Source organism: Streptomyces sp. NPDC015032 (assembly GCF_043080425.1).
Classification (GTDB): domain Bacteria; phylum Actinomycetota; class Actinomycetes; order Streptomycetales; family Streptomycetaceae; genus Streptomyces.
On record NZ_JBIBVN010000010.1, the window covers coordinates 1 to 115,343 of the forward strand.

A 115,343-nucleotide genomic window follows, 5' to 3' on the forward strand; every position below is an offset into this window, starting at 1 on the left:
TGCGTTTCCGACTCTATCAGACTCTTTCGTGTCCGATTCCCGGTCGAAGCGGGGCTGCTTTCCAGTTCTTCGCTTTCGCGTTTCCCTTTCCGGCGAGTCCGACTCTATCAGATCCTTTCGGGCCTGATTCCCAGTCAGCGGGGTTTGCCTTCCCGGCCGTTGGGCCGTTCCGACGGGTGAGACTTTAGCGGAATCCTGGGCCTCGACGCTAATCGGGGTCGCGTTCCTTCGAACGCGGATTCCTCATTTCGCAAATACACACAGAAAGCCCAGCGACAGATGTCGCAGACCGGACGTGGTTGTTGCGGAATGATTGTCCGGGGACCGACCGGGGTCGGCGCTCACGTCGGACAACTCGGAGAACCTTACGGATGTGGGCGTGTCGTGTCAACCTCCGGCCGGACCGGGTTCTGACGGCGGTGGGTTGCCGAAGGTGGTGCGCGGTGCGGAGCCGATCGAGGCTGCCGGGCAGCCGTCAGCCGTTGCCGGTGGCGAGTTCGCGGCTGCGGTCGCGGGCGGCTTCGAGGGCGGCGATGAGGGCGGCTCGTACGCCGTGGTTCTCCAGCTCGCGGATGGCGCTGATGGTGGTGCCGGCCGGGCTGGTGACGGCCTCACGGAGCTTGACCGGGTGTTCGCCGCTGTCGCGGAGCATCACGGCGGCGCCGATGGCGGCCTGGACGATCAGTTCGTGGGCCTGGGCGCGGGGCAGGCCGAGCAGGATGCCCGCGTCGGTCATCGCCTCGACGAGGAAGTAGAAGTACGCGGGGCCCGAGCCGGAGAGGGCGGTTGCCGCGTCCTGCTGGGACTCGGGCACGCGCAGGGTCTTGCCGACGCCGCCGAAGATCGCCTCGGCGGTGGCGAGGTGTCCGGTGGTGGCGTGGCTGCCTGCGGAGATGACGGACATGCCCTCGTCGACGAGGACGGGAGTGTTCGGCATGACGCGTACGACCGGGGTGTCCGCGGCGAGGCGGTCCTCGATGAAGGCGGTCGTGATGCCCGCGGCGGCGCTGATGACCAGGCGGTCGGCGGTGACGTGCTCGGCAAGCTCGTCGAGGAGCCTGCCCATGTCCTGGGGCTTGACCGCGAGGATGAGGATGTCGGCGCGCTTGGCGGCCTCGGCGTTGGTGACGGAGTCGACGCCGTAGCGGCTGTGGAGCTCCTCGGCGCGCTCGGAGCGGCGGGTGGTGACCAGCAGGTTCGCCGGGCGCCAGCCCGCCCGGATCATTCCGCTGAGCAGGGCCTCGCCGATCTTGCCGGTGCCGAGGACTGCAACTGTCTGGGTCATGCGGTTCACCCTCCGGGCGGTGCTCTCGGTTCTCCGTGCGTCGTGCGTCGTGCGTCGTGCGTCGTGCGTCGTGCTGATGGTGCTCGGTGCTCGTGTCCGCCATCCTCGCACCGGGGCCGGTCAGGCGGTACGTCGGCGGAGCGTGGCCGCACCGAGGGCGAGGACGAGGAGTGCACAGCCCGCGACGACCAGGATGTCGCGGATGAAGTCGCCGGTGACGTCGGTGTGGCGGAGGACCTCGTTCATGCCGTCGACCGCGTACGACATGGGCAGGACGTTCGAGAGCGCTTCGAGTACGGGGGCCATCCGGTCGCGTGCGGTGAACAGTCCGCAGAGCAGGAGCTGCGGAAAGATCACGGCCGGCATGAACTGGACGGCCTGGAACTCGGACGCGGCGAAGGCGGAGACGAAGAGGCCCAGCGCCGTGCCGAGCAGCGCGTCGAGCAGGGCGACGAGGAGGAGCAGCCACGGGGAGCCGGTGACGTCCAGGCCGAGTGCCCAGACCGAGAGCGCGGTGGCCAGGAGGGACTGGACGATGGCGACGGCGCCGAAGGCGAGGGCGTAGCCGCCGATCAGGTCGCCCTTGCCGAGCGGCATGGCGAGAAGGCGTTCGAGGGTGCCCGAGGTGCGTTCGCGCAGAGTGGCGATCGAGGTCACCAGGAACATCGTGATCAGCGGGAAGATGCCGAGGAGCGAGGCGCCGATGGCGTCGAAGGTGCGGGGGCCGGCGTCGAACACGTACCGGAGCAGCGTGATCATCACGACCGGGATCAGGAGGAGCAGCGCGATGGTGCGCGGGTCGTGGGTCAGCTGGCGCAGGACGCGCGCGGCGGTGGCGAGGGTGCGGGCCGGGCTCAGGGGTGGTGCGGCGGCCGGGTGGGAGAGGGGGCCGGGCGTCGCGTGCGTGCTCAGGGGGCCGGAGGTCGTGTGCGTGTTCATCGGGCGGTCTCCTGACGGACGGCGGCGTTGTCGACCAGGTGGAGGAACGCCTCTTCGACGGTGGCGGTGCGGGCGGCGGTGCGCAGGGCCTCGGGGGTGTCGTCGGCGAGGATCTCGCCCCCGCGCATGAGGAGCAGGCGGTGGCAGCGCTCGGCCTCGTCCATGACGTGGGAGGAGACGAGGAGTGTGGTGCCGCGGTCGGCCGCGAGGGAGTGGAAGAGGTTCCACAGGTCACGGCGGAGTACCGGGTCCAGGCCGACGGTCGGTTCGTCGAGGACCAGGAGCTCGGGGGTGCCGAGCAGGGCCACGGCGAGGGAGACGCGGGTGAGCTGGCCGCCGGAGAGGGTGCCGGCGAGGGCGTCGGTGTGGCTGATCAGGTCGACCTCGGTGATCGCGTGGGTGACGGCGGCCCGGCGTGCGTCGCGGAGTCGGCGGCCCGGCCGGAGGATCGCCGCGAAGTAGTCGAGGTTCTGCCGGACCGTCAGGTCGGTGTAGACGGACGGTGCCTGGGTGACGTACCCGATCCGCGGGCGGAGAGTGGGGTGGCCCGCGGGGCTGCCGAGCACGTCGAGGGTGCCGGTGACCTTGGCCTGGGTGCCCACGACGGCTCGCATCAGGGTGGATTTGCCGCAGCCGGAGGGGCCCAGGAGTCCGGTGATTCTGCCGGGTTCGACGGTGAAGTCGAGGTCGCGGAGGACGGTGCGGTTGCCTCGTACGACGGTGAGGCCGCGGGCCTCGATGGCAGGACCCGAGGAATTCATCATGCGATGAATTTTTATCCCGGCGCACCCCTCCGTCAAGGGTGTGCGCGTGGCGAGGGGCGCGATCGGACGGGAGCGTTCCACCTCTTTGCGCTTCCGTGACCATCAGCCGGTACCGGATCCGGTCCGGGCATTCAACTTCCGTAAAGGACAATGAATTTCACCGTCCCCCCGGTATCCGCGCATCTCCCAGTCCATGACGTGTCCGTCAGTCGATGGAGGTGCTTCCCGTGCGTCGTTTTCCGAACTACCGCCCGAGCTTCCGGCCCTTTCTGGTTTCACGGGCCGACTTCACCGCTTCGCTCGTCGTCTTCCTGGTCGCCCTGCCGCTGTGCGTGGGGGTGGCCGTCGCCTCCGGAGTACCGGCCGAACTGGGGCTGATCACCGGGATAGTAGGCGGGCTCGTCACGGGCCTGCTCCCGGGCAGCAGCCTGCAGGTCAGCGGGCCCGCCGCCGGACTGACCGTGCTCGTCTACGAGGCGGTGCACAGCTACGGGGCCGGCACCCTGGGGGTGCTGGTGCTGGCCGCCGGTGTGGTGCAGGTGGGGCTGGGGGTGCTGCGGCTCGGGCAGTGGTTCCGGGCCGTGTCCGTGTCCGTCGTGCAGGGGATGCTCGCCGGGATCGGCCTCGTGCTGGTTGTGGGGCAGCTGTACGTGCTGGCCGACGCGGTGGCGCCCGGAACCATGGGGCAGAAGCTCGGCGGGCTGCCGCGGCTGGCGCTCGGTACGGGGGTGACGGGCAGCGCGGTCGCCGTCGGGATCGGGGCGCTCCTCGTACTCATACTGTGGCCGAAGTGGCCGCGGGCGGCCCGGCTGGTCCCCGCGCCCCTGGTGGCGGTGGGGCTGGCGGCCGGGGCGACCTGGCTCCTCGACCTGCCCGTACGGCGGCTGGCGGTGAGCGGGCTGCTGGATGCCGTACGGCCGCCGGGGCCCGGGGACTGGGCACGGCTCACGGAAGTGGGCGTCATCGGCACCGTCCTGGCGTTCGCGCTGATCGCCTCGGCCGAATCGCTGTTCGGTGCGGCGGCCGTGGACCGGCTGCATGACGGCAGGCGCACGGACTACGACAAGGAGCTGATCGCGCAGGGGACCGGCAATGCGGTGTGCGGGCTGCTCGGCTCGTTGCCGATGACCGCGGTGATCGTGCGCAGCGCGGCGAATGTCCGCGCCGGGGCGAGGACGAAGGCGTCCCGGGTGCTCCACGGCGTGTGGCTGTTGCTCTTCGCCGCTGTGCTGCCGGGCGCGCTCGGGGTGATTCCGGTGGCGGCGCCGGCTGCGGTGCTGCTGCATGCGGGCTTCAAGCTCGTTCCCGTACGGGCGTTGGTGCCGCTGTGGCGTGAGCATCGCGGGGAGGCGGTGGTGCTCGCGGTGACGGCGGGGACGATCGTGGCCACGAGTCTCTTCGAGGGGGTGCTGGTGGGGCTGCTGCTGGCCGTGGCCAAGACCGCCTGGGACATCAGCCATGTGCACATCGAGACGCAGGAGCAGCCGGACGAGCAGGGCGGCGACGGGGTGTTGCGGGTGCGGGTCGCGGGCCACGCCACGTTCCTGCGGCTGCCGAAGCTGCTGGACGCGCTGGACGGCCTGCCGCGCGACCGGACCGTGGTGCTGGACCTCAGCGGGCTGCACCACACCGACCACGCGTGCGCCGCGGCCCTGGAGGGCTGGGCCGCCGAGCGGAAGGCCCGAGAGACTCGCGAGGAACCGCGGCTGTCGGGGCAGGAGCGCGGCGGGGGTGAGCCGGACGGGGCCGAGGACGGGCGGATCGCCACGCTCGGGTCGACCACGTAACTGCGCGGGGGCCCGGTGCCGGTGCTCGCCCGGAATGCGGGTGTGCGGCTCGGGCCTGCCCGAGCGGGTCCCGGCCGCGCGCGGAACCCGACCCGCACGCGAAGAGGGCTGCCCGCACGAGGACGAGTCCGGCCGCGCTCGTGCGGCGTGGAGCTCGGCGGACCGCCCCTGGTGAAGATGGCGACCAGTCCGGCCGCGCTCGTGCGGCGTGGAGTGTTGCCCCGGGGCCTGCTTCCGGTTCCTACTTGCGCTTGGGGCGCTTGCCCTTGGTGGTCCTGGTCTTGCGGGCGGCCGGGTTCCCGGTGCGGGACGAGCGGCGCTTCGCGTAGCGGGCCAGGGCCGTCTCGTACTCCGTGCGGCGCAGCTGCTCGCCCGGAGCCTCCTTGAACGTGCGGAGGAAGTACGCGATCAGCGAGCCGACGAAGCCGATCGTCTTGAGGCCGCGCAGGTTCGCCTCGCGCGCCGGATCGGCCGGGCGGCGGCTGAATCCCTCCCAGGTCTTGCGGAAGGCGACGGCACTGCAGATGGCGAACATCAGGACGATCAGGATGCCGACGAGGCTGCCGACGTCGGCGATCTCCAGCCCCTGGAAGGCGAGGCGGAGGACGAAGCAGGCGGCGACCGCGGCGGCGAGGGAGCCGACCGCGGCCCCGGCCCGGCGCAGCCCGTAGCCCCCGTCGTGGTCGACCCAGGTCGTACCGAAGAAGAGCAGGGGCTCGGGCTGCGGACCGGGCGTGGTGGAGCCGGGCGGTTCGCTGCCGGGCGGGTTGCCGGCGCCGGGGGCTTCGCTGTTCTCGCTCACGAGGTCGATTATCCCCGGGCCGGTCACGGTCCCGGTCGCGGTCCCGCCGCGGCTCCGGTCACTTCGCCGTGCGGTCGGTCGCCGTGCCGGTCAGTCGCCGTGTCGGTCAGTCGCAGCGCGGGGCGATGTAGCCGTCGCTGCCCGTGTGGACGTAGGCGTCCGCCACGAACTGGCCGTTGGCGATGTTGTCCCAGAGGTTCGAGGTGCCGTACGGGCCGGTGACCCGCTCCCCCGGCTTCTGGCAGTAGACCGCGACCTTCACTCCGTACGGCAGTGTCCGGACGATGCCGTACTTGGTGCCCGGTCCCGTGCGGACGTTGACGCGGTAGCCCGGTGCGATGGGGTACCTGGTGACGTCGTCGGTACCGGCGAGCGCGGCGACGCCCTCGGCCGTGTCATCGGTGCCCGTGACACTGTCGGTGTGCTCGTCCATGGCCATGAGGCCCTCCCCCGTTGAGAGACGGTGTGTACGACGCGCAGGCTACAAGCCCCATCCGTCTCGCACGCACCATCGACTAGGCTCCGTGCGTCGCGCTTGCGGACGAACACACGGGGGTGGGCGATGCCGCCGCTGCGAGGTACCGGAGCCAATCCGGAAGCGGAGCATCCGGAATACGCCGGTCAGTACCGCTTGGAGGCATGTCTCGGCGCGGGTGGCATGGGCGTCGTGCACCTGGCGCGGTCCACCTCGGGGTTGCAGCTCGCGGTCAAGGTGGTGCATCGGAACTACTCCCAGGACCCCGAGTTCAGGGCCCGGTTCCGGCAGGAGGTCGGGGCCGCGAGGCGGGTCAGCGGGGCCTTCACGGCATCGGTCGTCGACGCCGACCCGGACGCCGCGCAGCCGTGGATGGCCACCCTGTACGTGCCCGGCCCCACGCTCGCCGACCAGGTGAAGCGGAACGGGCCGCTGGCTCCCGCCGAACTCCGCAGGCTGACGGCTGGACTTGCCGAGGCGCTGCGCGACATCCATCGGGCCGGGGTCATCCACCGCGATCTCAAGCCGAGCAATGTACTGCTCTCCGACTCCGGGCCCAAGGTCATCGACTTCGGGATCTCCCGGCCGTACGACAGCGATCTGCGCACCGAGACGGGCAAGCTGATCGGCTCGCCGCCGTACATGGCGCCCGAGCAGTTCCAGCGGCCGCGTGAGGTCGGGCCCGCCGCGGATGTGTTCGCCCTGGGCGCCGTGCTCGTCCACGCGGCGACCGGCCGGGGGCCCTTCGACTCGGACAGCCCGTACATCGTGGCCTACCAGGTGGTGCACGACGAGGCGGATCTGACGGGCGTACCGGCGGATCTGGAGCCGCTGATCGGACAGTGCCTGGCGAAGGACCCGGCCCAGCGACCCACTCCGGACGACATCATGGCGGCGCTGCGCCCTCCTTCGTACGACGCCGCCGCGTTCATACCGTCGCAGCGGAGGCCGGGCGCCGTCGGGGCCGAAGCCGCGGCGGTGCCGGGGGCAGGGCCGGGGACCGGACCGGAGAACGAACCGGAGTCGGAGCCGGAGACGGGAATCGCGGCCCGCGCGGACGCGGACACACATGTACGCGCGGGTGCGGCGGCGCGGGCCCTGAGGGCGACCGCTAACCGTGGCGGCAAGCGGTGGTGGCCGGCTGCCGCCGCCGCTGCCGCGCTGCTCGTCATGGGTGCCGGTGGCCTGTGGGCGGCCGGTGTGATGGGCGATTCGGGTGAGCCGGGCGGGTCGGGCGGGGCGAAGGGCTCGGCGGAGGCGGTCGCACCGTGGCATACGCCGCTCCTGTCGTCGGGCACCTCGACGCCGGCCTGCTCCTCGGCGGGCGGCGACGACGAAGGGGCGTCCGGCCGGTCCGTGGCGCTGTACTGCACCGCGTCCGGTACCGGCACCGCCCGGTTGGACCCCGCGGACGGCCGGGTGCTGTGGTCCCGCGGCGGCGCCGGGAACGCCCCGCCGGCCGGCGTGGTGTCGGCCACCGGCGACCTGGTGCACACGGCGGTGCCGGGCGGGAAGCTCCGGGCGTACGACCCCGCCAAGGGCGAGCAGGTCTGGCAGGCGGATCTCTCCTCGTACCTCGGCACCCCCTTCGCCGCGGGTGACACGCTGCTGCTGGTCGCCGAGGACGGCACGACCGAGGCGCTCGACGCGGCGACCGGCGTGTCCCGCTGGCGGCACGCGCTCACCGGGCACCACCGCCCGGACTTCGCGCTGTACGACGACGCCTCGGGGCTGGCCTACGCGTTCGAGCACTCGGCCGACGGGGCGACCACGCTGGTCACGGCCGTCGACGCGGCGACCGGGCGGGTGACCTGGCAGCGGCGGCTGGACGGGATGCTCACCCCGGTGGGGACCTCGGACGGCGCGCTCGTCCTGACGTCCATGAACGGGGACACCCAGACCGTCGGGCTGGTCCGCTACGACCCGGGGCAAAAGCGCGTCGGCCGGGTGGCGCTGCCGTTCCGGATGAACGAACCGGAGGTCGTGGTGGGCGGGGACACCGCCTATCTGCTGGCGCACGGCGGGACGCTGGTCGCCGTCGACACGCGTCGGGCCGGCGGCAAAGCCGTTCTCTGGCAGCTGGAGACCGCTGCCGGGCGGACGTCGGCACCCGTACTCGCCGGTGGAAACCGGCTGTACTTCTCGGCGGCGGACGGGCGGCTGCTCGCCGTGGACACGGCGCGCGGAACGCTGCTGGGGCAGACGAGCCCCCGGCTCCGGGACGGGAAACTCACGTACGCCTCGACGCTCCCCGCCCCCGTCGCCGCCGGCCGGGCCGTCTTCGGGACCGCGCCCGACGGGTCCGTGTTCGCCGTCGACGGCAAGGACCCCGCTCACTGGTGAGAGCGGGGCCCGGCCTTCCGTGGCGTTCGCGGCTCGGTTCAGCCGAGCTTGGACACGTCCCGCACCGCGCCCCGGTCCGCGCTCGTCGCCATCGCGGCGTACGCCCGCAGCGCCGCGCTGACCTTGCGGTCGCGGTTCTTCGGCGCGTAGACACCGTTCAGCGCCTCGCGGCGGGTGGTCAGCTCGGCCTCGGGGACGAGGAGCTCGATCGAACGGTTCGGGATGTCGATCCTGATCCGGTCGCCGTCCTCGACCAGCGCGATGGTGCCGCCCGACGCGGCCTCCGGCGAGGCGTGGCCGATGGACAGGCCCGACGTACCGCCGGAGAAGCGGCCGTCGGTCACCAGGGCGCAGCTCTTGCCGAGGCCGCGGCCCTTGAGGAAGGACGTGGGGTAGAGCATCTCCTGCATGCCGGGACCGCCGCGCGGGCCCTCGTAACGGATGACGACGACGTCGCCCTCCTTGATCTCCTTGCGGAGGATCTTGTCGACGGCCTCCTCCTGCGACTCGCAGACGACCGCCGGGCCCTCGAAGGTCCAGATCGACTCGTCGACGCCCGCCGTCTTCACGACACAGCCGTCCTCGGCGAGGTTCCCCTTGAGGACCGCGAGGCCGCCGTCCTTGGAGTACGCGTGCGCCAGGTCGCGGATGCAGCCGCCGGCCGCGTCGAGGTCGAGGGTCTCCCAGCGCTCGGACTGCGAGAAGGCGGTCGCGGAACGGACGCATCCGGGGGCCGCGTGCCACAGCTCGACGGCCTCCGGGGACGGGGAACCGCCGCGGACGTCCCAGTTCTTCAGCCACTCGGCGAGGGAGCCGGAGTGCACCGAGTGCACGTCCTCGTCGAGCAGGCCGCCGCGGTGCAGCTCGCCGAGGATGGCGGGGATGCCGCCGGCCCGGTGCACGTCCTCCATGTAGTACGTGCCGCCGGGGGCCACGTTGGGCGCGACCTTGGACAGGCAGGGGACGCGGCGCGAGACCTCGTTGATGTCGTCGAGGTCGTAGGAGAGCTCGGCCTCCTGCGCCGCGGCGAGCAGATGCAGGATCGTGTTGGTCGAGCCGCCCATGGCGATGTCGAGCGCCATGGCGTTGTCGAACGCGGCGCGGGTGCCGATGGAGCGCGGCAGCACCGTCGCGTCGTCCTGCTCGTAGTAGCGCCTGGTGATCTCGACGACCGTACGGCCGGCCTCCTCGTACAGCGCCTTGCGGGCGGTGTGCGTGGCGAGGACGGAGCCATTGCCGGGCAGGGAGAGGCCGAGGACCTCGGTCAGGCAGTTCATCGAGTTGGCGGTGAACATGCCGGAACAACTGCCGCAGGTGGGGCAGGCGTTCTCCTCGATGCGGAGGATGTCCTCGTCCGAGACGTTCTCGTTGACGGCGTCGCTGATCGCGTTGATCAGGTCGAGCTTGCGGACCGTACCGTCGACGAGGGTGGCCCGGCCGGCCTCCATCGGGCCGCCGGAGACGAAGACCGTGGGGATGTTGAGGCGCATCGCGGCCATCAGCATGCCGGGCGTGATCTTGTCGCAGTTGGAGATGCAGATCAGCGCGTCCGCGCAGTGCGCCTCGACCATGTACTCGACGGAGTCGGCGATCAGGTCGCGGGAAGGGAGGCTGTACAGCATCCCGGCGTGGCCCATCGCGATGCCGTCGTCGACGGCGATCGTGTTGAACTCGCGCGGCACGGCACCCGCGGCCTTGATGGCGTCGGAGACGATCCGGCCGACCGGGGCCAGGTGGGTGTGGCCGGGGACGAACTCGGTGAAGGAGTTGGCGACCGCGATGATCGGCTTGCCGATGTCCTCGCTCGCTACGCCCGAGGCCCGCATAAGGGCGCGGGCGCCCGCCATGTTGCGGCCGTGGGTGACAGTGCGGGACCTCAGCTGGGGCATCGTCTCTCGCTCCTTCGACATAAAAGACTCTCTCCGAGCGTACGCCTCCGGCTCCAAGATCTGGACACGGTGTCCGGTATGCGGGACGGGGTGCTCGCTGGGCGGGCCGGGCGGAGGGCGGGCACGGGTGGTGCCGCGCGGGTCGCCGCGCGAGGGCGCAGCAACGGGACGGTCAGGGTTCCGCCAGGTAGCGCTGCAACGTCGGTGCCACCATCTCGACGATCTTCTCGGGGGGTGCCGAAGCCAGTGGTTCCGCCCGGACGACGTAGCGCAGCATCGCGATCCCGAGCATGTGCGAGGCGGCCAGTTCCGCGCGGAACGTCGCGTCCGGTACGTCCAGTGTCTCCGCGACGCGTTCCAGGAGGCGGCGCAGGAAGACGCCGCGGAGGACCTCCGCCGCCGCCTCGTGCGTCAGCGCGGAGCGCATGATCGCCAGCAGCGGGGCCCTGGACGCCGGGTTCTCCCACACGGTGATGAAGTAGCCGGCCAGCCGCTCCCCCAGGCCGTCCGTGCCGCCGCCGAGAACGGCCGGGATCACCAGGGACGGCTCGAAGGAGAGCTCGACGGCCGCCGCGAAGACCTCGTCCTTGGTACCGAAGTAGTGGTGGACGAGTGCGGGGTCGACATCCGCCGCCCTGGCGATGCCCCTGATCGACGTCTTGTCGTAGCCGCGCTCCGCGAACTCGGTGCGGGCCGCCTCCAGGATCCGGGCGCGGGCGTCGGGGCCGGTGGCCTGGGCCTTGCGGGAGGGGCGGCCGCGGCGCCTGGGGGCCGCGGGACCCTCGTCGTCGGTGCGGCCGCCGGTCACGGACGCGGTGCCCCGGCGGAGGACGACGCCAGGTGGAGCCGGGTGAAGGCCAGCGCCTCCGCCAGATCGGCCTCGCGTTCGGCGGTGGACATGGCGCGACGGGTGTTGACCTCGACGACGACATGGCCGTCGAAGCCGGTACGGGCCAGGTGTTCCAGGAGCTCGGCGCAGGGCTGGTCACCGCGGCCGGGCACCAGGTGCTCGTCCTTGTTGGAGCCCTTGCCGTCGGCCAGGTGGATGTGGGCGAGCCGGTCGCCCATCCGGTCCACCATCGCCATGCCGTCCGTGCGGGCCGTCGCGGTGTGCGAGAGGTCCACGGTGAAGTGCCGGTAGTCGTCGTGGGTGACGTCCCAGTCGGGGGCGTACGCCAGCATCTCGCGGTCCCGGTAGCGCCAGGGGTACATGTTCTCGACGGCGAACCGCACGTCCGTCTCGTCCGCCATGCGCCAGATCCCGGTGACGAAGTCGCGCGCGTAGTTGCGCTGCCAACGGAACGGCGGATGGACGACGACGGTCGTCGCCCCGAGCTTCTCCGCGGCGGCACGGGCCCGCTGGAGCTTCACCCATGGATCGGTGGACCAGACGCGCTGGGTGATCAGCAGACAGGGCGCGTGGACGGCGAGGATCGGCACCTGGTGATGGTCCGAGAGCCGTCTCAGGGCCTCGATGTCCTGACTGACGGGGTCGGTCCACACCATGACCTCGACACCGTCGTAACCAAGACGCGCGGCGATCTCGAAGGCCGTCGACGTCGACTCCGGGTAGACGGAAGCCGTCGACAGGGCGACCTTCGCATCCGGGATGCGCACCACTGGTTCTGCCACTGGGACAGCGTACGGGCAGTGGCATGCCCCGCCGAGAGTCCCGGACGGAAAGTGAGAAGGACCATGATGGGCTTCCGGCCACCTGCGCGGGGCGGTTCGGGGCGGAACGCCCCCTCGGCGGGGCTGCTTCCGGGCGGTACGGGCGTGCCCCGCGGTACGGGCGGCTCCCCCACGGTACGGGCGCTCCCCCCTCCGCACAGGCGCTCCCCCTCGGCAGGGCCGCTTCCGGGCGGTACGGGCGCGCCCCGGCGCGGCCGCCTCCCCCGCGCGTACTCGGCACGACGCGGCCTACTCCGCCGGCTCCGCCGGCAGATGGTCCAGGCGGCGCAGGATGACGCCCTCACGCAGCGCCCAGGGGCAGATCTCCAGTTCATCGACCCCGAACAGATCCATGGCCCCCTCCGCGACCAGCGCCCCGGCCAGCAGCTGCGCGGCCCGGCCCTCGGTGACCCCCGGCAGGGTCCCCCGCTGCGCGACGGTCATCGCCGCCAGCTTCGGCACCCACTCCTCCAGTGCCTTGCGGGTGAGGGCGCGCTGCACGTACAGGCCGTCGTTGGAGCGTGCGGCGCCCGCGATCCTGGCGAGCTGCTTGAAGGTCTTGGAAGTGCCGACGACATGGTCCGGGCGCCCGAGGCGGGTGAACTCCCCGACGCTCCGGGCGATCCTGGCCCGTACATGGCGGCGCAGCGCCTTCACATCCGCCGGGTCCGGCGGATCGCCGGGCAGCCACCCCGCGGTCAGCCGGCCGGCCCCGAGCGGCAGCGACACCGCCGCGTCCGGTTCCTCGTCCATGCCGTACGCGATCTCCAGCGAGCCGCCCCCGATGTCCAGGACCAGCAGCCGCCCCGCCGACCAGCCGAACCAGCGGCGGGCGGCGAGGAAGGTGAGCCGGGCCTCCTCCGCGCCGCTGAGGACGGTGAGGTCGATGCCCGTCTCATCGCGCACCCGGGCCAGCACCTGGTCGGCGTTGCGTGCCTCCCGCACCGCGGATGTGGCGAACGGGAGAACGTCCTCGCACCCCTTGTCCTCGGCGGCCTGGAGCGCGTCGGTGAGCGTGGCCACGAGCCGGTCCACACCGTGGGGGCCGATCGCCCCGTCCTCGTCGAGGAGTTCGGCCAGGCGCAGCTCCGCCTTGTGCGAGTGCGCGGGCAGCGGCCGGGCACCCGGGTGCGCGTCCACCACCAGCAGATGCACTGTGTTCGAACCCACGTCGAGGACTCCGAGTCTCATACCCGGAACGCTACCGGGACGGCAGACTTACTCTTGGCGCGTGCCAAAGACGAAAAAGGCGAAGCCGGGCAAAACCACGAAGAAGCAGAGAACGAAGCAGGAGATGCAGCAGCAGGAAGCGAACGGACCGATCCGGTCCGAAGACGAAACGGGTATCGACTTCGCACGCGCCTGGGTCGAGTTCCCCGACCCCGCGGACGACGAGCAGGTCTTCCGCTGCGACCTGACCTGGCTGACTTCCAGGTGGACCTGCATCTTCGGCAGCGGCTGCCAGGGCATCCAGGCAGGGCGTGCGGACGACGGGTGCTGCACGCTGGGCGCGCACTTCTCGGACGAGGACGACGAGGAGCGGGTGGCGGGCCACGTCGAGCGGCTGACTCCCGAGTTGTGGCAGTTCCACGACGTCGGTACGGAGACGGGCTGGGTCGAGGTCGACGACGACGGGGAACGCCAGACGCGGCGCTGGAAGGGGTCGTGCATCTTCCAGAACCGCCCCGGCTTCGCGGCGGGCGCGGGCTGCTCGCTGCACATCCTGGCGCTGCGGGAGGGCAAGGAGCCCCTGGAGACCAAGCCGGACGTCTGCTGGCAGCTGCCGGTCCGGCGTACGTACGACTGGATCGACCGGCCCGACGACACGCGCGTGCTCCAGGTCTCGATCGGCGAGTACGACCGCAGGGGCTGGGGTCCGGGCGGTCACGACCTGCACTGGTGGTGCACATCGGCGACGTCCGCGCACGGCGCCGGGGAGCCGGTGTACGTCTCGTACCGGCCGGAACTCATCGAGCTGATGGGCAAGGAGGGGTACGACCGGCTGGTCGAGCTGTGCGAGGAGCGCCTGTCCTCGCTGCTGCCGATGGCACCGCACCCGGCGGATCCGGCCTGACGGCGACTGCGGCGTGAGGGCTGCCGCGGCGGCGGGGACTGCCGCGGCGGCGGGGACTGCCGCGGCGGCGGGGACTGCCGCGGCGGCGGCGTGACGGCGGCCGCCCCGCCCCGTGCCGGGGAACCTCGGGCTACGGGACCTGACCGCCACCGGGAGCGGCACGGTCCGGGTGGCGGTCAGGAAGTCGTCGGCACGGTCGCCCTGCCCTCGGGCGAGCAGGAGGAGCGCCTTCCGGGGGTCCGACTCGGCAGACATGCCGTTCCCCCGGCTCCGTCCGTCGGCCTCTCCGTCCGTCGGCCTCTCCGTCCGTCGACGCGGAAACCCCGCGCGGAGGCCCCGCGCGGGGTTTCCGTACGCGGCGTCCGCCGGCACGGGACGCGGTGCCGGCCGGGCGCCCCGTGGCCGCCGGGCGCCGCCGGGCGCCACCGGTCCTGCGGACGTCCGGCCCCGGCCTTCAGTCCCGCTGTGCGGAACCGCCGGTATCCGCGCCCGGGTCGGTGGGCGTCGACGGGCCGGTCGGGTCCGGGGACGGTTCCGGATCGGTCGGCGTCGGTGTGGGGTCCGTGGAGCCCGTCGGGCCGGGGGTCGGATCGGTCGGCCGGGTGGGGTCCGGCGAGGACGGCGGCTGCGACGGCACGGACGGGCCCGAAGAGGCGGGCGGACCCGAATGCCCCGGGCCGCCGGGGGACGGTGCCGCCGTCCCGTGCCCCCGGATCGCCACGACCGCCCCCGACGGGGCCAGGGCGATGCGCGCGCTCCAGGGGCCGGCGGGCTCCCGCAGGTGGTCCACGAGGACGCGGATCGTGGTGCTCCCGCCTGCGGCGAGCGTCCCCGAGGAGTTGTCGAGGCGCAGCCAGGACGCGTCCGCCCGGGCCGACCACGCGACCGGCGCGCTGCCCCGGGCGGTCAGCCGGATCAGTGTCGTGCCGCCGGACGAGCGGGCCTCGACGGTGAGCCCGCCGGAGCCGCCCCCCGCCGTGCCGGGGCTGATCACCTCGGCCGAGACGTCCGGGCCGCGGCCGTCACCGAAGGGGGCGCCGGGCCGGGGACGGTCGTTGCCCGCGTTCTCGTAGTGGCCGTCCGGGGTGCCGTCGGGTCCGTGGCCGGCGTCCGTCTCGGTCGCGGTGACCGAGGAGCCGTCGTGGCCCTCGCCGGTCTGCGGTGCGCCGCGATAGGCGGCCCACAGCGCGATCACCGGGGCCGCGACGACCGTCGCCACCAGCGTCGTCGTCACGACCCTGGCCCGCAGCCGGTCCCGGCGCGCGGCGTGGTCCTTCGGGTCCATGGGGAAGCCCGCCCGGTCGAAGCGCGGGCCGCCGGACCGGTTCCGCTGGGCGTGCACCATCGCGACGTACGCGGACGGCCGCGGCGCCGCGACGACCGGCAGCGCGGCGGCCGGGGTGACGGCCGCGCCCGGCCACGGGCCCTCGGCACCGGCCCGCTCGGCGGCCCGGCGGCAGCGGGGGCAGTCGTCGACGTGACGGACGAGTTCGCGGCGCAGGGCGGCGGAGAGCAGGACGCGGTGGTCGCCGGTGAGCCGGGCGATGGTGGGGCAGTTGCCGGTCTCGACGACGGCGAGGGCGGCGCGGGTGCGTTCCACTTCGCAGGCCGCGGCGGCCAGGAGCTCGCGAGCGGTCGCGGGTTCGAGGCCCAGGACGGAGGCGACGGCGCGCGGGGCGAGGCGATGGCGTACGGCGAGTTCGAGCGCCTCGCGCTGCTCGGGGGTGGTGCCCGCGGCCTCCGGCCAGGCCAGCTGGGCGAGTTCGCGGCGGTGCGCCTCGGCGGCGGCCCCGGACTCGTGCGCGGGGGCCTGGCCCACCGGGGCGTCGCCCGGCACGAAGGGGACCGACGGCTTCGCGACGGCGGGGGGCGTACGGCGTCCCGCGCGCGCCCCCTGGGTGGCCGTCCCGCTCGGCTGCTTGCCCGGAGGACCGCCCGCCGCCCGCTTCTTCTCCCGCTCCCGCTTGGCCGGCTGCCGTCCCGGCTGCTTGGCCTGCTGTCCTCCCGGCAGCGTTCCGCCGGCCTTGTGGCGGTGCGCCCGACGGCCCTGCTTCTGCTCGGCGAGCTTGCGCAGGCACATCCATCTGGCCAGCGCGTACAGCCAGGATTTACGTTCCTCCTCACCCTCCGGGCACCGGCCGTCCTGCCGTTCCGCGATCGCGAGCACACCGCCGAGCGCCTCGGTGGCGGCATCGTGGTCGCAGAGCACGGAGAGGCAGTAGGTGAAGAGGCCGTCGAGATGCGGCTCGTAACGTGCCGGAGGCCGCTGCGGCGAAGGCTGCGTCGAGGAGTGGGGCGCACTGCGCCGCGTCCGGTGTGCGCCGGTGGTGTGCGTGGGGGGCTCCAGTCTGCTGCTCGTCACCCGGCGACCGTAGGCAGCACAGAGCACGCCTTTAGCGTCCCTTCAGCACATTTAATCCTTACGGGTGAACGTATCGCTCAAAAGGGGACAGGAATCCTGGTTTCACGTGCCCCGAGTCACTGATTCCGGTGGATGTCCCCGGCCTCCGGTGGACGCCCCCGCGCGCCGGGCGCCGCCCGCGGACCGCCCCCGGCGGCGTTGTCGGTCCCCACCTATACGGTTGCGCCATGGCTGCCCGTACGAAATCCGCGAAGGACCGGCCGTCCTACCGCTGCACCGAATGCGGCTGGACGACCGCCAAGTGGCTCGGCCGCTGCCCCGAATGCCAGGCGTGGGGGACGGTCGAGGAGTTCGGCGGCGCCCCCGCCGTACGGACCACCGCGGCCGGCCGGGTCAGCAGCGCCGCGCTCCCCATCGGCCAGGTCGACAGCCGGCAGGCCACCGCCCGGTCGACCGGTGTCGGTGAGCTGGACCGGGTGCTCGGCGGCGGTCTCGTCCCCGGCGCCGTCGTGCTGCTCGCGGGCGAGCCGGGCGTCGGCAAGTCGACGCTGCTGCTGGATGTCGCCGCCAAGGCGGCGAGCGACGACCACCGCACCCTCTATGTCACCGCCGAGGAGTCCGCGAGCCAGGTGCGCCTGCGCGCCGACCGGATCCGGGCGATCAATGACCATCTGTATCTCGCCGCCGAGACCGACCTGTCCGCGGTCCTCGGCCATCTGGACGCCGTCAAGCCGTCGCTCCTCGTCCTCGACTCCGTACAGACCGTCGCCTCGCCCGAGATCGACGGGGCGCCGGGCGGGATGGCACAGGTCCGGGAGGTCGCCGGCGCCCTCATCCGGGCCTCCAAGGAGCGCGGCATGTCGACGCTCCTGGTCGGCCATGTCACCAAGGACGGGGCGATCGCCGGGCCGCGGCTGCTGGAGCATCTCGTCGATGTGGTGCTGTCCTTCGAGGGCGACCGCCACGCCCGCCTGCGGCTCGTACGGGGAGTCAAGAACAGGTACGGCGCGACCGACGAGGTCGGCTGTTTCGAGCTGCACGACGAGGGCATCACCGGCCTCGCCGACCCGTCCGGGCTGTTCCTCACCCGGCGCGACGAGCCCGTGCCCGGCACCTGTCTGACCGTCACCCTGGAGGGCAAGCGCCCGCTCGTCGCCGAGGTGCAGGCGCTGACGGTCGATTCCCAGATCCCTTCGCCCCGGCGCACCACCTCGGGACTGGAGACGTCCCGGGTGTCGATGATGCTGGCCGTCCTGGAGCAGCGTGGCCGGATCAGCTCGCTCGGCAAGCGCGACATCTACAGCGCGACGGTCGGCGGCGTGAAGCTCTCCGAGCCCGCCGCGGACCTCGCGGTCGCGCTGGCGCTGGCCAGCGCCGCCAGTGACACCCCCCTGCCCAAGAACCTGGTGGCGATCGGCGAGGTGGGCCTCGCGGGCGAGGTCAGACGGGTCACGGGGGTCCAGCGCAGGCTGGCCGAGGCGCACCGTCTGGGCTTCACGCACGCGCTGGTTCCAACCGACCCGGGGAAGATCCCGGCCGGTATGAAGGTCACAGAAGTCGCCAACATGGGCGATGCTCTGAGCGTGCTCCCGCGCCGGTCTCGCGCACAGGCCCCACGGGAGGAGAACGCGCGCCGGTAGACTTTGCCCTGGTCTCGCCCGTCCGTACGAACGGTATGAGTGACGTAAGGGCACCGCAAACCTGTGACCGGAGGAGTGCAGTGGCAGCCAGCGACCGGGCAGCATCGCCCGGAAAGTCCGGCCAAGGCACCGGTAACGAGGCGCTGATGCGCGCCTCATTGAGCGCCGTCGCGCCCGGAATGGCGCTGCGGGACGGCCTGGAGCGCATTCTCCGCGGCAACACCGGCGGGCTGGTCGTGCTCGGCATGGACAAGACCGTGGAGTCGATGTGCACCGGCGGATTCGTGCTGGACGTGGAATTCACCGCGACGCGCCTGCGTGAGCTGGCCAAGCTCGACGGAGCGCTGATCCTCGACAAGGACATGACCAAGATCCTGCGGGCCGGTGTGCAGCTGGTCCCGGATGCCTCCATCCCCACCGAGGAGACCGGCACCCGCCACCGCACGGCGGACCGGGTCTCCAAGCAGTGCAACTTCCCGGTCGTCTCCGTCTCCCAGTCGATGCGTCTGATCGCGCTGTACGTGGACGGGGAGCGCCGGGTCCTGGAGGAGTCCGCCGCGATCCTCTCCCGCGCCAATCAGGCGCTCGCCACCCTGGAGCGGTACAAGCTCCGGCTCGACGAGGTCGCGGGCACGCTCTCGGCGCTGGAGATCGAGGACCTGGTGACGGTCCGGGACGTGACGGCCGTCGCGCAGCGGCTGGAGATGGTCCGCCGGATCGCGACCGAGATCGCGGAGTACGTGGTGGAGCTGGGCACCGACGGCCGGCTTCTCTCCCTCCAGCTCGACGAGTTGATCGCGGGTGTCGAGCCGGAGCGTGAGCTGGTCGTGCGCGACTACGTGCCGGAGCCGACCGCCAAGCGGTCCCGTACGGTCGCCGAGGCGCTGACCGAACTGGACGCGCTCTCCCACACCGAACTGCTCGAACTCCCGGTGGTGGCGAGGGCGCTGGGGTACAGCGGCTCGCCGGAGACACTGGATTCGGCGGTCTCGCCGCGCGGCTTCAGGCTGCTGGCGAAGGTGCCGCGGCTGCCCGGGGCGATCATCGACCGGCTGGTGGAGCACTTCGGCGGCCTGCAGAAGCTCCTCGCCGCCAGCGTGGACGACCTCCAGACGGTCGACGGGGTCGGCGAGGCACGGGCGCGGAGCGTACGCGAGGGCCTGTCGCGGCTGGCCGAGTCGTCGATCCTCGAACGCTACGTGTAGCCGTACCTCATGGGGCCCGGGAGACCGGGCCCCGCGGCGTTTCCCGGGCCGCCCCCGCCCCTCGGCTCACACCTCGCAGCCCTTCACGCCCCGGTCCACTGCGCGCCCGGCCCACCACGCCCCGGTCCTTCGCGGTTCAGTCCTTCACGAGGACGAACGAGGCGCGCTGCACCGGCTCGCCCGGCGCCTTCGCCTCGACCAGATACGTACCGGGCCCGGCGGTTCCCGACGGCGGCGTCGCGCACTGCGGGACGCTCTTCTTGCGGTCCCACTCCACGGTGTGGACGACGGTCGACCCCGCCGGGACCTTCAGCAGCAGGCTGCCGGCATTGCGCGGGCAGTCCTTGGAGGACCACACCTGATTGTCGTCGCCGCCCGCCTCGGTGATGGTGAGCACCGCGCTCTTCGGCCCGAAGTCGGCCTTGCAGGTGGTGGACGAGGTGTTCCTGGCGACCAGCCGGAACTTCGGCTTCTCGCCGGGGCTGTAGCTGAGTTCGGTTTTCAGGCTCAACTGAAGTGCGTCGGCCGTGCAGTTGGGGAGCGGTGAGGCCGCCGGGACCTGCTGACCGGCCGTCGCTCCGTCGCCGCTCGCGCCACCGGCTCCGGTGGCCGGTCCGCTGCCGGTGCCCGTACTGTCGCCGCTGTCGCCCGCGCCCGTGCCGGTGTCGTCTCCGGCACCCTTGCCCGAGTCGCCCGACTCGTCGCGCCCGCCCGGCTGCTGGGTGATGGCCGAACCGGACGGGGTCGGGCCGGGGGTGATCTCGTGCACGGGACCCGACCCACCGGGCCGGGAGTCGTCCGTGCTCCCCTTGTCGCCTCGGGAGGTGACGGCCCATACGATCAGCAACACGAGCAGCGCGACCAGCGTCGCCGCCACCGCCCTCCGTCGCCAGTAGATGGTGGAGGGAAGCGGCCCGATCGGATTACGCAAAGATCCCACGCTGCAAACTGTACGAGAGATCGGCGCCGACTCCCGCCCCACCCGCCGCCCGGCCACGAAGTTTGGCGGATCATCATCCCGGCTCGGCCCGTTCGGGCCCGTATTTCCGCCGGATCGGGCCCCCGGGATCGCCGAAGGTGACCACTCGGATTCGTTGACTACCCTCTGTCACATGGATAGTTCAGCTACTGCGCCGCTCTACCGGGACATCACCGACTTCGCTCATGACATGCCGTCATGGGTGCAACACCTGGCCGAAATATGGACGGAGCTGGGACTCCTGGTCTTCGGGGTTCTGTTCATCACCGGGTGGTGGCGGGCCCGCCGGGCGGACGAGACCGCCCTGGCACTGGCGGTGCTCGCGCCTCTCGCGACGGCCTTCGCCTATGTGTGCAGCGAGGTACTCAAGTCGGTGGTGGACGAGGAGCGGCCCTGCCGGACGGTCGTCGGGGCGGCGGCCTCGCTGGTGCCGTGCCCGCCGACGGGCGACTGGTCGTTCCCCAGCAACCACTCCGCGATCGCCGGAGCGGCAGCCGTCGCCCTGGCGATCGCCCGGCCCCGGCTGGCCTGGCTCACCGTGCCGCTGGCCCTGCTGATGGCCTTCTCCCGGGTCTTCGTCGGGGTGCACTACCCGCATGACGTGGCGGTCGGCCTGCTGCTGGGCGCGGCGGTGTCGGCCGCGGTGGTCGCCGTGCTGTACCGGCCGGCACGGTCGCTCGCCCGGACGGTACGGGGCAGCGGGGCGCCGGCGGCGGCCCTGGTGTCGGGGCCGGGGCGGAGTACGGAGCGGAGTACGGGGACGGCGGGCCGGTCCCGGCGGCGGGGCAGGGGATCCCGGCGGCGCGGCGGACGGCACTGACGTTCCGGGGGAACCGTTCCTTACCAGTGTGCATGAGTGGGTCCTGGACCCAGTCATGTGTGCTGGGCACATCCCGAACGGTGTTGGATGCGCTGGGTTGCCGCTTTCTCGTCCCGTTCGGCAGCACGCCTCCAGGGGCGTGTTCCGTTGCGGGTGGGCGGGTTCCCTCACGCCCCCGTACATCCGGTGGGGCCTGGGCGGTCCGATGCTCCGCACGATCTCTCCGGTCGTGTGGGGGCGGTGCCGTCCGACGCCGGACCGGGTGTCCGAGGGCGCGTCGTCCGATCGCGATGCCGGCGGCATCGTGACGGGACATCTTTCGTTTGGGGGTGGCCAGTGGTTTCTGCCAGTGCTGGGCCCCCCACACGCTGGTGTAGGCGGGGTCGACCGCGACAATACTCAGGCCCTGCTCCGCGGCCATGGAGACCAGCCGGGCCCTGAGCTTCCCGGTCGGGATGCCGGAGATCAGCTGCCTGAACCGTTTCCTGCGGCCGTGTTTCTCGCGGGTCTTCTCGGCGGTGAAGTCGAGGTCCTCGATGGCGATCGCGCCCGCACCGGTTTGCTTGGCCCCGTGCAGGAGCTGGGTCAGGGCGTGGCGGATCTGGGCATCGCGGTGAGCGGTGGTGCCGGACAGGTCGTAGAAGAAGCGCCGGGGCTCGCCGGTGGGGTTGCCGTGTGGGTCGAGGTGGTAGGCGGCGAAGTGGTCGGCGTTGGTGTCGACGCCGACCATGCCCCGGGCGCGGGCGGTGGCCAGCGGGATCGTCCGGACGGCGGGGCGTTGCCAGGACGCGGTGAGGTACCAGCGGCCACGGCCGGTGTCGAGGTGGATGCGGTAGGCGACGGCCCGGTTCGCGGTGACGCGGTCGGCCCACTCCACGCCCCGGTGCGCAAACCTTACGGTCGAGGCGAGGAGGTACCGGCCGTGCTTGGTGTTGGCGAGGTGGGAGAGCGGGGCGGGCAGCTTGATGCTGATCTCGCCGTCCGGGGTGACGCGGATGGTCTCGTTCCCGAACCGTTTCCCGGACTCGCCGTCGGCGGCGATGAACCAGCGTTCCGCTTCCCAGCGTTCTCGCCACTGCTCCTCGGTGAGGTGGGTGTCGGTGAGGTGGTGGCGGGTGTTGAGGAGCCGTTTGCCACCCCGTACGACCCGGACGCGTCCGGCCCGCCGGTCACGGACCGCAGCATCATGCCGGGCTTCCAGCGCCGCGAGACGGCGGGACTTGTGGAACCACTCACCCCTGGACCGGTAACCACCCGGGGCCCGCTTCGTGCCCGGCACGCCGATAGGGAGGGACAGGCGGTGCCGCAGCGTCCCGATCCCGGCCTCCAACATCTGGACGTACGCCGCCTGGCAACGCCGGGCCAGCGCCCACTGGTCATGGGTGGCCTTGGTGATCGCACCCGCGATCCGCGACGACGACACCCCGGTCAGGTCCCGCTTACGCGACGCCCAAGTCTGCGCACTGTGCTCCAGTCCACCCGCACAACGGGCCCTGAGGTCACGGGAAGCCAGACGGCCCTGGTGCTCACCGACCGCACGCAGAACCTCCTCGTCCTGGGGCGTGAGGTGCTTGAGACGGTCCCGGACCGCCACCCCGCACGGCCCGGCCACCACGAACGGCGCCGCCAACTCCCGCACACCACCCACCACAACACCCCCACCCCCAAGACCGGACACCCGCCCCCAGCCCAACGAGCACCAACCGCAAAGGTCACCCATTCGACCCCAGAACCCCCGTTCCCACCCCACGAAGCCGCCGACAGGACTCACTCATGCTCACCACAACCCACTTCAACGCAACAAACCAACAGCAGCCCACCACCCCTTGGGCCGGTTGCCGGATTCCGCAGGGACAGACGGGTGGCATTATCACCCCAAGGGCCCTCAGGAGGAGCGACACCACCGTGCGCGGAGCCCTCGTCCGCCCTTCCGTGCCAGGATCGTGGGTGCGATGACTGCCATGACTGCGACACAGACGCCCCCCACCTCCCTCCATGCTCCCGTCATCGGGTGGTTCGAACAGCACGCCCGCGATCTGCCCTGGCGCCGTCCCGAAGCGGGCGCCTGGGGTGTGATGGTGAGCGAGTTCATGCTGCAGCAGACCCCCGTCAGCCGGGTCCTTCCGGTGTACGAACAGTGGATGGCCCGCTGGCCGCGCCCGGCGGACCTGGCCGCCGAGCCGCCCGGTGAGGCGGTCCGCGCCTGGGGCCGGCTCGGCTACCCGCGCCGCGCGCTCCGCCTGCACGGGGCCGCGCAGGCCATAACTGAACGGCACAGCGGCGACGTACCGAGCGAGCACGGTCAGCTGCTCGCCCTGCCCGGGATCGGCGAGTACACCGCGGCGGCCGTGGCCTCGTTCGCGTACGGGCAGCGCCATGCCGTACTCGACACGAACGTCCGCCGGGTGTTCGCCCGGGCCGCGACCGGCATCCAGTACCCGCCGAACGCGACCACCGCCGCCGAGCGCAAGCTCGCCCGCGCACTGCTCCCCGAGGAGGACGAGCGGGCCGCCCGCTGGGCCGCCGCGACGATGGAGCTCGGCGCCCTCGTCTGCACCGCCAAGAACGAGGACTGCACACGGTGCCCGATCGCCGGGCAGTGTGCCTGGCGACTGGCCGGGAAGCCCGCCCACCAGGGGCCCCCGCGGCGTGGTCAGACCTACGCCGGCACCGACCGGCAGGTGCGCGGGCGGCTGCTCGCCGTGCTGCGCGAGGCCGTGGCTCCGGTGCCGCAGTCGGCACTGGACGCGGTGTGGGACGAACCGGTGCAACGGGCTCGCGCACTGGACGGACTGGTCGCGGACGGCCTCGTCGAACCGCTGGCCGGCGGCCAGTACCGGCTGCCGCTGAGCTGAGCCTCCGGCTCCTGGCTCCCGGCTCCCGGATTCCGCCGCTGTTACACAACCGATGGACAGCCGTGCGGAGGCGTATGGCTGCTCCGCACAGCCCCGTGACAACAGCTCCGTAGCGTCAACGACGTCAGCCCGACCGATCGATGGCTGACGGCGGTTCTACGGGGTTCTACGGGGACGGAGGCGGTTGGAATGGCGCAGGGCGAGGTGCTCGAATTCGAGGAGTACGTACGCACTCGGCAGGAGGCACTGCTGCGCAGTGCGCGTCGGCTGGTCCCCGACCCGGTGGACGCGCAGGACCTCCTGCAGACCGCCCTGGTCCGTACGTACGGCCGCTGGGACGGCATCGCCGACAAGTCCCTCGCCGACGCCTATCTGCGCCGCGTCATGATCAACACCCGGACCGAGTGGTGGCGGGCCCGCAAGCTGGACGAGGTCCCCACCGAGCAGCTGCCCGACGCCAGCGTCGAGGACGGCACCGAGCAGCGCGCCGACCGCGCCCTCCTGATGGATGTGCTGGGCATCCTGGCTCCCAAGCAGCGCAGCGTCGTCGTGCTGCGACACTGGGAGCAGATGAGCACGGAAGAGACGGCGGCGGCGCTCGGCATGTCGACCGGTACGGTGAAGAGCACGCTGCACCGCGCGCTGGCGCGACTGCGCCAGGAACTGGAGAACCGCGAGGCGGCGAGCACCGAGGCCCTGCTCCAGAAGGAGCAGGAACCGGCCGCGGCCGTCCGTGCTCCGGCCGTCGGCGCCCAGGTACGGGCGCGGGCGACGACACGGGTACGGGCGCAGGCAGGTGGGCGCATGGACGAACGGGGGCGGGAGCGGTGCGCGGCCTGACAGCCAGCGGTGACAGCGGCGGCGACGATCGCGGCGGCGGAAGAGACGACGGCGGCCGCAAGGCCGCCGGACGGCGTGGCCGGGCCCTGACCGGCTGGGCGGCGAGCACCACGACCCTGGTCGGGCTCGCCGCCTTCGGGCTGCTCGCGGCCGGCTGCGCCACTGGCGGGACCGGCACCCGTGACGAGGGCCCGGCAGGTGCCGAGCCCGTCACCCAGACCACGCCGAGCGCCCATCCGTCGTCCCCGGCGGAGCCCGCGCCCCGGGTCGATCCCGTATCGCTGCTCAAGCACGATCCCAAGGTCAGCGAGCGGGTCAGGGCGGACCTGAAGCCCTGCAGCGGCTCCGAGTACCCGGTGGACTCCTCGTACGGCACCCTGACCGGCGGCTCCTCGCCCGATGTCGTGGTCAACGTGATGACCTGCGGCGACTCGGTGGGCGTCGGCACCTATGTGTACCGCCCGCAGAGCAACGGCACGTACGAGGACGTGTTCGCCGTCGAGCAGCCCGCGGTGTACGGCACCATCGACCGCGGTGATCTGGTGGTGACGGCCCAGGTGTACGGGAAGAAGGACTCGGTCGCGTACCCCTCCGGCGAGGAAGTGATCACCTACCGCTGGGCGAACAACCGGTTCAGCGAGCACGACCGGGTGCACAACGATTTCAACCGAGCCGTCGGTGACGGAGAGGCCGGTCTTCCGGGATCCGCTCAGCCGGCGGGGAACTGAGAGCAGTCCGATGGCCGAGACCCACGTCCTGTTCGTCGAGGACGACGATGTCATCCGCGAGGCCACTCAGCTGGCGCTGGAGCGCGACGGCTTCGCGGTCACCGCGATGCCCGACGGACTGTCGGGCCTGGAGGCATTCCGGGCCGACCGCCCGGACATCGCCCTGCTCGATGTGATGGTGCCGGGCCTCGACGGGGTCAGCCTCTGCCGCCGTATCCGCGACGAGTCGACCGTTCCCGTGATCATGCTGTCGGCCCGGGCCGACTCGATCGACGTGGTGCTCGGCCTGGAGGCCGGTGCCGACGACTACGTCACCAAGCCCTTCGACGGGGCGGTCCTGGTCGCGCGGATCCGTGCCGTGCTGCGGCGCTTCGGCCATGCGTCGGGCGGGCGGCCGGGCAACGGGGAGCCGGAGCCGCAGCACATCGGCGGGGTGCTGGCCTTCGGCGACCTGGAGGTCGACACCGAAGGCATGGAGGTCCACCGGGCCGGCGAACACGTGGCGCTGACCCCGACCGAGATGCGGCTGCTGCTGGAATTCTCCGCCGCGCCCGGCACGGTGCTCTCCCGCGACAAGCTCCTGGAACGGGTCTGGGACTACGGGTGGGGCGGTGACACCCGGGTCGTGGATGTCCATGTGCAGCGGCTGCGCACCAAGATCGGCCAGGACCGGATCGAGACGGTCCGCGGCTTCGGCTACAAGCTCAGGCCATGAAGCGGCTCGCCCTGCGGACGGGTGTCCGCTGGAAGATCAGCATCGCCATCGCCGCGGTCGGCGCGCTGATCGCGGTCGCGCTCAGCCTCGTGGTCCACAACGCCGCCCGGGTCTCGATGCTGGAGAACGCGCGCGAGGTCCAGCTGGAACGGCTGAAGTACGCGCAGCTGCTGTACGAGGCGAAGAAGACGCAGAAGGCCGATCCCCGGTTCGGCGCCAAGCTCAACGACCCGACGATGCCGCGCAGCCTGCGCGCGGAGACCAGCCGTAACCGGCGTGCCACGCATGTCCAGGAGCTCAGGAACGGGGTGCCCGACGTGTGGGCGGCCGTGCCGGTCGGCAACGGCAACGTCCTCTCGCTGCACACCCCTTTCGCCGACCGCACCGCCACGGTGCTGGGGGATCTCGACCGGGCGCTGATCATCGGCTCGGTCTCGGTGGTGTTCGGCGGCTGCGCGCTGGGCGTACTGATCGGCGGGCAGCTGTCGCGCCGGCTGCGCAAGGCGGCGGCCGCGGCGGGCAGGGTCGCGCAGGGCCATACGGATGTACGGGTCCGGGAGGCCGTCGGCGGTGTGGTCCAGGACGAGACGGACGAGCTGGCCCGCGCGGTGGACGCGCTGACGGACGCGCTGCACGAACGGATCGAGGCGGAGCGCCGGGTCACCGCGGACATCGCGCACGAGCTGCGTACGCCGGTGACGGGCCTGCTGACAGCGGCCGAGCTGCTGCCCCCGGGCCGTCCCACCGAGCTCGTACGGGACCGGGCGCAGGCGATGCGCACCCTGGTCGAGGACGTGCTGGAGGTCGCGCGGCTGGACAGCGCGTCGGAACGGGCCGAGCTGCAGGAGATCGCCCTGGGCGAGTTCGTCAGCCGGCGGGTCGCGTTGTTGGACCCGGAGGTGCGGGTGCAGGTGGTGCACGAGTCCTGGGTCAACACCGATCCGCGCCGGCTGGAGCGGATCCTCGGCAATCTGCTCGGCAACGCCGCCAAGCACGGGGCCACACCGGTGGAGGTCACGGTCGAGGGCCGGGTGGTGCGGATCCGCGATCACGGTGCCGGATTCCCGGCGGCGCTGCTGTGTGAGGGGCCGAGCCGGTTCCGTACCGGAAGCAGTGACCGGGCCGGGCACGGACACGGTCTTGGGCTGACGATCGCCGCCGGTCAGGCACGGGTCCTCGGGGCCCGGCTGACCTTCCGCAACGCCGGGCCGGACGGAGCGGCGAAGGGCGCGGGCGGGGCGATCGCCGTGCTGTGGCTGCCCGAGCACGCGCCGACGAACACCGGCAGCTTCCCGGTCCTGCGCCTGTCCGAACAGCGCACGCCGGACAGCGGCGACGAGGAGAGCGCGGGGGCCGGCCGCAGCCGGACCGACTGCTGAACCGGATACGGGAGGAGGCTCCCGGGCGCGTCCCGGGAGCCTCCTCGTACGCGGGCGGGCTCGTGCACAGTCCGTAGGAAGTCGGCGCGGGTGAGCCGCTCGTACGCAGCTCGTGCGCCGTGCGCTGCTCGTACATCGCCCGTACGCCGTGTGCCGCGTGCTGTGTGCCCTACCCCGCTCGCACGCCGCTCGCACCCCGCTCGTGTGCCGTGAAGGGTCAGACGGTCTCGGGCTGCCTGGCCTCGGCGTCCGCGGCCGGCGTCCCGGTGCCGTCCGGCGATGTGGTCTCCGGGACCGCTCCCCGCAGCGGGACCTCCTTGACGAACACCGATGCGAGCAGGGCGACTACCCCGACCGAGGCGCCCACCAGGAACGCGATGTGGGTACCGGACGACACCGCGAACTGGTACGCCTCACGCACCGCTTCCGGCAGCTTCGCCAGGCTCGCCGCGTCCAGCTGCGCGGACTGTGCCGTGGCCGCCCCGCCGCCGCGGGCCACCATCTCGTCCTGCACCCGCCCGGTGAACAGCGCCCCCATGATCGCGACACCGAAGGAGCTGCCGAGCGTGCGGAAGAGGGTGGTCGCGGAGGAGGCGACTCCCATGTCCCTCATCTCCACACTGTTCTGCGCGACGAGCATCGTGATCTGCATCAGGAAGCCCATGCCCGCGCCGAGCACCGCCATGTAGATGCCCGAGGTGAGACGCGTGGTGCCGGTGTCCATCTGCGAGAGCAGGAACAGACCGGTCACCATCAGGACCGAGCCCACGACGGGGAAGACCTTGTACCTGCCGGTGCTGGTGGTGATCCGTCCCGCGATCAGCGACACGGCCATCATCGCCAGCAGCATCGGCAGGAGCAGCAGACCCGAGTTGGTCGCCGAGGCGCCCTGTACGGACTGCTGGTACAGCGGCAGGAAGAGCACCGCGCCGAACATCACGAAGCCCGACATGAAGCCGACGACGGACATCAGGGTGAAGTTGCGGTTGCGGAAGATGTGCAGCGGGATGATCGGTTCTGCGGCCTTCGTCTCGACGAAGACGAAACCGGCGAGCGAGGCGACACCGATTGCGATGAGCTCCATGATCACGGCGGAGTTCCAGTCGTACTCCGAACCGCCCCAGGTGGTGACCAGCACGATCGCGGTGATGCCGAGGGTCAGCAGCGCGGCACCGAGGTAGTCGACCTTCGTCTCGGCGCGCCGCCGCTTCGGCAGGTGCAGCACGGCGGTGACCATGGCCAGGGCGACCGCGCCCAGCGGCAGGTTGATGTAGAAGCTCCAGCGCCAGCCGAGGTGGTCGGTGATGGTGCCGCCGACCAGCGGTCCGCCGATCATGGCGACGGCCATGACGCCGGCCATCATGCCCTGGTACTTGCCGCGCTCGCGGGGCGGCACCAGGTCGCCGATGATCGCCATGACGCCGACCATCAGGCCGCCCGCGCCGAGCCCCTGGACCGCCCGGAAGCCGATCAGCTGGCCCATGTCCTGGGCCATTCCGCTCAGTACCGAGCCGATCAGGAAGAGCACGATGGACGTGAGGAACACGCCCTTGCGCCCGTACATGTCGCCGAGCTTGCCCCAGATGGGGGTGGAGGCCGCGGTGGCCAGGGTGTACGCGGTGACGACCCAGGACAGGTGCTCCAGGCCGCCGAGGTCACCGACGATGGTCGGCATGGCCGTGCCGACGATCAGGTTGTCCAGCATGGCGAGCAGCATCGTGATCATCAGGGCCAGCATCACCACCCGGACACTGCGCTGCTGCTTCCCGGGTATCCCGGCGGGCAGGTCGCCCGCCTTCCCACCCGGCGTCTTCTTCACATCGGACATCCGTCCCCACTCCCCTGGTCCCCTGTGCACACCAGGCACTTACTTGCCGCCCGGCTAGTTGATTACACTGGGCAAAGTAGACGGGCAACTAGCCGGTCGTCAAGTAAGTTTCGAGGAGAGCACCATGGGCGGCACACCGCAGCCACGCCGGGGCAACACGCGCCAGCGGATCCAGGACGTCGCCCTGGAGCTCTTCGCCGAACAGGGCTACGACAAGACCTCCCTGCGCGAGATCTCCGAGCGGCTGGATGTCACCAAGGCCGCGCTGTATTACCACTTCAAGACCAAGGAAGACATCCTGGTCAGCATCTTCGACGACCTGAACCGGCCGATCGAGGAGCTGATCGAATGGGGCAGGGGGCAGCCCCGCACCCTGGAGACGAAGCAGGAGATCCTGCGCCGCTACAGCGGGGCCCTGGAGTCGGCCGCCCCGCTCTTCCGGTTCATGCAGGAGAACCAGGCGACCGTACGGGACCTCAGCATCGGGGTCACCATCAAGGACCGCGTCCTCGCCCTGGTCGACCTGATCAAGGAACCCGACGCGCCACTGACCGACCAGGTGCGCTGCTTCAGCGCGCTCTTCACGATGCACGCGGGCATGTTCGCCCTCAAGGACGTCGAAGGCGACCCCGAGGACAAGCGCAAGGCCGTCCTCGAAGTCGCCTTCGAGCTGGTCACCCGGGCCCACGGCCCGGGCTCCGCGGAGTAACGGGGAGCCGCCCGGCGGCCCGGGTTCCGCGGTGCAACGGGGATCCACCCGGCCGGGTCAGACCCGGACGCCCTCCTTGTGGAGGAACGAGACCGGGTTGACCGCGGAACCGTAGTCGGCGGTGCGCCGGATCTCGAAGTGCAGGTGCGGGCCGCTGGAGTTGCCGGTGTTGCCGGAGAGGGCGATCTTCTCGCCCGTCTTCACGGTCTCGCCGATGCGCACATCGATCCGCGACAGATGGGCGTACTGCGAGTACAGGCCGTTGGCGTGCTTGATCACGACGGCGTTGCCGTACGCGGGACCGTCACCGCCGCCGTTCGGCCCGGCCTTCACGACGGTGCCGCCGTGTGCGGCCTCGACCCTGGTGCCGACCGGCACGGCGAAGTCCTGGCCGGAGTGCTTGTGGGCCCAGCGGCTGCCGTCGCTGCCGAAGCTCGCGCTGAGCACGTAGCGGTTCACCGGGGTCTCCCAGCCGGCGGCCTTCTTCGCGGCCGCCTTCTCGGCAGCGGCGCGTTCCGCCGCGGCCGCCTTGGCCGCCTTGCCCTGCGCCGCCGCCTGCACGGCGACCGATTCGGCCGCGGCGCTGTCGACCAGGCTCGCAGTACCGGGGACCCCCGCCGGGCCGGCCGCGAACGCAGCACCCGCGCCGAGAACCATCGATGTCCCGAGACCGGCTGCCACCACGGCGCCACGGACACGGGACAGCGACGGGCGGCGGGAGTGCTGGAACGAAACGCGCTTCGACATAAGCGGAAATCCTCCGGAGATGACTGGACCCGGCGCTCCGGCCGGGCTGGCCATCCCTTGGTAACCCGCACCCCCAGTCATGCTCAAACACCCCATCTACGAACAAAAGCCGTATCGGGCATCTCGGGAATTCACCATCGACGGCTTCGCACGCCCCATGCCCGGACGCGTCGAAACTCTTTTTCGGACAGGTTTAACTCCAGCTCAAAACCTGTCTAACCGGACCAAACCTAGCGATTCAGGCTTATCCCTCCACGGCTTCGAAGGCCCCGCCCCACGCCGGGGCCGAGGCCCCTGCCGCGATCACGCCGGGCCCCCCTACCTCCCCTAGTAGGCCCCGCAAGGGCTGTGTGGCATGTCACCGTCGGCGGGACGGAAGGACGTCCGATTCGGGACCTTCGACCCGCGCTCTGGCTACGCTGACACGGCGACCAGCTGAACGAACTGCTCGGCCGGGCGGGCACCCAGCAGTGGCACGACGTCATCCTGCTGGCGGCCGGTCACTGCGGCCGCCGCGAACACCCCGCTCTGGTCAACGGGTTGCTGAACGTGGAGCCCGGACCGGCGGGCACCGTCTCCCGGGAGGAGATCGGCGTGTTGGCCGCACTCTGCGCCCAGCATGCGACCTGGCCGGGCGAGACGACCCGCACCAGGGTCCGCGCCGCCGTGGACGCGTTCTTCCCGCCGAGATCCGACCGGGACGTACGGCTGCTCTCCCGCCTGGGGCTGTCCACCCTGAACCACCTCCCCGGCTCTGTCCCCGCTCGAAGCCCTGCCCGGGCTCCGGGTCGCCGTCTCCGGCAGCCATCAGGTCGTCGGCGGCGAGGGCCTCGACATACGCCGCTGACGACAGCACAGCGGCACGGCGGACCGGGCAGACTCGGCGGACTCCGCGGACTCCACAAAGAGGGGCTGCCCCGGACCGTTTGCACGGTTCCGGGGCAGCCCCTGCGGATGCTCGGGCGCTAGGCCCTCGGACGCGTCCTCACACGTCCTTCGACATGTTCGGTCCCGCACCGCCCGCCGCCTGCTCGATCGGGGGGACGTCGGGCAGAGCCGACTTCTCCTCGCCGCGGAAGGTGAACGTCTTCTCCTCACCCTCGCCCTCGGTGCCGACGACCACGATGTGACCGGGGCGCAGCTCACCGAAGAGGATCTTCTCGGAGAGGATGTCCTCGATCTCGCGCTGGATCGTCCGTCGCAGCGGCCGGGCGCCCATCACGGGGTCGTAGCCCTTCTTCGCCAGCAGCGACTTGGCTTCCGAGCTCAGCTCGATGCCCATGTCGCGGTCCTTCAGGCGCTCGTCCACCTTGGCGAGCATGAGGTCGACGATCTGGATGATGTCTTCCTCGGTGAGCTGGTGGAAGACGACCGTGTCGTCGACACGGTTGAGGAACTCGGGGCGGAAGTGCTGCTTGAGCTCTTCGTTGACCTTGTTCTTCATCCGCTCGTAGCCGGTCTTGACATCGCCCTGGGCGGCGAAGCCCAGGTTGAAGCCCTTGGAGATGTCCCGGGTCCCGAGGTTGGTCGTCATGATGATGACCGTGTTCTTGAAGTCCACGACCCGGCCCTGGGAGTCGGTCAGGCGACCGTCTTCCAGAATCTGGAGCAGGGAATTGAAGATATCGGGGTGGGCCTTCTCGACCTCGTCGAAGAGAACGACGGAGAACGGCTTGCGGCGCACCTTCTCGGTGAGCTGGCCGCCCTCTTCGTAACCCACGTAGCCGGGGGGAGAACCGAAGAGGCGGGAAACCGTGTGCTTCTCGCTGAACTCCGACATGTCGAGCGCGATCAGCGCGTCCTCGTCGCCGAAGAGGAATTCGGCGAGCGTCTTGGACAGCTCCGTCTTACCGACACCGGACGGGCCGGCGAAGATGAACGAGCCACCGGGGCGCTTCGGGTCCTTCAGGCCGGCTCGCGTACGGCGGATCGCCTGCGAGAGGGCCTTGATGGCGTCCTTCTGGCCGATGACGCGCTTGTGGAGCTCGTCCTCCATGCGCAGCAGCCGGGAGGACTCCTCCTCCGTCAGCTTGAAGACCGGGATGCCGGTCGCGGTGGCCAGGACCTCGGCGATCAGCTCGCCGTCGACCTCGGCCACGACATCCATGTCGCCGGCCTTCCACTCCTTCTCGCGCTTGGTCTTCGCGGCGAGGAGCTGCTTCTCCTTGTCGCGCAGGGACGCGGCCTTCTCGAAGTCCTGCGAGTCGATCGCGGACTCCTTGTCGCGGCGGACGCCCGCGATCTTCTCGTCGAACTCGCGGAGGTCCGGCGGCGCGGTCATCCGGCGGATGCGCATCCGGGAACCGGCCTCGTCGATCAGGTCGATCGCCTTGTCCGGCAGGAAGCGGTCCGAGATGTACCGGTCCGCCAGCGTCGCGGCCTGGACCAGCGCCTCGTCCGTGATGGAGACGCGGTGGTGGGCCTCGTAGCGGTCGCGCAGTCCCTTGAGGATCTCGATGGTGTGCGGCAGCGACGGCTCCGCGACCTGGATGGGCTGGAAGCGGCGCTCCAGCGCGGCGTCCTTCTCCAGGTGCTTGCGGTACTCGTCGAGCGTCGTCGCACCGATGGTCTGCAGCTCGCCGCGGGCCAGCATCGGCTTGAGGATGCTGGCGGCGTCGATCGCGCCCTCGGCGGCGCCCGCACCCACCAGGGTGTGGAGCTCGTCGATGAACAGGATGATGTCGCCGCGGGTGCGGATCTCCTTGAGGACCTTCTTCAGGCGCTCCTCGAAGTCACCGCGGTAGCGGGAGCCGGCGACCAGTGCGCCGAGGTCGAGGGTGTAGAGGTGCTTGTCCTTGAGGGTCTCGGGCACCTCGCCCTTGACGATGGCCTGCGCCAGTCCCTCGACGACCGCCGTCTTGCCGACGCCGGGCTCGCCGATGAGAACCGGGTTGTTCTTGGTACGGCGGGACAGCACCTGCATGACCCGCTCGATCTCCTTCTCGCGCCCGATGACCGGGTCGAGCTTGGATTCACGGGCAGCCTGAGTGAGATTCCGGCCGAACTGGTCGAGCACCAGGGACGTGGAGGGCGTGCCTTCCGCGGGGCCGCCCGCGGTTGCCGCCTCCTTGCTGCCCGAGTACCCGGAGAGCAGCTGGATGACCTGCTGCCGCACCCGGTTCAGGTCGGCGCCCAGCTTCACGAGGACCTGGGCGGCGACGCCCTCGCCCTCGCGGATCAGGCCGAGCAGGATGTGCTCGGTGCCGATGTAGTTGTGGCCGAGCTGGAGGGCCTCACGGAGCGACAGCTCCAGGACCTTCTTGGCCCGGGGGGTGAAGGGGATGTGCCCGGACGGAGCCTGCTGGCCCTGACCGATGATCTCCTCAACCTGCTGGCGGACCGCCTCGAGCGAAATCCCGAGGCTCTCCAGGGCCTTAGCGGCGACACCCTCACCCTCGTGGATAAGGCCCAGGAGGATGTGCTCGGTGCCGATGTAGTTGTGGTTGAGCATCCGGGCTTCTTCCTGAGCCAGGACGACAACCCGCCGCGCGCGGTCGGTGAACCTCTCGAACATCGTTAATCGCTCCTCAGAGCGGTCAGGCAGTAAGGGGTCGGTCCCCTCCCTGTCCTTCCGCAGCTTAGTCCCGCAAGCGGGGACCGCTCATTCCAACTGCCGACACCGTCCTTGGCCTCCTGCCCCGAACGCCGACATCTGCTCCAACCCGATGGTGCGAGACGATGTTCCCGCAGGCCAGGCAGATACGCCTTTCGCCAGTACGCCGATGGCGAACGTGAGATGCCCGGGCCTGCGTGTCGCCCCTCCCCACTAGGGATGTCTTACCCGCTATTACAGACAGTCCATGCGGCGCGCGCCGGTTCCCTCCGCTACGGGCGAACATATTTGCGCGCCCGAATACGCCTCTGCGCACCCATCCCGGACACACCACGCACCTGGCCGCACACTCCGCGTAACCTCCGGGGTGGATCGGCCGTTCTTCTGACATGGCCATCACCGTCCCGCCCGCCCCGCCGTCGTCCGCCGACGACCGCAGGAGCCACGACGACTACGCGCCGTGGGCACGGTGGTACGAGCGCGAGCTCGGCTGGGCAACGGAGGGCACCGCGCCGGTGCGGTTGCTGACCGGGCTGCGGTTCGACGTCCTGGAGGTGCCCGCGGCCGCCGGCCGTGCGGCGCTGCGGCGGGTGGGCCGCAGCGGGCCCGTGGCGCTGGCGGGCGCACGGATGAGCCTGCTGGTGGCGGCGGGAAGCGCCGACGAACTACCCGGGCTGCTCGACTGGCTGGAGTGGGGCGGGGTCACCCTCTCACTGACCGCCATCGGCACGGACGGCCGGATCACCGCGCCGATGCCGCCCGGCGGGGTGCCGAGCCGACCGGGGGCCGCCGTATGGCTGCGGCCCCCCGGGCCACGGCACGAGGGAGAGCCGGAGCTCCCGGCCCTCGTCGGCCTCGGGAGCAGGGGTGGGGATGCTCCCGATCTCGTACGGCTCGTGGACGCGGTGGCGACGGAATGCCACCGGGTCCGGTTGATGCGCGCCCGAACGGGGCGGTCGGCCGAAGGGCCGACAGCTCAGCCGTTGGCCTTCTCGTAAGCTTCACGGATCTCCGCGGGAACACGGCCGCGGTCATTCACATTGTGGCCGTTCTCGCGCGCCCACTTACGGATCTCCGCGGTGTCCTTGTTGCCGCCCGCAACGGCACGGCCCTTGCCACGGCCGGCCGTGGCACGGCCACCCGTACGCCGGCCACCCTTGGTGTACGGCTCAAGAAGACCACGCAGCTTGTCGGCGTTGCTCGTGGTGAGGTCAATCTCGTACGTCTTGCCATCCAGAGCGAACGTGACGGTCTCGTCGGCCTCGCCACCGTCGAGGTCATCGACAAGAAGGACCTGAACCTTCTGTGCCACCGGATTTCCTTTCATCGAAAATGCAGTACGCGGAAAGGAAACCGCTTTTCTTCGAAAAACACAAACCCTCGGGAGAGGTTCAGGATCGCAAGAAGACGGGAAACGTGCGCGATTCGGACATAGAGCTACGGCTTCTTGTGGCGGTCACAGGTGCAGAAGCATCCGGCTGTTGCCCAAGGTGTTCGGCTTCACCCGTTCGAGACCCAGGAACTCCGCTACACCCTCGTCATAGGAACGCAGCAGCTCGCTGTAGACATCTCCGTCGACCGGCGTCTCTCCGATCTCCACGAAGCCGTGCTTCGCGAAGAAGTCGACTTCGAAGGTGAGACAGAAAACCCGCCGTACGCCCAGCCAACGGGCGGTCTGCAACAACTTGTCCAGTACTTGATGTCCGACTCCGGCGCCCCTGATGCTGTGGTCGACCGCCAGAGTGCGCACTTCGGCCAGGTCTTCCCACATCACGTGCAGTGCGCCGCAGCCGATGACCCGGGCATCCTCGTCGCGTTCCGCGATCCAGAACTCCTGGATGTCCTCGTAAAGCGTCACCGTCGCTTTGTCGAGCAGGATGCCTTCGCGTACGTACCCGTCGAGGAGACGGCGGACCGAGGCCACATCGCTGGTCCTGGCACGGCGGACAGTGATGGCCACGTTTATAACCGACGGCTCGGTACGGAAATCGGTATGCGGAAGCTCTGAGGACATACCCAGACGCTATCGCCCGGTCTCCGGGCCCGCGCCATCGACCGGATCTCCGGCCTGTTCATCAGCCGGTCCGCCCGCGCCTTCACCGGCCGCTTCCGGTGCCGCGGAACCGGAGGCTCCGGGCAGATCGGGCCGGACGATCCGCATGGCGTCCCGGAGGGCCTCGCGTTGCTCCGGGGACATCATGCCGAAGAACGCGACAAGAGCCGCGGCGGGGTTGTCACTGCGCGACCAGGCCTCGTTCATCAGTGCGGCCGAGTAGGCGGCACGGGTGGAGACCGCCGTATATCGATATGCGCGGCCGTCGACTTCCCTGCGCACCCAGCCCTTCTGATGGAGATTGTCCATTACCGTCATGACGGTGGTGTAGGCGATGGAGCGTTCCTGCTGAAGGTCCTCAAGGACTTCGCGCACAGTGACCGGACGGTTCCATTGCCAGACCCGTGTCATCACGGCGTCTTCCAGATCTCCCAATTGGCGGGGCACAATGTCACTTTAGTGCCAGATGCCTGGAATGCCCGGTAATTTATGCAGCGAAAGGGCGCACGGCTCTCCGGGAGCCGTGCGCCCTTTGCGTGCTGCGGGGCGTCAGACGCCGCCGGCCCGCGGGGTCTGCTGGACCGAATCGGCACGAGCGAGCGCCGAGTCCACGGCCGCGTCCTCCTTGGCCTTGTTGGGACCGCCCTGGCTCTTGACGATCGTCACGACGAGGCCGATGAAGAAGGCGGCCATCACCACGGGGGGCAGGAGCGCGGCTACGTAGTCCATGGCATCCAGAGTAGCGAGGCCGGTACGGGCTTCCGCGCACCCCCTCCACGTTGCGGCCGGCTATCCCGCGGCGCGCTGCTGCGGCGGCGGGGCCGGGCGACGGCGGGGCGGGAAGACCTCGGAGGGCTTGGGCGCCGGGCGCCCGGGCGGCGGGGTCGGCCGGGGCGGTGCCGTCGGCGCCTTCGGCTGTTCGGGTTCGGTCTCACCGGCCGACCGGCCGCCGGGCAGGGCGAGAAGCCTGCTGCGGGGCGCAGGGGCGGCCATCGGTACGGCACGTCCGGCGAGGCGGGCCCGCACCGACCGCTCCGCGAGCATCTGACAGCGTTCCAGGAGGGCCGCGGCCACCGGTCTGTGGCGCAGGGCGCGCAGCGCGGCGAGGTCGTCGGGACGGGGGTCGTATCCGCCCGCCAGGGCGTCCTGGAGCAGCTCCAGATAGCCGCTGACGGAGCCGGGCAGGGCGTTGCGGTAGCGGACGAGGTCGGCGAGGAGGAACGTGCGGAGCCGTCCCGCCTCGCCGACCGCCTCGTCCACGGCGCCCGCCAGTCGCAAGCAGTCCTGGACGTCCTCGTCGGGCAGGGGCGTGGGGTGAAGGGCGATGGCGAGGGCGCGTCGGAGCACACGCAGCTCGTCCGCGCTGAACGCCATACCGCCGCGTGATCCGTAAGGCGTGGGCATGAAGCGACAATACGTGCTAATTGGACAAAATCCGCTTAACGGGTCGTCGCGGCGCGGCGGCGGCCACCGGTCCGCCGCACCGTTCCCGCGCAGGTACGCCCCGCACCCGCTACATCCGGGAGACGTTCCGCTCGTACACCAGGCGCAGACCGATCAGGGTGAGCCAGGGTTCGTGCTCGTCGATCACGGAGGACTCGCCCAACACCATCGGCGCAAGGCCGCCCGTCGCGATGACGGTGACGTCGTCGGGGTCGACGGCCAGCTCCTTCTTCATCCGTGCGACGACGCCGTCGACCTGGCCGGCGAAGCCGTAGATGATGCCCGACTGCATCGCCTCGACCGTGTTCTTGCCGATCACGCTGCGCGGCCGGGCCAGCTCGATCTTGCGGAGCTGGGCGCCCTTGACACCGAGCGCCTCGACCGAGATCTCGATGCCCGGGGCGATGACACCGCCGGTGTACTCGCCCCGGGCGGAGACCGCGTCGAAGGTGGTGGCCGTACCGAAGTCGACGACGATCGCCGGACCGCCGTACAGGTCGACGGCGGCGACCGCGTTGATGATGCGGTCCGCGCCGACCTCCTTCGGGTTGTCCATCAGGATCGGCACGCCGGTCTTGATGCCCGGCTCGACGAGGACCGCGGGGACGTCGCCGTAGTAGCGGCGGGTCACCTCGCGCAGCTCGTGCAGGACGGCCGGGACCGTGGAGCAGATCGCGATGCCCTCGATGCCGTCGCCCAGCTCCATGCCCAGCAGTGGGTGCATGCCCATCAGGCCCTGGAGCAGCACCGCGAGCTCGTCGGCGGTACGGCGGGCGTCGGTGGAGATCCGCCAGTGCTCAACGATCTCCTCACCGTCGAACAGGCCGAGGACGGTGTGGGTGTTGCCGACGTCGATGGTGAGCAGCATCAGACGTCGGCCCCGTCGGTGTCGCGGAAGTCCAGGCCGATGTCGAGGATCGGCGAGGAGTGGGTGAGCGCGCCGACGGCCAGGTAGTCGACGCCCGCCTCCGCGTAGGCGCGTGCGGTGTCCAGGGAGAGCCGGCCGGAGGACTCCAGGACCGCGCGGCCGCCGACCAGGGCGACCGCCTCGGCGGTCTGCAACGGGGTGAAGTTGTCCAGCAGGATCAGATCGGCACCCGCGTCGAGGACCTCGCGGACCTGCTGCAGGGTGTCTACCTCGACCTCGATCGGTACGTCCGGGAACTCGTCGCGCACCCGCTTGAAGGCTTCGGCAACGCCGCCGGCCGCGACCACGTGGTTGTCCTTGACCAGTGCCGCGTCCGACAGCGACATGCGGTGGTTGACGCCGCCGCCGCAGCGCACCGCGTACTTCTCCATGGCGCGCAGGCCCGGGGTGGTCTTGCGGGTGTCGCGGACCTCGGCCTTCGTGCCTTCGAGGACATCGGCCCAGGCGCGGGTGGCGGTCGCGATGCCGGAGAGCCTGCAGAGCAGGTTGAGCGCGCTGCGCTCGCCGGTGAGCAGGTCGCGGGTGCGGGTGGTGACGGTCAGCAGCTTCTGACCGGGGACGACGCGGTCGCCGTCCTCGACGTGGCGCTCGACCGCGAACTCGTCCGCGCAGACGATGGACAGGACGGCCTCGGCGACGCGCAGACCGGCCACGACACCCGCCTCACGGGCGGTGAAGTCGCCGGTGGCCACGGCGTCCTCGGCGACGGTCGCGACGGTGGTGACGTCGACACCGCCGTCGAGGTCCTCCTCGATGGCGACGTGCGCGATGTCCTCGACCTGGACCGGGTCCAGGCCCGCGTCGGCGAGCAGCTGGGCGAGGTCGGGGTCGAGGCCGCACTTCAGGGGGTTGAGCTCGTAGAACTCCTCCGCGCCGCAGCCACAGCCGTCCCCGCAGCCGCCCTCGGACGGTGCGGGCGCGCCGATCTGGATCAGCGGTACGTCCACGGGTGTGGGGCGCGGATTCTCTTCGGGCGTGCTCACGGTTGCGGCTCCTCGGTGACGTCGGCGGGGTGAATCAGGGGTGCTGTTGCTGCGCAGTCTGGCGCCTGCGCCGGGCGTACGGGCCCGAATGCCTCGGTCTCCGTCCGACGGAGGACCGGTTGACGCTCCGGGGTGAGCCGGACGACGAGGTGGCGGCGCCAGTTCTCGTCGTCGCGCTCGGGCCGGTCCTCGCGCCAGTGGCAGCCGCGGGTCTCCTCGCGCCGGCGGGCGGCGGCGACCAGGACGCGCGAGACGAGCAGCAGGTTGGTGGCCTCCCACGCCTCGACGCCGGGCACCGCACCCTTGGGGTCACCAGCCTCGCCTGCCTCGCCGGTCTCGACGGCCTCGGCGGTCCCGACGGCCTCGGCGGCGCTGTTGTGCAGGGCCTCCAGCTCATCGGCGGCGACGGCCAGGCTCTCGGCGGAGCGGAGGACTCCGGCGCCCCTGGTCATGATCCGCTGGATCGTGCCGCGGACCTCGGGGGCGAGCAGCGGTGAGGGGGCAGGAAGGGGACCGTCCGTCGCGGCGTCCGCGCGGGGCCGGTCCTCGACGATGTCCGCCGCGATGCGCTCGGCGAAGACGAGACCCTCCAGGAGGGAGTTGGACGCCAGCCGGTTCGCGCCGTGCACGCCGGTGCAGGCGACCTCGCCGCAGGCGTACAGGCCGGGCACGGTGGTACGTCCCCGCAGGTCGGTGCGGATGCCGCCGGAGGCGTAGTGCGCGGCGGGGGCGACCGGGATCGGCTCGGTGACCGGGTCGATGCCGTGGGCGCGGCAGGCCGCCAGGATCGTGGGGAAGCGCTGTTCCCACATCTCGGCACCGAAGTGACGGGCGTCGAGGTACATGTGCTCGGTGCCGTGCAGCTGCATCCGGCGGGTGATGGCCTTGGCGACGATGTCGCGCGGGGCCAGTTCCGCCAGTTCGTGCTGCCCCACCATGAAGCGCGTGCCGGACGCGTCGACGAGATGGGCGCCCTCGCCCCGTACCGCTTCCGAGACGAGGGGCTGCTGGCCCTCGGAGTCGGCGCCGAGGAAGAGGACCGTCGGGTGGAACTGGACGAATTCGAGGTCGGATACCTCCGCACCGGCCCGCAGCGCCAGGGCCACGCCGTCGCCGGTGGAGACCGCCGGGTTGGTGGTGGCGGAGAAGACCTGGCCCATGCCGCCGGTCGCGAGGACCACCGCGGGGGCGCGGACCGCGCCGACGCCGTCGTGCTGGCCCTCACCCATGACGTGCAGGGTGATGCCGGCGGTACGGCCTTCCGCGTCGGTGAGGAGGTCGAGGACGAGGGCGTTCTCGACGGTGTGCAGGGCGGCCTCGCGGACCGCCTCGACCAGGGTGCGGGAGATCTCGGCGCCCGTCGCGTCCCCGCCCGCGTGGGCGATGCGGCGGCGGTGGTGGCCGCCCTCGCGGGTCAGCGCGATGTCACCGCTCTCGGTGGTGTCGAAGTGGGCACCGGTCCCGATCAGCCGGCGTACGGCGTCGGGGCCCTCGGTGACCAGGGTCCGCACCGCGGCCTCGTCGCACAGGCCCGCGCCCGCGACCAGGGTGTCGTCCAGGTGCTGCTCGGGGGTGTCGCCCTCGCCGAGGGCCGCGGCTATGCCGCCCTGCGCCCAGCGGGTGGAGCCGTCGTCGAGGCGGGCCTTGGTGACGACGACGGTGGCGAGACCCGCGGCCGCGCAGCGCAGCGCGGCGGTGAGACCGGCCACGCCGGATCCGACGACCACGACGTCGGCGTCGATGGACCAGCCGGGGGCGGGGGCGGTCAGCCGTATTCCGGTCACGTGGTGGCTCCGAAGGTCAGCGGGATGTTGTCGATGAGGCGGGTCCTGCCGACCTTCGCGGCGACGGCGAGGATCGCGTCACCGGTGGTGCGGTCGTCGGGGATCTCGGTGAAGTCGGCCGGGTCCACGAGCGCCAGGTAGTCCAGGGCGAGCGGCGGCTGTTCGCCGGCCGCGTCGTCGAGGATCAGCCGGGCGGCCGCGCGCACCGCCGCGGGCCCGTCGACGGGGCGGGCCAGGGCCACCGCCTGGGCGTCGGCGGCCGCGCGGGTCTCGCCGAGCGCGGTGAGCGCGGCGGCCCGGCCGGTGGTCGCCGCGGTGGCCTGCGCGCGGGCGTGCAGTGCCTGCTGGGCGGCGAGCCTGTCGCGCGCCGCGAACAGGGCCCGGGACAGGGCGAGGGCGGTGCGCCGCTCCCCGGCGTCCAGGAAGCGGTTGCGGCTGGAGAGCGCGAGGCCGTCCGGCTCGCGGACCGTCTCCACGCCGACGATCTCGACGGGGAAGTTCAGATCGCGCACCATGCGGCGGATCAGCGCCAGCTGCTGGGCGTCCTTCTGCCCGTAGAACGCGGCGTCGGGGCGGGTGAGGTGAAGGAGTTTGGCGACGACGGTGAGCATCCCGTCGAAGTGCCCGGGGCGGGACGCCCCTTCGAGCCGCTCGCCCATGGCGCCCGCCGAGATCCGGACCTGCGGTTCGCCGCCGGGGTAGACCTCGTCGACGGAGGGCGCGAAGACCGCGTCGGCCCCGGCGGCGCCCGCCACAGCGAGATCGGCTTCGAGCGTGCGGGGGTAGCGCTCCAGGTCGGCGGTCTCGCCGAACTGGAGCGGGTTGACGAAGACGGTCACGACGACCTGGCCGTCCGGGCCCGCCGCCGCCCGCGCGGCACGGATCAGGGTGGCATGGCCCTCGTGCAGGGCGCCCATGGTCATGACGACGGCCCGCGGCCCCTTGCGGGGGGCGAACGCGGCGAGCTCGCCGGCCGTACGCAGAAGGGTGGCAGCGGGCGTGCGCGACGGCGCGGCACCGGGAATGTGCGATGGCGCGGCGCCGGGGGTGCGCAACGGCGCGGCAGGACGTGCGGCGACCGGTGCGTGCGGCGTGCCGGGGGTGTGCGGCGTGCCGGGCACGCCGGTGGTGTCGGTCATCGGGGCTCCTGTGATCCGGTGCCACCCGTGGGGCCGGCATTGTCGGCCAGGACGCCGAGCAGGTCCTCGGCCAGCTCCGGCTTGAGCATGCCGTGGGCGAGCGCCCGGTCGGCGGTGGCGCGGGCCATCGCGAGGTAGCCGGCCACGGCCTGCGGTGCGTGCCGGCGCAGCTCGCTTATGTGCGCGGCGACCGTGCCCGCGTCACCGCGGGCCACGGGGCCGGTCAGGGCGGCGTCGCCGGAGCGCAGGGCGTTGTCGAGTGCGGCGCCGAGGAGGGGACCGAGCATCCGGTCGGGGGCGGTGACCCCGGCCGTGCGCAGCAGCTCCATCGACTGGGCGACCAGGGTGACCAGGTGGTTCGCGCCGAGGGCGAGCGCCGCGTGGTAGAGCGGACGGGACTCCTCCGCGATCCACTCGGGCTCGCCGCCCATCTCGATGACCAGCGCCTCGGCGGCGAGCCGCAGCTCCTCGGGAGCCGTCACACCGAAGGAGCAGCCGGCCAGCCGCTGGACGTCGACGGAGGTGCCGGTGAACGTCATCACCGGGTGCAGCGCGAGCGGCAGGGCGCCGGCCCGCGTGGCCGGGTCCAGCACCCGCGTCCCGTACCTCCCCGACGTGTGGACGAGCAGTTGTCCCGGCCGCACCGCGCCCGTCTCGACGAGGCCCTCGACCAGGCCGGGCAGGGCGTCGTCCGGAACGGTCAGCAGCACCAGCTCGGCGCGCGCGAACACCTCGGCGGGCGGCACCAGCGGTACGTCGGGGAGCAGGGCGGCCGCCCTGCGCACCGACGCGTCGGAGACACCCGACACGGCGACCGGTCGGTGCCCGGCGAGTTGCAGGGAGGCGGCCAGAGCGGGGCCGACGCGGCCCGCGCCCACGACGCCGACGGTGAGCCGGGCGGGGCGGTCCCTCGCGTCGAGGGGCTCCTTGGGGGTTGTTGCATTCACGCGGCGGTGGCCTTCCGTTCCAGTCCGCGGGGGGTACCGGACGATTTCTCTGCATGCTACGCCAGCGTTTCGCCCGTGCTCCCGACTGTCCACAGCCTGTGGGAAAAGTCCGCGGGGCGCGGCCCCGGCATCCCGGCGAGCCCGAAAATCGTGCGGGCCCCGGCTGTGCTCTGCGTGATGATCGTCGCATGACAGACATGGCGGGCACGGATCAGCAGGCACGGCACCCGGAGGAGGACGCGCAGGGACAGTCGCAGGCTCAGGAGGACGCGCAGCGGCTGCGCAGGTGGAACGCCCGGCGTGCGGCCGGGCGGGTCCTGTCCAGGCCGCCCATGGACCTCCCGCTCGGTGAACGGCTGGCCGCGCTGGCGGCGGGGGCCGGGGCGGTCACCGACCTCGGCCGTCCCGCGGACCTCTACGGCGATGGCGTCGTCGCCGAGCTGGAGCGGCGGATCGCGGAGCTGCTGGGCATGGAGGCCGCCGTGTTCTTCCCGACCGGGACGATGGCGCAGCAGGTCGCGCTGCGGTGCTGGGCCGGGCGGACCGGGAACCACACCGTGGCGCTGCATCCGCTGGCCCACCCCGAGATACACGAGCGCGGCGCGCTGGGGGCGGTGAGCGGGCTGCGTACCGTCCATCCGACGTCCGAGCCCCGGCTGCCCACGGCCCAGGAGATCCGCGACTTCGCCGAGCCGTTCGGCACGATGATGCTGGAGCTGCCGTTGCGCGACGCCGGTTTCGTCCTGCCGACGTGGGAGGAGCTGGAGGCCGTGGTGGCGGCCGCCCGGGAACGCGATGCGGTGGTGCACATCGACGGCGCGCGACTGTGGGAGTGCGCCCCCCATTTCGGGCGGGGGCTGCCGGAGATCGCGGCGCTCGCGGACAGTGTGTACGTCTCGTTCTACAAGACCCTCGGCGGAATCTCCGGGGCCGCACTGGCCGGTCCCGAGTCCCTGATCGAGGAGGCCCGCACCTGGCGCCACCGGTACGGCGGCCAGCTCTTCCAGCAGTTCCCGGCAGCGCTCGCCGCCCTGATCGGCCTGGAGCAGGAGCTGCCGCCGCTGCCGTCGTACGTGGCCCACGCGAAGGTGGTGGCCGGGGCGCTGGCCGAGGGCTTTCCGGCGGCCGGCGCCGGATGGTTCCGGGTGCATCCGGAACCGCCGCACACCCACCAGTTCCAGGTGTGGCTGCCGTACGGGGCGGATGTCCTGACGGAGGCCGCGGTGCGGCAGGCGGAGGAGACGGGCGTGTCGCTCTTCGGGAACTGGCACCCCGCGTCCGCCGGGCCGCCCGGGGTGTCGTTCACCGAGGTCACGGTGGGCCGGGAAGGGCTGGAGTGGACGGCGCGGGACGTACGGGAGGCGGTGGCGGAGTTCATGAGCCGGGTGGTGGCTCAGGTCCGGTCGTCGGACTGATGTCCGCCGGGCCGGCGGAACCGTTCCCGCGGCGGGAGCGCCCGGAGCGGTGACGGACGGCCCGTAGCACCGACCGGTCGTGCCGGCCCGGCGGTGGCGGTGGCCGTTCCCCCCGCTGAGCCGCGCGGTAGCTGTCGATCATGTGCTGCTGAAGGGCGTTCATGGCCTCAGCGTGGACCGGCACCGGCTCGTGCGGCCCGTCGATTGACGGCCGCCGTCAAGTGAGGCACGGTCTCCGCGCGCACCCCGCACCATGGAGGGGTGAGCGTGCACATCGACATCGCCGGGCTGGCGCCCGAGAGCATTGTCTTCGAGACCTCCCCCTCGCCGAGCTGGGGCTGGCCCTGCATGCCCTCTCCGAGCCCGGCCACCATCCGGGGCTGCACGGCTGGGCGACGGCGACCGCCAGTGCGCTGGAACCCGACCTCGCCGACCGGCTGCACGAGGCCGAGTTCCTGTGGCGCAACACGTTCTCGGACATCTTCCTGCCGTTCGCCGGAGTCCGCGGCGGCAACGGCAGGGCCGGCGCGAACCTCGTCGAGGACCTGGACATCCTCGACCGGCTGGACGACGAGCGGTTCGTCGCCGCCGCCCTGGAGTTCACCTGCTCCAGCCTGTACGGGCTCGGTGCGCCCTCCCCGCTCAGCGACGCGCTGATGCGCGCCCGCGCCCTGGACATGGCGGCGGCACGCGGCCCCCAGCAGGTGGAGTTCGCCCAGCAGCTGCTGGCCGACCCGGCGCCCGTACGCCGCTGGATCCGCCGCCTGTTCGAGGACTGTGACCAGGCGTTCTTCGCCGACACCTGGCGGCGGGTGCAGGTCCAGCTGGTCGCCGACGCACGGCACAAGACCGATCTGCTGCGGCGCAAGGGGATCGGTGAGGCGGTGGGCGCGGTGTCCACGGCGCTGTCGCTCGACGGGACCGGGACCCGGATCAGCGCCGACAAGCTGACCGAGGGCCGGGCCGACGCCGCCGACCCGGCCCTCGGCCGCCCCGGGCTCACCCTCGTCCCGTCCGCCTTCGGCTGGCCACATCTGAACCTGTTGCACGCGCCCGGCTGGCGCCCCGTGATCCACTACCCGGTGCACCGCCCCGAGCTGCCCTCCCCCGCCTCCGTGGAACTGCTCCAGCTGCGCATGGAGGCACTGGCCCACCCGATGCGGATGCGCCTGTGCCGCCATCTCGCCCGGTCCCCGTACACGACCGGCGAACTCGCCGATACGCACGGCATCACGGCGCCCGAGGTCTCCCGGCATCTCGCGACGCTGAAGAAGGCGGGCCTGGTCACCACCCGGCGGCGCGGCCGGTACGTGCAGCACCAGCTGGACCTGACCGCGGTGGCACGGCTCGGCAGCGACTTCCTGGAGGGCATCCTGCGCTGAGCCGCGGCCGGCTCGGCCGAAGCGGATGTGCTCGACCGAAGCAGATGTGCTCGGCCGAAGCGGATGTGCTCGATGGTGCGCGATGCCGGGACACGTACGCCGTGCCCGCCGCCGCGGCGCGCTGTCCGCGTCCGGCAGTCCGGCAGTCCGGTTGCCCCGCCCGCCCGGCAGACCGGCCCGCCCCTGCCGGTCCGGTAAGCCGGCCCGGCCCGGCCGGTCAGCCCGCCCCGCCGCCACCGGCCCGGACCAGCCCCGTCTCGTAGGCGAGGACGACGACCTGCACCCGGTCGCGCAGACTCAGCTTGGTGAGGATGCGGCCCACGTGCGTCTTCACGGTCGCCTCGGAGAGCACCAGGCGTGCCGCGATCTCGCCGTTCGACAGGCCCTGCGCGACCAGGAGCATCACTTCGCGTTCGCGTTCGGTGAGCTTGGCGACGCCCTTGTCCTGCGGTTCGCTGATGCCGCTCGGCAGCAACGACGAGAAACGGTCGAGCAGGCGGCGCGTGGTGGACGGGGCGACGACTGCGTCGCCACTGTGCACGGAGCGGATGGCGGCGAGCAGTTCGGCAGGCGGCACGTCCTTGAGCATGAAGCCGCTGGCCCCGGCCTTCAGTCCGGAGAAGGCGTACTCGTCGAGGTCGAACGTGGTCAGGATGAGCACCTTGGGCGCACCCGGCTGCGCGCAGATGCGACGGGTGGCCTCGACACCGTCCAGCCTCGGCATCCGGACATCCATCAGCACCACGTCGACGGCGGTGGCACGCAGGATCCCGATCGCCTCCGCGCCGTCGCCGGCCTCGGCGACGACCTCCATGTCCGGCTGGGCGGCGAGCACCATCCGGAAGCCGGTGCGCAGCAGCACCTGGTCGTCGACGAGCATCACGCGGATCGCCATGAGGGGTCCTGTCTCCTGTCTGTCCTACGCCGGTACTGCGTCTCTGTACCGCATTGCGTCATTGCGTCCTGGCCAACACGTCTCTAGTGGGCCGGCTTGAGCGGCAGCAGCGCGCTGATCCGGAACCCGCCGCCGGGCCGCGGCCCGGCATCCAGCGTGCCGCCGACCATGCCGACCCGCTCACGCATGCCGATCATTCCGTGGCCCGCGCCGTCGGCGCCGCCGTCCTCGTACAGCTCGTGTGCCGCGCCCCGTCCGTCGTCCTCGACCAGCAGCCCGAGCCCGTCGTCGAAGTAGACCAGCCGCACACTGGCCCCGGCGTCCGGGCCGCCGTGCTTGCGGGTGTTGGTCAGGGCCTCCTGCACGATGCGGTACGCGGTCAGCTCGACCCCGCTGGGCAGCGGCCGGGGCGTGCCCTCGACCTTGAAGTCGACGGCCAGCCCGGTCTGCCTGACCTGCTCGACGAGATCCTCGATCTGCTCGACGTCGGGCTGCGGGACGTACTCCCCGCTCTCCTGGGCATCGCCGGTCCGCAGCACCCCGAGCAGCCGCCGCATCTCGGCGAGGGCCTGCCTGCCGGTACTGGAGATGGTCTCCAGCGCCTGCCGGGCCTGGTCGGGGGCCGCGTCCATGACGTACGCCGCGCCGTCGGCCTGCACCACCATCACCGAGACGTTGTGCGCGACGACGTCGTGGAGTTCGCGGGCGATACGGGCCCGCTCGGCGGCCACCGCGACCTTCGACTGCGCCTCGCGCTCCCGCTCCAGCCGGGCCGCGCGCTCCTCCAGCTGGCTGAAGTAGGCGCGCCGGGTCCGCATCGAGTCGCCGAGCACCCAGGCCAGCACGAACGGCACGGTCATCACGATGCCGATGAAGACCTGCTGGAGCACGCCGGTCTCCGGCACCTCCGACGGCCAGCGCAGCTGGGAGAGTCCGGCCGCGCCCAGGGCGCAGACCAGCGCGAGCCAGGACGCCCAGCGCTCCCCGACGGCGGCCACGGTGAAGACGATCACCAGCATCGCGAAGTCCGCGACACCGGGCAGGACCCCGAACACCAGCTGCGCGGCGCCCATCGCGACGGCGAGCAGCAGCATCTTCTCCGGCGCGCGCCGGCGCAAGGCGACGACGGTGCAGAGGCCGAGGACGATCGGCGCGGCGGCCAGCCGCTCACCCCGGCCGTCCGCGGTCGCCACCATGGACAGGCCGGAGAGCCCGAGGAGGAAGACAGCCCAGAAACTGTCGACGCCCGTCGGGTGTCTGCGGATGAAGTCGTAGAGGCGCTGCACGTAACCCAGCGTAGGGAAAGGCGGGAGGTGCCCGGGTCAGCCGAAGGGCCGATCCAGTTCCAGGGACCGTACTCCCCAAGGTGGAGACTTGGGAACGTGACGGATGAGTGGCGTGGGTGGCAGGCGGCGACAGAGACCGCTTTGTACGGAGACGGGGGGTTCTACCGGAGCCCGGAAGGGCCGGCGGGCCACTTCCGCACCTCCGTCCACGCGTCCCCGCTGTTCGCCTCCGCCATCGCCCGGCTGCTGGTCAAAACGGCGCGGGAGCTGGGCACCGACTCGGTCGACCTGGTCGACCTCGGGGCGGGGCGGGGCGAACTGCTGACGGGGGTGCTGGCGGCGCTGCCGGCCGTGGGCGGCGGCGATCTCGCCGTACGGGCGTGCGCCGTGGAGCTCGCCGACCGCCCGGCCGGCCTGGACCCCCGGATCGAGTGGTGTGCCGAACCGCCGTCGGGGACGCGCGGTCTGCTGTTCGCCAACGAATGGCTGGACAACGTCCCGACCGAGGTCGCCGAGACCGACGCGGACGGCACGGACCGGTACGTCCTCGTGCGGACGGCGGACGGTACGGAACGACTGGGCGAGCCGGTGACCGGCGCCGACGCCGAGTGGCTGCGCCGCTGGTGGCCGTCGGCCGGACCGGGCAGCCGCGCGGAGATCGGCCGCCCGCGCGACGATGCCTGGGCACGAGCGGTGTCCACGCTGGCCGGGGGGCTCGCGGTAGCGGTGGACTACGCCCATGCGCGGGAGGCGCGGCCCCCCTTCGGCACGCTGACCGGCTTCCGGTCCGGACGCGAGGTGCGGCCGGTGCCGGACGGCAGCTGCGACCTCACCTCGCACGTGGCCCTGGACGCGTGCGCGGCCGCGGCCGGGGCCGGCACGGTGCTGACCCAGCGCGAGGCGCTGCACGCCCTCGGCATCGACGGCGGGCGCCCGCCCCTGTCCCTGGCCTCGACCGACCCGGCCGGCTACGTACGGGCCCTCGCCTCGGCGGGCGAGGCGGCGGAGCTGACGGCCCGGGGCGGCCTGGGCGACTTCGGCTGGCTGATGCACCGGAGAGCCTGAAACCCCGGCCCCGCCGCATCCGGTGTCCGGGGCCCGGGACGGCACCCCGGTCGCTCAGGGAATACTGGCCGTATGACGGAGACGACAGTCGGCATCGGCGGCGCGGCGGAGAGCACCGACATGGTGCTCAACATCGGCCCCCAGCACCCCTCCACCCACGGCGTGCTCCGTCTGCGCATCGTCCTCGACGGCGAACGCATCCAGCACGCCGAACCGGTCATCGGCTATATGCACCGGGGCGCGGAGAAGCTGTTCGAGGCACGTGACTACCGGCAGATCGTGATGCTCGCCAACCGCCACGACTGGCTGTCGGCGTTCTCCAACGAGCTGGGCGTCGTGATGGCCGTGGAGCGCATGCTCGGCATGGAGGTCCCGGAGCGCGCGGTCTGGACGCGCACCCTGCTCGCCGAGCTGAACCGGGTCCTGAACCACCTGATGTTCCTCGGCTCGTACCCGCTCGAACTCGGCGGGATCACCCCGGTGTTCTACGCCTTCCGGGAGCGCGAAGAGCTCCAGGCCGTGATGGAGGAGGTCTCGGGCGGCCGGATGCACTACATGTTCAACCGGGTCGGCGGCCTCAAGGAGGACCTCCCCGCGGGCTGGCTCGGCCGCGCCCGGGACGCCATCGCCTCCGTCCGGTCCCGGATGGACGTGTACGACGACCTGGTGCTCGGCAACGAGATCTTCCGGGGCCGTACCCGCGGTGTCGGCGTGCTGTCCGCGAAGACCGTGCACGCCTACGGGGTGTCCGGACCGATCGCCCGCGCCTCGGGCGTCGACTTCGATCTGCGGCGCGACGAACCGTATCTCGCGTACGGGGAGCTCCAGGACACCCTTGAGGTCGTCACCCGTACCGAGGGCGACTGCCTGGCCCGCTTCGAATGCCTGCTGGAGCAGACGCACAATGCCCTGGATCTGGCGGACGCCTGCCTGGACCGGATGGCCGGCCTGGCGCCCGGTCCGATCAACCAGCGGCTGCCCAAGGTGCTGAAGGCCCCCGAGGGCCACACCTACGCCTGGACCGAGAACCCGCTCGGCATCAACGGCTACTACCTGGTGTCCAAGGGCGAGAAGACCCCGTACCGGCTGAAGCTCCGCTCCGCTTCGTACAACAACATCCAGGCGCTCACCGAGCTGCTGCCCGGCACACTCGTCGCCGACATGGTGGCGATCCTGGGATCGCTCTTCTTCGTCGTCGGCGACATCGACAAGTAGGCGGCACCGACACGCAGGCGGCATCGACACGCAGCGGTCGCCCGCTCCGCTACGAGATCGCGGTGCGCAGCTCCACCGCATCGAGCGGCTCGGTCTCGTCGTGCGCGGTCAGGTCGATGACCTTGCCGACGGCCCGGTTCCCGGCCGTGCCCGTGCGGTGCGCGGCCAGTGCCTCCTCGCCGACCACGTCCGCGAGGTCCTCGTTCTGCACGGACTCGATCGCGGCGCGCGCCTTCTGCGTACCGAAGAAGTCGAAGCTGCCCTGCGGCACCGGATGGCGGCGGGACGCCGGGTACGGAGCGACCGGGCCGGCGGCCGGCCCGGCGGACGGCCGGGACGCCGGAAGGGCGGTCGTCGGGCGGAGGTGCTGCGCCCCGGACGCGTCCGCGGCCGCCGTGTGCTTCCCCTGCCCTTCCTCCGCCTCCCCGGCCCGCTCCGCGCGTTCCCGCTTCCTGGCCTGCTCGGCGGTACGGCGCGCCTCCTGGAGGGTCCCGTTGCGCGACAGGTCCTCCAGCGCCTGGGCGGCACGCAGATAGGCGGCCGGCGTCAGTGTGCTGCGCGCCGCGGGCAGTTCCCGGGGCGCGGCGGCTTCGAGCGCGAGCTGCCTGCGGCCCTCCAGCGCGCTGGCCCGCTCGGTCTCGGCGTTGGCGTACCGCCGCAGCAGCGCGGCGTGCTCCCCGCGCAGGTTGGCCAGCTCCACGCGCTTGCGGCGCAGCTTCGCCTCCAGCCGGGCGCGCAGCTCCCGCGACTCCTCCAGATCGGCCTCCAGCTCGGCCGTGCGCTCCTCGGCCCGCCATGCGTCACCGGCGTGAGCGCGTGTCAGCTCCGCGATATGACGGCCCGCTTCCCGGTCCCAGCGGCGCATCAGATACGCACCGGTCACGGCGGCGGCCGCCGCGGCGGCCGTCAGACCGCGCAGGACCAGGGGCTCGGCGAGCAGCCAGGCGCCTCCGGCACAGAGAACCGACACCCCGACGACGGCCGAAGGAGGAAGGATTCTGTGCAGCGGTGGCGAATGGCGATGACGTCCACGTGGCATGGCCTGAAATTTACCGTGTGTAGGAGGAACTTGGGGAGCCGCCCGCCAATCTGTTCCCGGCCGGTTACCTGACGGCCCCCAATCCCCCCGATACCTACTTCTTGATGAGGCCCTTCGACTGCAGATAGTCCTTGGCCGCATCGGCGGGCTTTGCGCGCTCGGCGTCGACCTTACGGTTCAGTTCCGCCAGATCCTCGGTGGTGAGGGCCTTGGTGAGCTTGCCGAGCGCGTCGGCAATGTCCTGGGAACCCGCATCCTTGGCATTGACGACCGGCAGAACGTTGTCCGCGTTCTGAAGCTTCTTGTCGTCCTCCAGGAACACCAGGCCATAGCTGTCCAGCACCGCGTCCGTGGTGGTGGTGAGGACCAGTTGGTCCTTGCCGTCCTTGACGGCCTGCTTGGACTGCGGCGTACCAACTCCCTTGGGGTCGATTCCGGTGACATTGACGCCGTACGTCTTCTTCAGGCCCGGTGCGCAGAACGGCCGCACCTCGCACTCGTCACCTGCCGCGATCTTCACTTCGGCCTTCGAGCTGCCGAGATCCGAAAGCGTCTTGAGCTTGTTCTCGGCAGCGAATTCCTTGGTCACCGCGAAGGCGTTCTGATCGACGGCCGCGCCGGCCGGGAGCACCTTCAGTCCGCGCGGCGTGGCGAGCTTCTCCAGCGCAGCGAACGTGGCGGCCGTGTCACTGGAGGCGACCGGCTTCTTCTCGGCCTGCTTCCCGCCGTTCACCTTGGCGTTGAGGAATTCGGCGATCGTCGCGGCATATTCGGGGACGACATCGATCTCGCCCTTCTCCAGGGACGGTTCGTACAGTTCACGGTTGGCCACCGTGGTGACCGAGGCGCTGTATCCGGCGTCGCCCAGGACCTGTGCGTACAGCTCCGCGAGCACCTTGGACTCGGTGAAGGACGCCGCGCCGACGACGAGCGGCCCCTTCTTCCCGGAGCCGCCGCCGGAGGACGCCGAGCCCCCCTTGTCCTTCTCCAGGCTGTCGCCGCCGCAGGCGGCGAGCGAGCCGGCCAGCGCGACCATGCCGATGACCGCGCCCGCTATTCGCGAGGTCTTGCTCATGAGTTGTCTCCGTCCACAGCAACAGGGGTTGTTCGAGATGAGATCGAGGGGCCGGGAGAGCGACGCGGCGAGGGGCGCACGCGGCGCGCGCGCCCGACGGACGGCCATGACTGACGGTTGGTGACCGTCATGCCGTCCCGCGGCGCCGACGCAGTGGAGACAGCAGCCGGTCCAGGCCCACCAGCACCGCCTCCACCAGCAGGGCCAGCACGGCGACCAGCAGCGCCCCCGCGACCACCTGGGGTGTGTTGTACGTGTTGAAGCCGGCGGTGATGATCCGGCCGAGGCCGCCCTGTCCGACCATCGCGGCGATCGTCGCCGTGGCGACCACCTGGACCGCGGCCGAACGCAGCCCGGTCATGATCATCGGGTAGGCGAGCGGAAGTTCGACCCGTACGAAGAGCTGGCCCCCGGACATCCCCATGCCCCGCGCCGCCTCGGCCACCGCCCGGTCGACCTCCGTCATCCCGACATAGGCGTTGGTGAGCAGCGGCGGCACGGCGAACAGCACCAGCGCGGTGATCGTCGGCACATATCCGGCGTTGCGCAGCGGCGACACCATGAAGAGGGCCAGCACCGCGAAGACCGGGACCGCCCGCCCCACATTGGAGATGTTGACGGCCAGCGCGCCCCCCTTCCCGATGTGCCCGAGGTACAGGGCGAGCGGCAACGCGATCGCGCAGGCCAGAGCGAGCGCGACACCGCTGACGTACAGGTGCTCGGCGAGCCGGTGGGCCGCCCCGCCCTCCCCCGCCCAGTTGGCGCCGTCGATGAGCCAGGCCCAGGCCCCGCCGAGAACTCCCATGGTTCAGACCGCCTTCGCCGTCGCGCCCGCGTCCGCGGCCCCGCCCATGTCCGTCGTGTCGGTCGTGCGTATGCGGGTCCAGGGGGTCAACAGCCGCTGGAGGCCCAGCAGCAGCAGATCGGCGACGACCGCGAGCAGTACGCACAGGACCGAGGCGGCGAGCACCTGGGCCTTGAAGAAGCTGGGCAGGGCATCCGCTATGAGGTTGCCCAGGCCGCCCCGGCCGATGATCGAACCGACCGTCGTCAGCGCGATCGTCGAGACCGTGGCGATCCGCACACCGGCCATCAACGCGGGCATCGCCAGCGGGAGCTCGACCTCCCAGAGCAGCCGGGCCGGCCCGTATCCCATCCCCTTGGCGGCTTCCTTCGCCTCCTGCGGAACGGCTTCGAGGCCCGCCAGGACGTTCCGTACGAGAATGGTCAGCGAATACAGCACCAGGCCGGTGACGACCAGCGCCGCGGAAAGGCCGAACAGCGGCAGCAGCAGCGAGAACATCGCGAGGGACGGCACGGTGTAGAGCACCGTCGTCAGCCCGAGCACCGGTCCGGCGAGGCGAGGGCCGCGGCGGGCGAGCAGCGCCAGCGGAAAGGCCACGGCGAGCCCGATCAGCACCGAGACCACGGTGATCCAGATGTGCTGGACCGTCGCATCGGTCAACTCCTGGCTCCGGGAACGGAGATACTCCCCGCAGATCCAGTCGTTCGTCACCATGCAGTTTTGTGCGGCAGCCATCCGTCCCCCACCTCCCGATTTCCGCTCGTACCGGTGTCCGACGACCCTATCCCCGGCCACTGACAATCGCCGCGGCCGTTGTATTCCAGCAACATGTCCTTCACAGAACACGCGCGACAATGGGGAACCATGATCCGTTTCGAGCACGTCACCAAGCGGTACGCGGACGGCACCACCGCCGTCGACGATCTTTCCTTCGAAGTTGCCGAGGGTGAACTGGTCACGCTCGTCGGACCGTCGGGCTGCGGCAAGACGACCACCATGAAGATGGTGAACCGGCTGATCGAACCGACGGAGGGCCGGATATTCCTCGACGGGGACGACATATCCGCCATCGACCCCGTCCGACTGCGCCGCCGCATCGGCTATGTGATCCAGCAGGTGGGCCTCTTCCCGCACCGTACGATCCTGGAAAACACCGCGACCGTTCCCCATCTCCTCGGCTGGAAGCGGGGAAAGGGCCGCGAGCGCGCGGCAGAACTCCTCGACCTGGTCGGACTCGATCCTTCCGTTTATGGCGACCGCTATCCGGAACAGCTCTCCGGTGGTCAGCGCCAACGAGTGGGCGTGGCAAGGGCGCTGGCCGCCGACCCGCCGGTGCTGCTGATGGACGAGCCTTTCGGCGCGGTCGACCCGGTCGTACGTGAACGGCTGCAGAACGAATTCCTGAAACTCCAGGAACAGGTCCGTAAAACCGTGTTGTTCGTCACGCACGACATTGAGGAGGCGGTCCGGCTCGGTGACCGCATCGCCGTCTACGGGCAGGGCTCCATCGAGCAGTTCGACTCCCCGGCGACCGTGCTCGGCGCGCCCGCCACCCCCTACGTCGCGGACTTCGTGGGCGCCGACCGCGGCCTCAAACGGCTCTCCGTGACCCCCATCGAGGAGGGCGACCTCGACCAGCCTCCGGTCGTCCACCTCGACGACTCCCTGGCGAGGGCCACCGAGCGGCTGCGGGCCGAAGGAGCGCGCTGGGCCGTCGTCCTGGACCGCGAGGACAATCTGCACGGCTGGATCCCGGCCGACAGAGCCGCCGCCGGAACCGGCACCGACGACACCGTGCGCGCCCACGCCCGCAGGATGGAGGCGTGGCTGCCCGTCGGCGCCCCGCTCAAGCAGGCGTTCGCCACCATGCTCCAGCACGACGCCGGCTGGATCGCCGTCATCGACAAGGAGAGCACCGGCCGCTTCCTCGGCGTACTGACCCCGGCCCGGCTCCATGAGGCACTGCGCCGCTCCATCGACGCGGACGCCCAGGACATCCCACGGGCCGAGGTGGACGTCGAGACCGTGGACAGCTTCGCCAAGTCCGCCGCACGGTGAACCGGAAACAACCCGGTCCCGGTCCCGGCGGGGCCGGGAACCGGGACCGGGCACGGCTCAGTTCTCGCTGAGGCGGCTGCTCATCCAGTCCAGCGCCGAAGGAATCTCCCGCCGCCAGGTGTTGAAGTTGTGCCCGCCGCTGTCGAGCACGATCGACGAGACCTGGGCGGGCGGCTTCACCTTGTCGATGAACCGCATCGTGGAGCGGTAGTTCCCCTCGCCCTGCTTGGAGGTCGTGACCAGGAAGGACGAATCGCGCTGCGGCAGATTGTCCAGGCTCCACATCAGATTGGAGCGGTCACGCGCGCGCTGGTCGCCGTGGAAGAGGTCGCCGGTCGTCGGGTCCTCGGCCGCCTTGTAGTACGCGGAGAGCCCGGCACTCGCGGCGAACCGGTCCGGGTGGTGGAGCCCGATCTTCAGCGCACAGTAGCCTCCGGTCGAATTGCCCATGATGCCCCAGTTGCGAGCCTGCGCACCGACCCGGTACATGTCCGAGACCGCCCGCGGCAGGTCTTCGGCGAAGAACGTCTCGGTCTGCGGCCCGCCCTTCACGTCCACGCACTCGGTGTCCCGCGGCGGCGCCACCGTCGGCCGCAGCATCACCAGGATCATCGGCTGCGACCGGCCGGCCTTCACCCGGTCGTACGCCGTCCGCGGGTACCGAAGGCCCTTCAGAAGATTCTCCGAAACGCCCGGGTAGCCGGTGAGGACGACCACCGCGGGAAACTTCCGGCGGGCGAACGCCGGCTGGAAGTACTCCGGCGGCAGGTACACGTACGCCGAGCTCTCTATCTTCGACTGCCGCCCCGAGATCACGACCTTGTCTATCCGGCCGCCCCTCGCCGGCTGCGCACTGTGCGCCCCCTCCGGCCGCTGCGTCCCGACCCTGACGATGTTCCTGGCGTCCGCGGCTCCGCCCGCGTGGTCCGTGACCACGCCCAGCTCCTGCTTCTGCCCGAACAGGTCGGCCCAGGATCCGTAGAAGAGGAAGGAGTTGTTGGCCACCAGAGCGACGGATACGAAGATCGTCAGCTGAGTCGCCAGCAGCAGACCGACCCTGCCGAACACCGCGGACGCGCTGCGCCGGGCCAGCCGCGGCCAGAGCCAGACCGTGGCGGCGAAGAAGACCACAGCCAGCGCGATGGCCAGCGCCAAGAACATCCTGCTGGTAAGACCCATGGGGGGTGAGCTTTCTTGTCTGGAAATTTCCGGTTCACGGGTGAACCCCCGCTGCGGAAGCCTCGTCCTACAAGTCGCACATCGTCCGGAAGGCCCTCGGCCGAAGGACTCAGGTAATCTCTCGCGGAACCACGGGAAGCGATGTCTGTCACGCTAGATGGGGATAAATCCGGATCGGTTCCGAGTCCCGTACGTAAGTTCGTACGCGGCCCGCGCCCCGAATCCGTACCGACGCTGGTCGGTACCGCCTGCGCCGTCGTCGGTCTGATCGATGTCGCCGCGGGCGTCTTCCCGCGCTTCCGGCACAGCCGGATGCACACCCTCGCCGAGGTGCTCCCCGGCGCCCTGGGACCGTTCGCCGCCGCCCTCTCCCTGAGCGCGGGCGTCCTGCTGCTGCTCCTCGCCCACGGTCTCAAGCGGAACAAGCGGCGCGCCTGGCGGGCGACCGTCCTCCTGCTGCCGGCCGGCGCGCTGGCACAGTTCGCCTACCGGCACTCGGTCACCGGCGCGCTCGTCTCGCTCGCGCTCTGCCTGCTGCTGGTCCGTCACCGCGGTCAATTCGCCGCGCTCCCCGACCCCAGGAGCCGCTGGCGCGCCCTGGCCAACTTCGTGCTCCTCGGCGCGGGTTCGCTGGGACTGGGCCTGATCATCGTCAGCGTCCACCCCGGCCGCGTCGTCGGGAACCCCAGCATCGCCGACCGTCTCCAGCACGTGCTGTACGGGCTGTTCGGCTTCGAGGGCCCCGTCGAGTACGCCGGAGACACCTCCTGGACCGTGGGGTACTCGCTCGGCGCCCTCGGTCTGCTGACCGCCGTCACCACCATCTACTTCGCCTTCCGCCCCGAGCACCCGGCCGCCCGCCTCACCGAGGACGACGAGGCCCGGCTGCGCGCCCTGCTGGAGAAGCACGGCGGCCGCGACTCGCTCGGCCACTTCGCGCTCCGCCGCGACAAGGCCGTCGTCTTCTCCCCCAGCGGCAAGGCAGCCGTCTGTTACCGCGTCGTGTCCGGGGTGATGCTGGCGAGCGGCGACCCGATCGGTGACGTGGAGGCCTGGCCCGGCGCCATCGAGCACTTCATGGACGAGGCCAAGGCCCACTCCTGGACCCCCGCGGTGATGGGCTGCAGCGAGACCGGCGGCGAGGTCTGGACCCGCGAGACCGGACTCGACGCACTGGAACTGGGCGACGAGGCGGTGGTGGATGTCGCGGATTTCTCGCTCGCCGGGCGGGCGATGCGCAACGTACGCCAGATGGTGAAGCGCATTGAACGTCTTGGCTACGAGACCCGGGTCCGGCGAGTCCGCGACATCGACGAGGCCGAACTGGACCGCATCCGGCTCGCCGCCGACGACTGGCGCGGCACCGACACCGAGCGCGGCTTCTCCATGGCACTCGGCCGGATCGGCGACCCGGCCGACGGGGACTGCGTCGTCGCCACCGCCCACAAGGCCGACGAGCACGCCGCCGACTCCCCGTACGGCGACCTGAAGGCCGTGCTCCACTTCGTCCCGTGGGGCGACGACGGCATGTCCCTCGACCTGATGCGCCGCGACCGCTCCGCCGACCCGGGCATGAACGAGCTGCTGATCGTCGCCGCCCTCCAGGCGTCCCCCCGGCTCTCCGTCGCGCGTGTCTCACTGAACTTCGCGATGTTCCGCTCGGCGCTCGCCCGCGGTGAGAAGCTCGGCGCGGGACCGGTGCTGCGGACCTGGCGCGGGCTGCTGATCTTTCTGTCGCGCTGGTTCCAGATCGAGTCGCTGTACAAGTTCAACGCCAAGTTCCGGCCCCGCTGGGAGCCCCGTTTCGTGGTCTACCGCGCCGCCGGCGACCTGCCCCGCATCTCCCTCGCGGCCATGCAGGCGGAGGGTTTCGTGAACCTCGCGCTGCCCCGTCCGTTCGCCCGCCGGTTCCCGCGCCGCAAGGCCCGTCCCTGCGCCCACACCCCGGCGCCGGGCCAGGAACACCACGCCCGCGCGGCGTAGCAGCACGCCGTACGGGCCTACGCTGGTCGCATGAGTACGTTGCGTGGACGAGGCACGGTCCAGGGCCTGCCGGAGTGGGACCGCTGTGCGGTCATGGGTGTCGTCAATGTGACCCCGGACTCCTTCTCCGACGGGGGCCGCTGGTTCGACACCACGGCCGCGATCAAGCACGGCCTCGACCTGGTCGCCGAGGGCGCCGACCTGATCGACGTCGGCGGCGAGTCGACCCGCCCCGGCGCCAGCCGGGTGGACGCGTCGGAGGAGCTGCGGCGAGTGGTCCCGGTGGTCCGGGGGCTGGCGGCCGAAGGGGTCGCGGTCTCCGTCGACACCATGCGGGCCCGGGTCGCCGAGGAGTCGGTCGCTGCCGGGGCCGCCCTGGTCAACGATGTGAGCGGCGGCCTCGCCGACCCGGACATGATCGGCGTCGTCGCGGCGGCCGGCGCACCGTTCGTCGTGATGCACTGGCGCGGCTTCAGCGAGTCCATGAACAGCCGGGCGGTGTACGAGGACGTCGTCACCGAGGTCGTCGCGGAGCTCCGGGAGCGGATGGACGCCGTGATCGCGGGCGGTGTCGCCCCGGAACGGATCGTGATCGACCCCGGTCTCGGCTTCGCCAAGGACGCCGGCCACGACCTCGCCCTGGTCGCCCACCTCGACGCGCTCCGCGCCCTGGGCCGCCCGCTGCTGGTCGCCGCCTCCCGCAAGCGCTTCCTCGGCCATGTGCTGGCCGGCGAGGGCGCGGCGCCACCACCCGCCCGCGAACGCGACGCCGCCACCGCGGCGATCTCCGCGCTCTCCGCCCACGCCGGCGCCTGGGCCGTACGGGTCCACGAGGTCCGGGCCACGGCCGACGCCGTGCGGGTCGCGCGCGCCGTCGAGGGAGCCGCGTGAGCGGGCGCGACGAGCACGCGGAGGCTGCAGCCGACATCGCGGCCGTCGAACAGGCCAACACCGCCTTCTACGAGGCGATGGAGCGGGGCGACTTCGAGGAGCTCTCCGGGCTCTGGCTGCCCGGCGAGGACCTCACCGTCTCCTGCGTCCACCCCGGCTGGCCGGTGCTCACCGGACGCGGCGAGGTGCTGCGGAGTTACGCCCTGATCATGGCGAACACCGAGTACATCCAGTTCTTCCTGACCGATGTCGGGGTCTCGATGACCGGCGACACGGCCGTGGTGACCTGCACCGAGAACATCCTCAGCGGCGGTCCCGCGGAGGACGGCAACGCACTCGGGCCACTGGTCGGCCAGCTCGTCGTGGCCACCAATGTCTTCCGGCGCACCCCGGACGGCTGGAAACTCTGGTCCCACCACGGCTCGCCCGTCCTCACCGAGTCCGAGTCCGACAACGAGGACGACGAAGAGACCGCCTCCTGACCCCTCCCGGCTTTCTCCCGGCCCCCTCGTGGACCTCTCGCGGCTCCCTCACGGCCTTCTCGCGGCCCCCTCGCGGCCTTCTCCCTGCGCTTTCCTGACCGAAGCATCCGGCCATCAGGAGGTTGGAATCCGGCTCCGCGGGTAAAAGCGGCTACCAGTCCCGACAGGCCCTGTCCATAGCCCCCGCGGGCGGGCACTGTCGGTGCTCGCAGGTAGATTCGAGAGAGAGCACCCGGCCGTCCGCACGCGGCCCCGTGTCTCTCCGCCCAACGACAGCAGGAGTGATTCGCGTGGATCGTGTCGCGCTGCGCGGCCTCAAGGCCCGTGGACACCATGGCGTCTTCCCCCGGGAGCGGGAGGAGGGGCAGACGTTCATCGTGGACCTGGTGCTCGGCCTCGACACCCGCCCCGCGGCAGCCGCCGACGACCTGACGAAGACCGTGCACTACGGCGTCGTCGCCGAGGAGGTCGTCGATGTGGTGCAGGGGGAACCGGTCGATCTGATCGAAACGCTCGCGGAACGCATCGCCCAGCAGTGCCTCAAGCACGAAGGAGTCGAGGAGGTGGAGGTCGTGGTGCACAAGCCGGATGCACCGATCACCGTCCCCTTCGACGATGTGACCATCACCATCACCCGGAGCCGAGTATGAGTGCATTTTCCACCGAGGGGCAGAGCGACCCGACCGTACAGCCGGTGCCCGCCTCCGTGGTCGAGCAGGTGGACGCCGCGGACATCACCCTCTCCAACCCCAAGCGCGCCGTGATCTCCCTGGGCTCCAATCTCGGCAACCGGCTGGAGACCCTCCAGGGCGCCATAGACGCCTTGGAGGACACGCCCGGCCTGCGGGTCAAAGCGGTCTCCCCGGTGTACGAGACGGAGCCCTGGGGCGTCGCTCCCGGCTCCCAGCCCTCGTACTTCAACGCGGTGATCGTGGTGAAGACGACCCTCCCCCCGTCCTCGCTCCTGGAGCGCGGCCAGGCCATCGAAGAGGCCTTCGACCGGGTCCGTGACGAGCGCTGGGGCCCGCGCACCATCGATGTCGACATCGTGGCGTACGCGGATGTCGTCTCCGACGACCCGGTGCTCACCCTCCCCCACCCCCGGGCCCACGAGCGGTCCTTCGTCCTCGCCCCGTGGCACGACGTCGACCCCGAGGCCCAACTGCCCGGCGTCGGCTCCGTCACGGACCTGCTGGCCGGAGTCGGCCGGGAGGGCGTACTGCCCCGAGCCGATCTGGAACTCCGGCTGCCCGAGTAGTCGTTAGGCTCAAGGACACGGACCGGTGGCACGGATGAACCACTGACGGCACGGACACACCGGCGGCGAAGGGCGGATCACTCGGTGAAGCAACTACGGCTCGGGGTACTGACCGGCCTCTTCGCCGCGGCCGGGGTGCTCTCCTGGGGTGCGGCCCGCCTCTGGGACTCCCTGGGCAGCCTGCCGAGCGTTCCCCTCGCCGCGCCGATCGTGCTCGCGGTGATCGCCGTCGTCCTGCTCGCGACGGCCCTCTCCATCCGTTCCCGGCTGCGCGCCCAACGCGAGCGCCGGCCGGGGGCCAAGGGCGTCGAGCCCCTGATGGCGGCCCGAGCGGTCGTCTTCGGCCAGGCCAGTGCGCTGGTCGTCGCCCTGATCTCCGGCATGTACGGCGGCATCGGCGTCTTCCTGCTCGGCTCCCTCGACATCCCGGCCCGCCGCGACCAGGCGATCTACGCGGGCTTCGCGGTCCTCGCCGGCATCGCGGTGGTTGCTGCGGCCCTCTGGCTGGAGCGCATCTGCAAGCTCCCGGACGACGAGGACAACAACAAGAGCTCGGCTGCCGCATAGCGGCCGCCGAGCTCTCCTCCCACACGCTCCCGAGCGTCAGCGCGCCATGATCAGGCTCATCGCCTCGGCGCGCGTCGCTGAGGCACGGAGCTGCCCGCGTACCGCTGAGGTCAGCGTCTTCGCACCCGGCTTGCGGATGCCCCGCATCGACATGCACATGTGCTCGCACTCGACGACGACGATGACCCCGCGCGGCTCCAGGATCTCCATGAGGGAATCGGCGATCTGCGTGGTGAGCCGCTCCTGGACCTGCGGGCGCCGGGCGAAGACATCGACGAGCCGGGCCAGCTTCGAAAGACCGGTGATCTTGCCGCTGCTCGCCGGGATGTACCCGACATGCGCGACCCCCCTGAACGGCACCAGGTGGTGTTCACAGGTGCTGAACACCTCGATGTCCTTGACCAGCACCATCTCGTCGTGGCCGAGGTCGAACGTGGTCGTCAGAACGTCCCCGGGCTCCTGGTAGAGGCCCGCGAATATCTCCTTGTACGCCCTTGCCACCCGCCCCGGCGTCTCGCGGAGTCCCTCGCGGTCCGGGTCCTCGCCCACGGCGAAAAGAAGTTCGCGCACGGCGGCCTCGGCCCGCTTCTCGTCGAACTCGCCGATCGAACCCTGGCCGTCCAACGTCACCGGGTCGGTCATCTGTGCCTCGTTCCCTTGAACTGTCACCCGCACGTGATTCCGCACGGGCGTACAAAAGCCGCGCCCCCACAGGCTAGAACCTGCGGAGGCGCGGCATCCATTCCAGATCCGGTACGACCCCCGTGACAGCGGCCACACCGGGCACGGGATCTCAGCTCTCGGGACGGTCCTCCGGCAGCGCCTCGGTGGCCGGGACGGTGTCCGTGGGGACGACCGAGCCGTTCGCCGTGGTGGCGCCGTTGGTGAGGGCCAGCTCCTTCGGCGAGAGCACCGGCGGCCGCGTCGACGGGGTGCGTCGGGCGGAGCCGGTCCAGGCCGGACGGGACGGGCGCTTCACGATCGGGGCGAAGATCTCGGCGATCTCCTCCTTGCCGAGCGTCTCCTTCTCCAGGAGCTGGAGAACGAGGGCGTCCAGCACGTCGCGGTTCTCGACGAGGATCTCCCACGCGTCGTTGTGCGCGGTCTCGATGAGCTTCTTGACCTCTTCGTCGACGAGGGCCGCGACCTCTTCCGAGTAGTCGCGCTGGTGCCCCATCTCACGGCCCACGAACGGCTCGGTGTTGTCGCCGCCGAACTTGATCGCGCCGAGCCGCTCCGTCATGCCGTACTGCGTGACCATCGCGCGGGCCGTTGCGGTGGCCTTCTCGATGTCGTTCGCCGCGCCGGTGGTCGGGTCGTGGAAGACCAGCTCCTCGGCCGCGCGCCCGCCCAGCATGTAGGCCAGCTGGTCGAGCATCTCGTTGCGCGTCGTGGAGTACTTGTCCTCCTCCGGGAGCACCATCGTGTAACCGAGGGCGCGGCCGCGGGAGAGGATCGTGATCTTGTGGACCGGGTCCGACTGGGGGGAAGCCGCCGCGACCAGGGCGTGTCCGCCCTCGTGGTACGCGGTGATCTTCTTCTCCTTCTCGGACATGATCCGGGTCCGCTTCTGCGGGCCCGCCACGACGCGGTCGATGGCCTCGTCGAGCATCTTGTTGTCGATCAGCTTCTGGTTGCCGCGCGCCGTGAGGAGCGCCGCTTCGTTCAGCACGTTCGACAGGTCGGCACCGGTGAAGCCGGGCGTACGACGGGCGACGGCGCCGAGGTCGACGTCCTTCGCAACCGGCTTGCCCTTCTGGTGCACCTTGAGGATTTCGAGACGGCCCTGCATGTCCGGCCGGTCGACCGCGATCTGCCGGTCGAAACGGCCCGGGCGCAGCAGCGCCGGGTCGAGGATGTCCGGCCGGTTCGTGGCGGCGATCAGGATGACGCCGCCCTTCACGTCGAAGCCGTCCATCTCGACGAGCAGCTGGTTCAGCGTCTGCTCGCGCTCGTCGTGGCCGCCGCCCATGCCGGCACCGCGGTGCCGGCCGACGGCGTCGATCTCGTCGACGAAGACGATCGCCGGGGCGTTCGCCTTGGCCTGTTCGAAGAGGTCACGGACACGGCTGGCACCGACACCGACGAACATCTCGACGAAGTCGGAACCGGAGATCGAGTAGAACGGGACGCCCGCCTCGCCCGCGACGGCGCGCGCGAGGAGCGTCTTGCCCGTACCGGGAGGCCCGTACAGCAGGACACCCTTGGGGATCTTGGCACCGACGGCCTGGAACTTCGCCGGCTCCTGGAGGAACTCCTTGATCTCCTGGAGCTCCTCGACGGCCTCGTCCGACCCCGCCACATCGGCGAACGTCGTCTTCGGGGTGTCCTTGGTGATCAGCTTGGCCTTGGACTTCCCGAACTGCATGACCCGGGAGCCGCCGCCCTGCATCTGATTCATCAGGAACAGGAAGACGACCACGATCAGGACGAAGGGCAGCAGCGAGAGGAGGATCGAGATGAACGGGGACTGCTTCGACGGCGAGACGGTGTAGCCCTTGTCGATCTTGCCGCTCTCGAACTTCTTCTGCAGCGTGTCGGCCAGCTGGACACCCTGGTCACCGATGTAGCTCGCCTGGAACTTGCTGCCGGACTCGCCCGAGAGGTTCTGGCCCTTCTTCAACTCGATCTTGATGATCTGTTCGTCACCGGTGGTCAGCTTGGCCTGCGCCACCTGGTCCTTGCTGATCGCCTGGACCACCTTGCCGGTGTCCACCGATTCGTAGCCGCCCGACGAGCCGACGACCTGCATCAACACGACCACGGCGAGGACGGCCAGCACGATCCACATGACCGGCCCACGGAAGTATCGCTTCACGTCCATCCATACGGGGCGATGACGCCCCGTCCCTCCTGCCCGTAGGTAAATGCTGCTGTGAGAAAAGACTGTTCTTCGGACGGTACCCCAGCATTGTCACCCGCGACTGCCGGGGACGTCTGTCAAAACCTGCCTTCGATGGCTCAACGGCGGGAAGCCGGTGAAAGGTTCCCCGACGCCCGTCCGCCCGGGCCGTCCGCCCGGGTCCCGGAGGCGGTCAGCCGCCGTAGACGTGCGGGGCGAGCGTGCCGACGAAGGGGAGGTTGCGGTACTTCTCCGCGTAGTCCAGCCCGTATCCGACGACGAACTCGTTGGGGATGTCGAAACCGACCCACTTGCAGTCGAGCGCGACCTTCGCCGCGTCCGGCTTGCGCAGCAGGGTACAGATCTCCAGGGACGCGGGCTCGCGCGAGCCGAGGTTCGACATCAGCCAGGACAGGGTCAGGCCCGAGTCGATGATGTCCTCGACGATCAGGACGTGCTTGCCCTTGATGTCGGTGTCCAGGTCCTTGAGGATCCGGACGACTCCGGAGGACTGGGTGCCCGCGCCGTACGACGAGACGGCCATCCAGTCCATGGTGACGGGGGTGGACAGCGCGCGCGCCAGGTCCGCCATCACCATCACTGCGCCCTTGAGGACGCCGACGATGAGCAGGTCCTTGCCCGCGTACTCCGCGTCGATCTTCGCGGCCAGCTCGACGAGCTTCGCGTCGATCTCTTCCTTGGTGAGGAGCACCGACTGAAGGTCGGTGCCCATGTCCTTCTCGTTCACCCGCGTCTCTTTCTCTGCCTGCCCGGTCCGGGGTGGTGTCCCCGTACCTGCGCGGCCGCTCGCCTGCGTTGTCAGCCGCTCGTGGTTCAGCTCTGCCGAATCACCAGTCTGCCACCCTGACGGCTGGCTTCGACCCGGCCGGGCAGGTTGATGGCCCGCTGGCCGCGCCAGCCGGTGATCAGACGGTCGACTTCCTCGATGTGCCGGGCGAAGAGGGAGCCGGCCGGGGAGCCCGCCTCCATGGCGGCCCGGCGCAGTACCCGGCGGCGTACGGCGGGCGGCAGCGCGTACAGCTTGGCGCACTCCAGCCGGCCCGCGTCGTCCCGCACGGCTCGGTCGGCCTCGGCGGCCCAGGTGTCCAGGGCGTCGGCATCGTCGCGGGAGAGCTGCGCCGTACGCGCCAGGGCCTCGACGACTCCCTTGCCCAGCGCCTTCTCCAGGGCGGGCAGGCCCTCGTGGCGCAGTCGGGAGCGGGTGTAGGCGGGGTCGATGTTGTGCGGGTCGTCCCAGACGGGCAGCGACTGGACGAGGCAGGCCTTGCGGGCGGTCTGCCGGTCGAGCTGGAGGAAGGGGCGGCGGTAGCGGCCGGCCGGCCCCGACGCGGCGGCCATGCCGGAGAGCGAGCGGATGCCGGAGCCGCGGGCCAGGCCCAGCAGCACCGTTTCCGCCTGGTCGTCACGGGTGTGCCCGAGCAGCACGGCGGCGGCGCCGTGCCGCTCGACGGCCGCGTCGAGGGCCGCGTAGCGGGCGTCGCGGGCCGCGGCCTCGGGTCCGCCTTCCTGGCCGACCTGCACGGCGACGGACTCGACCGGGTCGAGGTGCATGTCGGTGAGGCGGTCGACGACCTCGGCGGCCCGGGTGTCGGAGCCGTCCTGGAGGCCGTGGTCGACGGTGATGCCGCCGGCCCGGACATCGAGCTTGCGGGCCTCGAAGGCGAGGGCGGAGGCGAGTGCCATGGAATCGGCGCCGCCGGAGCATGCCACCAGCACCAGGGGGATATCGGGGCGTTCGGGGAGTGCGGCGCGCTGCCTGCCCGCACCGGCTTCGGCGAGCTGGGGGTGCGGGGTGCGCCGGGCCGGCCCGGCGCTCCGGGTGTGTTCGGTGAGTACGTCGTGGAGAACGCGGCGGACCGCCAGGCGTATCGCCGCGACCGCAGGATGGGGACCCATGTCCGGTGCCCTTCGTGAAGTTTTCGGGAGGTGCCTCGGAGTGCCGGGACGGGAAGGCGCCGTCACTCAGAGTGCGTCGATGGTGACAGAGGCAAGTCGTCCATCGAGCATTGCACGCCATCCCGTGCCCCTACGGTCCCTCGGATGGGTGATTACCGGCGCGTTCTTGTCCTGTCGCACGCCGTCCGGCCCGCCGCGATCATGACTCTGCCTTACGGTGCACCCTCGCGATCCAGTCCGCCGGCTTCGCGATCTCCGCCTTGGTGGGGAGGGTGTTCGGCGAGGTCCAGACCCGGTTGAAGCCGTCCATACCGACCTCGTCGACCACGGCGCGGACGAACTTCTCGCCGTCACGGTACTGGCGCAGTTTGGCGTCGAGCCCGAGGAGCTTGCGCAACGCCTGGTCGAGGCGGCTCGCACCGCGCGCCCTGCGCTGCTGGAACTTCTCCCGGATCTCGCCGACGGAGGAGACGACCTCCGGGCCGACACCGTCCATCACGTAGTCGGCATGCCCTTCGAGCAGGGACATCACGGCGGTGAGCCGGCCGAGGATCTCGCGCTGGGCGGGGGTCTGGACGAGTTCGACGAGGCTGCGGCCGCCGTCCTCGCCGTCCTCGCCCTCGGGGCGGCCGCCGGCCAGCGACTGCGCTGCCTCGCGGAGCCGCTCCAGCACGGTCACCGGGTCGACATCGGTCTCCTCCAGGAATGACTGGATCTCGCCCTGAAGATGGTCCCGGAGCCAGGGCACTCCGGTGAACTGGGTGCGGTGGGTCTCTTCGTGGAGGGCAACCCAGAGCCGGAAGTCGTGCGGGTCGACCTCCAGTTCGCGCTCGACGTGGACGATGTTCGGCGCCACGAGCAGCAGCCTGCCGCCGCCGTCGGCCGAGGCCGGGAGTTCACGGGTGGCCGGGGCGAACGTCTCGTACTGGCCGAGGACCCGGGAGGCGAGGAAGGACAGCAGCATCCCCACCTCGACCCCGGTCACCTTGCCGCCGACCGCGCCGAGCACGGCGCCACCGGGCCCGTTGCCGCGCCGGTCCTGCATCTTTCCCAGCAGGGGGCGGAGCAGCTCGCGGAAGCCCGCGACGTTGGCCTTGATCCAGCCGGCCCGGTCCACGATCAGGACCGGGGTGTCCTCCGGATCGGCCCCCTCGGGGATCATCCGGGTGAAGGAACGGACGTGCTCCTCCGAGGCCTTGGCATGCCGGCGCAGTTCCGCGACGACTTCGCGGGCTTCCTCCCGGCTGATCTCGGGCCCCGGCCGCACGAGTCGGGTCGCGGTCGCCACCGCGAGATTCCAGTCGACCATCTCGGCACCACCGATGCTCGTCATGCGTCAACCGTACGTGCTCGGGTCCGTCCGCGGTGAGGTGTCGACGGGCTCATCGTGGACCGGCGGCGAGGGCGGTGGCGAGGGCGTCGAGGGAGGACTGGGCCTCGGACGGGGATGTCGTACCGGATGCCAGGAAGGCGAAGGCGAGCAGCCGGCCCTGCCGGTCGACGACCGTACCGGCGAGGGAGTTCACTCCGGTGAGGGTGCCGGTCTTGGCGCGGATCAGGCCGGTGCCCGCGGACTTCTCGGTGTAGCGGTCGCTGAGGGTGCCGCTGAATCCGGCCACGGGAAGGCCGGTGAGGACGGGGCGCAGTTCGGGATGGTCCGGGTCGGCGGCCCGGGCGAGGAGGCCGGCCAGCAGTCCGGCGGTGACCTTGTCCTTGCGGTTCAGCCCGCTGCCGTCGGCGAAGTCCGCGTCCTTCAGCGGCAGGCGGAGCTTCTTGAGCTGTGCGGTGACGGCCCGCCGGCCGCCCGCGAAGTCGGCCGGTTCGCCCGCGGCCAGGGCGGTCTGGCGGGCGAGTGCCTCGGCGATGTCGTTGTCGCTGTTGGTCAGGGCCCGTTCGACCAGGGCGGAGAGCGGGGCGGACAGGTGCCCGGCGACCTGCCGGGACCCGTCGGCCGGCCTGCCGCGCACCGGGTCCGGCCCGGTGTCGATCCCGGCGGCGTCGAGCAGTCCGGCGAAGGTCCGGGCGGTGTCACCGGCCGGATCGTCGCTGCGCGGGGCGGGTCCGCTGTCGGTGTGGTCGAGCCTGCCCTCGTCGGTCATCAGGGCGCTGACGGGCGCGATGTTCTCGTTGGGGCCGATCGGGTGCCGTGCGGGGCCGGAGTAGCGGGAGGTGTCGTACGAGAGACGGACCTTCTTCACTCCCCGGTTCTTCAGGGCGCGGGCGGTGTCGGCGGCCAGCGCACGCAGGGCGGCCTTGTCGAGGGTGGGGTCACCGCCGCCGACCAGGGTGACGGCGCGGGAGTCGGGGGACGCCCGGACCGTCGTGGCGATGCGGTGGCCGGGGCCGAGTGCGCTCAGGGCGGCGACCGAGGTGGCGATCTTGACGGTGGAGGCGGGCGTCATGGGCGTGTCGGCGCCCTGGCCGTACAGCCGCTCACCGGTGGCGGTGTCGATGACGACGGCGGCCCGCACGGTGCCCAGGGCGGGGACCTTCAGCAGCGGCCCGAGAGTGGTGCGGAGGGCTGCCGCCGCGCCGTCCGGCTCGTCGCGGGCGTCCGGGGCGGCGTTGTCGACCGCGGCGGAGAGGGGGGCGAGGACGGCCGGGGCGCTGGGCGCGGGTTCCGGTCCGGCCGGCGTGCCGGATCCGTGATCTGCGCCACCTGTACGGATGCGGGCGGCGGCCCAGTCCTGCTCGGCCTTACGCTGACCCGAGTCCCAGGGGCCGGCGGCAAGGACGACGCCGGCCGCGAGCACCAGACCCAGGCCTGCGGAGACAGCCGCGAACTGCCGGTCGCTCAGCCCCCTCGACCTGATCACGCCACCCGGCCGGGTGAGCCTGCTCAGCTTGTCCAGCGGGTTGACCGACGGTCTCTTCACCGGCTCGTCCACCGTTGACCAGCCCCTTTCGCGAGCACACATCTGCGTGGGGGACACTTAATCACCAGTCGTATGTGTTGATCATGGAGGAGCCACCCGTGGAGTTCGACGTCACCATCGAGATCCCGAAGGGTTCGCGGAACAAGTACGAGGTGGACCACGAGACCGGTCGGATCCGCCTGGACCGTCGACTCTTCACCTCGACCAGCTACCCGGCGGACTACGGCTTCGTCGAGAACACCCTCGGCGAGGACGGCGACCCGCTGGACGCGCTGGTCATTCTGGACGAGCCGACCTTCCCCGGCTGCCTCATCAAGTGCCGCGCCATCGGCATGTTCCGGATGACGGACGAGGCCGGCGGCGACGACAAGCTGCTGTGCGTCCCGGCCTCCGACCCCCGGGTGGAGCACCTGCGCGACATCCACCACGTGTCGGAGTTCGACCGCCTGGAGATCCAGCACTTCTTCGAGGTCTACAAGGACCTGGAGCCCGGCAAGTCCGTCGAGGGCGCCGACTGGGTCGGCCGCGCCGAGGCCGAGGCCGAGATCGAGGCCTCCTACAAGCGCCTTGCGGCGCAGGGCGGCGGGCACTGACGACCCGCGGGTCGCGGCCGGATTCCGGCCGAGGTACATCGCACGGTTCCGTTTACGGTTCCGTGCCGGAGCCGGGCGGCACTCCCACGACGGGTGCCGCCCGTTTCGCGTGTCCGCCCGTTCCGTGTGTCCGCCCGTTCCGTGGTTCCGCCCGCTTCGCCTCCGCACCCTTGTCCGTGTCCATACTGGGCAGAAGCGCAACCGAAGACGCGCAGCCGACAAGGAGCGAGGTCGAGTGGTGGCGGAACAGGGCGGTCCGGAGGACCAGAAGCCCCAGTCCGACGAGGCGCGCAGCGCCTTCGTCCCGCCGGCCGGGGTGGAGCGGCGGACGACTGCGTCCGAGGACGACCATCCGACCTCGGAATTCGCGATCCCACCCGGTCTGACGACCGAGCCCCAGGGGTCGGGCCCGGCTTCCGCTTCGGGGTCCATATCCGGTTCCGGTACGGCCTCCGGCGCGGATACGGCCGGCTCCGCCTTCGCCCTGCCGAGCACCTACAGCGCCCAGCATCCGCCGCCCGCCTTCACCCCCGCGCACGGCAGCCCGATGATCCGGCTGACCAAGGAGGCCCCCTGGCAGGACCGGATGCGCACGATGCTGCGGATGCCGGTCGCCGAACGCCCCGCGCCCGAACCGGTGCAGAAGCCCGGCGAGGCGGGGCCCGCGGTGCCACGCGTGCTCGACCTGACCCTGCGCATCGGGGAGCTGCTGCTCGCCGGCGGTGAGGGCGCCGAGGACGTCGAGGCGGCGATGTTCGCGGTCACCCGCAGCTACGGCCTGGACCGCTGCGAGCCCACGGTCACCTTCACCCTGCTGTCGATCTCGCACCAGCCCTCGCTGGTCGACGACCCGGTGACGGCGAGCCGTACCGTCCGCCGTCGTGGCACCGACTACACCCGGCTGGCCGCCGTCTTCCGGCTCATCGACGACATCACCACCGAGGATGTCGAGGTCTCGCTGGAGGAGGCCTACCGTCGCCTGGCGGAGATCCGGCGCAACCGGCATCCGTACTCCGGCTGGGTGCTGACGCTGGCCGGCGGTGGTCTCGCGGGGGCGGCATCGGTGCTGGTCGGCGGTGGCACGCTGGTCTTCGTGGTGGCCGCGATCGGCGCGATGCTCGGCGACCGGCTCGCCTGGCTCTGTGCCGGACGAGGGCTGCCGGAGTTCTACCAGTTCGTGGTGGCGGCGATGCCGCCCGCCGCGCTGGGTGTGGCACTGACCCTCACCCACTGGTCGGACCTGCAGCCGTCCGCGGTGATCACCGGTGGGCTGTTCGCGCTGCTGCCGGGGCGGGCCCTGGTGGCGGGCGTGCAGGACGGGCTGACCGGCTACTACATCACCGCCGCGGCGCGCCTGCTCGAAGTCATGTACCTCTTCATCGGCATCGTCGTCGGTGTGCTGCTCGTGCTGTACATGGGGGTTCAGCTGGGCGCCCAGCTGAACCCCGAGACCAGGTTCGTCGCCCACGACCGGCCGGTGGTGCAGATCCTGGCTTCGATGGCGCTCTGTCTCGCCTTCGCGATCCTGCTCCAGCAGGACCGGTCCACGGTGCTCGCGGTGACCCTCAACGGCGGAGTCGCCTGGGTGATCTACGGGGCGATGGCCAGGACCGGCAACATCTCGCCGGTGCTCGCGACAGCGACAGCGGCCGGGCTGGTGGGCCTGTTCGGGCAGCTGTTCTCGCGCTACCGGTACACCTCGTCGCTGCCGTTCATCACGGCGGCGATCGGTCCGCTGCTGCCCGGTTCTGCCACGTACTTCGGTCTGCTGGGCGTGGCACAGGGCAATGTGAACGCCGGGCTCGCCTCGCTGTCGACCGCGGTGGCGACGGCGCTGGCCATCGCGATCGGGGTGAACCTGGGAAGCGAGATCTCCCGGCTGTTCATGCGGGTGCCGGGGGCGGTCGGCGGGGCGAACCGCCGCGCGGCCAAGCGGACGCGCGGCTTCTGACGGCCTCGCCCACGGTACGGCTCCGGGGCCGGCACCCGGCGTGACCGGCGCCCGGTGGGCGGCGCGCGATAACCGGCGCCCCGGTCGTCAGCGCTTGGCGTGGCGGCCGCGCTGCACCGGGGCCGGGCCGCCGTCGGCGGACGGGCCGCCGCCCGCCGCCGCTTCCTTCTTCGCCTTGGAGCGGGCCCGCAGGAACTCGATCGCGATCGGCACCACCGAGATGAGCACGATCAGGATGAGGATCGCCTCGATGTTCTGGTGGACGAAGTCGATCTTGCCGAGGGCCGAGCCGAGCAGCGTGACACCGACGCCCCAGAGCACCCCGCCGATGACGTTGAACACGATGAACGAGCGGTAGTTCATCCGGCTCACACCGGCGATGATCGGGGTGAACGTACGCACCACGGGCACAAAGCGGGCCAGGATCAGCGACTTCGGTCCGTACTTCTCGAAGAACTCGTGGGCCTTCGCGACGTTCTCCTGCTTGAAGAGGCGGGAGTCCGGGCGCTTGAAGAGCGAGGGGCCGACCTTGCGGCCGAAGAGATAGCCCACCTGGTCGCCGACGATCGCCGCCAGCGCCACCAGGAGGCAGACCAGCCAGAGCGGGGTCTTCAGCTGGTTCGTGGTCACCAGCAGACCCGTGGTGAACAGGAGCGAGTCGCCGGGAAGGAAGAAGCCGATCAGCAGTCCGGACTCGGCGAAGACGATGAGGAGGACGCCGGGAAGTCCGAACGTGTTGATCAGATAGTCCGGGTCCAGCCAGCTCGGTCCGAGCGCAAGCGTATTCAAGGGTCCGGGCTCCTGGATCGTTCGATGGCGGCTGCGTGGCCGCCCAAAGCTATCAACGCAGGATGACGCCCCCGGGTTCCAGTCGCCCCCACGGGAATGCACACCGGGCGAACCGGGGCAAAACCGCCCCAGGAGGTGCCACACGAGGGGCATCGAGGATTTCGGCGGCGGGCAGACGGACGGATCCGACGTCCTGGTCGCCACCACGAACGACGCTGAAGTCCGTGGTCGGCAGTGAGCCTATAGGGACTGAACGACGGCGGTACGGGGGCGGGAGTACCCCCGCCCCCGTACCCGGTCATGCCTGGCGCTCGGCGTTGGCGTCGATCGCCTCCCGCAGGTGTTCCGCCAGTCCGGGCCGCATCGACTCGTAGTACGCACGGAACCGCGGGTCGGACACGTACATCTCGCCGAGGTTCCGGTGGAACTCGGGGGTGCATTCGTAGAACCAACTCGCGATGTGGAGGCGGTGGGCCTCGGCCAGGTCCATGGCCCGCTCGCCGGTGGCGGGTTCACCGGCCTCCATCAGCGCGTCGTAGGCGGCGCTCCATTCGGCGACCTCCGCCTGCATCCGCTTCCAGTCGTCCTTGGTGTACCGGGCGGCCCGGCGCTGCGACTCCGCATAGGCGGCGGTGCCGCCCCAGCGGTGTTCGGCCTCCTCGGCGTGCTCCTCGGGGTCCTTGCCCCCGAACACCTCGAACTTCTCCTCGGGCGTGAGGTTGATGCCCATCTTCCGCGCCTCCATGGCTGTCTCGACGGCTGCTGCCATCCTTCGGAGCTCGGCGATCCGGCCGGTCAGCAGCCGGTGCTGGCGGCGCAGATGTTCCTGCGGGTCCGCGGCCGGGTCGTCGAGCAGTACCGCGATCTCGTCGAGCGGGAAGCCGAGCTCCCGGTAGAACAGGATCTGCTGCAACCGGTCGAGGTCGGCCTCGTCGTAGCGACGGTGACCCGCGTGGCTGCGTCCGCCGGGCGACAGCAGTCCGATGCCGTCGTAGTGATGCAGGGTGCGCACCGTGACCCCGGCGAATCCCGCGACCTGTCCCACGGAGTAGTCCACGACTCCCCGCTCCCTTCTCCATTCGGGTACGTACTGAGCCTGAGTCCTGACGCGACGTGAGGTGCAAGCCCGAAACGCCACCGCCCCGGCACCATTCGGGGGGTTATGCGGCTTTTACGCCTATAGGGTGAGCCGATGGCCACCGATTCCCCCGCCCCGGCCGGATCCGCCCCCGCGCCCGCCCCCGCGCGCCGGCTGCTGCCCGTCATCGTGCCCGCACTGACCGTCGGGGTCGCCTCGGCCCTCGTCCTGCTGGGTGTCAGCCTTCTCGCGGAGAAATTGCAGGACGTGCTCTGGGGCACACTTCCCGACGCGCTCTCCGTCGGCCGCTACTCCACGCTCTGGATGATCGTGATGCTCACCGCGAGCGGGCTGGTGGCCGGGCTGCTCATCCGGGCGGTGCCCGGTCACGCCGGTCCCGATCCGGCGACCACCGGGCTGGTCGATCCACCGCTCGCGCCCGGTGTCGTTCCCGGGCTGCTGCTCGTCACGGTGTTCACCCTGGCGGGCGGGATCAGTCTCGGCCCGGAGAACCCGATCACGGCCGCCAACGTCGCACTGGCCTTCTGGCTCGGCCGCCGATTCGCGCCGGGCACGACGGCGGAGCTGTGGATCCCGCTGGCCGCGGCCGGTACCGTCGGCGCGCTCTTCGGCACCCCCGTCGCCGCCGCGCTGATCCTCTCCGAGTCCCTCGCCTCCCGCGCCGGACCGGGCGCGCTGTGGGACCGGCTCTTCGGTCCGCTCGCGGCGGGCACCGCCGGGGCGCTCACCATGACGCTGCTGGCCCATCCCAGCTTCGACCTGTCGCTGCCCGCCTACACCAGCCCCCGCTGGGGCGACGTGTTCTCCTCGGTCGTCATCGCCGCGGCGGGTGCGGCGCTGGGTCTGCTCGCGGTGTACGCCTTCCCGTACGCGCACCGGTTCTTCCGGGCCCTGGGACACCCGGTCCTGGCACTGACCCTCGGCGGGCTACTGCTGGGCCTGCTGGGCGCGCTGGGCGGCCACCTCACCCTGTTCAAGGGACTCGACGAGGTGAAGGAGCTCGCCGGTGACCCGAGCGGCTGGTCGGCCGGGCAGTTCGCGGTCATGGCCGTGGTGAAGACGGCCGCGCTGCTGACCGCGGCGACCTGCGGCTTCCGGGGCGGGCGGATCTTCCCCGCCGTCTTCGCGGGGGTCGCGCTCGGGTTGTGCGCCCACGCCCTGGTCACATCGGTTCCGGTGACGCTCGCGGTGACCTGTGCGGTGCTGGGGATGCTGCTGGCCGTCACCCGGCAGGGCTGGCTGAGCCTGTTCACCGCCGCGGTACTGGTGGGCGACGCGGCCGTGCTCCCGATCCTGTGCATCGCCTCGCTGCCGGCCTGGCTGCTGGTGACCGGGCGACCACAGATGCAACTGCGCGAGGACGGTACGCCGCTGAGGTGAGTCCGGTCCGGTCCCGTTGCCCGGCGCCGCCGCTCGACGCGCCGGACGCCCCGGATCTCCGTAAGGTCGCATCCATATGGATATCTCCGTGAACATCCGCAGACGTCCATATTTTTCAGACCCTGCCGGAGGTTGCCGTCATGCCCACGCCCGTCAACGTCGCCGTCATCTACTACTCGTCCACCGGCACCGTCGCCGCGATGGCCAGGGCCATGGCGGCGGACGCCGAGAAGGCCGGTGCGGAGGTACGGCTGCGCAAGGCCCGTGAGCTCGCCCCGCGGAAGGCCATCGACTCCAACCCGGCCTGGGCCGCCAACGCGGAGGAGACCGCCGGCATCGCCGAGGCGTCGCACGACGACATTCTCTGGGCGGACGCCGTGATCTTCGGTACACCGACCCGGTTCGGCAATGTCACCTCCCAGCTCAAGCAGTTCATCGACACTCTCGGCGGCCTCTGGCAGGCGGGCCGTCTCGCCGACAAGGTCTACAGCGGCTTCACCTCCACCAGCACCGCGCACGGCGGCCAGGAATCCACCCTGCTCGCGCTCTACCACACGATCCATCACTTCGGCGGCATCCTCGTCGCCCCCGGCTACACGGACCCCTCGAAGTTCGTCGACGGCAATCCGTACGGCACTTCGCACGTGGCGGGGCAGGGCGACATTCCGGTCGGTGTGCAGACCCTGACCGCCGCCCGGGTCCAGGCCGAACGGGTCGTCAGGTTCACCCGGGCCATCAAGGACGGCCTCGCCGCCGAGAACCGCTCCACGCCCGGGCCGGACCGGCCCGGGAGCTGACCGCAGCACCGCAAGCCGACAGGACCGTCGCGGGTCACCACGCCCGCCGAGAGCCGAGAAAGGCTGTCCGCCGATGCCTCTCCACACGGGTTCACCCCACGGTAAGGAAGCGTCCGAGAAACGCCGCAGACTCGCCCTCAACCCGTTCTTCGGGGAGGCCGACCCGACCGCCGGCATGGAGTCGGCGCCGCCCCGGCACCGGCTGCCCGACCGGCCGATGCCGCCCTCGACCGCGTACGGCCTGATCCATGACGAGCTGATGCTCGACGGCAACGCGCGACTCAACCTCGCCACCTTCGTCACCACCTGGATGGAACCCGAGGCCGGGGTCCTGATGGGCGAGTGCCGCGACAAGAACATGATCGACAAGGACGAGTACCCGCGCACCGCCGAGCTGGAACGGCGCTGTGTGGCGATGCTCGCCAACCTCTGGAACGCCCCCGACCCCTCGGCCGCCGTGGGCTGCTCGACCACGGGCTCCAGCGAGGCCTGCATGCTCTCGGGCCTGGCGCTGAAACGCCGCTGGGCGGCCAGGAACGCCGACCGCTATCCGGCGACCGCCCGGCCGAACCTCGTCATGGGCATCAATGTGCAGGTCTGCTGGGACAAGTTCTGCAACTTCTGGGAGGTCGAACCGCGGCTGGTCCCGATGGAGGGCGACCGCTTCCATCTCGACCCGCAGGCCGCGGCCGACCTCTGCGACGAGAACACCATCGGCGTCGTCGGCATCCTCGGCTCCACCTTCGACGGTTCGTACGAGCCGATCGCGGAGCTCTGCGCGGCGCTGGACGCCCTCCAGGAGCGCACCGGCCTCGACGTCCCCGTGCATGTGGACGGGGCGTCGGGCGCGATGGTGGCGCCGTTCCTGGACGAGGACCTGCTGTGGGACTTCCGGCTGCCCCGGGTCTCCTCCATCAACACCTCCGGGCACAAGTACGGCCTCGTCTACCCGGGCGTCGGCTGGGCCCTGTGGCGCTCGCCCGCGCAGCTGCCCGAGGAGCTGGTCTTCCGGGTCAACTACCTGGGCGGCGACATGCCGACCTTCGCCCTGAACTTCTCCCGGCCCGGCGCCCAGGTGGTGGCGCAGTACTACACCTTCCTGCGGCTGGGCCGGGACGGCTACCGGGCCGTCCAGCAGGCGTCCCGGGACGTGGCCCGGGGGCTGGCCGGGCGGATCGAGGAGCTCGGGGACTTCCGGCTCCTCACCCGGGGCGACCAGCTGCCCGTCTTCGCGCTGACGACCGCGCCGGATGTGGACGCCTACGACGTCTTCGACGTGTCGAGGCGGCTGCGCGAGCAGGGCTGGCGGGTGCCCGCGTACACCTTCCCCGCCAACCGGCAGGACCTGTCGGTGCTGCGTGTGGTGTGCCGCAACGGCTTCTCGTCGGACCTCGCCGAGCTGCTCGTGGAGGACTTCCGGCTGATCCTTCCCGACCTGCGCCGCCAGCCGCACCCGTTGAGCCACGACACGCAGGCGGCGACCTCCTTCCACCACTGAGGGCCGGCGGGAACGCTCAGCGGCCGATCCGGGCGAACCTCCGTACCGCCAGCGGGAAGAACACCGCGGTCAGCGCCAACGGCCAGGCCACCGCGAGCAGTTCGGCGTGGTCGGACGCCCAGGTGCCGCCGGCCGCGCCCGGGTTGCCGAACAGCCGGCGCACCGCCGTGGCCGTGGCCGACATCGGGTTCCACTCGACGACCGCGCCCAGCCATCCCGGCATCGACTCCGGGGCGGCGAAGACATTGGAGAGGAAGCCGACCGGCCAGACCAGGATCTGCACCGCCTGCACCAGCTCCGGCTTCCCGGCCACCAGCGCCAGATGGATGCCGATCCACAGCATCGCGAACCGCAACAGCAGCAGAAGCCCCGCCGCTCCCAGAACCGCGGCCGGCCCGTGGTGCCAGCGCCAGCCGACCGCGTAACCGACCCCGGCCATCACGGCGAGCGCGGCCGCCGACTGGAGCATGTCCGCGGCGCTCCGGCCGACCAGCACCGAACCGGAGACCATCGGCAGGGCGCGGAACCGGTCGATGACCCCCTTGTTCAGGTCCTGGGTGACCGCGAGCATGGTCGACTCCAGGCCGAAGGCCATGGTGAGCGCGAGCATCCCGGGCACCAGGAACTCGGTGTTGTCGCCGTCGACGCCCTGCCCGCCACCGACCAGGTAGTTGAACATCAGCAGCAGCATCACGGGGAAGACCAGGCCGACGACGATCCGCACCGGCTGCCGTGCCCAGTGCGCCAGTTCACGCCGCGTCATCGTCCAGGAGTCGGAGACCGCCCAGCTCATCGCGCTCATGCCAGCACCTCCGCGGGCGCCGGCTTCCGGTCGGTCAGCGCGAGGAAGACCTCGTCCAGCGTCGGGCGCCGCACCGCGATGTCCTCCGCCTCGATGCCCGCCTCCTCCAGCACCCGTACGGTCCGGATCAGGGCCGCCATCCGGTCCGGCGCCGGAGCCCCGATCAGCCGCCGGTCCGGGTCGACCACCGCCCCGGCGCCCAGCAGCCGGGCAGCGGCGGCCAGTCGGGCCCCGTCCCGGACGACGACATCGATGCGGTCCCCGGCCACTATCGCCTTCAGTTCGTCGGCCGTCCCCTCGGCGGCCACGCGTCCCGCGTCGATCACCGAGATCCGGTCGGCGAGCTGATCGGCCTCCTCCAGGTACTGCGTGGTCAGCAGGACGGTCGTGCCGCCGCCCACCAGCGAGCGCACCGCCGCCCACACCTCGGCCCGGCCGCGCGGGTCGAGTCCGGTGGTGGGCTCGTCCAGGAAGAGCACCTCCGGGCCGGTGATCAGCGAGGCGGCCAGATCGAGCCGTCGCCGCATGCCGCCGCTGTACTCCTTGACCGGCTTCCGGCCGGTGTCCGCGAGCCCGAAGCGGGCCAGCAGTTCGTCCGCCCGTACACCCGCCCGACGTGCACCCAGGTGGTACAGGCGGCCGAACATCTCCAGGTTCTGCCGGCCCCCGAGCTCCTCGTCGACCGCCGCATACTGCCCCAGCAGCCCGATCCGGCGCCGGACCTCACCGGCCCGGTCCCGTACATCGAACCCCGCCACCTCGACCCGCCCCTCGTCATGGCGCAGCAGCGTCGACAGGATGCGCACCGCCGTGGTCTTGCCCGCCCCGTTGGGGCCGAGCACGGCGTGGACGGTGGAGCGGGCCACCCTGAGGTCCAGGCCGTCCAGGGCACGTTTCTCCCCGTATCGCTTGTGCACACCTTCGACAACGATCGCGTCCGTCAAAATCGCCACACCCTCCCGTAGTCAAACTTGACTAGCGAGATCGAAGGTAACCACGACCGCCTCATTCGTCAAACTTGATTACTCGTCGTCGCCGGGATCGCGGACACCGGTCGCGTAAGGGTTCTCCTGCCCCTCGGCAAGCACCCCGACGAAGGGTTCGCCCTCCCCCGCGAAGCTGTAGGCCCCGCCTTCGATGCGCGCGATCAGCTCGCGTGTCCACTCCGCCCCGGCATCCGCCGAGTGGACCCACATGTTCATGATCTCGCCGATGTGGCCGAGCGCCTCGGGCCCGGCCTCCGGCGTGTAGTACTCGGTGACCGAGGCCCGCCAGGCCGCGAGACCGGCGACCCGCTCCTGGAGCAGCCCGATCGCCTCGGACCGCTCCAGGTCGACCATCCCGCCGAGACCCGCCGCCAGCACATCCGGCTTCTGGTCGTACGAGGTCAGCGCGGCGCGCAACAGCGCGAGGTACTCCTCGTTGCCGCGCTCGGTTATCTCGTACTCGGTACGGGGCGGGCCCCCCGCCGTGCTCGGGGCCGTCTCGTGGGCGACCAGCAGCCCCTGCTTCGCCATCTGCTTCAGTGCGTGGTAGACCGATCCCGGCTTGGCGTTGGACCACTCGTGGGCGCCCCAGTACTCCAGGTCGTTGCGGACCTGATAGCCGTGCGCCCGGCCGTGCTGACGCACGGCGCAGAGGACCAGCAGCCGGATCGCGGACATGTCACGCACCCTTCCTATTCAACTTTGATCAGCGTAGCCCGCCGCCTCGGCGACCAGCTCGAACGCGGTGCGGCCGTCCAGGGACTCCCGGATGATGTCGGCGTGCCCGGCGTGCCGGGCGTGCTCCTCGACGAGATGGATCAGCAGCCAGCGCATCGAGACCCGTCCATCCTTCGGGAACCAGGGCGCGTCGGGCAGCGGGAAGGTGTCGTCCAGGCTGGGCACCGAGCGGATGAACTTCTCGACCTCGGCCGCGACGCCGTCCCAGAACTCCAGCATCTGCTCCACGGTCTCGTCGCCGATGAGCCGGAAGGTGTCCGCCCAGGCCTCCTGGACCTGTGAGGTGTCGCCGGTCAGTGCGGTGTCGCCGGTCCGCTGCTGAGCCATCCACAGCCAGTGCTGCTCGGTCCGGGCCACATGCTTGAGCAGTCCGGAGAGGGAGAGTTCGCTGGCGCTGGGCCGGCTCGCCGCCTGCTCCTCGGTCAGACCGATGAGCGAGCGCCGGATCGCGCCGCGCTGCGCCTCGACGAAGGAGAGGAGCGCGCCGCGCTCGTCGCCGGTGGCTTCCGCGGGAACGTGAGTGACCATGATGTCCGCCCTGAGTTCTGTGCCGGTTTCTTCCTGACACCGACCACGCTACGGACCCTTGCGGTCAGCTCCTGTCCTCAACTCCGGGACTCCGGGCAGACCAGACCTCGTGCGGACCAGTACGTCGGCACTTCGCGCGGGCGGACGGCGGAGGTGGCGACGACGACAGGGAAGTCGGGGACGGCGACGACGACAGGGACGCCGTCGGGGACGGCAGGGACGTCAGGAACGGCAGGGACGTCAGGAACGGCAGGGACGTCAGGAACGGCAGGGACGTCAGAAGGGGAACGCACTCCGGCCGTGCTGGATGGAGATCCACTTCTGGGTGGTGAAGGCGTCCACGGTCGCCTCGCCGTTCAGCCGGCCGATACCGGAGGACTTCTCACCGCCGAAGGCCATCAGCGGATCGTCCTGGACGGTGGAGTCGTTGACGTGGAACATCCCGGTGACGACGCGCCGCGCGAACCGCACCCCGCGTTCGGCGCCGCGGGTGTGCACGGCGCCGCTCAGCCCGTACGGGGTGTCGTTGGCGATCCGTACGGCATCGTCCTCGCCGTCGAACGGCACCAGCAGCGCCACCGGGCCGAATATCTCCTGGGACAGCAGCGGGGAGTCCGCGGGAAGCCCGGTGAGCACGGTCGGCTCCACGAGATTGCCGCGGGTCCGGCCCCGTACGAGCGCGGTGGCCCCCTCGGCGAGCGCCTGGTCGACCAGGGCGGTCAGGGCGTCGGCCTGGAAGGTGTTGATGACCGGGCCGATCTGGGTCTCCGGGTCGCGTGGGTCTCCGGTCCTCAGCGCGGCCACCCTGGCGGTGAACTTCTCCGTGAACTCACGCTCCACGCCCCGGTCCACCAGGATGCGGTTGGCGGCCATGCAGACCTGCCCCTGGTACACGAAGCGGCTGAAGACCGCCGCGTCGACCGCGTAGTCGATGTCGGCGTCCTCCAGCACCACCAGGGCGCTGTTGCCGCTGAGTTCGAGGATCGTCCGCTTGAAGTGCCCGGCCGCCGTCGCGCCGACGTGGCGGCCGACCCGGTCCGTGCCCGCGAAGGAGATCACCTTCGGGACGGGGTGCTCGATGAACGCGTCCCCTATTTCGGCCACGTCGGTGATCACGACGTTGAGCAGTCCGGCGGGCAGTCCGGCGTCCTCGAAGATCTTCGCGATCAGCCCGCCGCCGACGACCGGGGCGTTCTGATTGGGCTTGACGACGACCGCGTTGCCGAGCGCGAGAGCCGGGGCGACGGACTTCATCGTCACCAGGAAGGGGTAGTTGAAGGGACTGATCACCCCTATGACCCCGACGGGCTGCCGGTGGAGACGGTTCTCCTTGCCGTCCGCCGAGGAGGGCAGGATGCGCGCCCCGGGGCGCAGCGCCTGATGGGTCGCGTCGCGCAGGAACTCCTTGCCGAAACGGACCTCGTACTCCGCCTTGGCACGGGTGCCGCCCGACTCGTCGACGATCGCCTCGACAATGTCGTCGTGCAGTTCCTCGGTGATGCGCAGGGCACGTTCCAGAATGCCGCGGCGCTCGTACGGATTGATGAGGGCCCAGGACCGCTGGGCGCGTTCGGCGGCACGGTAGGCCAGATCGACCTCCTGCGCGGTCGCGATGGTGATCGCGGCGAGTTTCTCCCCGTTGTAGGGATTGAAATCGATGATGTCCCACGAGCCGGTTCCGGTCCGCCACTCACCGTCGATGTACTGGTCGGCCAGCTCGTAGAAGAAGGACATGCGATCCCTTAACTCAGGTGCAGACTCCCGTAGAACCGTCATCGTACTGATGAATCACGCCAGTTGGAGCAGACCGCGGAGCAGGTCGCGACTCTCCTCGGGCCCGGGGCTGTCCTCGTGCAGTCGCGTCATGGCCTTTTCGTACTGAGCGACTTCTTCAGCCTTGTCCAGATAGAGCGCACTTGTCAGCTGCTCCAAATAGACAATGTCCGACAGATCGGATTCCGGGAATCGGAGCATCGTAAAAGAGCCGCTCTCCCCGGCATGCCCGCCAAAACTGAAGGGCATCACTTGAAGAGTGATGTTGGGCTGCTCCGACATCTCGATCAGATGCCGCAGTTGTCCGCGCATGACTTCACGGTCGCCGTAGGGCCGACGCAGTGCCGCCTCGTCCAGTACGGCGTGGAACCGGGGTGCGCGTTCGGACACGAGAGCCTTCTGGCGCTCCAGCCGCAGCGCCACACGGCGGTCGATCTCGGCCGCCGGCGCGCCGCCCATGCCCCGGGCGACTACCGCGTGCGCATAGTCCTCGGTCTGCAACAGACCGTGGACGAACTGGACTTCGTACACCCGGATGAGCGATGCCGCTCCCTCCAGACCGACGTACGTCTGGAACCAACCGGGCAGTACATCTCCGTAACTGTGCCACCAGCCCGCCACATTGGCCTCGCGGGCCAGACCGAGCAGGGCGTCGCGCTCCGCCTCGTCCGTGACACCGTAGAGCGTGAGCAGGTCCTCGACGTCCCTGGCCTTGAAGCTCACCCGTCCCAACTCCATGCGGCTGATCTTCGATTCGGAAGCCCGGATGGAGTAGCCGGCCGCCTCACGCGTGATCCCGCGCGAGTCGCGCAGCCGCCTGAGCTGCGAGCCCAGCAGGATGCGTCGCACCACAGATCCACTCGACTCGCCTGCCGCCACTGGTCCGGCCCTCCCCATCGCTTCCTGGACACCGGGGCTCCCCCTGAACCCCAAGTGCCGGATTCTGCCACCAAAACGCTTCAGCCCGTACTCATTCGATTACGGAAATGAGAAGGCTCCCGTAAAGCTACGAAAATACCCGCAGGAAGAAATGACCAAGAACCGGCACGGGTTCGGACAGGTCCGGCGCGTGCACGTGCATCTGCCCTTGCATCTGCCCTGCGCATTCGGAACCATGGTCCTCGCGCACCTGCGTGCTCGTTCGTGTTGTGCCGCTGTACCCCGCAGTACCGATACAGCCGCGAATCCCGGGAGTGCCTCGCATGGGGACGAATGGATCGACGATGCTCGAGCCGTTACGGCAGGGGCTTCCCCCCATCGATCCCTCAGCCGTCTCCGGATCGGCCACCTGCGCTCTGCCCGCCCAGTACGAAGCCGTGGGCGGGGCGCGGAGATTCACCAGGACGACACTGAGCCGATGGGGGCTGGACGAGCGCTTCGACGACGTCTCGCTGGTCGTCTCCGAACTCGTCACCAACGCCCTGCGGCACGCCCTGCCCACGGACACGGTGCCGGACCTCCAGGAATCACCCGTACGGCTGCACTTGATGCGTTGGAGCTCGCGCCTGGTGTGCGCCGTGCGCGACCCCAGCCCGGAGAGCCCCATCGCCTCCGAGGCCCCCGACTCCGCGGAGTCGGGCCGGGGCCTCTTCCTGGTGGAGTCCTTCAGCGACTCCTGGGGCTGGCACCCCTCCCCCGTGCTGGGGGCGAAAAGCCCGAACGGCGCGGCAGCACCGCGCGGCAAGGTGGTCTGGGCGCTGTTCCAGCTGTCGGACAACGCGTAATCCGCATCCGCCCGGCCCGGCGGCGAGCGACGGACCGGGCGGATGGCGACCGGCGGGGCCGGGCAAGTGACGACCAGTGAGGCCGGGCGGATGGCGACCAGCGAGGCGGGACAGGCGTCGACCGGCGGGCTGGGCCGGCGGGTCGGACCGGCGGGTCGGGCCGGCGGGTCGGACCGGCGGGTCGGACCGGCGGGTCGGGCCGGCGGGTCGGACACCGGTCGGCCCGCGGGATGTGATCAGCCGCCCGCTATGAGGTGGTCGAACTCCCCATCCTTCACCCCGAGCAGCAGCGCCTCTATCTCGGCGGGCGTATAGACCAGGGCCGGCCCGTCGGGGTGGCGCGAATTCCGCATCGCCACATCACCGTCGGGCAGTTTCGCGAACTCCACACAGGATCCCTGGGAGTTGCTGTGTCTGCTCTTCTGCCAGACGACTCCGCGAAGCTCTGTGGCCGCCATGCCGTTGTACACGTGGTGCACAGGACGCTCCCCGAGTTGCAAGGTGCAAGTGTCAACTGTCTCGGATCATAGCTCTGTTCAAATATCCCTGCATGAGCAGATGCATGCGCCGATGCACGTGCACTCGGGGTGTTCCCGTGATTACAGCTTTGCGATTACCGCTTTGGACGCAGGGATAGACGTACGGGTTGTCCGTCCGGCTCCATTCGGTTGCCCCTACCCCGAGTCGGCCGCCCCATCCGGGGTCCGCGCGCGCTGGTAGCTTGGCGCGGGCTTTCGTCGACAAGGGGGAATTCCGCATGCGCAACGTCGTACGCACCGGTGCCGTGGTCGTCGCCGGATTCGTCACCGCCGTCGCACTGACCGGCTGCAGCAGTGACGGCGGGAAGAGCGACCCGGACAACGGCGCCGGGGCCGGGGCCGGGGCCGGGGCCGGGAAGAACGGCCGGGCTACGGGGGACAGCAACGGCAGTGGCGACGGCGAGTCCGGGGCCGACGGCGCTGCGCTGGAAGGCGGTTGGGCCGGCAAGACCGACGGCAAGGCGGTGGTCCTGTCCGTCGCGTCCGGCAAGGCCGTCCTCGTCACCGAGCAGCAGGCCTGCACGGGCACCGTGAACGACACGGGCAAGGTGACGCTGACGCTGAAGTGCACCGACGGCGATACCAGGCGCACCACGGGGTCCGTCGAGTCCAACGACGGCAAGACCGCTGTCGTGTCCTGGGACAGCGGGACGAAGGACACCTTGGCCAAGACCGCGCCGGGAGCGATTCCGTCCGGTCTGCCGGACCTGCCGACCCCCTGACGGGCGGGACCGAGCCGTCTCCGTCTCCGTCGCGTCAATCCTCGTGCTCCGGGGGCGGGTTCGGGCCCGGGTCCGGGTTCTGCCCCGGGTAGGGGCCCGGCTTTGGTTCCGGCTTCGGGTCCGGGTCCTGCTTCGGGTCCGGGTCCTGCTTCGAGTCGGGGTCCTGTTTGGGCTTCGGCTTCGGGCTCAGTTTCGGGCTCGGCTTTGGTTTCGGCGTACCGTCCAGCCCCCGGGAGAACTCCTCCAGGGCTTCGAGGAGGAGGCCGGCCCCGTGCCGTACGAACGGGTCCGCCTCCCCTTCGTCCGTCCGCTGCCGCGCGTCCCACTGCGCCAGGGCCTCGTGCGCCTCGGCCCAGTCCGGCACGCGTCGCTCCCGTACCTCCTTCGCACCCTGCTCGGTGGCCCGGCGCAACGCCTCGGCCAGGCGCGCGGCGGCCGGTACGGGGGTGGCGGCGGCGCACGGGAGGTGGGCCTCCAGCAGCATCGCCACCCGGCCGAACTCGGCGAGGGCGTGCTGGGTGTCGTCGGCGGCGGCGCGGGAGAGACCGCGGTTGCGCACCGGTTCGTGCTGGGCGGTGGCCAGCGCCTTCTGCCAGGCGACGCGGGCCTCACGGGTTTCGAGCAGGGCGGTACGGACGTCGTCGTGGCCGCGCTCGGCCGGATCGGCGTACTGGTCGACGACCGAGGCCGCGTACCGCCCGTCCGCCTTCAGCCAGTCGCCGAGCCTGCCGCGAAGCCGCGGGGTCTCCCAGGCCGGGTAGGCGGCGTACGAGATCATCGCGAGGAGACCGCCGAGGAGGGTGAGGACGACTCGTTCGTGTACGGTCTGCGACCAGTTGCCGCCCGCCATGCCGAGCAGGAAGACGACATACGCGGATACGCACGCCTGGCCGACCACGTACCCCGTGCGCATCAGCAGATACATCAGCAGGGCACAGAGCACGGAGAGCATCGCGGAGAGGGTCACGTCGGGGTGGGTGGTCTGGACGATCGCGGTGGCGAGCGAGACGCCGACGATCGTGCCACCGAAGCGGGCCACGGAACGCCCGTACGTCTGGGAGAACTCCGGCCGCATCACCATCACCGCCGCCATGGGCGCCCAGTAGCCGTGGCCGAAGGGCAGTGCGGTGGCGATGAGATAGCCGACGGTGGCGACGGCGGAGACCCGGACTGCGTGGCGCAGGATCGGTGAAGCGGGGCGCAGCTCGGCGCGCATGGCTCCGGCGACGACGGGGATCATGCGCAGGAGAGTGGGCCGGCGGCGGTGCGGGGCGACGGGCGTCCCCTCCCCGGCGCCCTTGATGGCCTCCGCGGCGGCCTCGGCCTCGGCCTGTTCCTCCTTCGTCCCCTCGCCCTCGGCCGTCTCGATGACATCGGAGAGCAGCACACTCAGCCGTTCGGCGGCGCGGCGGGGCGGGCCGGTGAGGAGGGTGCCGGTGTCGGGGGTCCTCAGCACGGCGACGGTGGCCGGGGCGAGCTTCACCGGGTCGCCGTTGCGGATCGCGCGGGCCGCCGAGTCGAGCACGGATCCCGCGGCGGCGAGCAGTTCGCGCACCCGGTCCCGCTCCGGCCCTTCGGACGGCACGCCCATCGCCGGGTCCGCGAGCGAGGCGAGCACCGGCCTGATCCGCTCGGCGACACCGCGGGAGCCACGCAGCTCGGGCGGTCGGCGGCGAGCCTGACGCGGGGTGACGGCGGCCGCGTTGCGAGCCGTCATCAGCGGCACCGGGTCGAAGGCGGCGAGCGGGTCGTGGCGCAGCCGCCGGGCGTAGTCGGCCTCCGCGGCCAGGGCATCGGCGAGGGCATCGCGCTGGGCGCCCCATCTCCGTACCGGGAACAGCACGATCAGCGCCGCCTGCACCACACCGCCGAACAGGATCATCGCCGCGTGCACGGCCGAGTTCGCGACGGAGGTGGGCAGGGTGACCGTCACCAGCATGATCGCCACGTTGGACGACGCGATGATGCCGCCCGTCGGTCCGGCCGCCCAGGCCAGGCCCGCGAGGAACGTCCAGAGCGCCAGCAGGGCCAGGAACAGCGGCAGGCGGGAGCCGGTGAGATAGCCGAGGAACGTCGATACGGCGAGACTCGCCCCGGAGACCAGGGCGAGGACGGGCCGGGGGCGCCAACTGCGCTGGAACGTGGCGATGGCCGCCTGGAACGCGCCGAACGCGGAGCTCGCGGCGACTACGGGCCCGAAGAGCGCGAGGCTGATCCCAAGGACGAGGGCGAGCCCGGCCGCACCGCGGATCGCGATGAGCGGTTCGAGACGCCGCCGCTCGATCGTCAGCCCCGAGCGGGCCGTCTCCTTCAGCGCCCGGAGCCAGCTCATGCCCAGAGCCTAGCCCGGAATTACCGATAAGCCCGATTTGCTGAAATAGGGAAGGTTTCCGGGGTTCTTCCTTCCGGAATTCCCGTCCGGGGCCGCCTGCCCGTGGTGCTCGTCCGGGGCCGCCTGGTCCGTGATTCTCGTCCGGGATTGTCGTGAGCTGGTCCCGGGTTCTATTCGGGGTTCTGACGGTTTCCACGCCCGCTGCGGATCTCCGGTCCGGCCCCGCTCATCCTCGCCCGGTCCGCGGCGGCCGTTCCATGGGTCCATCCGTCGAGGTCGGTGGCGCCCCGGACGCGCGTGGTCGTGGTCTCGGGGAACATCCGCTCGGCGGTGTCCGTGACGGCCATGTCGCGGGCGGCGAGGACCGGCAGCAGACGGGGCGCCGCCGCGTCGGCCCCGGCTCCGGTGCCGGCTGCGGATTCCGCCTCGGCTTCGGCGGCCGCGGTGACGCGGGCGGTGTCGGCGGCGAGCCGGCTGCCCAGGCGCTGGGCGTACGCCATCAGGAAGGACTGCCGGAACGTCTTGGTGCGCTTGCGTCCGCCGGCCCGCTGGCCCGCCTCCGCCGTCGTCATCGCCGCCGTGCCCTGGACCAGCAGGGAGGTGTACAGCAGCTCCACGGCCTCCAGGTCCGCCTCGAATCCGACCACCGTGGAGAAGGCGAGGTCGCTGTTCCACACCGCGCGGCAGCGGTTCGCGGAGGCGACCGCGTCGAGCAGGATCGCCTTCGCCGTCTCGTACGGGGCATCGACCCCGATCCGGCACGCGCTCGGCGCCTCCTTGCTGTGGGTACGGGCGGCGAGCAGGGCCTCGTCGATGGAGTGCCGGGCCATCAGCTCCTGCGCCTTGGTGGTGAGGGCTTCCGCCTCCTCGGGGAAGCCGGTCGCCTCCGCCTTGGCTAGCAGGGCGCGGATCCGGGTCAGCATCCGGGGCTCGTCGTGCGCGGGCGGCAGGTGGAGCCCGTGCGGGGAGGCGCCGGGGGGCGGTCCGACCGCTTCGATGGCGGGGAGCCGGAGCAGCAGTCGGTACAGGCCGAGGAGGGCGGAGGCGTAGGAGAACCGGTCCGGCCGGTTCCGGGGCGGCGCGGCAGGGAGCGCGTCGAGCTGCGACCGCCAGCGGGGCGGCAACGACTCGTACCGCCCGGCCTCCGAGGCGATCAGCCCGGCGGCGAGGCCGGCCGCGGTCTCGTCGAGGTCGCGGCGGACGATCCGTACGACATCGGCGGGCTGCCAGCCGCGGCCCCAGGCCCGGCGGACGAACTCCTCGCCGCGCCGGACCAGTTCCGCGTCGGCCGTCGGGTCGGCGGCCAGGAGGGAGGCTCCGGTGTCGAGACCGGTGTCTCCATCCGAGTGGAGGGCTGCCGCGAATGCCTGGTCGATCACCGGTTCCATGAGGTCAGGGTAGGCAGGACGGTGCGGCGGGGTAGGGCTGGCCCCACCCCGGGGACGGGCCCCGGCGGGCGTGATCGCGAGACGCGGAAACGGTTCGATCGAGGACATGACTTCCCCGCACGCATCCACTGGACCCGCCGCGTCCACCGGGCCCGCCGCGTCCGCCACGCCGGCCGTGACCGTCGCGCCTGCCGCGTCCGCCGCGCCTGCCGTATCTGCCGCGCCTGCCATATCTGCGGCGCCCATGGCGTCCGCGACGTCCGTGGCGTCCGCGAATGCCGCCGACGCCGTACGGCTCCGCTCCGTGCGCCGCGCCTACGGCGAGATCGACGCCCTCGGCGGCATCGACCTCACCGTCCGCACCGGCACCTTCACCGCCGTGATGGGTCCGTCCGGTTCGTTCCGGCAAGTCCACGCTGCTGCACTGCGCGGCCGGGCTCGACCGGCCGACGTCCGGCACCGTCGAGGTGGGTGGGGCAGAGCTGACCGGGCTGAGCGAACGTCGGCTGACGCTGCTGCGCCGGGACCGGATCGGCTTCGTCTTCCAGGCGTTCAACCTGGTCCCCTCACTGACCGCCGCCCAGAATGTCGCCCTGCCGCTACGTCTCGCGGGCCGCCGCCCATCCCGTACCGAGATACGTGAGTCCCTGGCCCGGGTCGGTCTGGCCGTCCGGGCGGGGCACCGGCCCGCCGAGATGTCCGGCGGTCAGCAGCAGCGGGTGGCCCTGGCACGCGCCCTGATCACCCGGCCCGCGGTGCTCTTCGGCGACGAGCCGACCGGCGCGCTGGACACCGCGACGAGCCGGGAGGTGCTGGTGATGCTGCGGGAGTTGGCGGACCGGGAGGGGCAGACGGTCGTGATGGTCACCCACGACCCGGTGGCCGCGGCGCATGCGGACCGGGTGGTCTTCCTGGTCGACGGGCGGGTGGCGGACGATCTGACCGGGCTCTCGGCCGAGCGGATCGCAGCCTGGATGGCGGCGGGACGCACGGGGTGCCGGGCCAGCGGTACGGGCAGCGCGGGCAGCACGGGGGTGGCGTCGTGCTGATCGTTGCCCTGGCCTCCCTGCGCACCCGCTGGACCACGCTCGTCGGCACCTTCGTCGCGCTCACGCTGGGCGTGGGACTGATCGCGGTCATGGGGCTCGGCCTCGCCTCGACCTTCGGCGCCCCGGACCGGGCTCCGCAGCGGTTCGCCGGATCGCCGGTGGTGGTGATGGGCGACGACACCCTGACTGTGGAAGTGCGGCGCGGGCCGTCCACAGACCAGGTCAGCCGCAGGCTCGCGCATCCACACCCTGTGGATATCAGACTCCTGCGCGACCTCCGGGCGCTCGGCCCGGTGAACGCGGGACGACAGGAACGGTGCGCGGGGCGGCCCGGACGCCGTGGGTGTGGACGCACCCGTCGCCGAGGTGCGCCGGGTCGTCGGCGACCGCGCCCTGGTCCTCACCGGGGACGACCGTCGCCGAGCCGACCCGGCGACGGAGCGGGACACCGAGGGGCTGGCCACCGTGAACGCCCTGCTCGGCACGGCGGGTGGCATCACCGCCTTCGTCGCCGTCTTCGTCGTGGCGTCGGCCTTCGCCTTCGCGGTGGCGCTGCGCCGGCGCGAATTCGGGCTGCTGCGCATGGCGGGCGTCACACCGGGCCAATTGCGGCGGCTCCTGCTGACCGAGGCCGCTGTGGTCGGCATCCTCGCCTCGGCCGCCGGGTGCGTGCTGGGCCGCCGGGGTGCGCCGCTGCTGGCCGGGCTGCTGGTCGACGAGGGAATGGCACCGCCCTGGTTCACCGTCCGGCCGGCCGTCTGGCCGCTCCACGCCGCCTTCTGGACCGGGCTCGCCGTGGCCTTCGCGGGAGTCTGGGTGGCGTCGCGGCGGGCCGGCAGGATCGGCCCCGCCGAAGCGCTGCGCGAGGCGGATGTCGATACGGGTGTGCTGCCGCCGGCCCGCCGTCTGCTGGGCTTCGCCCTGCTCGCGGGGGCCGCCTTCCTGATGGCGAAGTCCCTCGCCACGGACCCGTCCGCGCTGCTGAAGCGGAAGACGTACACCACCCAGCCGATGGTCCTGATCACGGCCGCCGCCCTGCTCGCGCCGCTGCTGGTACGCCCGCTGGTCCGGCTGCCGGGGGCGACCGGAATGCTGGTGACCGCGAACGCGTCGGCGTCGCTGCGGCGTACGGCCGCGGTGGCCGCTCCGGTGCTGATCACCGTGGCGCTGGCGGGTTCGGTGGCCGGCTCCGCGACGACGGTGTCGGCGGCGAAGGCGGCCGAGGTACACGCGCACACCCGGGCCGATCTGGTCGTGACGGGCAAGGAGTTGAGGGTCCCGCCGGTGCGCGGCGCGACGCTGTCCGCGTCCGCCTCGACGGCCGTCTACGTACGCGAGGAGGGCACCGCGCTCCTCATGTCCGAGGCCCGCGCCGTGGACGATGCGAAGGCCCTGGCGAGGGTCGGGCGACTGCCGGTGGTGGCGGGCGACATCCGGGATCTGGACGACCGCTCGATCGTGGTGAACGAGGAGTGGGAACAGCGCACGGTGGGCGCGACGGTACGGGTGTGGCTCGGCGACGGGCGACCGGTCGCGTTGCAGATCGCGGCGGTGCTGGCGCGCGGGACGGGGAACAACGGGGCCTATGTCACCAGGGCGAACGCGCCGACGGCTCCGGTGGACCGGATCGACGTCCTCCTCTCGCCGGGCGTGGACCGTGCCGCCGTCACCGCGCGGTTGCACGACACCGGCGGCACGGTGCGGCCGACGGAGCAGTGGCTGGCCGCGACCCATCCGCGCACGAGCCCGCAGACCCGGCTCGGTCTGGTGGTGATCCTGGGAATCGCGCTGGTGTACACGGCAATCGCTCTCGCCAACACGATGCTGATGGCGGGGTCCGTACGGTCCTCGGAGCTGAACGCGCTCCGGCTGACCGGGGCCACCCGGCCGCGGGTCCTCGCGGTGGTGGCCGGGGAAGCCCTGTTCGCGGTGGGCATCGGGGCGTTGCTCGGACTGGCCGTGACCGCGGTGAACCTGATGGGCCTCGGAGTCGCGCTGGCCTCGCTGTCCGCACCGGTGGCGGTGTCGGTGCAGTGGCCGCTGATGGGCGGCGCGGCGGGGGTAGGCACGCTGGTCGCGGTGGGGGCGGCACTGCTGCCGAGGGCGGTGCGGTGCCGCTCGACGCCGGTGAACTGAACCACTGGCTCCGGAGCCGACACCGGAGCCGGGGCCGGAGCCGGAACCGGCCTCGGGCCCGGCTTCTGATTCGGCGTCGGGTTCGACCCCGACTCCGGCTTCGGGTTCGGGATCGGGTTCGACTCCGGCTTCGACTCCGGCTTCGGCTTCGGGCAGCGGACGAGGAGCCAGGCAGGCTGCGCCGTACGGAACCAGGTTCGCCCACACGATTCGCCCATTCAGCCCTACCCGCCTGGCGGACTGGGAGGGCGTCGCGAAAGCGGGATGGACGCGGCGCTCGGCACGAAGGGGGCGGCCGGGCCGCGCTCAGCGGTGACTGCGCCATGCTCGCCGGCGAGGTCCAGAACGTACTGAAGGCGTTGCGGCGCGGCGGGATCGAACTCGTCGAGCTGCACAACCACCACCTGGCGGAGGGCCCTCGCCTGTTCTTCACCCACATCTGGGCCGTGGGCGACGGCGTCGAGCTCGCCCGCGCGGTCCGCGCCGCGGTGGACACCACAAACGTCGTACCGTCCGGCTGAGACCGGCAGCCCCCGCCGACCCCGGGAACGCGCCCTGCCCTCCCTGCCCGCCGCACCCGCCATACCCGTCACACGGACCGCACGCACCGCACCCATCACACCCGTCACACGGACCGTACGCGCCGCACGGGGCCGCCGTACCGATTGCGCCGGTCCAGTGACCCCGGCCCTCGAATCCATTCTGCATATGGACCAATCGGCCCGGAGCGGCGCGTGCCCGCGCGGGCGACCGGGCACCCATGTCCCGTCCGGTCCGCACCCTCCTCGAACCGCCCGTCAGATCCCCCTCTGGAGATCCGCATGGAACCGTCCACCGGCGCACGACACTGCCCCTTCGACTATGCCGAAGCCCTCGAATTCGACCCGGTACTCAGGCACTTGATGACCGAAGAACCCGTATCCCGCATCCGGCTGCCGCACGGCGACGGTGATGCGTGGCTCGTCACCGGCTACGACGACGTCCGCACGGTGACCACCGACCGGCGCTTCAGCCGGACCGCCATCATCGGCCGGAACTTCCCGCGCATGACCCCCGAGCCGATCGTTCAGGACGAAGCGATCAACGTGATGGACCCGCCGGGCAGCAGCCGGTTGCGCAGCCTGATCTCCAAGGGCTTCGCACCTCGTCACATGGAGCGCATGAAGGTGCGCACCCAGCATGTCGTAAACGACTTGCTGGACCGCATGGAGGAGCACGGTGCCCCCGCCGACCTCTTCGAGCATCTGGCGGCCCCGCTGCCCCTGATCACCATCTGCGAGGTCCTCGATATTCCCGGGGCCGACCAGGCGCAGCTGCGCGTCCATGCCCGGACCATGATGGACACCACCGTCGAGAACCGGGACAACGCGGTACGGGCCAAGGCCGATCTCCGCGCCTACTTCCAGACGTTGACTGCCGAACGGCGCGCGAACCCGGGCGACGACCTGATCAGCGCACTGGCCACGGCGCGCGACGGGGACGAGATCCTCGACGACCAGGAACTGACCGTGATGGCCATGGTCCTGCTCATCACCGGCCAGGACACCACCACGTACGAGATCGGCAACATCTGCTACACGCTGCTCACCAGGCCGGACGAGCTCGCTCTGATCCGCGAACGCCCGGACATGCTCCCGCAGGCCATCGAGGAGCTGCTGCGCTTCATCCCCTTCCGCAAGGGCGTCGGCATCCCCCGGGTCGCCACCGAGGACGTGGAACTGAGCGGGGTGATGATCCGGGCGGGGGACATCGTGCACGTCTCCTACCTGACGGCCAATCGCGACGGCCGGAAGTTCGACCGGCCCGACGAGCTGGACCTGGAGCGCGAGGGCCCGTCGCACATGACTTTCGGCTGGGGCGGCCACCACTGTCTCGGCGCCCCGCTCGCCGCCACGGAGCTCCAGGTGGCCATCGGGACCCTGCTGGAACGCTTCCCCGCACTGAAGCTGGCGACGCCCGCCGAGAACGTACGCTGGAACAAGACGTCGATCTGGCGCTATCCCCTCGAACTGCCCGTCACCTGGTGACAGGGGGCGACGTGCGTCTGCGCGACAGACCGTGCGGACCATGACAGTCATCGATGATGCGTCGCGACAGGGCGCCCGGCGGCCCGGAACCATCCCGGGGCGGCAGGGCGCTCTGTTCGTGCGTCGTCGCGCCGTCGCGTCGGCTCGACATGCGGCCCTGATTCGTCTGCCGTAACGTGATCCCGACGGCCACCCAGCCGTGGCGGATCAGCATCCGCCCACGAACGGCTAGAACTCAGTCTTCGACGGTCGGCCCGTCCGCGCCCGTTCCAGGGGTATCGAACCCGGCGCAGGAATCCACCGGACCCCGGATACGCGCGACGCCGCGCGTACCGAGCCGTGGTGGCCACTCCCGCATCGACGAACACCCCTTACCTGTCTTCCGGGCCCGGCCGTGTGGACCAAGTCCGCTAGGAGGAGTTCCATGGCGGTTCTCTGCAAGCCGGCAATCGAGGTTCCCGAGTACGTCATCACCAACGAGGAAACCCTTGAGCTGGCTCAACGGTTGCACGGCGACCATCCGCAGATCGACCTGGTCCTTCGCTTGATCGAACACACCGGGGTGCAGAAGCGGCACCTGATCCAACCGATCGACAAGGTGCTGCAACATCCGGGCTTCGACGCCCGCAGCATCACGTACGAGGAGCACACCAAGGCCCGGGTGCCGGCGGTGGTACGCCGGGCGCTCGACGAGGCCGAACTGGAGCCGCAGCAGATCGACTTGATCATCTACGTCTCCTGCACCGGCTTCATGATGCCGCCGCCGACCGCGTGGCTCATCGGCAACATGGGCTTCCGGCCGGAGACGCGGCAGCTGCCCATCGCCCAACTCGGCTGCGCGGCGGGCGGTGCAGCAGTCAACCGGGCCCACGACTACTGCACGGCATACCCCGACGCCAATGTGCTGATCGTCGCCTGCGAATTCTGCTCGCTCTGCTACCAGCCCACCGACCTGGGTGTCGGATCCCTGCTGTCCAACGGCCTGTTCGGCGACGGCATAGCCGCCGTCGTGCTCCGGGGCCGTGGCGGCACGGGGGTCCGCCTGGAGCGCAACGGCTCGTTCATCATCCCGGACACCGAGGACTGGATCTCCTACGCGGTCCGCTCCACCGGGTTCCACTTCCAGCTCGACAAGCGGGTACCCGGAACCATGGAACCCCTCGCCCCGGCCCTGAACGCCGTCGCGGAGGATTACCAGTGGAACGCCAGCAAGCTGGACTTCTACATCATCCACGCGGGCGGCCCGCGCATCCTGGACGACCTGAGCCGCTTCCTCGACGTACCGCCCGAAGCGTTCCGCTTCAGTCGGGCCACGCTCACCGAGTACGGCAACATCGCCAGTGCGGTGGTGCTCGACGCCCTTGGCCGGATGTTCGACGAGGCATCGGCCCTGGATGGTCACCGCGGCCTGATGGCCGGCTTCGGTCCCGGGATCACCGCCGAGATCTCCCTCGGCACCTGGACGACAAACTCCGAGTCCTGACACTCCGGCCTCCAGCCCGTCCGGCGCGCGAGGACTGGGCACCCGGAGGCAGCTTCCCGGTCACGGGAGGGGGTGGGGCGGGCGGGGCGGGAAAGAAGGCGCGGGCGGGAAGGGCGGGCTCGGAGAGGTCAAGCCCTGCACCGCGGCCCGCCCTCGCACCGCCGCCCGCCCCTTCCCATGACCCGCGCCCTCCGCCCTTCCCGCCCCGCCCCATCCATCCCGCCTCCGCCCTTCCCACCCCATCCGTCCCGCCTCCGCCCATCCCACCCCATCCGTCCCGCCTCCCCTCCCGTTTCCGTCCCGCCTCCCCTCCCGTGACCCGCCCCTTCCGTTTCCGTCCCGCCTCCTGTCAGTGGCGGATGCCAGACTCGACGGCATGACCGAACGTTGGGCTCTGGCCACCACAGAGACCGGCGGTGCCCTTCTCGCCCCGCTGGGCCCCACCGGTCTGCCCACCGCCCCGGTCCTGACCGAGCCCGACCTCGTGGAGGCTGTCCGCTCCCGCCCGGACGTCACCCGCTGGGTCTGGCGGTCCACCGCGGAGATCTACCCGCGTCTGCTGGCCGCCGGCGTCCCCGTGGCCCGTTGTTACGACATCGAGGTCGCCGAATCCCTTCTCCTCGCCCACGAGGGCCGTCTCAGCGAACCCCGCTCCGCGGCCGCGGCCCACGCCCGCCTGCGCAACGCTCCCGTGCCGCCCGACCCCCCGCCCCGTTCCGCCGAGCCCGGCTCGCAGTCCTCCCTCTTCGAGCCGTCGAAGGGCACGGACCTGCTCTTCGACGACCTGCTCCAGGTGTACGCCGAACAGCTCCGCCGCCACGACACCACCGCACACCCCGGGCGGATGCGCTTGCTGACGGCCGCCGAATCGGCGGGCATGCTGGTCGCCGCCGAGATGAACCGGTCCGGCCTTCCCTGGCGCGCGGATGTGCACCGGGAAGTGCTCCAGGAACTGCTCGGCGAGCGCTACGCGGGCGGCGGCGAGCCCCGCAGGCTGGCCGAGCTGACCGACCAGGTGTCGGCCGCCTTCGGCAGACGGGTCCGCCCCGACCTCCCGGCCGACGTGGTGAAGGCGTTCGCACAGGCCGGCATCAAGGTGAGGTCCACCCGGCGCTGGGAACTGGAGGAGCTGGACCATCCGGCGGTGGAGCCCCTCGTCCAGTACAAGAAGCTGTACCGGATCTGGACGGCACACGGCTGGAGCTGGCTCCAGGACTGGGTGCGCGACGGCCGCTTCCGCCCCGAGTACCAGCCCGGCGGCACGGTCAGCGGCCGCTGGACGACCAACGGCGGAGGGGCCCTGCAGATCCCCAAGGTGATACGGCGGGCGGTCGTCGCCGACGAGGGCTGGTGCCTCGTCGTCGCGGACGCCGACCAGATGGAGCCCAGGGTCCTGGCCGCGATCTCCCGAGACCGCGGCCTGATGGAGGTGGCGGGCCACGACGGCGACCTCTACACGGCCCTGTCGGACCGGGCCTTCCAGGGCGACCGGGAGCACGCCAAGCTCGCGCTGCTGGGCGCGGTCTACGGCCAGACCTCGGGCGACGGCCTGAAGAACCTGGCCGCCCTGCGTCGGAGATTTCCTCTGGCCGTGGCCTATGTCGACGAGGCGGCGAAGGCCGGCGAGGAGGGACGTCTCGTACGGACATGGCTGGGGCGGACCAGTCCGCCCGCCGCCGGGAGCCGCGACGACGACGAGGCCGGCATCCCGCAGGAGAGCACCGAACAGTCCGCCGCCGACAGTGAGTTCACGCCTGGTTACGCATCGACGGACGCCCGGGCACGGGGCCGCTTCACCCGCAACTTCGTGGTGCAGGGCAGCGCCGCGGACTGGGCTCTGCTGCTCCTGGCCGCCCTCCGCCGGACAATCGCCTCCGCCGGCCTCCGGGCCGAACTGGTCTTCTTCCAGCACGACGAGGTGATCGTGCACTGCCCACGGGAGGAGGCCGAGGCGGTGACGGAGGCGATCCGGGCGGCCGCCGACCTGGCCGGACGGACCGCCTTCGGTGAGACACCGGTACTTTTTCCGTTCACGACGGCGGTGGTGGAGCGCTACTCGGACGCGAAGTAGTCCACCCCCGCCACGCCCTGGTCACCCTCCGGAGCCGGATCCTCCGCCGGTGCGTCGGTCACCCTCGTCGGGCCCCGGAGCGGACCGCGAAGGATGTCCCTGTGCCGGTTCTTCCCCGAACCCGGCCAGCCCGTGGTCGTAGTGCGCCGGACGCAGATGCTGATGTCGGTGGCGGGCATTGAGCAGATGAATGACGAACGCTGCGACCGCGATCATCCCGAGGACGACCACGACAGTGACCAGGGTGTCCATGCGGTACCGGCCCCCTTCGATGCGCAGGCCGACAGAACCGGCTCACCGGGAGCCGTACACATCCAGGCTACTCCGCTGCCCGGCAACCGCCCCCCGAACCGCGGGCCGTTCGCGTCCCGGCGCCCCGGACTCATGGACTCACGGCCCCACAGCCCCACAGCCCCACGGCCCCATTGCGTCACGGCGTCACGGCGTCACGGCGAGGAAGGGCCCGCTTCCCACAGCGCGGGGACGTTCGGCGGCGTCCAGCCGGGCTGCGCCAGGTGCCCCTGAAGGCAGCGGTAACTGGCCAAGCCGTACGTCACGACATCGCCCGCCGCGTACGTCGTCCCGACCGCCCAGCTGCCGTCCGGGTCGGTCGGCGGGTCCGTCGGGTCGGTGGGCGGGTCGGTCGGGGTGCCGTTGGTGACCAGGGTGAGCCCGTACGCCTGGAGCACCGGGTTCACCGGCTGAAAGTACGTCGTACCGCCCTGGGAGCAGTTGCCGGAGCCGCCGGAGGTGACGCCCTGCGCCTGGCTGCCGGAGATGAAGGAACCGCCGGAGTCGCCCGGTTCGGCGCACACATTGGTGCGGGTGACCCCGGAGACGATGCCCTCCTGGTAGGTGACGCTGGTGTTGCGCTGCTGGACCGTGCCGCAGTGCCAGCCGGTCGTCGAACCGGAGCGGCAGACCGACGACCCCTCCAGCGCCTCGGTGGACCCGGTGACCGTCACATCGCCGTTGCCGTACCCGTTCACCAGCGCACGCGGTGTCCAGCCGGTGTTCGTCGCGACCCAGGAGTAGTCACGGCCGGGGAAGGTGGAGCCCTGGAAGGAGCCCAGCGCCTGCTGGTTGTAGCCGCTGGTGCTGACCCCGGGCGTTCCGCAGTGACCGGCGCTGACGAAACCGGACTGGCTGCTGCCGCGCTTCACGGGGAAGCCGATGGAGCAGCGCCCCGAACCGTTCATGTAGTACGCGTCGCCACCCCTCAGATCCGTGAACGTACGTGGTTCCTCACTAGATTGACGCACCGTCACTTACTCGCTCGGCACATCCGCCGCAGCGAGGAAGGCATCGGCCGCCGAGGCGTGGGCGGCCTGCACGATCACGCGGTTGGTGGCCACATCGACGTACCAGGCGGGTATGCCCTTGGGGACCTTGCGCAGCGCCACCCGGTCCAACGCGGCCTTGGCGGCGTCGAGTTCGGCCAGGCTGCGGGTGACGACGACGGCCCGGGCACCGGCCCGGCCGATCCGGGCGGCGTCCGCGGCATCGGTGGTGGCAACAGTCAGGGCGGCGTCGTCGCCGCTCACCCGGGCTCCGGCGAAGTCCGCGCCGAGGGAGCGCTTCAGCCCGGCGGCGACGGCTGCCGCCCGGGACTCGTGGCCGATCCGGTCGCGCGCCTCGACCGTGGTCAGTCCGAGATCGCGGCGCATGGCCTCCAGCAGACCGGGCGAGAGCTGATCGGCGCCTGCGGCGGTGGGGGTGGCGAGGAGCGGGATCGGCGGACGCGCTGCCGGTCAGGCCGGCCAACGCGAGGATGCCGACGGCCACGGTGGCGGTACTCGCGGCCAGGGCACGTCTGCGGAGGGTGGATCTCTCCACGGAACTCTCCTTGACTTCGGGGGAATTGCCGCCAAGGTAGCCGCGTACACGTCACCGTCAGGAGATCCCGTTCTCCCCCTCACTTCGCGTTATGGGGCCGCGCCCATGAGTTCAGTCCATGCGAGCAGGTGGGCTGCTGGGGGCCGGACGGTCCGCCGATGTGCACGCGCTCGACGAGCAGTGGGCACTGCGCCGGCACCGCGACGGCATGGACGCCACCCATGAGTGGTCGGTCATGTGCTACCTCGTTCGCCCACGGCTACCTGGTATACGGCAACGCCTCGCCCCTGGCATGGGAGCTGCCAGGGGCGAGGCGTCTCGCGTCGTGGCCACGGACCGTATCCAGTCTTCGCGCGCGACTCCGTCTGCCCAGTGCGGACCCTGGGCGGCACCGGCGGAACTGCGTCCCGGGTGGTACCGGCCGTGGCGCTCAGAAGCACGGAAGCGTGGTTCCTACGGAGCTGATGGCCTCGGAGCCCTTACGGCTTCGCCGATTTCGGATGGCCAAGCGGGCCTGTATCGGGCAACGAAATCGGCGAAGTCCTCGCACAGGTACTGCGGATCACACGGCTTCAGCCGTATCTGCTGGTGACCGCTGTGCACCCACCAGACCTCGAAGTCGGTCACCGTCCCTTCGACAGGCCAGTCCGCGATTCGCTCGCGAGGCAGAAGCACGACATCGACAAACCCTTCGACACCGAGGCCGATGTCCACGAAGATGCCGATCGTTCCGGGCCTGGGCACCCGGACGACTGTGCCCGTGACGACCTGACCGAACCGCAGCTCACCTTGAATTCGCTCCCACTCCGCCTCGGTCACCACTCACGCATCGTTGCACGAACACCGGCTGGGACAAGTAGGGCCCGGTACGAGCTTCAGCTCGTACCGGGCCCAGCAACTGAAATGCGTCAACGGGCGAACGGGCCGGACACCCCGGGCGGGGAGTTCAGGCCGCTCAGGCCGCTCAGGCCGTGCCGTTGGGGTGCAGAACGACCTCGGTCCAGCCGTCGTCGCGGTTGTCGAAGTGCTCGTATCCCTGCGGCGCTTCCGCGAGCGGGAGTTCGTGCGAGACGATCCAGGACGGCTTGGCCTTGCCCAGCTGGATCAGGTTGCACAGCTGGCGGTTGTAGGCCTTGACGTTGGTCTGGCCGGTGCCCATCGACTGGCCCTTGAACCAGTACATGCCGTAGTCGAAAGCGATCTCTCCTTCGTCCTTGTAGAGCTGGTCCGGGCTGCCGGGGTCCTGCGGTACGAAGACGCCGACCACGCCGATGGTGCCGGTGAACTTCACCGACTGCACCAGGTTGTTCAGTGTCAGGTTCGGCTGCTCGTGCCCCTGGGCGTCGTGTGCCTGGTAACCCACGCACTCACACCCGCAGTCCACGCCCAGACCGTTGGTGTGGTCGTTGATCTGGTCGATCGGCGAGCCCTGGGAGTCGTCGATGGGGATGGCACCGATCTCCTCGGCCAGCCGCAGCCGGTCCGGATGACGGTCGACGACCATCACCTTGGCGGCACTCTTGAGGTTCGCCGACAGGGCGGCCATCAGGCCGACCGGCCCGGCACCGTAAATGGCGACGGTCTCACCCGGTCGCACCCCCGCGAGCTCGGTGCAGTGCCAGCCGGTCGGGAAGACATCGGACAGCATCACGTAATCGGTCTGCTTCTCCCACGCTTCCTCCGGCAGCACCAGGCAGTTGAAATCGCCGTACGGAACCCGCAGGTACTCGGCCTGCCCTCCGTTGTACGGGCCCATTCCCGCGAAGCCGTACGCGGCACCGGCCATCCTCGGGTCCGTCGGTGTGGTCAGACAGAACGCCGTCAGCCCGTTGTCGCAGTTGCGGCAGAACCCGCAGCTGATGTTGAACGGCAGACAGACCAGGTCCCCCACCCTCACCCGGTCCACGCCGTCACCGATCTCGATCACCTCACCCATGCTCTCGTGCCCCAGAACGCGCCCCGGCTCCATGTCGGTGCGCCCCTCGTACATGTGCAGATCCGACCCGCAGATGTTCGCCGAGGTGACCTTGACCAGCACGTCCGTCGGCCGCTCGATCCTCGCATCCGGCACATCCCTGACGCTCACCGAACGCGGCCCGTCATACACCAGCGCCTTCATGGGATCGCCTCCACATTCCCCATTCCGGATTCCTCGTTCCGGCCTCGCCCAGGCCCCTACGGGCCTCGCTCCGGAAACTCCCTCGCTTCGGAATGCGCATAAAGAAGATTCAATGACTGGAAGATTCAATGACTACACGCGGGGCCCTTGACTGCACCGGGGTTCGTCGATTGCATACGGCCTCACCGCACACGGGCTTTCGACTGCACTTGGGGCGGCACTCCACGCCTCTTCAACCCTCCCACCGGGGCGTGGCGTGTCAAACGCAGAACCTCCCCGCCGGAACGCGGCGGGGAGGGGCCGGATCCACCGCGCCGGTCAGGACGAACGCGCCGCCATGGTCCACTGAGGATCACGGACGAGGGCCCGCGCCGCAGAACCGGAACCCCTGTAGCACGGGCGTCGGTGGCGAAATGGCGACGGCGTCGACATCGCCGTTCAGCCGCCGGTGCCGCCCGGTATGCGGGCCAGGTACATCTGTCCCGGGTTGTTCAGGGAGCTGTTGCGGTTCTTCCGCTGATCCGCTGCCGAACGGCTTCGCAGAGGATCGCGGTCGCGGCATTCGCCGCGTTCAGTGAGCTCGCGGAGCCGGTCATCGGGATGCTGACCGTGTAGTCGCACAACGTACGCCAGGTGTTGCTGAGTCCGGCTGTCTCATTGCCGATCAGCAGCAGTGTCGGCTGGGTGAAGTCAAAATCGAACACGTCGCAGTCGCCATGCTCGTCCGTACCGACCAGGACGATCGGTGTTCCGTCGGCCCGGCGAGCGTCCACCCAGTCCATCACCTCGCCCGGTGACGGCACCCGGACGGCGGGCAGGGAGAACAGCGAGCCGGTGCTCGATCGGACTGATTTCGGGTCGTAGACGTCGGCGGCGTGCCCCGCCACGATCAGACCATGGGCGCCCAGAGCATCCGCCGAGCGAATGATGCTGCCGATGTTCCCCGGACTGGTCGGCCGGTCGAACAGTAAGCCCAGGAAGTCTTCCGGGACCATGATCCGGCCGAGGTCATCGGCGGGCATCTCCACGACGGCGACGACCTCGGGCGGGGCCTCGCTCTTCTCGCCCAGCTCCATCAGTAAGTCCCGGGCCATCACGATCTGCTCCGTTCGCACCGTACGAAGGAGCTCCCGCGCCCACTTCGACAGCTCCCGCTCTCCGTCGTAGAGGAGCGTGCGTACGGGCCAGCCCTGCTCCACCGCGAGCGAGATCGGACGGACTCCCAGGACCAGGAACTCACCGGCGCGCGTGCGCTTGTTGCGGTTGCCGAGCAATGCCTGCCACTGCTGGAAGCGAGCGTTGCGTGAGGTGATCCGCTGAGCCGCCGGCATCCGCTCTCCACGTGATCTTGGCATTCTCAAAAGCCTAACTCCCGTTCCAGGTACGGACAAAGGCGTTCGTGATCCTGAACGGAACCGTGCTGCCGATCGACCGGATCGCCGCCGGCCGGCCGCACTACTCGGGGAAGAAGCGGACCCACGGAATGAACGTCCAGGTCCTGACCGACCCGTTCGGACGACTGCGGTGCGCATCGCCCGCGCTGCCGGGCGCGGCGCACGATCTGACGGCGCCACGCGAGCACGGCATCAAACGACGCGCTCGCCGAGGCCGGCCTCAAGTGCTGGGCGGACAAGGCGCATCAAAGCACGGAGCAAAAAAGCCCAGGTCACACAAGGTGTGACCTGGGCTTTGACTGAGCCGCCTTCGGGATTCGAACCCGAGACCTACGCATTACGAGTGCGTTGCTCTGGCCAACTGAGCTAAGGCGGCACGCCCTGTCGCACCATGGTGCGATCAGCAGCGTCGCCAAGTCTACACAGTTTCCGGGGGTGCTCCGCACCAGCCCGGATCCGGACCGTCTTCGCAGGTCAGCAGCAGGTCAGCAGGAGAACACTGGCCGTCCGGGCGGGATCAGGAACACTGCTTGCCGTCGCTCGGCGGGGTGCCGTCCAGGAGGTAGGTGTTGATCGCCGTGTCGATGCAGTCGCTGCCGCGGCCGTAGGCCGTGTGGCCGTCGCCCCGGTAGGTGAGGAGGGTGCCGGAGGAGAGCTGGCCGGCCAGGGACTCGGCCCACTTGTACGGGGTGGCCGGGTCGCGGGTGGTGCCGACCACGACGATCGGGTCCGCGCCCTTCGCCTCGATGCGGTGGGGAGTGCCGGTGGGCCGGACCGGCCAGTGGGCGCAGTTCAGGGCGGCCCAGGTGAAGGTCCTGCCGAAGACCGGGGACGCCTTCTCGAAAGCGGGAAGCGCCTGGGCGGCGGCATCGGCATCGGCGAAGGCGGGCGGCAGGTCCAGGCAGTTCACGGCGGCGTTGGCGTACATCAGATTCGCGTACGTGCCGTTCGGCTCGCGTTCGTAGTAGCTGTCCGCCAGCGAGAGCAGGCCGGAGCCGTCGCCCTTCTCGGCACCGGCGAGGGCGACGCGGAGCTGGGGCCAGGACGACTCGTCGTACATGGCGGCGATGACTCCCGTGGTGGCGAGGGATTCCGTGAGCTTCCGGGAGTCGCCGGTGGGGATCGGCCTGGCGTCGAGGTGGGCGAAGAGCTGCTTCAGGCGGGCGGCCGCGTCGGTGGTGGAGGTGGTGCCGAGCGGGCAGCCCGCCTTCTTCACACAGTCGGCGGCGAAGGACTGGAACGCGGTCTCGAAGCCCGCGGTCTGGTCACGGTTCACTTCGACGGCGGGGAGCGACGGATCCATCGCGCCGTCCAGGACCAGGCGGCCGACCCTGGCGGGGAAGAGATCGGCGTACGTCGCACCGAGGTAGGTGCCGTACGACGCCCCGACGTAGTGCAGTTTCTCGTCGCCGAGCAGGGCTCGCAGCATGTCCATGTCGCGTGCCGTCTCCACGGTCGAGACATGCGGCAGGATCTCGCCGGAGTGCTGCTCGCAGCCGCTGGCGAACTCCTTGTAGGCGCCACTCAGCCTGGCGACCTCTCCGGCGTCGTCCGGTGTCTGGTCGACCTGCGTGTAGGCGTCCATCTGCGGACTGGTGAGGCACTCGACGGGCTCGCTGCGGGCCACGCCGCGCGGGTCGATGGCGACCATGTCGTAGCGGGCCCGGACCTGGGCGGGGTAGCCGACGGCCGCGTAGCTCTGGAGGTAGCCGATGGCCGAAGCGCCGGGGCCGCCCGGATTCACCAGGAGGGAGCCGATTCGTTCGCCGGGCCCGGTGGCCTTCGCGCGGGAGACGGCCAGCTTCATGTCGCCGCCGTCGGGCTTTCCGTAGTCCCTGGGCGCCTTCATTGTCGCGCACTGGAATCCCTCGACGCCGCAGTCCCGCCAGTCCAGCCGCTGCGCGTAGTACGGCTTGAGCGCCGCGGGGACGGGTGCGGCGGACGGCGAGGTGCTCGTGGAACCGCCACTGCTGCAGCCGGAGACGAGAAGGCCGGCCGTGCCGAGCACGGTGGCAAGGATGCGGAGCGGGCGCCTGGTGTCCATCCCCGGAGCGTAGCCGCCGCGTGACGGCCCACCCGTTTTCCCGCTCGTACGGGTGAAAGCGGCGACGGACGATGACAAACGGTGATGCGTGGTGACCGATGGCTCGATGTCCGGTGACCGGTGACCGACGCTCTCAATGTGCGGTGACCGGTGACCGACGCTCTCAATGTGCGGTGACCGGTGACCGACGCTCTCGATGTGCGGAGACGATGGCTGGTGAGGCCGCGCGCGTCGATGGCTGGTGTCAGCCCGCGCGCAGCGCCATCGTCATCGCCTCCACCGCGAGCAGCGGCGCCACATTGCGGTCCAGCGCCCGGCGGCAGGCGGTCACCGCCTCTATCCGGCGCAGGGTGCGCTCGGGCGTGGAGGAGCGGGCGATGCGGTCGAGGGCGTCCTGTGCGTCCGCGTTGGCGATGGCGATCCGCGAGCCCAGCTGGATCGCCAGTACGTCGCGGTAGAAGCCGGTCAGGTCGGTGAGTGCGAGATCGAGGCTGTCGCGCTGGGTACGGGTCTTGCGGCGCTTCTGTCTGTCCTCCAGCTCCTTCATCACCCCCGCCGTGCCGCGCGGCATCCGCCCCCCGGCGGCGGCACCGAGCGCCGCCTTCATCTCTTCCGTCTCCTTGGCGTCGACCTCCTCCGAGACCTGCTTTGCATCATCGGTGGCGGTGTCGATCAGCTCCTGGGCGGCCTTGAGACAGCCCCCGATGTCCTCGACACGCAGCGGGAGCTTGAGCACGGCGGCGCGACGCGAACGGGCCCGCTCGTCGGTGGCGAGGCGGCGGGCCCTGCCGATGTGGCCCTGGGTGGCGCGGGCGGCGGACGCGGCGCGCTCCGGATCGATGCCGTCGCGCCGGATCAGGACATCGGCCACCGCGTCGACCGGGGGCGTACGCAGGGTGAGGTGGCGACAGCGGGAGCGGATGGTGGGCAGCACGTCTTCGAGGGAGGGCGCGCAGAGCAGCCACACCGTGCGCGGCGCGGGCTCCTCGACGGCCTTCAGCAGGACGTTCCCCGCACCTTCGGTGAGCCGGTCGGCGTCCTCTAGGACGATGACCTGCCAGCGGCCGACGGCCGGGGAGAGCTGGGCGCGGCGGACCAGCTCGCGGGTCTCCTTCACACCGATGGAGAGGAGGTCCGTACGGACCACCTCGACGTCGGCGTGGGTACCGATGAGGCTGGTGTGACAGCCGTCGCAGAAGCCGCAGCCCGGTGCGCCGCCCAGGGCACGATCCGGGCTGGTGCACTGGAGTGCGGCGGCGAAGGCGCGGGCGGCGGTGGAACGGCCGGAGCCCGGCGGTCCGGTGAACAGCCAGGCATGGGTCATCTTCGAACCCGGAGGAACCGGCTCCCCCGCGGAGTGGGCGGTGACCAGCACATCGGCGTCCCGCGCGGCCGCACCGAGCTGCTCCTGCACTCGGTCCTGGCCGACGAGGTCGTCCCATACGGTCACGGGTCACCGCCCTTCCGGTGGTGTGCGGCCGCGCGGCTGTCCTGCGATGCGGTCACGCGGCTGTGGTGTCGCTGCTTGTCGATCCGGCTTCCCGGCCCGGACCCGTCTCCCGGCCCCGGACCCGATTCCCGACCCGATTCCCCGACCAGTGTCCCGGACCCGGTTTCCGGACCCGTGTCCCCGGCCCGGGTTCCCGATCCGGCTTCCCATTGTGAGGGACGGGTCCGACAATCCCGGCGGGACGGGGGCCCGAAGAGACGGGGAACGGCTGCGGCGCGGTCCGGCTACCGGGCGGACCCGCCCGGCAGCCTGCCGCGATCAGCGGCGCGGCCGGCGTCCCCGGCCCGAGGAGCCCGGGTCCTCGCCGTCGCGGCGCTCGCCCAGCAGCTCGTCCGCCAGCGTCGGCAGATCGTCCAGCGGGGTCTCCTCGGCCCAGTCGGGACGAGGACGTCGGCTCCGGTGCTCCTGCCGTTCCCCGTGTTCCTGACCGTCCCAGTGGTCCTGAACCTGCCGCGGAGCGGCCGCGTGCGGGTCAGCGATCTGCGGAAGCTCGCGCGTCCGCTCGTTCTCGCTCTCCCGGGCGGAGTCCGTCGGCCGCTCGTCGCGGAAAATGCCCCGCGGAACCCGGTCCGCCGGATTGGCGTCCCGTGCGTCGTGTACGTCCCGCACCGGAGGAAGAACCGCCATCTCGTCCGCGGCACCCGCGGCACCTGCCGCGCCAGGACGCTCGGGCCGATCCGAACGGTCCGAGCGGCCCGAGCGGTCGTGGACCTTCGGAATCATCGCCGTCTCGGCCTCATCCGAGGACGAGGACGAGGACGAGGAGGAAGGCGAGGCCGTGGACGGGGTGCCCGGCGCCCGCACCGGCTGTGTGATGTCGTTCGGATTGACGATCGGGGTCGGCACCGTGATCTCGTTGTCCGGCACGGACGCCGCCGCAGCCGCCTCCGCCCGGGCCGACTCCGCCGCGGCAGCCGCCTCGGCCTCTGCCCGCCGACGGGCCTCCTCGGCCCGCAGCAGCGCCCCTTCGGCCTTGCGCTGCTTCTCCAGCCGCCGCGCCTCGGCCTCCTTGCGCAGCCGCGCCTCCTCCTCGGCCTGCTTGCGCAGCCTGGCCTGCTCGGCCTCGTGGGCCGCTTCCTCGGCCTCTCGCCTGACCCGCTCCTCCTCGGCCAGACGGCGGGCTTCCTCGGCGCGCTGCCGGGCTTCCTCGGCCTGGCGTTCGGCCTCGCGCCGGCGTGCCTCCTCCAGCTCGCGGCGCTTGCGCTCCTCCTCCTCGGCGCGGAGCTTGGCGAGCTGTGCCTGCCGCTCGCGCTCCAGCCGCTCCTCCTCGGCCTTGCGGGCCGCCTCTTCCTCGGCCTTGCGCCTGGCCTCTTCCTCGGCGGCCTTGCGCGCCTCCTCCTGGGCCTTGATCTCGGCCTCGGAGAGCGGAAGGAGCTGGTCGAGCCGGTGGCGTACGACCGTGGTGATCGCTTCCGGGTCCTGGCCCGCGTCCACCACCAGGTAGCGGGTCGGGTCGGCCGCGGCCAGCGTCAGGAAGCCGGACCGCACCCGGGCGTGGAACTCGGGCGGCTCGGACTCCAGCCGGTCGGGCGCCTCGGTGAACCGTTCCCGCGCGGTCTCCGGGTCGACGTCCAGCAGGACCGTCAGATGCGGTACGAGTCCGCTCGTCGCCCAGCGCGAGATCCGGGCGATCTCGGTCGGGGAGAGATCGCGGCCCGCGCCCTGGTAGGCGACGGACGAATCGATGTAACGGTCGGAGATGACGATCGCGCCGCGCTCCAGCGCCGGACGTACGACCGAGTCGACGTGCTCGGCGCGGTCGGCCGCGTACAGCAGTGCCTCCGCCCGGTTGGAGAGACCGGCCGAGGACACGTCGAGCAGGATCGAGCGCAGCCGCTTGCCGACGGGGGTCGCGCCCGGCTCGCGGGTGACGACGACCTCGTGGCCCTTGGCCCGGATCCACTCTGCGAGCGCCTCGACCTGGGTGGACTTGCCGGCGCCGTCGCCGCCCTCCAGGGCGAGGAAGAATCCGGTCGCGGCGGGAGCGACGGCCGGGTCGCCACCGCGCAGCGCCTCGCGCAGATCGCGGCGCAGCGGCACGCCGGAGCGGTCGTCCGTCTTCGCGAGGACGATCACGGCGACGGGCAGCAGCAGCGCGCCGATCAGCATCAGGGCGAAGGCCGCTCCGCCGTGGGCGAAGACGAAGCCGCCCGAGGTCAGCCGGTGGGTGCCGATCGCGGCGGCCAGCAGCGGGCCCGCGAGCGCGCCGAGCGCGACGAGGACCCGTACGACGGCCTGGAGGTGCTCCGTGGTCCTGGCCCGGCGGAACGCCTCGGTCTCCTGGTCGACCAGGACATGACCGGTGCCGGCGGCGACACCGGCCGCGTATCCGGCGAGCACCGCGATCATCAGCACGGTCGCCGTGTCCGGCACGAGGCCCATGACGAGGAGTGCGATGCCGGTGACGGCGATGGCCAGCGCGAGCAGCCGGCGCCGCGACAGCGCGGGCAGCACCTTCCCCGCGGTACGGATACCGACACCCGTGGCGCCGGTCAGGCCGAGGACCAGCAGGGCGAAGGTGGCGGGCCCGCCCCCCAGCTCGGCGGCGTGCAGTACGGCGGCGGCGGCTGCTGCCGCGATGGCTCCGGCGACGGCGGCCGAGGCGCCGACGAGCAGTGGTACGGCTCCGGTGCGGCCCTTGTCGGGTCCGCTGCCAGCCGACGGCCGGCGCAGGCCCTCCAGTGGCGAGCGCGGGCGGGGTGTCTGCGTGCCGGGCAGTTCCAGGAAGTACAGGGTGGAGATCGAGGCCGAGAAGAGCCCGGCCGCGACGTACGAGCCGAGGGCCGCCTGGTGGAGCGAGAACCACTCCAGACCCGAGCCCAGCAGATTGCCGACGAGCGTGGCGATCAGCAGGGCGGTCGCGGCGGCCGGAATGGCGGCGAAATCGGTACGGAGGGAGAGTCGGCGCAGCGCGTCGAGGCGGTCGGGCAGCGGGCGGACCGCGGCGCCCTCGGGGGGCGGGGCGGGCAGCAGCGCGGGGGCGGCTCCGTCCTTGGCGACCGTCCACAGGCGTTCGGCGGCGCCGACGACGAAGACGGTGATGAGGATCATCATGAGTGCCTTGTCGGGCATCCAGTCGATCCACAGGGGTGCGACGACCAGCAGCGCGAGCCGCAGCCCGTCCGTCCCGATCATCAGCCACCGCCGGTCCAGCGGCCCTCCGGGCGCGGTGAGCGTCGTCAGCGGCCCCAGAAGTACGGCTCCGAAGAGCAGGGTGGCAAGAATCCGGGCACCGAACACCGCGGCGACGGCAAACGCCGCCCCTCGGTACCCGGCTCCGAATGAGCCCTCCAGGACCGCCGCTTGCAGCGACATCAGCACCAGCACGAGAAGGGCGAGTGCATCGCCGATACTGCCGACGAGCTGGGCGCTCCACAGCCGCTTCAGCGGTGGAACACGCAACAGGGCTCGTACGGCGCGCTCGCGTGAGTCTGCGGCAAGTGTGTCGGAGGTGGGGCTCACGACCGTTGGCTGCTCGGCTCGCGTCATCCGCCCAGCCTATCCGGAGCGGCGGGGTCCCCGGAGGCCCCGCCCGAACATACAGTCGCCCGGGGTACCCAGGCCCCTCGGCGTTTGACGCGCGGAGCCCCGGCGGAGCCCCCGTTTCGGGGAGGAGCGGACGGGGGACAGGCCTGCCGCAGGCGATCTCCGCACCCGTCCCGCGCGCCCGCCCCGGATACGCGATCGCCGGAGGGTCCGGCGGACCGGGCCCCTCCGGCGATCGGTCGTACGGTCAGTCCTCCACGGACGCCCCGGCCGTCTTCTTCGCCGCGGTCGTCTTCTTGGCCGCCGCCTTCTTCGCGGTGGTCGTCTTCTTCGCCGCGGTCTTCTTGGCCGTCGCCTTCTTCGCGGTGGTCGTCTTCTTCGCGGTCGCCTTCTTGGCCGGGGCCTTCTTGGCGGGGGCCTTCTTCGCCGTCTTCTTCTTGGCGGGCACCTTGGCGCGCTTCTCCGCGAGCAGCTCGTAGCCGCGCTCCGGCGTGATGGTCTCGACACTGTCGCCGGTCCGCAGCGTCGCGTTGGTCTCGCCGTCGGTGACATACGGGCCGAAGCGCCCGTCCTTGACCACGACCGGAGCCCCGCTGACCGGATCGGTGCCCAGTTCCTTCAGCGGCGGCTTGGCGGCGGCGCGGCCGCGCTGCTTGGGCTGGGCATAGATCGCGAGGGCTTCTTCGAGGGTGATGTCGAAGAGCTGATCCTCGGAGGTCAGCGAACGCGAGTCCGTGCCCTTCTTCAGGTACGGGCCGTAGCGGCCGTTCTGCGCGGTGATCTCGACGCCCTCGGCGTCCTCGCCGACGACACGCGGCAGCGACATCAGCTTGAGCGCGTCGGCCAGCGTCACCGTGTCCAGCGACATGGACTTGAAGAGCGAGGCCGTCCGCGGCTTCACCGCGTTCTTGCCGGTCTTCGGGGTGCCCTCGGGCAGCACCTCGGTGACGTACGGACCGTACCGGCCGTCCTTGGCGATGATCTGGTGCCCGGTGATCGGGTCCGCACCGAGCTCGAAGTCGCCGCTCGGCCTGGCCAGCAGCTCCTCCGCGTACTCGACGGACAGTTCGTCGGGTGCCAGGTCCTCCGGCACGTCCGCGCGCTGGTGGCCCTCGGAATCCTTCTCGCCGCGCTCGATGTATGGGCCGTACCGGCCGACGCGGAGCTTGATGTCGTTGCCGACGGGGAACGAGGAGATCTCCCGCGCGTCGATCGCGCCGAGGTCGGTGACGAGCTCCTTCAGACCGCCGAGGTGGTCACCGTCGCCATTGCCCGCGTCGGAGGCCGCGCCCGCTCCTGCCGTGTCGTCGTCGCCCGCGCCGAAGTAGAAGCGCTTCAGCCACGGCACGGCCTGGGCCTCGCCCCGCGCGATCCGGTCGAGATCGTCCTCCATCTTCGCGGTGAAGTCGTAGTCGACGAGCCGGCCGAAGTGCTTCTCCAGCAGGTTGACCACGGCGAAGGAGAGGAAGGACGGCACGAGCGCCGTGCCCTTCTTGAAGACGTAGCCGCGGTCCAGGATCGTGCCGATGATCGAGGCGTACGTCGACGGGCGGCCGATCTCACGCTCTTCGAGCTCCTTGACCAGCGAGGCCTCGGTGTAGCGGGCCGGCGGTTTGGTGGCGTGGCCGTCGGCCGAGATCTCCTCGGCGGACAGCGCGTCGCCCTCGGCGACCTGCGGGAGGCGCCGCTCGCGGTCGTCGAGCTCGGCGTTCGGGTCGTCGGCACCTTCGACGTACGCCTTCATGAAGCCGTGGAAGGTGATCGTCTTGCCGGACGCGGAGAACTCGGCATCGCGGCCGTCGCTCGCCCGGCCACCGATCTTGACGGTGACGGAGTTGCCGACCGCGTCCTTCATCTGGGAGGCGACGGTCCGCTTCCAGATCAGCTCGTAGAGCCGGAACTGGTCGCCGGTGAGGCCGGTCTCGGCGGGGGTGCGGAAGCGGTCGCCGGAGGGGCGGATCGCCTCGTGCGCCTCCTGCGCGTTCTTGACCTTCCCGGCGTACGTGCGCGGCTTGTCCGGCAGGTAGTCGGCGCCGTAGAGCTGGGTGACCTGCGTCCGGGCCGCGGAGACCGCGGTGTCCGAGAGGGTCGTGGAGTCGGTACGCATGTAGGTGATGAAGCCGTTCTCGTACAGCTTCTGCGCGACCTGCATGGTGGCCTTGGCCCCGAAACCGAGCTTCCGGCTCGCCTCCTGCTGGAGGGTCGTCGTCCGGAAGGGGGCGTACGGGGAGCGGCGGTACGGCTTCGACTCGACGGACCGTACGGCGAACGTGGCGTCGGCGAGCGCGGCGGCCAGGGCATGGGCGTTCGTCTCGTCCAGGTGCAGCACCTGGCCCGAGCCCGGCTTCAGCTGCCCGTCCGGACCGAAGTCGCGGCCCTGGGCGATGCGGCGGCCGTCGACCGTGCTGAGACGGGCGGCAAGGGCCGACGGGTCGGAGATGTCACCGGGGCGGCCGGTGGCGAAGGTGCCGGTGAGGTCCCAGTACTCGGCGGAACGGAAGGCGATGCGCTCGCGCTCCCGCTCGACGACGAGACGGGTCGCCACGGACTGGACACGCCCGGCCGACAGACGCGGCATGACCTTCTTCCACAGGACCGGCGAGACCTCGTAGCCGTAGAGGCGGTCGAGGATACGGCGGGTCTCCTGGGCGTCGACCATGCGCTGGTTGAGCTCGCGCGGGTTGGCGACGGCGGCCCGGATCGCGTCCTTGGTGATTTCGTGGAACACCATCCGGTGGACCGGGACCTTGGGTTTCAGGACTTCCTGCAGGTGCCACGCGATGGCTTCGCCCTCGCGGTCCTCATCGGTGGCGAGGAAGAGTTCGTCGGACTCGGCCAGCAGCTGCTTGAGCTTCCTGACCTGCGCCTTCTTGTCCGCGTTGACGACATAGACGGGCTGGAAGTCATGCTCGACGTCGACGCCGAGCCGACGGACCTCGCCGGTGTACTCGTCAGGGACTTCTGCGGCGCCGTTCGGCAGGTCGCGGATGTGCCCGACGCTCGCCTCGACGACGTATCCGGGGCCGAGGTACCCCTTGATCGTCTTCGCCTTGGCAGGCGACTCGACGATGACGAGTCGGCGGCCGCCCTGTGCGGTCTCGCTGGTCGGGGACAACTTCGCTCTTCTCTCCGGTCGACACTCAGTGGGCATCCGCGCAGCGCGATGGCGCTGCCGACGGTGCTGTCGCTGCGGAGTGTGACGGTACAACCCGCCCCCGTGTCAAACGGCAAAAGCCCGCAACGGCCACTCGAACGGTAACCCGACTTCCGCCATTCCTGCCGCCCGGACTGCCCGCTCTCCCGTGCGCACAGCCGCTGCCTGCGGGTTCCCGGGTGCTGTGGCGGCATCGTGGAGCCGGCCTCCCGGCGGCCGGGCGCTCGGGCGCTCCGGGCGTGTTCTCCGACGTGACCGCCGGGTCCCGCGGTCCGGCCGGGTCCGGTGGGGAGTGGATCAGATGCGGGTGAAGCACCACACACCGAGGACGAGAAAAAGTACGCCGAACACAGTGGCGAGAGTGGCGGAAGCGATGGGGCTCACACCGTGTGCCACCGGCGCGCGGTGCAGCACGCGCGCCCCCGTCCACAGCAGCAGCGCGGCGCCGAACAGCGCGAACGCCGTTCCGGCGAAGACCGCAGGTCCGCTCTCCATGCCCGTACGCCTCCCTGTACCCGCCCGGCCGGGGATCCGCGCCGGCCCGGCACGGTCCGGTCCTGCGGAGGCTGCCACCCCAGGGCGTCGTGGACGCGAACCCCGGGTGAATGGCCGGATTCACGCACCCGGGAACACGAGGCCGATGTCCCAGGATCAGAACCGTCCCGGTGAGCCAACCGGTGAACCAGCCGGTGAGCCAACCGGAATCCGCATCCCTCGCGGCGGCCCGGTGGCGGTGGGCGTCGAGCCGCTGATGGCGAGCCCATTCATTGCGTACAGCGGTACGCGACGCACGGCGGTACGCACCCGAACCGGAACGGAGCCACCCGGGCGGACACCCCAGATACGGCGGGGCGGCGGCAGCGGCTGCCGTCCCGCCCCGGACCACGCCACCGCGATCAGCCCGCCGGCGGACCCGGCTCCAGGAACCCCTCCTCCACCAGCAGCCGGATCGCCTGCGGGGTACGGTCGCGCAGCAGCACCGGGTCCTCGTTCATCAACTGGGCGATCGCGTCCAGGATCCGGCCCGCGGGCAGCGTCCCGTCGCACACGCCCGCGAAGCCGGCGCCGACGGCGTCGACCTTCGTCGCCCGCCGCATGCCGCGGTTCTGACGGAGCACCACGTGTTCCGGATCCTCCGCACCCGGGAGCCCGACCTGTTCCTGTACGACTTCGGCGGCAAGGGTGAAGTGCCCGGCCAGGAGCGCCGCGTCATCCTGTTCGCGGAGGTAGTCCTGACGGTCGAAGTGGGCCTGAACGGCCGTTCCGAGCGGCTGCTCCACCGCGTGCGGCCACTCCTCGATCACGACGGACGGGTTCCCGGCGGCAGCCGCGGCGGACTTCCGCAGGGTGATCCAGCCGAAGCCGACCCCCTTGGTCTTGCGGGCCTCGAACTCATCCAGCCAGGCGTCGTACCGCGCGGTGTACTCGGCGGGGTCCGTACGGTGGTCGCCGCTGTCGCGCAGCCACAGCTCCGCGTACTGCGTGACGTCCTGGACCTC

The 115,343-nt window shown here is 71.1% G+C and carries 93 protein-coding genes, 1 tRNA gene and 6 pseudogenes (1 of these 100 running past the window's edge); 38 read left to right on the forward strand and 62 right to left on the reverse strand.

The window, feature by feature from the left end; all coding sequences use genetic code 11:
* Positions 1-475: 475 nt before the first annotated feature.
* The 3 genes from proC to ACF08M_RS16525 form a co-directional block, all read right to left on the reverse strand.
* Complete coding sequence (gene proC, locus ACF08M_RS16515; protein ID WP_392185957.1) at positions 476-1,285, reverse strand: pyrroline-5-carboxylate reductase; 810 nt, start codon at positions 1,283-1,285, stop codon at positions 476-478.
* A 120-nt stretch (positions 1,286-1,405) separates the two neighbouring features.
* Positions 1,406-2,224 (reverse strand): ABC transporter permease, encoded by an 819-nt coding sequence (locus ACF08M_RS16520; protein WP_392185958.1) that lies wholly within the window; start codon positions 2,222-2,224, stop codon positions 1,406-1,408.
* Positions 2,221-2,988 carry an ABC transporter ATP-binding protein gene (locus ACF08M_RS16525; RefSeq protein ID WP_392185959.1) on the reverse strand — a complete coding sequence of 256 codons (768 nt, stop codon included), beginning with the start codon at positions 2,986-2,988 and terminating at the stop codon, positions 2,221-2,223. The genes ACF08M_RS16520 and ACF08M_RS16525 overlap by 4 nt, the downstream gene beginning before the upstream one ends.
* A gap of 227 nt (positions 2,989-3,215) precedes the next feature.
* Here ACF08M_RS16525 and ACF08M_RS16530 point away from each other — a divergent pair, with 227 nt between their 5' ends.
* Positions 3,216-4,775 carry a SulP family inorganic anion transporter gene (locus ACF08M_RS16530; protein ID WP_392185960.1) on the forward strand — a complete coding sequence of 520 codons (1,560 nt, stop codon included), beginning with the start codon at positions 3,216-3,218 and terminating at the stop codon, positions 4,773-4,775.
* Positions 4,776-5,016: 241 nt separating this feature from the next.
* On the opposite strand, the gene ACF08M_RS16535 is transcribed toward ACF08M_RS16530, so the two are convergent.
* Positions 5,017-5,577 carry a hypothetical protein gene (locus ACF08M_RS16535; protein WP_392185961.1) on the reverse strand — a complete coding sequence of 187 codons (561 nt, stop codon included), beginning with the start codon at positions 5,575-5,577 and terminating at the stop codon, positions 5,017-5,019.
* Between the two features lie 106 nt (positions 5,578-5,683).
* Positions 5,684-6,016: an SH3 domain-containing protein gene (locus ACF08M_RS16540; protein ID WP_392185962.1), complete on the reverse strand. Its 333-nt coding sequence runs from the start codon at positions 6,014-6,016 to the stop codon at positions 5,684-5,686.
* 123 nt (positions 6,017-6,139) lie between these two features.
* Here ACF08M_RS16540 and ACF08M_RS16545 point away from each other — a divergent pair, with 123 nt between their 5' ends.
* Positions 6,140-8,395 (forward strand): PQQ-binding-like beta-propeller repeat protein, encoded by a 2,256-nt coding sequence (locus ACF08M_RS16545; protein ID WP_392185963.1) that lies wholly within the window; start codon positions 6,140-6,142, stop codon positions 8,393-8,395.
* Positions 8,396-8,433: 38 nt separating this feature from the next.
* Here the strand turns inward: ACF08M_RS16545 and ilvD are convergent, their stop codons facing one another.
* From ilvD to ACF08M_RS16565, 4 genes are all read right to left on the reverse strand, one after another.
* Positions 8,434-10,284, reverse strand: a complete 1,851-nt coding sequence (gene ilvD, locus ACF08M_RS16550; protein WP_392185964.1) for a dihydroxy-acid dehydratase — start codon at positions 10,282-10,284, stop codon at positions 8,434-8,436.
* A gap of 172 nt (positions 10,285-10,456) precedes the next feature.
* Positions 10,457-11,092: a TetR family transcriptional regulator gene (locus ACF08M_RS16555; RefSeq protein ID WP_392185965.1), complete on the reverse strand. Its 636-nt coding sequence runs from the start codon at positions 11,090-11,092 to the stop codon at positions 10,457-10,459.
* The gene (locus ACF08M_RS16560; protein WP_392185966.1) at positions 11,089-11,916 is read right to left on the reverse strand and encodes a sugar phosphate isomerase/epimerase family protein; all 828 of its coding nucleotides are present in this window, start codon (positions 11,914-11,916) and stop codon (positions 11,089-11,091) included. The genes ACF08M_RS16555 and ACF08M_RS16560 overlap by 4 nt, the downstream gene beginning before the upstream one ends.
* A gap of 288 nt (positions 11,917-12,204) precedes the next feature.
* Positions 12,205-13,146: a Ppx/GppA family phosphatase gene (locus tag ACF08M_RS16565; protein ID WP_392185967.1), complete on the reverse strand. Its 942-nt coding sequence runs from the start codon at positions 13,144-13,146 to the stop codon at positions 12,205-12,207.
* 40 nt (positions 13,147-13,186) lie between these two features.
* On the opposite strand from ACF08M_RS16565, the gene ACF08M_RS16570 reads away from it, so the two are divergent.
* Positions 13,187-14,029, forward strand: a complete 843-nt coding sequence (locus ACF08M_RS16570; protein ID WP_392185968.1) for a hypothetical protein — start codon at positions 13,187-13,189, stop codon at positions 14,027-14,029.
* A gap of 454 nt (positions 14,030-14,483) precedes the next feature.
* Here the strand turns inward: ACF08M_RS16570 and ACF08M_RS16575 are convergent, their stop codons facing one another.
* Complete coding sequence (locus ACF08M_RS16575; RefSeq protein ID WP_392185969.1) at positions 14,484-16,391, reverse strand: hypothetical protein; 1,908 nt, start codon at positions 16,389-16,391, stop codon at positions 14,484-14,486.
* 227 nt (positions 16,392-16,618) lie between these two features.
* Here ACF08M_RS16575 and radA point away from each other — a divergent pair, with 227 nt between their 5' ends.
* Entirely contained in the window at positions 16,619-18,031 is a 1,413-nt protein-coding gene (radA, locus tag ACF08M_RS16580) for a DNA repair protein RadA (RefSeq protein ID WP_392185970.1), read from the forward strand.
* A gap of 80 nt (positions 18,032-18,111) precedes the next feature.
* Complete coding sequence (gene disA / locus ACF08M_RS16585; RefSeq protein ID WP_392185971.1) at positions 18,112-19,236, forward strand: DNA integrity scanning diadenylate cyclase DisA; 1,125 nt, start codon at positions 18,112-18,114, stop codon at positions 19,234-19,236.
* Positions 19,237-19,372: 136 nt separating this feature from the next.
* Here disA and ACF08M_RS16590 read toward each other — a convergent pair whose 3' ends face one another.
* Positions 19,373-20,176: a hypothetical protein gene (locus ACF08M_RS16590; RefSeq protein ID WP_392185972.1), complete on the reverse strand. Its 804-nt coding sequence runs from the start codon at positions 20,174-20,176 to the stop codon at positions 19,373-19,375.
* A gap of 172 nt (positions 20,177-20,348) precedes the next feature.
* Here ACF08M_RS16590 and ACF08M_RS16595 point away from each other — a divergent pair, with 172 nt between their 5' ends.
* The gene (locus tag ACF08M_RS16595) at positions 20,349-21,035 is read left to right on the forward strand and encodes a phosphatase PAP2 family protein (protein ID WP_392185973.1); all 687 of its coding nucleotides are present in this window, start codon (positions 20,349-20,351) and stop codon (positions 21,033-21,035) included.
* Between the two features lie 25 nt (positions 21,036-21,060).
* Here ACF08M_RS16595 and ACF08M_RS16600 read toward each other — a convergent pair.
* Positions 21,061-22,683 (reverse strand): annotated as a pseudogene (locus ACF08M_RS16600) (IS200/IS605 family accessory protein TnpB-related protein); the annotation flags it as partial.
* A gap of 304 nt (positions 22,684-22,987) precedes the next feature.
* Between ACF08M_RS16600 and ACF08M_RS16605 the strand changes: the two are divergent.
* The 5 genes from ACF08M_RS16605 (at position 22,988) to cseC (ending at position 27,552) form a co-directional block, all read left to right on the forward strand.
* Positions 22,988-23,890 carry an A/G-specific adenine glycosylase gene (locus ACF08M_RS16605; RefSeq protein ID WP_392185974.1) on the forward strand — a complete coding sequence of 301 codons (903 nt, stop codon included), beginning with the start codon at positions 22,988-22,990 and terminating at the stop codon, positions 23,888-23,890.
* Positions 23,891-24,079: 189 nt separating this feature from the next.
* The gene (locus ACF08M_RS16610; RefSeq protein WP_392185975.1) at positions 24,080-24,730 is read left to right on the forward strand and encodes a SigE family RNA polymerase sigma factor; all 651 of its coding nucleotides are present in this window, start codon (positions 24,080-24,082) and stop codon (positions 24,728-24,730) included.
* Positions 24,718-25,458, forward strand: coding sequence for a hypothetical protein (locus ACF08M_RS16615; protein WP_392185976.1), 741 nt, complete (start codon positions 24,718-24,720; stop codon positions 25,456-25,458). The genes ACF08M_RS16610 and ACF08M_RS16615 overlap by 13 nt, the downstream gene beginning before the upstream one ends.
* 10 nt (positions 25,459-25,468) lie before the next feature.
* On the forward strand, positions 25,469-26,173 hold the full coding sequence (gene cseB, locus ACF08M_RS16620; protein ID WP_392185977.1) for a two-component system response regulator CseB: 705 nt from the start codon (positions 25,469-25,471) through the stop codon (positions 26,171-26,173).
* Complete coding sequence (gene cseC, locus ACF08M_RS16625) at positions 26,170-27,552, forward strand: two-component system sensor histidine kinase CseC (RefSeq protein WP_392185978.1); 1,383 nt, start codon at positions 26,170-26,172, stop codon at positions 27,550-27,552. The genes cseB and cseC overlap by 4 nt, the downstream gene beginning before the upstream one ends.
* A gap of 217 nt (positions 27,553-27,769) precedes the next feature.
* Here the strand turns inward: cseC and ACF08M_RS16630 are convergent, their stop codons facing one another.
* Positions 27,770-29,380 carry an MDR family MFS transporter gene (locus ACF08M_RS16630; protein WP_392185979.1) on the reverse strand — a complete coding sequence of 537 codons (1,611 nt, stop codon included), beginning with the start codon at positions 29,378-29,380 and terminating at the stop codon, positions 27,770-27,772.
* A 124-nt stretch (positions 29,381-29,504) separates the two neighbouring features.
* Here ACF08M_RS16630 and ACF08M_RS16635 point away from each other — a divergent pair, with 124 nt between their 5' ends.
* A complete protein-coding gene (locus ACF08M_RS16635) occupies positions 29,505-30,089 on the forward strand; it encodes a TetR/AcrR family transcriptional regulator (protein WP_392185980.1) in 585 nt (194 codons plus the stop codon).
* Positions 30,090-30,146: 57 nt separating this feature from the next.
* Here ACF08M_RS16635 and ACF08M_RS16640 read toward each other — a convergent pair whose 3' ends face one another.
* From ACF08M_RS16640 to ACF08M_RS16650, 3 genes are all read right to left on the reverse strand, one after another.
* Positions 30,147-30,836 carry a M23 family metallopeptidase gene (locus tag ACF08M_RS16640; protein WP_392185981.1) on the reverse strand — a complete coding sequence of 230 codons (690 nt, stop codon included), beginning with the start codon at positions 30,834-30,836 and terminating at the stop codon, positions 30,147-30,149.
* A gap of 500 nt (positions 30,837-31,336) precedes the next feature.
* Positions 31,337-31,570, reverse strand: coding sequence for a hypothetical protein (locus ACF08M_RS16645; RefSeq protein WP_392185982.1), 234 nt, complete (start codon positions 31,568-31,570; stop codon positions 31,337-31,339).
* 251 nt (positions 31,571-31,821) lie between these two features.
* Positions 31,822-34,350 carry an ATP-dependent Clp protease ATP-binding subunit gene (locus tag ACF08M_RS16650; RefSeq protein ID WP_329820414.1) on the reverse strand — a complete coding sequence of 843 codons (2,529 nt, stop codon included), beginning with the start codon at positions 34,348-34,350 and terminating at the stop codon, positions 31,822-31,824.
* A gap of 428 nt (positions 34,351-34,778) precedes the next feature.
* On the opposite strand from ACF08M_RS16650, the gene ACF08M_RS16655 reads away from it, so the two are divergent.
* A complete protein-coding gene (locus ACF08M_RS16655) occupies positions 34,779-35,387 on the forward strand; it encodes an SCO3374 family protein (protein WP_392185983.1) in 609 nt (202 codons plus the stop codon).
* On the opposite strand, the gene ACF08M_RS16660 is transcribed toward ACF08M_RS16655, so the two are convergent.
* The 10 genes from ACF08M_RS16660 to ACF08M_RS16705 form a co-directional block, all read right to left on the reverse strand.
* On the reverse strand, positions 35,366-35,701 hold the full coding sequence (locus ACF08M_RS16660; RefSeq protein ID WP_392185984.1) for an Lsr2 family protein: 336 nt from the start codon (positions 35,699-35,701) through the stop codon (positions 35,366-35,368). The two genes, ACF08M_RS16655 and ACF08M_RS16660, sit on opposite strands and share 22 nt — an antisense overlap.
* A gap of 144 nt (positions 35,702-35,845) precedes the next feature.
* Positions 35,846-36,403, reverse strand: a complete 558-nt coding sequence (locus ACF08M_RS16665; protein ID WP_327274511.1) for an amino-acid N-acetyltransferase — start codon at positions 36,401-36,403, stop codon at positions 35,846-35,848.
* Between the two features lie 9 nt (positions 36,404-36,412).
* The gene (locus tag ACF08M_RS16670) at positions 36,413-36,889 is read right to left on the reverse strand and encodes a BlaI/MecI/CopY family transcriptional regulator (RefSeq protein ID WP_392185985.1); all 477 of its coding nucleotides are present in this window, start codon (positions 36,887-36,889) and stop codon (positions 36,413-36,415) included.
* 102 nt (positions 36,890-36,991) lie between these two features.
* Positions 36,992-37,171 (reverse strand): hypothetical protein, encoded by a 180-nt coding sequence (locus ACF08M_RS16675; protein WP_392185986.1) that lies wholly within the window; start codon positions 37,169-37,171, stop codon positions 36,992-36,994.
* A 60-nt stretch (positions 37,172-37,231) separates the two neighbouring features.
* Entirely contained in the window at positions 37,232-37,816 is a 585-nt protein-coding gene (locus tag ACF08M_RS16680) for a hypothetical protein (protein ID WP_392186146.1), read from the reverse strand.
* A 139-nt stretch (positions 37,817-37,955) separates the two neighbouring features.
* Positions 37,956-38,753 carry a type III pantothenate kinase gene (locus ACF08M_RS16685; RefSeq protein ID WP_392185987.1) on the reverse strand — a complete coding sequence of 266 codons (798 nt, stop codon included), beginning with the start codon at positions 38,751-38,753 and terminating at the stop codon, positions 37,956-37,958.
* Complete coding sequence (nadC, locus tag ACF08M_RS16690) at positions 38,753-39,796, reverse strand: carboxylating nicotinate-nucleotide diphosphorylase (RefSeq protein WP_392185988.1); 1,044 nt, start codon at positions 39,794-39,796, stop codon at positions 38,753-38,755. The genes ACF08M_RS16685 and nadC overlap by 1 nt, the downstream gene beginning before the upstream one ends.
* Positions 39,793-41,580, reverse strand: a complete 1,788-nt coding sequence (locus ACF08M_RS16695) for an L-aspartate oxidase (protein ID WP_392185989.1) — start codon at positions 41,578-41,580, stop codon at positions 39,793-39,795. The genes nadC and ACF08M_RS16695 overlap by 4 nt, the downstream gene beginning before the upstream one ends.
* Positions 41,577-42,719, reverse strand: a complete 1,143-nt coding sequence (gene panC / locus ACF08M_RS16700) for a pantoate--beta-alanine ligase (protein WP_392185990.1) — start codon at positions 42,717-42,719, stop codon at positions 41,577-41,579. The genes ACF08M_RS16695 and panC overlap by 4 nt, the downstream gene beginning before the upstream one ends.
* Positions 42,716-43,666, reverse strand: coding sequence for a Rossmann-like and DUF2520 domain-containing protein (locus tag ACF08M_RS16705; protein WP_392185991.1), 951 nt, complete (start codon positions 43,664-43,666; stop codon positions 42,716-42,718). Before ACF08M_RS16705 ends, panC begins: the two co-directional genes overlap by 4 nt.
* Before the next feature lie 188 nt (positions 43,667-43,854).
* Between ACF08M_RS16705 and ACF08M_RS16710 the strand changes: the two genes are divergently transcribed.
* Together ACF08M_RS16710 and ACF08M_RS16715 are read left to right on the forward strand one after the other, a co-directional pair.
* A complete protein-coding gene (locus ACF08M_RS16710) occupies positions 43,855-45,081 on the forward strand; it encodes a threonine aldolase family protein (protein ID WP_392185992.1) in 1,227 nt (408 codons plus the stop codon).
* 267 nt (positions 45,082-45,348) lie between these two features.
* A pseudogene (locus ACF08M_RS16715) lies at positions 45,349-46,463 on the forward strand (DUF5937 family protein).
* A gap of 217 nt (positions 46,464-46,680) precedes the next feature.
* On the opposite strand, the gene ACF08M_RS16720 reads toward ACF08M_RS16715, so the two are convergent.
* Both ACF08M_RS16720 and ACF08M_RS16725 read right to left on the reverse strand, forming a co-directional pair.
* Entirely contained in the window at positions 46,681-47,358 is a 678-nt protein-coding gene (locus tag ACF08M_RS16720; protein WP_392185993.1) for a response regulator, read from the reverse strand.
* Positions 47,359-47,441: 83 nt separating this feature from the next.
* Positions 47,442-48,644: a sensor histidine kinase gene (locus ACF08M_RS16725; protein WP_392185994.1), complete on the reverse strand. Its 1,203-nt coding sequence runs from the start codon at positions 48,642-48,644 to the stop codon at positions 47,442-47,444.
* 96 nt (positions 48,645-48,740) lie between these two features.
* On the opposite strand from ACF08M_RS16725, the gene ACF08M_RS16730 reads away from it, so the two are divergent.
* Together ACF08M_RS16730 and ACF08M_RS16735 are read left to right on the forward strand one after the other, a co-directional pair.
* The gene (locus tag ACF08M_RS16730) at positions 48,741-49,709 is read left to right on the forward strand and encodes an SAM-dependent methyltransferase (RefSeq protein WP_392185995.1); all 969 of its coding nucleotides are present in this window, start codon (positions 48,741-48,743) and stop codon (positions 49,707-49,709) included.
* 72 nt (positions 49,710-49,781) lie between these two features.
* Positions 49,782-50,924, forward strand: coding sequence for an NADH-quinone oxidoreductase subunit D (locus ACF08M_RS16735; RefSeq protein ID WP_392185996.1), 1,143 nt, complete (start codon positions 49,782-49,784; stop codon positions 50,922-50,924).
* Between the two features lie 49 nt (positions 50,925-50,973).
* Here the strand turns inward: ACF08M_RS16735 and ACF08M_RS16740 are convergent, their stop codons facing one another.
* The 4 genes from ACF08M_RS16740 to ACF08M_RS16755 all read right to left on the reverse strand — a co-directional run bounded on the left by ACF08M_RS16740 (position 50,974) and on the right by ACF08M_RS16755 (position 54,578).
* Positions 50,974-51,963 (reverse strand): hypothetical protein, encoded by a 990-nt coding sequence (locus tag ACF08M_RS16740; protein WP_392185997.1) that lies wholly within the window; start codon positions 51,961-51,963, stop codon positions 50,974-50,976.
* A 94-nt stretch (positions 51,964-52,057) separates the two neighbouring features.
* Complete coding sequence (locus ACF08M_RS16745; RefSeq protein ID WP_392185998.1) at positions 52,058-53,038, reverse strand: ABC transporter substrate-binding protein; 981 nt, start codon at positions 53,036-53,038, stop codon at positions 52,058-52,060.
* A 127-nt stretch (positions 53,039-53,165) separates the two neighbouring features.
* Complete coding sequence (locus tag ACF08M_RS16750) at positions 53,166-53,843, reverse strand: ABC transporter permease (RefSeq protein WP_392185999.1); 678 nt, start codon at positions 53,841-53,843, stop codon at positions 53,166-53,168.
* A 3-nt stretch (positions 53,844-53,846) separates the two neighbouring features.
* Complete coding sequence (locus tag ACF08M_RS16755) at positions 53,847-54,578, reverse strand: ABC transporter permease (RefSeq protein ID WP_392186000.1); 732 nt, start codon at positions 54,576-54,578, stop codon at positions 53,847-53,849.
* Between the two features lie 129 nt (positions 54,579-54,707).
* Between ACF08M_RS16755 and ACF08M_RS16760 the strand changes: the two genes are divergently transcribed.
* Positions 54,708-55,901 (forward strand): betaine/proline/choline family ABC transporter ATP-binding protein, encoded by a 1,194-nt coding sequence (locus ACF08M_RS16760; RefSeq protein ID WP_392186001.1) that lies wholly within the window; start codon positions 54,708-54,710, stop codon positions 55,899-55,901.
* A 57-nt stretch (positions 55,902-55,958) separates the two neighbouring features.
* Here the strand turns inward: ACF08M_RS16760 and ACF08M_RS16765 are convergent, their stop codons facing one another.
* Entirely contained in the window at positions 55,959-57,080 is a 1,122-nt protein-coding gene (locus ACF08M_RS16765) for an alpha/beta hydrolase (protein WP_392186002.1), read from the reverse strand.
* 141 nt (positions 57,081-57,221) lie between these two features.
* Between ACF08M_RS16765 and ACF08M_RS16770 the strand changes: the two genes are divergently transcribed.
* The 6 genes from ACF08M_RS16770 to ACF08M_RS16795 all read left to right on the forward strand — a co-directional run bounded on the left by ACF08M_RS16770 (position 57,222) and on the right by ACF08M_RS16795 (position 62,261).
* Positions 57,222-59,063 carry a phosphatidylglycerol lysyltransferase domain-containing protein gene (locus ACF08M_RS16770; RefSeq protein WP_392186003.1) on the forward strand — a complete coding sequence of 614 codons (1,842 nt, stop codon included), beginning with the start codon at positions 57,222-57,224 and terminating at the stop codon, positions 59,061-59,063.
* 30 nt (positions 59,064-59,093) lie between these two features.
* Entirely contained in the window at positions 59,094-59,954 is an 861-nt protein-coding gene (gene folP, locus ACF08M_RS16775; RefSeq protein WP_392186004.1) for a dihydropteroate synthase, read from the forward strand.
* Positions 59,951-60,436 (forward strand): nuclear transport factor 2 family protein, encoded by a 486-nt coding sequence (locus ACF08M_RS16780; RefSeq protein WP_392186005.1) that lies wholly within the window; start codon positions 59,951-59,953, stop codon positions 60,434-60,436. The genes folP and ACF08M_RS16780 overlap by 4 nt, the downstream gene beginning before the upstream one ends.
* 290 nt (positions 60,437-60,726) lie before the next feature.
* Positions 60,727-61,086: a dihydroneopterin aldolase gene (gene folB, locus ACF08M_RS16785; protein ID WP_351077489.1), complete on the forward strand. Its 360-nt coding sequence runs from the start codon at positions 60,727-60,729 to the stop codon at positions 61,084-61,086.
* The gene (folK, locus tag ACF08M_RS16790) at positions 61,083-61,694 is read left to right on the forward strand and encodes a 2-amino-4-hydroxy-6-hydroxymethyldihydropteridine diphosphokinase (RefSeq protein ID WP_392186006.1); all 612 of its coding nucleotides are present in this window, start codon (positions 61,083-61,085) and stop codon (positions 61,692-61,694) included. Before folB ends, folK begins: the two co-directional genes overlap by 4 nt.
* Before the next feature lie 84 nt (positions 61,695-61,778).
* On the forward strand, positions 61,779-62,261 hold the full coding sequence (locus ACF08M_RS16795; protein WP_392186007.1) for a DUF3180 domain-containing protein: 483 nt from the start codon (positions 61,779-61,781) through the stop codon (positions 62,259-62,261).
* Positions 62,262-62,297: 36 nt separating this feature from the next.
* On the opposite strand, the gene folE is transcribed toward ACF08M_RS16795, so the two are convergent.
* The 6 genes from folE to dacB all read right to left on the reverse strand — a co-directional run bounded on the left by folE (position 62,298) and on the right by dacB (position 69,908).
* A complete protein-coding gene (folE, locus tag ACF08M_RS16800) occupies positions 62,298-62,903 on the reverse strand; it encodes a GTP cyclohydrolase I FolE (RefSeq protein WP_392186008.1) in 606 nt (201 codons plus the stop codon).
* Between the two features lie 151 nt (positions 62,904-63,054).
* Complete coding sequence (ftsH, locus tag ACF08M_RS16805) at positions 63,055-65,085, reverse strand: ATP-dependent zinc metalloprotease FtsH (protein ID WP_392186009.1); 2,031 nt, start codon at positions 65,083-65,085, stop codon at positions 63,055-63,057.
* A gap of 211 nt (positions 65,086-65,296) precedes the next feature.
* Entirely contained in the window at positions 65,297-65,836 is a 540-nt protein-coding gene (hpt, locus tag ACF08M_RS16810; protein ID WP_072487175.1) for a hypoxanthine phosphoribosyltransferase, read from the reverse strand.
* A gap of 101 nt (positions 65,837-65,937) precedes the next feature.
* Positions 65,938-67,020 carry a tRNA lysidine(34) synthetase TilS gene (gene tilS / locus ACF08M_RS16815; RefSeq protein WP_392186010.1) on the reverse strand — a complete coding sequence of 361 codons (1,083 nt, stop codon included), beginning with the start codon at positions 67,018-67,020 and terminating at the stop codon, positions 65,938-65,940.
* A 199-nt stretch (positions 67,021-67,219) separates the two neighbouring features.
* Positions 67,220-68,353 carry a zinc-dependent metalloprotease gene (locus ACF08M_RS16820; RefSeq protein ID WP_392186011.1) on the reverse strand — a complete coding sequence of 378 codons (1,134 nt, stop codon included), beginning with the start codon at positions 68,351-68,353 and terminating at the stop codon, positions 67,220-67,222.
* A 49-nt stretch (positions 68,354-68,402) separates the two neighbouring features.
* Positions 68,403-69,908: a D-alanyl-D-alanine carboxypeptidase/D-alanyl-D-alanine-endopeptidase gene (gene dacB, locus ACF08M_RS16825; RefSeq protein WP_392186012.1), complete on the reverse strand. Its 1,506-nt coding sequence runs from the start codon at positions 69,906-69,908 to the stop codon at positions 68,403-68,405.
* An 86-nt stretch (positions 69,909-69,994) separates the two neighbouring features.
* On the opposite strand from dacB, the gene ACF08M_RS16830 reads away from it, so the two are divergent.
* Positions 69,995-70,489, forward strand: coding sequence for an inorganic diphosphatase (locus tag ACF08M_RS16830; RefSeq protein WP_392186013.1), 495 nt, complete (start codon positions 69,995-69,997; stop codon positions 70,487-70,489).
* Positions 70,490-70,724: 235 nt separating this feature from the next.
* Positions 70,725-72,440 carry a threonine/serine exporter ThrE family protein gene (locus ACF08M_RS16835; protein ID WP_392186014.1) on the forward strand — a complete coding sequence of 572 codons (1,716 nt, stop codon included), beginning with the start codon at positions 70,725-70,727 and terminating at the stop codon, positions 72,438-72,440.
* An 87-nt stretch (positions 72,441-72,527) separates the two neighbouring features.
* Here ACF08M_RS16835 and ACF08M_RS16840 read toward each other — a convergent pair whose 3' ends face one another.
* Positions 72,528-73,229: a DedA family protein gene (locus tag ACF08M_RS16840; protein WP_392186015.1), complete on the reverse strand. Its 702-nt coding sequence runs from the start codon at positions 73,227-73,229 to the stop codon at positions 72,528-72,530.
* A gap of 298 nt (positions 73,230-73,527) precedes the next feature.
* On the reverse strand, positions 73,528-74,286 hold the full coding sequence (locus ACF08M_RS16845) for a MerR family transcriptional regulator (RefSeq protein ID WP_392186016.1): 759 nt from the start codon (positions 74,284-74,286) through the stop codon (positions 73,528-73,530).
* A gap of 135 nt (positions 74,287-74,421) precedes the next feature.
* On the opposite strand from ACF08M_RS16845, the gene ACF08M_RS16850 reads away from it, so the two are divergent.
* The 3 genes from ACF08M_RS16850 (at position 74,422) to ACF08M_RS16860 (ending at position 78,003) form a co-directional block, all read left to right on the forward strand.
* Entirely contained in the window at positions 74,422-75,708 is a 1,287-nt protein-coding gene (locus ACF08M_RS16850; RefSeq protein WP_392186017.1) for an ion channel protein, read from the forward strand.
* A 140-nt stretch (positions 75,709-75,848) separates the two neighbouring features.
* Positions 75,849-76,505: an NAD(P)H:quinone oxidoreductase gene (gene wrbA, locus ACF08M_RS16855; RefSeq protein ID WP_392186018.1), complete on the forward strand. Its 657-nt coding sequence runs from the start codon at positions 75,849-75,851 to the stop codon at positions 76,503-76,505.
* Positions 76,506-76,578: 73 nt separating this feature from the next.
* Positions 76,579-78,003: a glutamate decarboxylase gene (locus ACF08M_RS16860; protein WP_392186019.1), complete on the forward strand. Its 1,425-nt coding sequence runs from the start codon at positions 76,579-76,581 to the stop codon at positions 78,001-78,003.
* 16 nt (positions 78,004-78,019) lie between these two features.
* Here the strand turns inward: ACF08M_RS16860 and ACF08M_RS16865 are convergent, their stop codons facing one another.
* The 6 genes from ACF08M_RS16865 to ACF08M_RS16890 form a co-directional block, all read right to left on the reverse strand.
* Positions 78,020-78,805 carry an ABC transporter permease gene (locus tag ACF08M_RS16865; protein ID WP_392186020.1) on the reverse strand — a complete coding sequence of 262 codons (786 nt, stop codon included), beginning with the start codon at positions 78,803-78,805 and terminating at the stop codon, positions 78,020-78,022.
* Positions 78,802-79,749, reverse strand: coding sequence for an ATP-binding cassette domain-containing protein (locus ACF08M_RS16870; RefSeq protein WP_392186147.1), 948 nt, complete (start codon positions 79,747-79,749; stop codon positions 78,802-78,804). The genes ACF08M_RS16865 and ACF08M_RS16870 overlap by 4 nt, the downstream gene beginning before the upstream one ends.
* 78 nt (positions 79,750-79,827) lie before the next feature.
* Positions 79,828-80,469 carry a PadR family transcriptional regulator gene (locus tag ACF08M_RS16875; protein ID WP_392186021.1) on the reverse strand — a complete coding sequence of 214 codons (642 nt, stop codon included), beginning with the start codon at positions 80,467-80,469 and terminating at the stop codon, positions 79,828-79,830.
* Between the two features lie 18 nt (positions 80,470-80,487).
* Positions 80,488-81,057: a DinB family protein gene (locus ACF08M_RS16880; protein WP_392186022.1), complete on the reverse strand. Its 570-nt coding sequence runs from the start codon at positions 81,055-81,057 to the stop codon at positions 80,488-80,490.
* 276 nt (positions 81,058-81,333) lie between these two features.
* On the reverse strand, positions 81,334-82,791 hold the full coding sequence (locus tag ACF08M_RS16885) for an aldehyde dehydrogenase family protein (RefSeq protein WP_392186023.1): 1,458 nt from the start codon (positions 82,789-82,791) through the stop codon (positions 81,334-81,336).
* A 54-nt stretch (positions 82,792-82,845) separates the two neighbouring features.
* Positions 82,846-83,727 carry a helix-turn-helix domain-containing protein gene (locus ACF08M_RS16890; RefSeq protein WP_392186148.1) on the reverse strand — a complete coding sequence of 294 codons (882 nt, stop codon included), beginning with the start codon at positions 83,725-83,727 and terminating at the stop codon, positions 82,846-82,848.
* Between the two features lie 326 nt (positions 83,728-84,053).
* On the opposite strand from ACF08M_RS16890, the gene ACF08M_RS16895 reads away from it, so the two are divergent.
* Positions 84,054-84,554 carry an ATP-binding protein gene (locus ACF08M_RS16895; protein WP_392186024.1) on the forward strand — a complete coding sequence of 167 codons (501 nt, stop codon included), beginning with the start codon at positions 84,054-84,056 and terminating at the stop codon, positions 84,552-84,554.
* Positions 84,555-84,790: 236 nt separating this feature from the next.
* Here ACF08M_RS16895 and ACF08M_RS16900 read toward each other — a convergent pair whose 3' ends face one another.
* Positions 84,791-85,033 carry a DUF397 domain-containing protein gene (locus ACF08M_RS16900; RefSeq protein WP_037690973.1) on the reverse strand — a complete coding sequence of 81 codons (243 nt, stop codon included), beginning with the start codon at positions 85,031-85,033 and terminating at the stop codon, positions 84,791-84,793.
* A 278-nt stretch (positions 85,034-85,311) separates the two neighbouring features.
* Here ACF08M_RS16900 and ACF08M_RS16905 point away from each other — a divergent pair, with 278 nt between their 5' ends.
* On the forward strand, positions 85,312-85,815 hold the full coding sequence (locus tag ACF08M_RS16905) for a hypothetical protein (RefSeq protein WP_392186025.1): 504 nt from the start codon (positions 85,312-85,314) through the stop codon (positions 85,813-85,815).
* A gap of 34 nt (positions 85,816-85,849) precedes the next feature.
* Here ACF08M_RS16905 and ACF08M_RS16910 read toward each other — a convergent pair whose 3' ends face one another.
* Together ACF08M_RS16910 and ACF08M_RS16915 are read right to left on the reverse strand one after the other, a co-directional pair.
* Complete coding sequence (locus ACF08M_RS16910) at positions 85,850-88,147, reverse strand: FUSC family protein (protein ID WP_392186026.1); 2,298 nt, start codon at positions 88,145-88,147, stop codon at positions 85,850-85,852.
* Positions 88,148-88,317: 170 nt separating this feature from the next.
* Positions 88,318-89,535, reverse strand: coding sequence for a DUF2786 domain-containing protein (locus ACF08M_RS16915; protein ID WP_392186027.1), 1,218 nt, complete (start codon positions 89,533-89,535; stop codon positions 88,318-88,320).
* A gap of 244 nt (positions 89,536-89,779) precedes the next feature.
* Here ACF08M_RS16915 and ACF08M_RS16920 point away from each other — a divergent pair.
* The 6 genes and pseudogenes from ACF08M_RS16920 (at position 89,780) to ACF08M_RS16945 (ending at position 98,301) form a co-directional block, all read left to right on the forward strand.
* Positions 89,780-90,584: pseudogene (locus ACF08M_RS16920) on the forward strand (ABC transporter ATP-binding protein).
* Positions 90,578-92,720, forward strand: a pseudogene (locus ACF08M_RS16925) (ABC transporter permease). The pseudogenes ACF08M_RS16920 and ACF08M_RS16925 overlap by 7 nt, the downstream one beginning before the upstream one ends.
* Positions 92,696-93,241: a DUF1259 domain-containing protein gene (locus ACF08M_RS16930; protein ID WP_392186028.1), complete on the forward strand. Its 546-nt coding sequence runs from the start codon at positions 92,696-92,698 to the stop codon at positions 93,239-93,241. The pseudogene ACF08M_RS16925 and the gene ACF08M_RS16930 overlap by 25 nt, the downstream one beginning before the upstream one ends.
* Positions 93,242-93,541: 300 nt before the next feature.
* Positions 93,542-94,747 carry a cytochrome P450 gene (locus ACF08M_RS16935; protein ID WP_392186029.1) on the forward strand — a complete coding sequence of 402 codons (1,206 nt, stop codon included), beginning with the start codon at positions 93,542-93,544 and terminating at the stop codon, positions 94,745-94,747.
* 424 nt (positions 94,748-95,171) lie between these two features.
* Positions 95,172-96,230, forward strand: a complete 1,059-nt coding sequence (locus ACF08M_RS16940) for a type III polyketide synthase (protein WP_392186030.1) — start codon at positions 95,172-95,174, stop codon at positions 96,228-96,230.
* Between the two features lie 376 nt (positions 96,231-96,606).
* Positions 96,607-98,301 carry a bifunctional 3'-5' exonuclease/DNA polymerase gene (locus ACF08M_RS16945; protein WP_392186031.1) on the forward strand — a complete coding sequence of 565 codons (1,695 nt, stop codon included), beginning with the start codon at positions 96,607-96,609 and terminating at the stop codon, positions 98,299-98,301.
* Positions 98,302-98,322: 21 nt separating this feature from the next.
* Here the strand turns inward: ACF08M_RS16945 and ACF08M_RS16950 are convergent, their stop codons facing one another.
* The 5 genes and pseudogenes from ACF08M_RS16950 to ACF08M_RS16970 all read right to left on the reverse strand — a co-directional run bounded on the left by ACF08M_RS16950 (position 98,323) and on the right by ACF08M_RS16970 (position 103,587).
* A complete protein-coding gene (locus tag ACF08M_RS16950; RefSeq protein WP_392186032.1) occupies positions 98,323-98,553 on the reverse strand; it encodes a hypothetical protein in 231 nt (76 codons plus the stop codon).
* Between the two features lie 194 nt (positions 98,554-98,747).
* A pseudogene (locus tag ACF08M_RS16955) lies at positions 98,748-100,137 on the reverse strand (alpha-lytic protease prodomain-containing protein).
* 453 nt (positions 100,138-100,590) lie between these two features.
* On the reverse strand, positions 100,591-100,959 hold the full coding sequence (locus ACF08M_RS16960; RefSeq protein WP_392186033.1) for a S1 RNA-binding domain-containing protein: 369 nt from the start codon (positions 100,957-100,959) through the stop codon (positions 100,591-100,593).
* A gap of 142 nt (positions 100,960-101,101) precedes the next feature.
* Entirely contained in the window at positions 101,102-102,256 is a 1,155-nt protein-coding gene (locus ACF08M_RS16965; protein WP_392186034.1) for a glutathione-independent formaldehyde dehydrogenase, read from the reverse strand.
* Positions 102,257-102,747: 491 nt separating this feature from the next.
* Complete coding sequence (locus ACF08M_RS16970) at positions 102,748-103,587, reverse strand: RNA methyltransferase (protein WP_392186149.1); 840 nt, start codon at positions 103,585-103,587, stop codon at positions 102,748-102,750.
* 56 nt (positions 103,588-103,643) lie between these two features.
* Between ACF08M_RS16970 and ACF08M_RS16975 the strand changes: the two are divergent.
* Positions 103,644-103,899 (forward strand): annotated as a pseudogene (locus ACF08M_RS16975) (transposase family protein); the annotation flags it as partial.
* Positions 103,900-103,952: 53 nt separating this feature from the next.
* Here the strand turns inward: ACF08M_RS16975 and ACF08M_RS16980 are convergent.
* From ACF08M_RS16980 to ACF08M_RS17010, 7 genes are all read right to left on the reverse strand, one after another.
* Positions 103,953-104,026 (reverse strand) — tRNA-Thr (locus ACF08M_RS16980).
* A gap of 141 nt (positions 104,027-104,167) precedes the next feature.
* The gene (locus tag ACF08M_RS16985; protein ID WP_392186035.1) at positions 104,168-105,694 is read right to left on the reverse strand and encodes an alpha/beta hydrolase; all 1,527 of its coding nucleotides are present in this window, start codon (positions 105,692-105,694) and stop codon (positions 104,168-104,170) included.
* 244 nt (positions 105,695-105,938) lie between these two features.
* Complete coding sequence (locus ACF08M_RS16990; RefSeq protein ID WP_392186036.1) at positions 105,939-107,144, reverse strand: DNA polymerase III subunit delta'; 1,206 nt, start codon at positions 107,142-107,144, stop codon at positions 105,939-105,941.
* Positions 107,145-107,462: 318 nt separating this feature from the next.
* Positions 107,463-110,693: a dTMP kinase gene (gene tmk / locus ACF08M_RS16995; protein WP_392186037.1), complete on the reverse strand. Its 3,231-nt coding sequence runs from the start codon at positions 110,691-110,693 to the stop codon at positions 107,463-107,465.
* A 244-nt stretch (positions 110,694-110,937) separates the two neighbouring features.
* Positions 110,938-113,805, reverse strand: a complete 2,868-nt coding sequence (gene topA, locus ACF08M_RS17000) for a type I DNA topoisomerase (RefSeq protein WP_392186038.1) — start codon at positions 113,803-113,805, stop codon at positions 110,938-110,940.
* A gap of 336 nt (positions 113,806-114,141) precedes the next feature.
* On the reverse strand, positions 114,142-114,339 hold the full coding sequence (locus ACF08M_RS17005; RefSeq protein ID WP_389793154.1) for a hypothetical protein: 198 nt from the start codon (positions 114,337-114,339) through the stop codon (positions 114,142-114,144).
* A gap of 401 nt (positions 114,340-114,740) precedes the next feature.
* On the reverse strand, positions 114,741-115,343 hold the final stretch of the coding sequence (locus ACF08M_RS17010) for a methyltransferase (protein WP_392186039.1). Its footprint extends 912 nt past the window's final position; only the last 603 of its 1,515 coding nucleotides appear in the window; its start codon lies beyond the right edge, outside the window; the stop codon is at positions 114,741-114,743.

Bases quoted from the DNA above. Each gene is read 5' to 3' on its own strand.
- ACF08M_RS16735 (WP_392185996.1), top strand. From the start codon at position 49,782: ATGACGGAGACGACAGTCGGCATCGGCGGCGCGGCGGAGAGCACCGAC.
- ACF08M_RS16905 (WP_392186025.1), top strand. From the start codon at position 85,312: ATGCGCAACGTCGTACGCACCGGTGCCGTGGTCGTCGCCGGATTCGTC.
- panC (WP_392185990.1), bottom strand. From the start codon at position 42,719: ATGACCGACACCACCGGCGTGCCCGGCACGCCGCACACCCCCGGCACG.
- ACF08M_RS16875 (WP_392186021.1), bottom strand. From the start codon at position 80,469: ATGTCCGCGATCCGGCTGCTGGTCCTCTGCGCCGTGCGTCAGCACGGC.
- ACF08M_RS16520 (WP_392185958.1), bottom strand. From the start codon at position 2,224: ATGAACACGCACACGACCTCCGGCCCCCTGAGCACGCACGCGACGCCC.
- ACF08M_RS16965 (WP_392186034.1), bottom strand. From the start codon at position 102,256: ATGAAGGCGCTGGTGTATGACGGGCCGCGTTCGGTGAGCGTCAGGGAT.
- ACF08M_RS17005 (WP_389793154.1), bottom strand. From the start codon at position 114,339: ATGGAGAGCGGACCTGCGGTCTTCGCCGGAACGGCGTTCGCGCTGTTC.
- ACF08M_RS16650 (WP_329820414.1), bottom strand. From the start codon at position 34,350: ATGTTCGAGAGGTTCACCGACCGCGCGCGGCGGGTTGTCGTCCTGGCT.
- hpt (WP_072487175.1), bottom strand. From the start codon at position 65,836: ATGGGCACCGACCTTCAGTCGGTGCTCCTCACCAAGGAAGAGATCGAC.
- ACF08M_RS16860 (WP_392186019.1), top strand. From the start codon at position 76,579: ATGCCTCTCCACACGGGTTCACCCCACGGTAAGGAAGCGTCCGAGAAA.
- folE (WP_392186008.1), bottom strand. From the start codon at position 62,903: ATGACCGACCCGGTGACGTTGGACGGCCAGGGTTCGATCGGCGAGTTC.
- cseC (WP_392185978.1), top strand. From the start codon at position 26,170: ATGAAGCGGCTCGCCCTGCGGACGGGTGTCCGCTGGAAGATCAGCATC.
- ACF08M_RS16765 (WP_392186002.1), bottom strand. From the start codon at position 57,080: ATGGGTCTTACCAGCAGGATGTTCTTGGCGCTGGCCATCGCGCTGGCT.
- ACF08M_RS16540 (WP_392185962.1), bottom strand. From the start codon at position 6,016: ATGGCCATGGACGAGCACACCGACAGTGTCACGGGCACCGATGACACG.
- ACF08M_RS16630 (WP_392185979.1), bottom strand. From the start codon at position 29,380: ATGTCCGATGTGAAGAAGACGCCGGGTGGGAAGGCGGGCGACCTGCCC.
- ACF08M_RS16610 (WP_392185975.1), top strand. From the start codon at position 24,080: ATGGCGCAGGGCGAGGTGCTCGAATTCGAGGAGTACGTACGCACTCGG.
- ACF08M_RS16760 (WP_392186001.1), top strand. From the start codon at position 54,708: ATGATCCGTTTCGAGCACGTCACCAAGCGGTACGCGGACGGCACCACC.
- ftsH (WP_392186009.1), bottom strand. From the start codon at position 65,085: ATGGACGTGAAGCGATACTTCCGTGGGCCGGTCATGTGGATCGTGCTG.
- ACF08M_RS16970 (WP_392186149.1), bottom strand. From the start codon at position 103,587: ATGCCGGCGGCTCAGCGGATCACCTCACGCAACGCTCGCTTCCAGCAG.
- ACF08M_RS16890 (WP_392186148.1), bottom strand. From the start codon at position 83,727: ATGGGGAGGGCCGGACCAGTGGCGGCAGGCGAGTCGAGTGGATCTGTG.
- ACF08M_RS16755 (WP_392186000.1), bottom strand. From the start codon at position 54,578: ATGGCTGCCGCACAAAACTGCATGGTGACGAACGACTGGATCTGCGGG.
- ACF08M_RS16685 (WP_392185987.1), bottom strand. From the start codon at position 38,753: ATGCTGCTCACCATCGACGTCGGCAACACCCACACCGTCCTCGGCCTG.
- ACF08M_RS16950 (WP_392186032.1), bottom strand. From the start codon at position 98,553: ATGGACACCCTGGTCACTGTCGTGGTCGTCCTCGGGATGATCGCGGTC.
- ACF08M_RS16710 (WP_392185992.1), top strand. From the start codon at position 43,855: ATGACAGACATGGCGGGCACGGATCAGCAGGCACGGCACCCGGAGGAG.
- ACF08M_RS16525 (WP_392185959.1), bottom strand. From the start codon at position 2,988: ATGATGAATTCCTCGGGTCCTGCCATCGAGGCCCGCGGCCTCACCGTC.
- ACF08M_RS16605 (WP_392185974.1), top strand. From the start codon at position 22,988: ATGACTGCCATGACTGCGACACAGACGCCCCCCACCTCCCTCCATGCT.
- ACF08M_RS16850 (WP_392186017.1), top strand. From the start codon at position 74,422: ATGGCCACCGATTCCCCCGCCCCGGCCGGATCCGCCCCCGCGCCCGCC.
- ACF08M_RS16680 (WP_392186146.1), bottom strand. From the start codon at position 37,816: ATGGCGTTCAGCGCGGACGAGCTGCGTGTGCTCCGACGCGCCCTCGCC.
- ACF08M_RS16935 (WP_392186029.1), top strand. From the start codon at position 93,542: ATGGAACCGTCCACCGGCGCACGACACTGCCCCTTCGACTATGCCGAA.
- ACF08M_RS16740 (WP_392185997.1), bottom strand. From the start codon at position 51,963: ATGCCACGTGGACGTCATCGCCATTCGCCACCGCTGCACAGAATCCTT.
- ACF08M_RS16885 (WP_392186023.1), bottom strand. From the start codon at position 82,791: ATGTCCTTCTTCTACGAGCTGGCCGACCAGTACATCGACGGTGAGTGG.
- wrbA (WP_392186018.1), top strand. From the start codon at position 75,849: ATGCCCACGCCCGTCAACGTCGCCGTCATCTACTACTCGTCCACCGGC.
- ilvD (WP_392185964.1), bottom strand. From the start codon at position 10,284: ATGCCCCAGCTGAGGTCCCGCACTGTCACCCACGGCCGCAACATGGCG.
- radA (WP_392185970.1), top strand. From the start codon at position 16,619: ATGGCTGCCCGTACGAAATCCGCGAAGGACCGGCCGTCCTACCGCTGC.
- ACF08M_RS16750 (WP_392185999.1), bottom strand. From the start codon at position 53,843: ATGGGAGTTCTCGGCGGGGCCTGGGCCTGGCTCATCGACGGCGCCAAC.
- tilS (WP_392186010.1), bottom strand. From the start codon at position 67,020: ATGGGTCCCCATCCTGCGGTCGCGGCGATACGCCTGGCGGTCCGCCGC.
- ACF08M_RS16865 (WP_392186020.1), bottom strand. From the start codon at position 78,805: ATGAGCGCGATGAGCTGGGCGGTCTCCGACTCCTGGACGATGACGCGG.
- ACF08M_RS16745 (WP_392185998.1), bottom strand. From the start codon at position 53,038: ATGAGCAAGACCTCGCGAATAGCGGGCGCGGTCATCGGCATGGTCGCG.
- ACF08M_RS16820 (WP_392186011.1), bottom strand. From the start codon at position 68,353: ATGACGAGCATCGGTGGTGCCGAGATGGTCGACTGGAATCTCGCGGTG.
- ACF08M_RS16640 (WP_392185981.1), bottom strand. From the start codon at position 30,836: ATGTCGAAGCGCGTTTCGTTCCAGCACTCCCGCCGCCCGTCGCTGTCC.
- ACF08M_RS16720 (WP_392185993.1), bottom strand. From the start codon at position 47,358: ATGGCGATCCGCGTGATGCTCGTCGACGACCAGGTGCTGCTGCGCACC.
- folP (WP_392186004.1), top strand. From the start codon at position 59,094: ATGAGTACGTTGCGTGGACGAGGCACGGTCCAGGGCCTGCCGGAGTGG.
- tmk (WP_392186037.1), bottom strand. From the start codon at position 110,693: ATGACGCGAGCCGAGCAGCCAACGGTCGTGAGCCCCACCTCCGACACA.
- ACF08M_RS16595 (WP_392185973.1), top strand. From the start codon at position 20,349: ATGGATAGTTCAGCTACTGCGCCGCTCTACCGGGACATCACCGACTTC.
- ACF08M_RS16675 (WP_392185986.1), bottom strand. From the start codon at position 37,171: ATGGACTACGTAGCCGCGCTCCTGCCCCCCGTGGTGATGGCCGCCTTC.
- ACF08M_RS16915 (WP_392186027.1), bottom strand. From the start codon at position 89,535: ATGGAACCGGTGATCGACCAGGCATTCGCGGCAGCCCTCCACTCGGAT.
- ACF08M_RS16770 (WP_392186003.1), top strand. From the start codon at position 57,222: ATGTCTGTCACGCTAGATGGGGATAAATCCGGATCGGTTCCGAGTCCC.
- ACF08M_RS16880 (WP_392186022.1), bottom strand. From the start codon at position 81,057: ATGGTCACTCACGTTCCCGCGGAAGCCACCGGCGACGAGCGCGGCGCG.
- ACF08M_RS16910 (WP_392186026.1), bottom strand. From the start codon at position 88,147: ATGAGCTGGCTCCGGGCGCTGAAGGAGACGGCCCGCTCGGGGCTGACG.
- ACF08M_RS16665 (WP_327274511.1), bottom strand. From the start codon at position 36,403: ATGTCCTCAGAGCTTCCGCATACCGATTTCCGTACCGAGCCGTCGGTT.
- proC (WP_392185957.1), bottom strand. From the start codon at position 1,285: ATGACCCAGACAGTTGCAGTCCTCGGCACCGGCAAGATCGGCGAGGCC.
- ACF08M_RS16635 (WP_392185980.1), top strand. From the start codon at position 29,505: ATGGGCGGCACACCGCAGCCACGCCGGGGCAACACGCGCCAGCGGATC.
- ACF08M_RS16565 (WP_392185967.1), bottom strand. From the start codon at position 13,146: ATGAGACTCGGAGTCCTCGACGTGGGTTCGAACACAGTGCATCTGCTG.
- cseB (WP_392185977.1), top strand. From the start codon at position 25,469: ATGGCCGAGACCCACGTCCTGTTCGTCGAGGACGACGATGTCATCCGC.
- ACF08M_RS16945 (WP_392186031.1), top strand. From the start codon at position 96,607: ATGACCGAACGTTGGGCTCTGGCCACCACAGAGACCGGCGGTGCCCTT.
- ACF08M_RS16895 (WP_392186024.1), top strand. From the start codon at position 84,054: ATGCTCGAGCCGTTACGGCAGGGGCTTCCCCCCATCGATCCCTCAGCC.
- ACF08M_RS16545 (WP_392185963.1), top strand. From the start codon at position 6,140: ATGCCGCCGCTGCGAGGTACCGGAGCCAATCCGGAAGCGGAGCATCCG.
- folK (WP_392186006.1), top strand. From the start codon at position 61,083: ATGAGTGCATTTTCCACCGAGGGGCAGAGCGACCCGACCGTACAGCCG.
- ACF08M_RS16655 (WP_392185983.1), top strand. From the start codon at position 34,779: ATGGCCATCACCGTCCCGCCCGCCCCGCCGTCGTCCGCCGACGACCGC.
- ACF08M_RS16940 (WP_392186030.1), top strand. From the start codon at position 95,172: ATGGCGGTTCTCTGCAAGCCGGCAATCGAGGTTCCCGAGTACGTCATC.
- ACF08M_RS16985 (WP_392186035.1), bottom strand. From the start codon at position 105,694: ATGGACACCAGGCGCCCGCTCCGCATCCTTGCCACCGTGCTCGGCACG.